The sequence below is a fragment of the Streptomyces sp. NPDC048417 genome (assembly GCF_040651615.1).
Lineage (GTDB): Bacteria > Actinomycetota > Actinomycetes > Streptomycetales > Streptomycetaceae > Streptomyces.
On record NZ_JBEZKI010000019.1, the window covers coordinates 86,177 to 198,345 of the forward strand.

Annotated in this window: 103 protein-coding genes and 5 pseudogenes (1 of these 108 cut by a window edge); 47 read left to right on the plus strand and 61 right to left on the minus strand. The window is 71.1% G+C overall.

The window, feature by feature from the left end; translation table 11 throughout:
- The 4 genes and pseudogenes from AB0D59_RS28595 to AB0D59_RS28610 form a co-directional block, all read right to left on the minus strand.
- Window positions 1-538, minus strand: a pseudogene (locus tag AB0D59_RS28595) (hypothetical protein); the annotation flags it as partial.
- Complete coding sequence (locus AB0D59_RS28600; protein ID WP_362571126.1) at window positions 531-1,268, minus strand: hypothetical protein; 738 nt, start codon at window positions 1,266-1,268, stop codon at window positions 531-533. The pseudogene AB0D59_RS28595 and the gene AB0D59_RS28600, both read right to left, overlap by 8 nt.
- Before the next feature lie 8 nt (window positions 1,269-1,276).
- The gene (locus AB0D59_RS28605) at window positions 1,277-1,801 is read right to left on the minus strand and encodes a phage tail protein (RefSeq protein ID WP_355717858.1); all 525 of its coding nucleotides are present in this window, start codon (window positions 1,799-1,801) and stop codon (window positions 1,277-1,279) included.
- Between the two features lie 34 nt (window positions 1,802-1,835).
- Window positions 1,836-3,701, minus strand: coding sequence for a phage tail sheath subtilisin-like domain-containing protein (locus AB0D59_RS28610; RefSeq protein WP_362571129.1), 1,866 nt, complete (start codon window positions 3,699-3,701; stop codon window positions 1,836-1,838).
- Between the two features lie 373 nt (window positions 3,702-4,074).
- Between AB0D59_RS28610 and AB0D59_RS28615 the strand changes: the two genes are divergently transcribed.
- Window positions 4,075-4,500: a YchJ family metal-binding protein gene (locus tag AB0D59_RS28615; protein ID WP_362571132.1), complete on the plus strand. Its 426-nt coding sequence runs from the start codon at window positions 4,075-4,077 to the stop codon at window positions 4,498-4,500.
- 2 nt (window positions 4,501-4,502) lie between these two features.
- Here AB0D59_RS28615 and AB0D59_RS28620 read toward each other — a convergent pair whose 3' ends face one another.
- The gene (locus AB0D59_RS28620) at window positions 4,503-5,204 is read right to left on the minus strand and encodes a FadR/GntR family transcriptional regulator (protein WP_362571135.1); all 702 of its coding nucleotides are present in this window, start codon (window positions 5,202-5,204) and stop codon (window positions 4,503-4,505) included.
- Between the two features lie 160 nt (window positions 5,205-5,364).
- Between AB0D59_RS28620 and AB0D59_RS28625 the strand changes: the two genes are divergently transcribed.
- Together AB0D59_RS28625 and AB0D59_RS28630 are read left to right on the plus strand one after the other, a co-directional pair.
- Window positions 5,365-5,886, plus strand: coding sequence for a gluconokinase (locus AB0D59_RS28625; RefSeq protein ID WP_362571138.1), 522 nt, complete (start codon window positions 5,365-5,367; stop codon window positions 5,884-5,886).
- Window positions 5,887-5,927: 41 nt separating this feature from the next.
- Window positions 5,928-7,325, plus strand: coding sequence for a gluconate:H+ symporter (locus tag AB0D59_RS28630; protein WP_362571141.1), 1,398 nt, complete (start codon window positions 5,928-5,930; stop codon window positions 7,323-7,325).
- Between the two features lie 101 nt (window positions 7,326-7,426).
- Here AB0D59_RS28630 and AB0D59_RS28635 read toward each other — a convergent pair whose 3' ends face one another.
- From AB0D59_RS28635 to AB0D59_RS28645, 3 genes are all read right to left on the minus strand, one after another.
- Window positions 7,427-8,050 carry a cytochrome b/b6 domain-containing protein gene (locus tag AB0D59_RS28635; protein WP_362571143.1) on the minus strand — a complete coding sequence of 208 codons (624 nt, stop codon included), beginning with the start codon at window positions 8,048-8,050 and terminating at the stop codon, window positions 7,427-7,429.
- Window positions 8,034-8,756, minus strand: a complete 723-nt coding sequence (locus AB0D59_RS28640) for a molybdopterin-dependent oxidoreductase (protein WP_362571146.1) — start codon at window positions 8,754-8,756, stop codon at window positions 8,034-8,036. Before AB0D59_RS28640 ends, AB0D59_RS28635 begins: the two co-directional genes overlap by 17 nt.
- Before the next feature lie 76 nt (window positions 8,757-8,832).
- Window positions 8,833-9,801, minus strand: a complete 969-nt coding sequence (locus AB0D59_RS28645) for a hypothetical protein (protein WP_362571149.1) — start codon at window positions 9,799-9,801, stop codon at window positions 8,833-8,835.
- Window positions 9,802-10,193: 392 nt separating this feature from the next.
- Between AB0D59_RS28645 and AB0D59_RS28650 the strand changes: the two genes are divergently transcribed.
- The 4 genes from AB0D59_RS28650 (at window position 10,194) to AB0D59_RS28665 (ending at window position 12,720) form a co-directional block, all read left to right on the plus strand.
- Entirely contained in the window at window positions 10,194-11,087 is an 894-nt protein-coding gene (locus tag AB0D59_RS28650) for a DMT family transporter (RefSeq protein WP_362571456.1), read from the plus strand.
- A gap of 33 nt (window positions 11,088-11,120) precedes the next feature.
- Window positions 11,121-11,630, plus strand: a complete 510-nt coding sequence (locus AB0D59_RS28655) for an NUDIX domain-containing protein (protein ID WP_362571152.1) — start codon at window positions 11,121-11,123, stop codon at window positions 11,628-11,630.
- A gap of 386 nt (window positions 11,631-12,016) precedes the next feature.
- Window positions 12,017-12,409, plus strand: coding sequence for a DUF202 domain-containing protein (locus AB0D59_RS28660; RefSeq protein ID WP_362571154.1), 393 nt, complete (start codon window positions 12,017-12,019; stop codon window positions 12,407-12,409).
- On the plus strand, window positions 12,406-12,720 hold the full coding sequence (locus AB0D59_RS28665; protein ID WP_362571157.1) for a DUF202 domain-containing protein: 315 nt from the start codon (window positions 12,406-12,408) through the stop codon (window positions 12,718-12,720). Before AB0D59_RS28660 ends, AB0D59_RS28665 begins: the two co-directional genes overlap by 4 nt.
- Window positions 12,721-12,748: 28 nt before the next feature.
- Here AB0D59_RS28665 and AB0D59_RS28670 read toward each other — a convergent pair whose 3' ends face one another.
- A complete protein-coding gene (locus tag AB0D59_RS28670) occupies window positions 12,749-13,699 on the minus strand; it encodes an NADP-dependent oxidoreductase (RefSeq protein ID WP_362571160.1) in 951 nt (316 codons plus the stop codon).
- A 129-nt stretch (window positions 13,700-13,828) separates the two neighbouring features.
- Between AB0D59_RS28670 and AB0D59_RS28675 the strand changes: the two genes are divergently transcribed.
- The 3 genes from AB0D59_RS28675 to AB0D59_RS28685 all read left to right on the plus strand — a co-directional run bounded on the left by AB0D59_RS28675 (window position 13,829) and on the right by AB0D59_RS28685 (window position 16,547).
- Complete coding sequence (locus tag AB0D59_RS28675) at window positions 13,829-14,125, plus strand: hypothetical protein (RefSeq protein ID WP_362571163.1); 297 nt, start codon at window positions 13,829-13,831, stop codon at window positions 14,123-14,125.
- A gap of 169 nt (window positions 14,126-14,294) precedes the next feature.
- Window positions 14,295-15,317, plus strand: coding sequence for a phosphotransferase family protein (locus AB0D59_RS28680; protein ID WP_362571166.1), 1,023 nt, complete (start codon window positions 14,295-14,297; stop codon window positions 15,315-15,317).
- Between the two features lie 6 nt (window positions 15,318-15,323).
- On the plus strand, window positions 15,324-16,547 hold the full coding sequence (locus AB0D59_RS28685) for an acyl-CoA dehydrogenase family protein (RefSeq protein WP_362571169.1): 1,224 nt from the start codon (window positions 15,324-15,326) through the stop codon (window positions 16,545-16,547).
- A 41-nt stretch (window positions 16,548-16,588) separates the two neighbouring features.
- Here AB0D59_RS28685 and AB0D59_RS28690 read toward each other — a convergent pair whose 3' ends face one another.
- From AB0D59_RS28690 to AB0D59_RS28705, 4 genes are all read right to left on the minus strand, one after another.
- Complete coding sequence (locus AB0D59_RS28690) at window positions 16,589-17,302, minus strand: class I SAM-dependent methyltransferase (RefSeq protein ID WP_362571172.1); 714 nt, start codon at window positions 17,300-17,302, stop codon at window positions 16,589-16,591.
- Window positions 17,303-17,529: 227 nt separating this feature from the next.
- The gene (locus AB0D59_RS28695; RefSeq protein ID WP_089103029.1) at window positions 17,530-18,123 is read right to left on the minus strand and encodes a TetR/AcrR family transcriptional regulator; all 594 of its coding nucleotides are present in this window, start codon (window positions 18,121-18,123) and stop codon (window positions 17,530-17,532) included.
- Window positions 18,124-18,152: 29 nt separating this feature from the next.
- Complete coding sequence (locus AB0D59_RS28700; protein ID WP_362571175.1) at window positions 18,153-19,829, minus strand: AMP-binding protein; 1,677 nt, start codon at window positions 19,827-19,829, stop codon at window positions 18,153-18,155.
- Window positions 19,826-20,590, minus strand: coding sequence for an SDR family NAD(P)-dependent oxidoreductase (locus AB0D59_RS28705; RefSeq protein WP_362571178.1), 765 nt, complete (start codon window positions 20,588-20,590; stop codon window positions 19,826-19,828). The genes AB0D59_RS28700 and AB0D59_RS28705 overlap by 4 nt, the downstream gene beginning before the upstream one ends.
- A 306-nt stretch (window positions 20,591-20,896) precedes the next feature.
- On the opposite strand from AB0D59_RS28705, the gene AB0D59_RS28710 reads away from it, so the two are divergent.
- Window positions 20,897-22,132, plus strand: a complete 1,236-nt coding sequence (locus tag AB0D59_RS28710) for a DUF1343 domain-containing protein (protein ID WP_362571181.1) — start codon at window positions 20,897-20,899, stop codon at window positions 22,130-22,132.
- 80 nt (window positions 22,133-22,212) lie between these two features.
- Window positions 22,213-23,532, plus strand: coding sequence for a serine-threonine protein kinase (locus AB0D59_RS28715; RefSeq protein ID WP_362571183.1), 1,320 nt, complete (start codon window positions 22,213-22,215; stop codon window positions 23,530-23,532).
- A gap of 24 nt (window positions 23,533-23,556) precedes the next feature.
- On the opposite strand, the gene AB0D59_RS28720 is transcribed toward AB0D59_RS28715, so the two are convergent.
- Window positions 23,557-26,346, minus strand: coding sequence for a penicillin acylase family protein (locus AB0D59_RS28720; protein WP_362571185.1), 2,790 nt, complete (start codon window positions 26,344-26,346; stop codon window positions 23,557-23,559).
- A 268-nt stretch (window positions 26,347-26,614) separates the two neighbouring features.
- Here AB0D59_RS28720 and AB0D59_RS28725 point away from each other — a divergent pair, with 268 nt between their 5' ends.
- A complete protein-coding gene (locus tag AB0D59_RS28725) occupies window positions 26,615-27,217 on the plus strand; it encodes a hypothetical protein (protein WP_362571188.1) in 603 nt (200 codons plus the stop codon).
- A 103-nt stretch (window positions 27,218-27,320) separates the two neighbouring features.
- Here AB0D59_RS28725 and soxR read toward each other — a convergent pair whose 3' ends face one another.
- Window positions 27,321-27,779 carry a redox-sensitive transcriptional activator SoxR gene (gene soxR, locus AB0D59_RS28730; RefSeq protein ID WP_362571191.1) on the minus strand — a complete coding sequence of 153 codons (459 nt, stop codon included), beginning with the start codon at window positions 27,777-27,779 and terminating at the stop codon, window positions 27,321-27,323.
- 113 nt (window positions 27,780-27,892) lie between these two features.
- Between soxR and AB0D59_RS28735 the strand changes: the two genes are divergently transcribed.
- Complete coding sequence (locus AB0D59_RS28735) at window positions 27,893-28,354, plus strand: MaoC family dehydratase (protein ID WP_362571194.1); 462 nt, start codon at window positions 27,893-27,895, stop codon at window positions 28,352-28,354.
- 19 nt (window positions 28,355-28,373) lie between these two features.
- Here AB0D59_RS28735 and AB0D59_RS28740 read toward each other — a convergent pair whose 3' ends face one another.
- The 3 genes from AB0D59_RS28740 to AB0D59_RS28750 form a co-directional block, all read right to left on the minus strand.
- Window positions 28,374-29,000, minus strand: coding sequence for a TetR/AcrR family transcriptional regulator (locus AB0D59_RS28740; protein WP_362571197.1), 627 nt, complete (start codon window positions 28,998-29,000; stop codon window positions 28,374-28,376).
- Between the two features lie 91 nt (window positions 29,001-29,091).
- The gene (locus AB0D59_RS28745; protein ID WP_362571199.1) at window positions 29,092-29,379 is read right to left on the minus strand and encodes a YiaA/YiaB family inner membrane protein; all 288 of its coding nucleotides are present in this window, start codon (window positions 29,377-29,379) and stop codon (window positions 29,092-29,094) included.
- Between the two features lie 84 nt (window positions 29,380-29,463).
- Entirely contained in the window at window positions 29,464-30,615 is a 1,152-nt protein-coding gene (locus AB0D59_RS28750; protein WP_362571459.1) for an acyl-CoA dehydrogenase family protein, read from the minus strand.
- A 65-nt stretch (window positions 30,616-30,680) separates the two neighbouring features.
- On the opposite strand from AB0D59_RS28750, the gene AB0D59_RS28755 reads away from it, so the two are divergent.
- The gene (locus tag AB0D59_RS28755; protein WP_362571202.1) at window positions 30,681-31,328 is read left to right on the plus strand and encodes a TetR/AcrR family transcriptional regulator; all 648 of its coding nucleotides are present in this window, start codon (window positions 30,681-30,683) and stop codon (window positions 31,326-31,328) included.
- An 86-nt stretch (window positions 31,329-31,414) separates the two neighbouring features.
- Window positions 31,415-32,359, plus strand: a complete 945-nt coding sequence (locus tag AB0D59_RS28760) for a DMT family transporter (RefSeq protein ID WP_362571205.1) — start codon at window positions 31,415-31,417, stop codon at window positions 32,357-32,359.
- A 3-nt stretch (window positions 32,360-32,362) separates the two neighbouring features.
- On the opposite strand, the gene AB0D59_RS28765 is transcribed toward AB0D59_RS28760, so the two are convergent.
- The 9 genes from AB0D59_RS28765 to AB0D59_RS28805 form a co-directional block, all read right to left on the minus strand.
- Entirely contained in the window at window positions 32,363-33,451 is a 1,089-nt protein-coding gene (locus AB0D59_RS28765; protein ID WP_362571208.1) for a Zn-dependent alcohol dehydrogenase, read from the minus strand.
- A gap of 13 nt (window positions 33,452-33,464) precedes the next feature.
- Window positions 33,465-34,853, minus strand: a complete 1,389-nt coding sequence (locus AB0D59_RS28770) for an aldehyde dehydrogenase family protein (protein WP_362571211.1) — start codon at window positions 34,851-34,853, stop codon at window positions 33,465-33,467.
- A gap of 103 nt (window positions 34,854-34,956) precedes the next feature.
- The gene (locus AB0D59_RS28775; RefSeq protein ID WP_362571213.1) at window positions 34,957-35,409 is read right to left on the minus strand and encodes a DUF3574 domain-containing protein; all 453 of its coding nucleotides are present in this window, start codon (window positions 35,407-35,409) and stop codon (window positions 34,957-34,959) included.
- 241 nt (window positions 35,410-35,650) lie between these two features.
- Window positions 35,651-36,301 carry a class F sortase gene (locus AB0D59_RS28780; protein WP_362571215.1) on the minus strand — a complete coding sequence of 217 codons (651 nt, stop codon included), beginning with the start codon at window positions 36,299-36,301 and terminating at the stop codon, window positions 35,651-35,653.
- Complete coding sequence (locus AB0D59_RS28785; RefSeq protein ID WP_362571217.1) at window positions 36,288-37,034, minus strand: hypothetical protein; 747 nt, start codon at window positions 37,032-37,034, stop codon at window positions 36,288-36,290. The genes AB0D59_RS28780 and AB0D59_RS28785 overlap by 14 nt, the downstream gene beginning before the upstream one ends.
- 101 nt (window positions 37,035-37,135) lie before the next feature.
- Window positions 37,136-38,380, minus strand: coding sequence for an MFS transporter (locus AB0D59_RS28790; RefSeq protein ID WP_362571220.1), 1,245 nt, complete (start codon window positions 38,378-38,380; stop codon window positions 37,136-37,138).
- A gap of 23 nt (window positions 38,381-38,403) precedes the next feature.
- Window positions 38,404-39,828, minus strand: coding sequence for a citrate:proton symporter (locus tag AB0D59_RS28795; RefSeq protein ID WP_362571222.1), 1,425 nt, complete (start codon window positions 39,826-39,828; stop codon window positions 38,404-38,406).
- 183 nt (window positions 39,829-40,011) lie between these two features.
- Window positions 40,012-40,629: a TetR/AcrR family transcriptional regulator gene (locus tag AB0D59_RS28800; protein ID WP_362571225.1), complete on the minus strand. Its 618-nt coding sequence runs from the start codon at window positions 40,627-40,629 to the stop codon at window positions 40,012-40,014.
- 64 nt (window positions 40,630-40,693) lie between these two features.
- Window positions 40,694-41,308, minus strand: a complete 615-nt coding sequence (locus tag AB0D59_RS28805) for a hypothetical protein (RefSeq protein ID WP_362571228.1) — start codon at window positions 41,306-41,308, stop codon at window positions 40,694-40,696.
- 157 nt (window positions 41,309-41,465) lie between these two features.
- On the opposite strand from AB0D59_RS28805, the gene hmgA reads away from it, so the two are divergent.
- Genes hmgA through AB0D59_RS28820 form a run of 3 tightly spaced genes read left to right on the plus strand, consistent with a single transcriptional unit; the run spans window position 41,466 to window position 44,761 of the window.
- A complete protein-coding gene (hmgA, locus tag AB0D59_RS28810; RefSeq protein ID WP_362571231.1) occupies window positions 41,466-42,821 on the plus strand; it encodes a homogentisate 1,2-dioxygenase in 1,356 nt (451 codons plus the stop codon).
- A gap of 26 nt (window positions 42,822-42,847) precedes the next feature.
- Window positions 42,848-43,597: a GntR family transcriptional regulator gene (locus AB0D59_RS28815; protein WP_362571234.1), complete on the plus strand. Its 750-nt coding sequence runs from the start codon at window positions 42,848-42,850 to the stop codon at window positions 43,595-43,597.
- A 12-nt stretch (window positions 43,598-43,609) separates the two neighbouring features.
- Window positions 43,610-44,761: a type ISP restriction/modification enzyme gene (locus tag AB0D59_RS28820; RefSeq protein ID WP_362571237.1), complete on the plus strand. Its 1,152-nt coding sequence runs from the start codon at window positions 43,610-43,612 to the stop codon at window positions 44,759-44,761.
- Between the two features lie 82 nt (window positions 44,762-44,843).
- Here AB0D59_RS28820 and AB0D59_RS28825 read toward each other — a convergent pair whose 3' ends face one another.
- Window positions 44,844-45,554: a TetR/AcrR family transcriptional regulator gene (locus AB0D59_RS28825; protein ID WP_362571240.1), complete on the minus strand. Its 711-nt coding sequence runs from the start codon at window positions 45,552-45,554 to the stop codon at window positions 44,844-44,846.
- 63 nt (window positions 45,555-45,617) lie between these two features.
- Between AB0D59_RS28825 and AB0D59_RS28830 the strand changes: the two genes are divergently transcribed.
- From AB0D59_RS28830 to AB0D59_RS28840, 3 genes are all read left to right on the plus strand, one after another.
- On the plus strand, window positions 45,618-46,553 hold the full coding sequence (locus AB0D59_RS28830; protein WP_362571243.1) for an ATP-binding cassette domain-containing protein: 936 nt from the start codon (window positions 45,618-45,620) through the stop codon (window positions 46,551-46,553).
- The gene (locus tag AB0D59_RS28835) at window positions 46,550-47,326 is read left to right on the plus strand and encodes an ABC transporter permease (RefSeq protein WP_362571246.1); all 777 of its coding nucleotides are present in this window, start codon (window positions 46,550-46,552) and stop codon (window positions 47,324-47,326) included. Before AB0D59_RS28830 ends, AB0D59_RS28835 begins: the two co-directional genes overlap by 4 nt.
- Before the next feature lie 205 nt (window positions 47,327-47,531).
- The gene (locus AB0D59_RS28840) at window positions 47,532-48,728 is read left to right on the plus strand and encodes a CaiB/BaiF CoA-transferase family protein (RefSeq protein WP_362571249.1); all 1,197 of its coding nucleotides are present in this window, start codon (window positions 47,532-47,534) and stop codon (window positions 48,726-48,728) included.
- Between the two features lie 15 nt (window positions 48,729-48,743).
- Here AB0D59_RS28840 and AB0D59_RS28845 read toward each other — a convergent pair whose 3' ends face one another.
- The 3 genes from AB0D59_RS28845 to AB0D59_RS28855 all read right to left on the minus strand — a co-directional run bounded on the left by AB0D59_RS28845 (window position 48,744) and on the right by AB0D59_RS28855 (window position 50,482).
- Window positions 48,744-49,013 (minus strand): hypothetical protein, encoded by a 270-nt coding sequence (locus AB0D59_RS28845; RefSeq protein ID WP_352220104.1) that lies wholly within the window; start codon window positions 49,011-49,013, stop codon window positions 48,744-48,746.
- Window positions 49,014-49,139: 126 nt separating this feature from the next.
- Window positions 49,140-49,943, minus strand: coding sequence for an anti-sigma factor (locus tag AB0D59_RS28850; RefSeq protein ID WP_362571252.1), 804 nt, complete (start codon window positions 49,941-49,943; stop codon window positions 49,140-49,142).
- Window positions 49,940-50,482, minus strand: coding sequence for a sigma-70 family RNA polymerase sigma factor (locus tag AB0D59_RS28855; RefSeq protein ID WP_362571255.1), 543 nt, complete (start codon window positions 50,480-50,482; stop codon window positions 49,940-49,942). Before AB0D59_RS28855 ends, AB0D59_RS28850 begins: the two co-directional genes overlap by 4 nt.
- A gap of 206 nt (window positions 50,483-50,688) precedes the next feature.
- Here AB0D59_RS28855 and AB0D59_RS28860 point away from each other — a divergent pair, with 206 nt between their 5' ends.
- From AB0D59_RS28860 to AB0D59_RS28875, 4 genes are all read left to right on the plus strand, one after another.
- Entirely contained in the window at window positions 50,689-52,215 is a 1,527-nt protein-coding gene (locus AB0D59_RS28860; protein WP_362571258.1) for a DUF4331 domain-containing protein, read from the plus strand.
- A 172-nt stretch (window positions 52,216-52,387) separates the two neighbouring features.
- Window positions 52,388-53,797, plus strand: a complete 1,410-nt coding sequence (locus AB0D59_RS28865; protein ID WP_362571261.1) for a tetratricopeptide repeat protein — start codon at window positions 52,388-52,390, stop codon at window positions 53,795-53,797.
- Between the two features lie 29 nt (window positions 53,798-53,826).
- Window positions 53,827-55,725, plus strand: coding sequence for a nickel transporter (locus AB0D59_RS28870; RefSeq protein WP_362571462.1), 1,899 nt, complete (start codon window positions 53,827-53,829; stop codon window positions 55,723-55,725).
- Window positions 55,726-55,770: 45 nt separating this feature from the next.
- Complete coding sequence (locus tag AB0D59_RS28875) at window positions 55,771-57,375, plus strand: serine/threonine-protein kinase (RefSeq protein WP_362571264.1); 1,605 nt, start codon at window positions 55,771-55,773, stop codon at window positions 57,373-57,375.
- A gap of 32 nt (window positions 57,376-57,407) precedes the next feature.
- Here the strand turns inward: AB0D59_RS28875 and AB0D59_RS28880 are convergent, their stop codons facing one another.
- Window positions 57,408-58,205: an SGNH/GDSL hydrolase family protein gene (locus AB0D59_RS28880; protein ID WP_362571266.1), complete on the minus strand. Its 798-nt coding sequence runs from the start codon at window positions 58,203-58,205 to the stop codon at window positions 57,408-57,410.
- Window positions 58,206-58,533: 328 nt separating this feature from the next.
- Here AB0D59_RS28880 and AB0D59_RS28885 point away from each other — a divergent pair, with 328 nt between their 5' ends.
- The 6 genes from AB0D59_RS28885 (at window position 58,534) to AB0D59_RS28910 (ending at window position 67,228) form a co-directional block, all read left to right on the plus strand.
- Entirely contained in the window at window positions 58,534-59,742 is a 1,209-nt protein-coding gene (locus AB0D59_RS28885) for a S8 family peptidase (RefSeq protein ID WP_362571269.1), read from the plus strand.
- Between the two features lie 156 nt (window positions 59,743-59,898).
- Window positions 59,899-60,348 carry a hypothetical protein gene (locus tag AB0D59_RS28890; RefSeq protein WP_362571272.1) on the plus strand — a complete coding sequence of 150 codons (450 nt, stop codon included), beginning with the start codon at window positions 59,899-59,901 and terminating at the stop codon, window positions 60,346-60,348.
- Between the two features lie 420 nt (window positions 60,349-60,768).
- Window positions 60,769-61,584, plus strand: a complete 816-nt coding sequence (locus AB0D59_RS28895; protein ID WP_362571275.1) for a glycosyltransferase family 2 protein — start codon at window positions 60,769-60,771, stop codon at window positions 61,582-61,584.
- Entirely contained in the window at window positions 61,581-62,594 is a 1,014-nt protein-coding gene (locus AB0D59_RS28900) for a glycosyltransferase family 2 protein (protein WP_362571278.1), read from the plus strand. Before AB0D59_RS28895 ends, AB0D59_RS28900 begins: the two co-directional genes overlap by 4 nt.
- Complete coding sequence (locus tag AB0D59_RS28905; RefSeq protein ID WP_362571281.1) at window positions 62,587-63,387, plus strand: polysaccharide deacetylase family protein; 801 nt, start codon at window positions 62,587-62,589, stop codon at window positions 63,385-63,387. The genes AB0D59_RS28900 and AB0D59_RS28905 overlap by 8 nt, the downstream gene beginning before the upstream one ends.
- Window positions 63,380-67,228, plus strand: a complete 3,849-nt coding sequence (locus tag AB0D59_RS28910; protein WP_362571284.1) for a lipopolysaccharide biosynthesis protein — start codon at window positions 63,380-63,382, stop codon at window positions 67,226-67,228. The genes AB0D59_RS28905 and AB0D59_RS28910 overlap by 8 nt, the downstream gene beginning before the upstream one ends.
- Window positions 67,229-67,252: 24 nt before the next feature.
- Here the strand turns inward: AB0D59_RS28910 and AB0D59_RS28915 are convergent, their stop codons facing one another.
- A complete protein-coding gene (locus tag AB0D59_RS28915; RefSeq protein WP_362571287.1) occupies window positions 67,253-68,677 on the minus strand; it encodes a xylan 1,4-beta-xylosidase in 1,425 nt (474 codons plus the stop codon).
- A gap of 176 nt (window positions 68,678-68,853) precedes the next feature.
- On the opposite strand from AB0D59_RS28915, the gene AB0D59_RS28920 reads away from it, so the two are divergent.
- Together AB0D59_RS28920 and AB0D59_RS28925 are read left to right on the plus strand one after the other, a co-directional pair.
- Window positions 68,854-69,948 carry a DUF5925 domain-containing protein gene (locus tag AB0D59_RS28920; RefSeq protein WP_362571289.1) on the plus strand — a complete coding sequence of 365 codons (1,095 nt, stop codon included), beginning with the start codon at window positions 68,854-68,856 and terminating at the stop codon, window positions 69,946-69,948.
- A 15-nt stretch (window positions 69,949-69,963) separates the two neighbouring features.
- Window positions 69,964-70,734, plus strand: a complete 771-nt coding sequence (locus tag AB0D59_RS28925; protein WP_362571292.1) for a DUF72 domain-containing protein — start codon at window positions 69,964-69,966, stop codon at window positions 70,732-70,734.
- Window positions 70,735-71,140: 406 nt separating this feature from the next.
- Here the strand turns inward: AB0D59_RS28925 and AB0D59_RS28930 are convergent, their stop codons facing one another.
- A complete protein-coding gene (locus tag AB0D59_RS28930; protein ID WP_362571295.1) occupies window positions 71,141-71,509 on the minus strand; it encodes a GntR family transcriptional regulator in 369 nt (122 codons plus the stop codon).
- A 70-nt stretch (window positions 71,510-71,579) separates the two neighbouring features.
- Here AB0D59_RS28930 and AB0D59_RS28935 point away from each other — a divergent pair, with 70 nt between their 5' ends.
- Both AB0D59_RS28935 and AB0D59_RS28940 read left to right on the plus strand, forming a co-directional pair.
- The gene (locus AB0D59_RS28935; protein WP_362571298.1) at window positions 71,580-72,509 is read left to right on the plus strand and encodes a GNAT family N-acetyltransferase; all 930 of its coding nucleotides are present in this window, start codon (window positions 71,580-71,582) and stop codon (window positions 72,507-72,509) included.
- Window positions 72,490-72,990, plus strand: a complete 501-nt coding sequence (locus AB0D59_RS28940; RefSeq protein WP_362571301.1) for a DUF402 domain-containing protein — start codon at window positions 72,490-72,492, stop codon at window positions 72,988-72,990. Before AB0D59_RS28935 ends, AB0D59_RS28940 begins: the two co-directional genes overlap by 20 nt.
- A 9-nt stretch (window positions 72,991-72,999) precedes the next feature.
- Here AB0D59_RS28940 and AB0D59_RS28945 read toward each other — a convergent pair whose 3' ends face one another.
- On the minus strand, window positions 73,000-73,614 hold the full coding sequence (locus AB0D59_RS28945) for a class I SAM-dependent methyltransferase (RefSeq protein WP_362571304.1): 615 nt from the start codon (window positions 73,612-73,614) through the stop codon (window positions 73,000-73,002).
- Window positions 73,615-73,754: 140 nt separating this feature from the next.
- Between AB0D59_RS28945 and AB0D59_RS28950 the strand changes: the two genes are divergently transcribed.
- Complete coding sequence (locus AB0D59_RS28950; protein ID WP_089102986.1) at window positions 73,755-73,889, plus strand: hypothetical protein; 135 nt, start codon at window positions 73,755-73,757, stop codon at window positions 73,887-73,889.
- Window positions 73,890-74,326: 437 nt separating this feature from the next.
- On the opposite strand, the pseudogene AB0D59_RS28955 reads toward AB0D59_RS28950, so the two are convergent.
- Both AB0D59_RS28955 and AB0D59_RS28960 read right to left on the minus strand, forming a co-directional pair.
- A pseudogene (locus tag AB0D59_RS28955) lies at window positions 74,327-75,156 on the minus strand (IS481 family transposase); the annotation flags it as partial.
- Window positions 75,157-75,227: 71 nt separating this feature from the next.
- Window positions 75,228-75,593, minus strand: a complete 366-nt coding sequence (locus tag AB0D59_RS28960) for a VOC family protein (RefSeq protein ID WP_190054434.1) — start codon at window positions 75,591-75,593, stop codon at window positions 75,228-75,230.
- A gap of 92 nt (window positions 75,594-75,685) precedes the next feature.
- Here AB0D59_RS28960 and AB0D59_RS28965 point away from each other — a divergent pair, with 92 nt between their 5' ends.
- A complete protein-coding gene (locus AB0D59_RS28965; protein WP_362571307.1) occupies window positions 75,686-76,651 on the plus strand; it encodes a WYL domain-containing protein in 966 nt (321 codons plus the stop codon).
- A 10-nt stretch (window positions 76,652-76,661) separates the two neighbouring features.
- Here AB0D59_RS28965 and AB0D59_RS28970 read toward each other — a convergent pair whose 3' ends face one another.
- The 3 genes and pseudogenes from AB0D59_RS28970 to AB0D59_RS28980 form a co-directional block, all read right to left on the minus strand.
- Window positions 76,662-77,099 (minus strand): hypothetical protein, encoded by a 438-nt coding sequence (locus AB0D59_RS28970; protein WP_362571310.1) that lies wholly within the window; start codon window positions 77,097-77,099, stop codon window positions 76,662-76,664.
- Between the two features lie 449 nt (window positions 77,100-77,548).
- Entirely contained in the window at window positions 77,549-78,409 is an 861-nt protein-coding gene (locus AB0D59_RS28975) for an alpha/beta fold hydrolase (RefSeq protein ID WP_362571313.1), read from the minus strand.
- Window positions 78,410-78,578: 169 nt separating this feature from the next.
- Window positions 78,579-78,795: pseudogene (locus AB0D59_RS28980) on the minus strand (MarR family transcriptional regulator); the annotation flags it as partial.
- 304 nt (window positions 78,796-79,099) lie between these two features.
- Here AB0D59_RS28980 and dnaE point away from each other — a divergent pair.
- Window positions 79,100-82,588, plus strand: coding sequence for a DNA polymerase III subunit alpha (gene dnaE, locus AB0D59_RS28985; protein WP_362571316.1), 3,489 nt, complete (start codon window positions 79,100-79,102; stop codon window positions 82,586-82,588).
- Between the two features lie 5 nt (window positions 82,589-82,593).
- Window positions 82,594-83,598: an ImpB/MucB/SamB family protein gene (locus AB0D59_RS28990; RefSeq protein WP_362571319.1), complete on the plus strand. Its 1,005-nt coding sequence runs from the start codon at window positions 82,594-82,596 to the stop codon at window positions 83,596-83,598.
- A 186-nt stretch (window positions 83,599-83,784) separates the two neighbouring features.
- Here AB0D59_RS28990 and AB0D59_RS28995 read toward each other — a convergent pair.
- The 11 genes and pseudogenes from AB0D59_RS28995 to AB0D59_RS29045 all read right to left on the minus strand — a co-directional run.
- Window positions 83,785-84,048: pseudogene (locus tag AB0D59_RS28995) on the minus strand (NAD(P)-binding domain-containing protein); the annotation flags it as partial.
- Window positions 84,049-84,189: 141 nt separating this feature from the next.
- Window positions 84,190-84,609 (minus strand): SRPBCC domain-containing protein, encoded by a 420-nt coding sequence (locus AB0D59_RS29000; RefSeq protein WP_362571322.1) that lies wholly within the window; start codon window positions 84,607-84,609, stop codon window positions 84,190-84,192.
- A gap of 29 nt (window positions 84,610-84,638) precedes the next feature.
- Window positions 84,639-85,502 (minus strand): NADP-dependent oxidoreductase, encoded by an 864-nt coding sequence (locus tag AB0D59_RS29005; RefSeq protein ID WP_362571325.1) that lies wholly within the window; start codon window positions 85,500-85,502, stop codon window positions 84,639-84,641.
- Window positions 85,478-85,741 carry a hypothetical protein gene (locus tag AB0D59_RS29010; RefSeq protein WP_362571328.1) on the minus strand — a complete coding sequence of 88 codons (264 nt, stop codon included), beginning with the start codon at window positions 85,739-85,741 and terminating at the stop codon, window positions 85,478-85,480. The genes AB0D59_RS29005 and AB0D59_RS29010 overlap by 25 nt, the downstream gene beginning before the upstream one ends.
- Window positions 85,742-86,175: 434 nt before the next feature.
- Window positions 86,176-88,266, minus strand: a complete 2,091-nt coding sequence (locus tag AB0D59_RS29015; RefSeq protein WP_362571331.1) for a SpoIIE family protein phosphatase — start codon at window positions 88,264-88,266, stop codon at window positions 86,176-86,178.
- Window positions 88,267-88,486: 220 nt separating this feature from the next.
- Window positions 88,487-89,566 carry a S1 family peptidase gene (locus AB0D59_RS29020; protein WP_362571334.1) on the minus strand — a complete coding sequence of 360 codons (1,080 nt, stop codon included), beginning with the start codon at window positions 89,564-89,566 and terminating at the stop codon, window positions 88,487-88,489.
- 231 nt (window positions 89,567-89,797) lie between these two features.
- Window positions 89,798-90,637 (minus strand): slipin family protein, encoded by an 840-nt coding sequence (locus tag AB0D59_RS29025; protein ID WP_362571337.1) that lies wholly within the window; start codon window positions 90,635-90,637, stop codon window positions 89,798-89,800.
- A gap of 123 nt (window positions 90,638-90,760) precedes the next feature.
- A complete protein-coding gene (locus AB0D59_RS29030) occupies window positions 90,761-91,660 on the minus strand; it encodes a S1 family peptidase (RefSeq protein ID WP_362571340.1) in 900 nt (299 codons plus the stop codon).
- Window positions 91,661-91,910: 250 nt separating this feature from the next.
- Window positions 91,911-92,171 (minus strand): annotated as a pseudogene (locus tag AB0D59_RS29035) (DUF1684 domain-containing protein); the annotation flags it as partial.
- 177 nt (window positions 92,172-92,348) lie between these two features.
- Window positions 92,349-93,161, minus strand: a complete 813-nt coding sequence (locus tag AB0D59_RS29040) for an LLM class flavin-dependent oxidoreductase (protein WP_362571343.1) — start codon at window positions 93,159-93,161, stop codon at window positions 92,349-92,351.
- Window positions 93,162-93,381: 220 nt separating this feature from the next.
- Window positions 93,382-95,139: an FAD/NAD(P)-binding protein gene (locus AB0D59_RS29045; protein ID WP_362571346.1), complete on the minus strand. Its 1,758-nt coding sequence runs from the start codon at window positions 95,137-95,139 to the stop codon at window positions 93,382-93,384.
- 1,102 nt (window positions 95,140-96,241) lie between these two features.
- Here AB0D59_RS29045 and AB0D59_RS29050 point away from each other — a divergent pair.
- Window positions 96,242-96,682 (plus strand): cell division protein SepF, encoded by a 441-nt coding sequence (locus AB0D59_RS29050; protein WP_351699550.1) that lies wholly within the window; start codon window positions 96,242-96,244, stop codon window positions 96,680-96,682.
- Between the two features lie 37 nt (window positions 96,683-96,719).
- Here the strand turns inward: AB0D59_RS29050 and AB0D59_RS29055 are convergent, their stop codons facing one another.
- Together AB0D59_RS29055 and AB0D59_RS29060 are read right to left on the minus strand one after the other, a co-directional pair.
- On the minus strand, window positions 96,720-97,913 hold the full coding sequence (locus AB0D59_RS29055) for an acyl-CoA dehydrogenase family protein (RefSeq protein WP_362571349.1): 1,194 nt from the start codon (window positions 97,911-97,913) through the stop codon (window positions 96,720-96,722).
- A 152-nt stretch (window positions 97,914-98,065) separates the two neighbouring features.
- A complete protein-coding gene (locus tag AB0D59_RS29060) occupies window positions 98,066-99,679 on the minus strand; it encodes an MFS transporter (protein ID WP_362571352.1) in 1,614 nt (537 codons plus the stop codon).
- 260 nt (window positions 99,680-99,939) lie between these two features.
- On the opposite strand from AB0D59_RS29060, the gene AB0D59_RS29065 reads away from it, so the two are divergent.
- Together AB0D59_RS29065 and AB0D59_RS29070 are read left to right on the plus strand one after the other, a co-directional pair.
- Window positions 99,940-101,271, plus strand: a complete 1,332-nt coding sequence (locus tag AB0D59_RS29065) for a mannosyltransferase family protein (protein WP_362571355.1) — start codon at window positions 99,940-99,942, stop codon at window positions 101,269-101,271.
- A gap of 238 nt (window positions 101,272-101,509) precedes the next feature.
- Complete coding sequence (locus tag AB0D59_RS29070; RefSeq protein WP_362571358.1) at window positions 101,510-102,541, plus strand: phosphatase PAP2 family protein; 1,032 nt, start codon at window positions 101,510-101,512, stop codon at window positions 102,539-102,541.
- A 99-nt stretch (window positions 102,542-102,640) separates the two neighbouring features.
- On the opposite strand, the gene AB0D59_RS29075 is transcribed toward AB0D59_RS29070, so the two are convergent.
- Both AB0D59_RS29075 and AB0D59_RS29080 read right to left on the minus strand, forming a co-directional pair.
- Complete coding sequence (locus AB0D59_RS29075) at window positions 102,641-102,856, minus strand: I78 family peptidase inhibitor (protein WP_362571361.1); 216 nt, start codon at window positions 102,854-102,856, stop codon at window positions 102,641-102,643.
- A gap of 473 nt (window positions 102,857-103,329) precedes the next feature.
- Window positions 103,330-104,025 (minus strand): transglycosylase family protein, encoded by a 696-nt coding sequence (locus tag AB0D59_RS29080; RefSeq protein WP_362571364.1) that lies wholly within the window; start codon window positions 104,023-104,025, stop codon window positions 103,330-103,332.
- 542 nt (window positions 104,026-104,567) lie between these two features.
- Between AB0D59_RS29080 and AB0D59_RS29085 the strand changes: the two genes are divergently transcribed.
- Window positions 104,568-105,353 (plus strand): hypothetical protein, encoded by a 786-nt coding sequence (locus tag AB0D59_RS29085; protein WP_362571366.1) that lies wholly within the window; start codon window positions 104,568-104,570, stop codon window positions 105,351-105,353.
- A 158-nt stretch (window positions 105,354-105,511) separates the two neighbouring features.
- On the plus strand, window positions 105,512-105,919 hold the full coding sequence (locus tag AB0D59_RS29090) for a hypothetical protein (RefSeq protein ID WP_362571369.1): 408 nt from the start codon (window positions 105,512-105,514) through the stop codon (window positions 105,917-105,919).
- A gap of 53 nt (window positions 105,920-105,972) precedes the next feature.
- Here AB0D59_RS29090 and der read toward each other — a convergent pair whose 3' ends face one another.
- The 6 genes from der to AB0D59_RS29120 all read right to left on the minus strand — a co-directional run bounded on the left by der (window position 105,973) and on the right by AB0D59_RS29120 (window position 110,917).
- Window positions 105,973-107,451: a ribosome biogenesis GTPase Der gene (der, locus tag AB0D59_RS29095; RefSeq protein WP_362571372.1), complete on the minus strand. Its 1,479-nt coding sequence runs from the start codon at window positions 107,449-107,451 to the stop codon at window positions 105,973-105,975.
- Window positions 107,452-107,528: 77 nt separating this feature from the next.
- Window positions 107,529-108,239, minus strand: coding sequence for a lysophospholipid acyltransferase family protein (locus tag AB0D59_RS29100; protein ID WP_362571374.1), 711 nt, complete (start codon window positions 108,237-108,239; stop codon window positions 107,529-107,531).
- Window positions 108,197-108,883, minus strand: a complete 687-nt coding sequence (gene cmk / locus AB0D59_RS29105; protein ID WP_362571377.1) for a (d)CMP kinase — start codon at window positions 108,881-108,883, stop codon at window positions 108,197-108,199. Before cmk ends, AB0D59_RS29100 begins: the two co-directional genes overlap by 43 nt.
- Window positions 108,884-108,979: 96 nt before the next feature.
- The gene (locus AB0D59_RS29110; protein WP_362571380.1) at window positions 108,980-110,065 is read right to left on the minus strand and encodes a prephenate dehydrogenase; all 1,086 of its coding nucleotides are present in this window, start codon (window positions 110,063-110,065) and stop codon (window positions 108,980-108,982) included.
- Window positions 110,062-110,424 (minus strand): chorismate mutase, encoded by a 363-nt coding sequence (aroH, locus tag AB0D59_RS29115; RefSeq protein ID WP_362571383.1) that lies wholly within the window; start codon window positions 110,422-110,424, stop codon window positions 110,062-110,064. The genes AB0D59_RS29110 and aroH overlap by 4 nt, the downstream gene beginning before the upstream one ends.
- Window positions 110,425-110,521: 97 nt before the next feature.
- The gene (locus AB0D59_RS29120) at window positions 110,522-110,917 is read right to left on the minus strand and encodes a YidB family protein (RefSeq protein WP_362571385.1); all 396 of its coding nucleotides are present in this window, start codon (window positions 110,915-110,917) and stop codon (window positions 110,522-110,524) included.
- Window positions 110,918-110,921: 4 nt separating this feature from the next.
- On the opposite strand from AB0D59_RS29120, the gene AB0D59_RS29125 reads away from it, so the two are divergent.
- Entirely contained in the window at window positions 110,922-111,725 is an 804-nt protein-coding gene (locus AB0D59_RS29125) for a DUF6529 family protein (protein WP_362571465.1), read from the plus strand.
- A gap of 22 nt (window positions 111,726-111,747) precedes the next feature.
- Window positions 111,748-112,169, plus strand: partial view of a nucleotidyltransferase domain-containing protein gene (locus AB0D59_RS29130; protein WP_362571388.1) — the 5' portion only. The gene runs 322 nt beyond the window's last position; only the first 422 of its 744 coding nucleotides appear in the window; it begins with the start codon at window positions 111,748-111,750; its stop codon lies beyond the right edge, outside the window.

A 112,169-nucleotide genomic window follows, 5' to 3' on the forward strand; every position in this document is an offset into this window, starting at 1 on the left:
GTCGTGCCCGCGGCGCGACCGGGGCCGGACGCCGGGCGGGGCAGGGGGGTACCGGCGCGGGGGCCACGATGCGGGGGGGGGCGCCCGTGCCCGGGGGGATGGGCACGGGCGCCGCGGTCCGTGACCGTTCCGGCCGCGCCTGTCCCGCCGTGCGCCGCCCGGCGTCGGGCAGCGGTCGCGGCTCGGACACGACGGGTGCGACGGGCCGCAGCAGCGGCACCTCGGGCCGTAGGACCGCCGGCGCCGGCGGCATGGCCCGTTGCTCCGTGTGGACGACGGTCCGCTCCCGCTCCGTGTGCGACCGTGTCTCCACGGCCGCCGTGCGCCGCACCTGCGCTGGGGGTACGGCCGACGGCGGTGTGATCGCGGGCCACTGCAGCGCCTCCGCTTCCGGCACGGGGGCCGTGTCCCGTACCGCCTCGACCCGCTCGAACGGGCCGGGCAGCCGGGGCCGTACCCGCACCGCGGCCGGTCGCGGGGCGGTGTGCCGGGCGAGCAGCCGGTCGAGGAAGTCGGGTGCGTCCCCTGAGTCAGACATCCGCGCACAGCTCCAGGTAGTAGCGGCGCCGCAGCGGGCTGAGCGCCAGGATCTCCGGCTCGCTCCACCCGTAGGCGGTGGCGAGCAGGTGGACGTCGAGCAGCACGTCCCGGGCCCAGGAGTCCAGTTCGGTCCAGAGGTAGGAGGCGATGTCCAGCTCGGCCCGGGTGGCCTCGCCGCACTCGGGGCAGGCGACGTCGAGCGTCAGGTCGGCGCCCGGGTCGGCCGCCTCGACGGCCTCGGCGATCCGGCGCCGCACCGGCGGGGGCAGCTCGCCCGCCGGGACCGCCGTACCGTCGTGCGCCGCCGTGACCAGGCACCGGGCGAGCAGCGCGGCGCGCGGGTCGGCAGCCCGCGCCGCCGTGTGCAGGTCGGCGATGGACGGCAGCCTGAACTCGACGTCCCAGCCGCTCTCCTGGATCCGCACGACCGGCTCACCGCGCCCGCCGAGCGAGCCCGCGAGCTGTCCGGCGTCCAGGTCGAACTCCATGTCCTGGCCGCACGCGGCGCATTCGAGGCGCACGTCCATCCGCTCGCCGAACAGCGCCCGGCGCAGCGTGATCAGGTCCGTCTCGCGCTCGCCGACCGGCAGGGCGGGCAGCCGCGTCGCGTCGACGTCCGGGCGTGCCGCGCGGTGCAGCAGCAGCGCCCGGCCGGCCGGCGCCTCACCGAGGCCCGCCTCCCAGGTGGCCAGCAGGTCGGCCTCGCCCGAGGCCCGCTCCCCCGACACCCGTCACCTCACGCCGGGTTGAGGAACGAGGGCTCCTCCGGCTCGGGCACCTCGTAGTCCCGTTCCCAGCCCTCGCACTCGAGCTTCAGCGACTGGATGGCCACCGCGTTGGCGTTGGCGTCCATCTCGCCGAGGACCTGGTACTCGCTCGGCCAGGTCCGGTACAGCTTGTGCGAGACGGCGACCTGGCCGGCCTCGTTGAGGACCTGGATGACGATGTCCTTGCGGAAGTCGGCGAGGGACACCTCGGCGCCGAGGCCCGCGCCGACCTGCCAGACCTTGTTGGCCCAGCGGTCGAACTCGGGGTCGTGGGTGACCCCCCGCTCCAGGGTGATGCCGTCGAACTCGGAGCGGCCCGGCGACTTGCGCGGGGAGGAGGGGTCGCCGCCGTTGCGGTGCTTGACGACCTCCGTGGTCCGCTTCAGCGGACTGATCTTGCTGATGCCGGCGACCGTCCGACCGTCCCACAGCACAAGGAACTTGAAGTTCTTGTAGGGGTCGAAGCGATGCGCGTTGACCGTGAACTCAGCCATCGAATTTCCTCGGTATCCCTTGTCCCTTGGTGCCTCAGAGCGCGAACTGGCCCGACGTCTGCTGGATCCTGACGACGACGAACTCGGCCGGGCGGACCGGCGCGATGCCGACGAGCACGTTGACGACACCGTTGGCCACGTCGTCGGCCGTCGTGGTCTCGCTGTCGCACTTGACGAAGTACGCCTCGCGCGGGGTGCTGCCCTGGAAGGCGCCCTGCCGGAAGAGCGTGTGCAGGTACGAGGAGGCGGACAGCCGGATCTGCTGCCACAGGTTCTCGTCGTTGGGCTCGAACACCACCCACTGCAGGCCGCGTTGGAGGCTCTCCTCCACATGCAGGGCGAGCCGCCGCACGGGCACGTACTTCCAGGCGCTGTCGAGGGCGTCGGAGCCTTCCAGCGTGCGCGCCCCCCACACCAGCGGGCCGGTGACCGGGAAGGTGCGCAGGCAGTTGACGCCGAGCGGGTTGAGCAGGCCGGTCTCCCGGTCCGTCAGGTCGACGGTGAGCGAGTGCACTCCGACGAGCTGCGCCTCCGTACCCGCCGGGGCCTTCCACACTCCGCGCTCGGAGTCGGTGCGCGCGATGACGCCGGCGACCGCGCCGGACGGCGGGAAGGCGCGCAGCCGGCCGGTGAGCGGGTCGGTGAGCTGGATGTGCGGGAAGTACAGGCCGGCGTGGTTGCCGCGCACGGCGTCGAAGGCGGAGATCCCGGCCCGCGCCGAGTCCACGCTCACCCAGGTGGCGGGCGCGTCGACCAGCAGGAAGATCCGCCGCTCCGCACACAGCCGCTGGGCCGCCGACACGACGGTGAGGGCGTCCTCGGTCTTGTCGTACGACGCCAGCTCGGGCAGCGACAGCAGGTTGACGTCGGCGACCCCGCGCAGCGCCTGGATGCCGGTCTTGCCGGCCTCGGAGCCGATGAGGTCGCGCGGGCCGGGGGCCGCGCCGTCCTCGCCGCCCTCCAGCGGGAACACCGGTGGGTTGACCGAGGCCTCCAGGCCCAGGTCGTTGGCGCACTCGCCGAGGAAGCGGACGACGTCCTCGGGGTCGGTGGAGCCGGCGACCACCTGGATCCGGCGGCCGAAGGCGGTGACCTCGACACCGGCGAAGGCGTGCCTGCCGGGCGCGTCGGGCAGCGCGCGCAGCCTGCGCTCCAGGAGCAGCGCCAACTCGGCCACGGTGGACGGGGCTTCGCCGTCGCAGTCGGGGTCGTAGAGCCTGAACTCGCGCTCCACGTCACCGATCTTCACCGTCAGGTCGACGGCGAGGTCGGGCAGTCGGTGCCCGAACGGCTTGGAGACCGTGCCGGACGGATCCGGGCGCCCTTCGCCGACCGCCTCGACACGGATCAGGCGCGAGCCGGCGTTGACGACGGTCGGCGCGTGGCCGGCGCTGTCGGCGTCCATGGACAGGCCGGTGAAGGTCTCGCGGGCGTCGCCCCTGGCGTCGTAGACCCGCAGGTTGAAGGTCTCCTCGCAGTCCGGGGTGTCGTAGTCGACGGCCACGCGCAGGCCGTTGCCCCAGACGCCGGGTTCCTTGGCGTGCACTTCGAGGACCCGGGTCTCGCTGTGGCCCTCGGTGGACTCCAGGACGACACAGGCCGCCTTGCCGCTGCCGGCCTTGGCGACACGGACGATCACGGCGACGGTGCCGCCGTTGCCGAAGAACTGGTGGACCGCGTAGGAGAGCGGGCTCTGCGCGCTCAGGCCGCCGAAGCGCCGCTCGAAGTCGGCGAATCCGGTGACGCGCACCGGTTCGTTCAGCGGGCCGCGCCGGGTGTGTCCCACGAACGCGGTCACCGAGGTGGTCACGGCGGAGACGGTGCGGGTGCTGCTGGGAAGCTCTTCGACGTAGACGCCCGGATAAGTCGGCCTCGCGGCGCTCACGGCATGCGTCGGCATTCCCCCTCCTATCCCTTCTCGGGCACCGGATGGCAGGCACCAAGAGGCGGCAGAGGGGGAGGTCGGGCGGCGAGCGCGGCATTTCGGTCCCCGGCGCGCCCCAGGCGCACCGGCCACGCACCCCGTATCAGTTTCCCCCGTCAGTACCCCGGACGGACGGCCGGCCGGGTCAAGCACGCATGCTTGTGACTCCTGATGCTCAAGTGCTGCCTCCACCTTGGGGAGTTGGGCGTTGCAGGAGCAAGGCGGGTTCACGCCAGCCCGAAGGGAGGTTCGATGAAGAGCGACTTCTGCGACCCGCACAGGATGAGCACGTGTCGGATCAGGCGGTTCACAGAATTCACACAGTCGATGGTGCAGCAGAATGGAACCCATGTCCCGACGTACCTCGCAATCCCGGCGGCAGCACGGCTCCGCCCCAGATCACAACCCCTCCTGCCCTTGCGGTCTTGCGGAGACGTACGAAAAGTGCTGTGGCCGATTCCACCGGGGTGAGGCAGCGGCACCCACGACGGAGACGCTGATGCGCTCGCGCTACAGCGCCTTCGTCGAACGCGACGAGCCGTACCTGCTGCGAACCTGGCATCCGCGAACGCGTCCGGCACGCGTCGACTTCGATCCGGGGATGCGCTGGACGGGTCTGGAGATCCTGGCGACGACCGACGGGTCGGCCTTCCACACCGCCGGCACGGTGACCTTCCGCGCGTCCTTCAAGGGCGGCTCGCTGCACGAGCGCAGCCGGTTCGAGCGGGTGGAGGGGGCGTGGGTGTACGTGGACGGGGAGTTCCCCGACCAGTAGGACTACGGCGCCAGGATGTCCAGCTCCTGGAGGGCGCCCACCGTGATCTCGCGGGTCAGCTGCTCGGCGCGGACCGCGTCGCCCTCCCGTACCGCCTCGGCGAGCTGGACATGGAGGGTGACGGCGGCCGGGTCGGGGTCCTCGAACATCACCTCGTGGTGGGTACGGCCCGCGAGGACCTCGGCCACGACGTCGCCGAGGCGGGCGAACATCTCGTTGCCGGACGCGTTGAGGATCACCCGGTGGAACGCCATGTCGTGCACGAGGTACTGCTCCAGCCGGTGGCCGCGCGAGTTGGCCACCATGCCGAGCGCGCACTCGGTGAGCTCGGCGCACTGCTCCGCCGTGGCGCTCTTCGCCGCCAGGCGGGCGGCCACCGGTTCGATCGCCGAGCGCAGCACGGTCAGTGAGCGCAGCTGGTGGGGGCGGTCGGCGCCGGCCAGCCGCCAGCGGATGACCTGCGGGTCGTAGACGTTCCACTCGGCCTTCGGGCGGACCGTCACGCCGACCCGGCGGCGGGACTCGACCAGGTGCATGGACTCCAGGACCCGGACCGCCTCGCGCATCACGGAGCGCGACACCTCGAACCGCTGGGCCAGCTCGTCCGTGCGCAGGACGCTGCCCGGCGGGTACTCGCCGGCGGTGATCGCGGGGCCGAGGCTGTCCAGTACGCGGCCGTGCAGCCCTCTGCCCATGGTGCTCATGCACTCAGCGTACCGAGTGGATCACAGGGCCAAAAAGTCAGACTTATTTGTCACAGACTCTTGAATTCGTCGTACCTAATGGGTTTCAGTGAGGCCGACGCCGGATGTCGTACGCCGGTGTCTCTCGTTGAGGAATCCCGAGGAAGACAGCGAGGCAGTGATGCGGACCCCCCACGTCGTCGTGGTGATGGGCGTCGCCGGCACGGGCAAGACCACGATCGGTCCTCTGCTCGCCGCCCGGCTCGGCGTCCCGTACGCCGAGGGCGACGACTTCCACCCGCCGGCCAACATCGCCAAGATGTCGGCCGGGCACCCGCTGGACGACACCGACCGGTGGCCGTGGCTGGACGCCATCGGCTCCTGGGCGCACGGGCGGGAAGGTCTGGGCGGGGTGGTCAGCAGCTCCGCGCTGAAGCGGTCGTACCGGGACCGGCTCCGCGCCGCCGCCCCGGGCGTCGTCTTCGTGCACCTCGCCGGTGACCGCAAGCTCATCGAGGACCGGATGTCGCACCGGCAGGGTCACTTCATGCCGACCGCGCTGCTGGACTCCCAGTTCGCCACGCTCGAACCGCTGGCGGCGGACGAGCCGGGCGTCGCTGTGGACGTCACCGGCTCCCCCGAGGAGATCACCGCGCGGGCCGTGCGCGCCCTGGACGCGCTGCCCGACCTCACCCGGCAGTAACCTTCCCCCTTTTTCTGTCCCCAGATCTGCAAGGAACCACCGTGACCAGACTCAGCGTCGAGATGCTGGCAGCGGACACCGTCGCGCCCATCACCTCGGCCGGACATGCCCAGCTCGGCATCGCCGTCCTCGCGGGCATCGCCGTCATCGTCCTGCTCATCACCAAGTTCAAGCTCCACGCCTTCCTGGCGCTGACCATCGGCTCGCTCGCGCTCGGCGCGTTCGCCGGGGCGCCGCTGGACAAGGTCATCACCAGCTTCACCACCGGCCTCGGCTCCACGGTCGCCGGCGTGGGTGTCCTGATCGCGCTCGGGGCGATCCTGGGCAAGCTGCTCGCCGACTCCGGCGGCGCGGACCAGATCGTCGACACCATCCTCGCCAAGGCCGGCGGGCGGGCCATGCCGTGGGCGATGGTGCTGATCGCCTCCGTGATCGGTCTGCCGCTGTTCTTCGAGGTCGGCATCGTGCTGCTGATCCCCGTGGTGCTGATGGTCGCCAAGCGCGGCAACTACTCCCTGATGCGCATCGGCATCCCGGCGCTGGCGGGTCTGTCCGTGATGCACGGCCTGGTGCCGCCGCACCCCGGCCCGCTGGTCGCGATCGACGCGGTCGGCGCCAACCTGGGCGTGACCCTGGCGCTCGGCGTCCTGGTCGCCATCCCGACCGTGATCATCGCCGGTCCGCTGTTCTCCAAGGTCGCCGCCCGCTGGGTGGACGTCCCGGCCCCCGACCGGATGCTGCCGCAGCGCCCCTCGGAGGAGCTGGAGAAGCGCCCCGGCTTCGGCGCCACCCTCGCCACCATCCTGCTCCCGGTCGTGCTGATGCTGGCCAAGGCACTGGTGGACATCGTCGTCGACGACCCGACGCACGCCGTCCAGCGGGTCTTCGACGTCATCGGCTCGCCGCTGATCGCCCTGCTCGCGGCCGTGGTCCTCGGCTTCTTCACGCTCGGCCGCCCGGCCGGCTTCTCCAAGGAGCGGCTCCAGCAGACGGTCGACAAGGGCCTGATGCCCATCGCGGGCATCCTGCTCATCGTCGGCGCGGGCGGCGGCTTCAAGCAGACGCTGATCGACTGCGGTGTCGGCCAGATGATCCTGGAGATATCCAAGGACTGGTCGATCCCGGCCCTGCTGCTGGCCTGGCTGATCGCGGTGGCGATCCGGCTGGCGACAGGCTCGGCGACGGTGGCGACCGTCTCGGCGGCGGGCCTGGTGGCCCCGCTGGCGGCGGACATGTCGACGGCCCACACGGCCCTGCTGGTCCTGGCCATCGGCGCCGGCTCGCTCTTCTTCAGCCATGTCAACGACGCCGGTTTCTGGCTGGTCAAGGAGTACTTCGGGCTGAGCGTCGGACAGACCGTCAAGACCTGGTCGATCATGGAGACGATCATCTCGGTGGTCGCGGGCGGCCTGGTCCTCCTGCTCTCCCTCATCATCTAGACACTTCCATCGTCCAGACACTTCCGGCCATCATCCGGACCGTCCCGGCCGAGCACCGTCGCGCCGGGACGAAGCCGTGGTGCCGCGAGCGGTTCCCTGGGCTACGGCCGCCACAGCGGATGCTCGCGCTTGGCCCACTCCTTGCTCACCTTCCCGGTGCGCAGCCCTTGTCTCGCCTCCGCATCGGCCATGGCCATGCCGATATGGCCCGCCAGGACGATGCCTATCGTCAGGGCCAGCCAGTCGTGGACGAAGGTGGCCGAGGTCCGCCACATCAGCGGGGTGAGGTGGGTGAACCACATCAGCAGGCCGGTGGCGAGCATGACCAGGGTGGCACCGGCGATCCAGTTCGCGTAGATCTTCTGGCCGGCGTTGAACTTGCCGGCCGGGCGGGAGGACGGGCGCTTGTCGCGGCTCAGCGCGGCCCGCAGCCAGAGCCTGTCGTGGGGGCCGAAGCGGTTCAGGAAGCCGAGGTCCCTGCGGAAGGCGCGGGAGGCGAGGCCGAGCAGGACCGGGACGGGCAGGGCCAGGCCCGCGCACTCGTGGACGCGGACGACCAGTTCGCGGCGCCCGACCAGGATGGCCAGCTGCGGGATGTAGAGGCAGGCGGCCGTCAGGACACAGACGCCCATCAGGGCCGCCGTCGTGCGGTGGATCCAGCGCTCGGCGGGGGTGAAGCGGTGCAGCCGGTGCGTGGCGGCCGGTGCCTCAGCTCGTAGGCTCATCGTCGCGTCCGTTCGAACGGCCGACCCAGGCGTCGACGTCGTAGCCGAGGTGCTCCCAGTATCCCGGCTGCACCTTGTCGGTCACCGTGATGCCGGAGAGCCACTTGGCCGATTTGTAGAAGTACATGGGGGCGACATAGAGGCGGACCGGGCCGCCGTGGTCGTGGCCGATGGCCTTGTCCTGCATGCGCAGCGCGACCAGGATGTCCGGCCGTCGCGCCTGGTCGAGGGTGAGGCTCTCGCTGTACGCGCCGTCGAAACAGGTGAAGCGGATCGCCTTCGCGCCGCCGCGCACTCCCGCCAGGTCCAGCAGGTGCGAGAGGCGGACCCCCTCGAACGGGGTCTCCGGCACCCGCCACCCGGTCACGCACTGGACGTCCTTGACCAGCCGGGTCTGCGGCAGGGCGCGCAGGTCGGCCAGGCTGAAGGTGCGCGGCTTGTCGACCAGGCCGTCGATCTTCAGCTGGTAGTCCGCGGCGGTCTTGTTCGGCACCGATCCGGTCACCGAGTAGTAGCGGAAGCCGCCGCCGTTCGGGAGCAGGCCCGTCAGGCCTGTCGGGTCCTTGCCGGAGAAGGTGCCGAGGACCGACTCGGTGACGCGTTGCAGCACCGGCGCGGTCACGACACCGAGAGCGCCCAGGCCGACGGTGCCGAGGAACACCCGGCGGCCGATCGGCCGACCCTCCTCGGGTCGTTCAGAGTTCACTTACTCATTCGAACACCCTCGGGGCGGGCCCGGCCAGGAAATCCGGCCGCCGTAAGAAATCCACAACATCTTCTTGTCAGCCACCGAGCGCGCGCTCCCGGGCCGCCCGGAACGCCTCGCAGGAGTCGCGGTCCGGGTAGGACCAGGGGGCCCGGGTGGCATGGCGGCCGATGCGCTGGAACAGGGCCGCGGCCTCCGCGTACCGGCCGGCGCCGGAGGTGGCGTGGGCCAGGTGGTTGAGGTCGACATGACGGCGCGGGTGCTCCTCGATCCCCCACTCCAGCCACCAGTCGAAGGCCGCGCTCAGGGCCCGCCGGGCGGACGGCTCGGCCCAGTGGCCGGCCGCGGCCGGATCGGTGGGCGCCCGGCCGGTGGCGGCGAGCACCCGGTGCCGCTCGGTGTAGGCGACGACGGGGAGCACGGCCAGCGGGGAGTCGGCGGGGGCCTCGGCGGCCGAGCGTTCCGCGAAGGCGCACAGTTCGTACGTCCCCTCGGCCTCGGTCTCCGCGATCCGGGCGGCCATCAGGTGGTGGGCGTGGTGGTGCTCGGGATGGCGGCCGCGCACCTCGTCGAACATGCGGCGCGTCTCGTCGTCGGTGCCGAGGTGGCGGGCCAGCAGGAGGAGGCCCAGCCACGGGGTGGGGTCGGCGGGGGCGAGCGCGGCGGCGCCGGTGCAGGCCTCGCGGGCCCGGTCCGGGGGTTCCTTGCCGCGCAGGGCACGCCGGACCAGGGTCAGGGCGTAGAGGGTGGCGGCACCCGCGGAGCCGGGCTCGGCGAGCAGCCACTCGCGGGCCCAGGCGATGGCGTAGGGCTCACGGGCGAGGACGATGGCCCGGTGGCCCCGGCGGTCCCAGTCGTCACCCGTGTGGAGCAGCAGGGAGCGGGCGGACTGCCAGCGGCCCTGGGCCAACGCGGCTCGCGCGGAAATGAGTTCGGCGTCGTCGAGGGCGTCGTCGGGGCAGTGTTCGCACCCGGGGTGCGTTGCCGCGCGGGGGACTTCGGCGACGGCCCGGCCTGGGCCTAAGAGGGGCGGGGTTGGGGGCACCGCGGAACTTCCTGGTTGTCGGGCTGCCATCGGCCGATCACGCACAGCAAACCGCCAGCCAAGACTTTGCGTCAAGCTGAGCGGGGCTTGTACCCCGTTCAACTACCGTGAACACAGCGGAACTTGACGCGCGCCGGGGTCCGTTCGGCGTACCGTGGCCGTGGGGCTCCGGGTTCCGGCTGTGGCGTACGCCATGGCGCGGGCCGCCCGGGCATCGGACCATGGCCGTACCGGTCCCGCCGCCGCCCTGATCCACCCGCCGAGTTCGGCTCGGGCGTCGTGACCGGGTCAACCGCCCGGTTCCGGGTACTCCCGGGGCAACACCCATCCGCGAGCGCTACAGTCGGCCACTACGCACCCCGTAGCCCGGCCGCATGATCGAGGTACGCAGCGTGTCCGTTCTGGTTCTGGTTCTCGCCGTGAGTGCGGCCTGTTGCCTCGGCTTCGGGTTCGTGCTCCAGCAGAACGTCGCCCAGAAGGCCCCGCTCAGCGACTTCCTCTCGCCCCGGCTGCTGCTCGACCTGATGAGGGTGCCGCGCTGGCTCGGTGGGATCGGGCTGATGGTGGCCGGCATGGTCCTCGGCGCGATCGCCCTCGGCAAGGGCGAGATCTCCCTGGTCGAACCGCTGCTGGCGACGAACCTCCTCTTCGCCCTCGCGCTCTCCCGGCACCAGACCAAGCATCCCCTGAGCCATCAGGGCTGGGCGGGCCTGATCCTGCTCGCGGGCGGCGTCACCGCGTTCATCCTGGCGGGCGAGCCGCGCGGCGGCCATGCCATCGCCAACCCACTGCGCCACTGGCTGATCATCGGCGTGACGGTCGGCCTCGCCCTGCTGCTCACCACCTACGCCAAACGGTCCCGGCTGAGCGCGGGGCCGACCCTGCTCGCCCTCGCCGCCGGCCTGCTGTACGGCGTACAGGACGCGCTGACCCGGGTCACCAGCACCCGTTTCTCCGACGGCGGCATCACCGAGGTACTGACCGGCTGGCAGCCGTACGGCGTGCTGGTGCTCGGGATCAGCGGGCTGATCCTCGTCCAGAGCGCGTTCGAGACGGCGGAGCTGCGCAACTCGCTGCCCGCGCTCACCGCGGCCCAGCCGCTCGCCGGGATCCTGTGCGGCGTCGGCTTCCTCGGGGACCGGCTGCGCACCGACACCGGGGCGCTGGCCTGGGAGGCGGCGGGGCTCGCGGCGATCGTGGCGGGCATCGTGCTGCTCGGGCTGCACCCCGCGATGCCGCGCGGTCCGGCGCCGAAGGAGCCCTCGCTGGACCTCCAGCCGCGCTGACGCCCCGGGCCGCCGGCCTGCTTGGATGGCGGCATGAAGCCTGCTGACGAAATCCTCGACATCGTCGACGAGCACGACCGGGTGATCGGACAGGCACCCCGCGGTGAGGCGTATGCCCGGGGGCTGCGCCACCGCTGCGCCTTCATCCTGGCCCGCGACGCCGCCGACCGCGTCTTCGTCCACCGTCGCACCGCGACCAAGCTGGTCTTCCCGTCCCTGTACGACATGTTCGTCGGGGGTGTGGTCGGCGCGGGCGAGTCCTACGACGACGCGGCGCTGCGGGAGGCCGAGGAGGAACTGGGCGTGTCCGGGCTGCCCCGTCCGACGTACCTCTTCAAGTTCCGGTACGACGACGGCGCCGGGCACAGCTGGTGGTCGGCGGTGTACGAGGTCCGCTGCGAGCTGCCGGTACGGCCGCAGGTGGAGGAGGTGGCCTGGCACGACTTCCTGACGGAGGAGGACCTGGCATCGCGGCTCGGGGAGTGGGAGTGGGTGCCGGACGGCTTGGCGGCGTGGGAGCGACTGCGGGAGTGGCGGGGCTGAGGACGGCGGCGGGGACGCTTACCGGCGCCGGCAGGGTGCCTCCCCCAGAGGGGGGCACCCCCAGAGGGGGGCACCCCCAGAGGGGGGCACCCCCAGCGCCCACCCGTGCCGCCTGGGAGCACCTCCCAGGCCCTTGAGGCACCGGGGGAGGCACGACTGCCCGCGGCCGTGACGGGCCCCGTAAGGGGCGCGGGGAACTGCGCGCGCCTCCCCGCCCACCCGCAGACGAACCCTCGGCCGACCTCCCGCGCGGGGATCTGCGCGCGCCTCCCCCGCCCACCCGCAGACGAACCCTCGGCCGACCTCCCGCGCGGGGAACTGCGCGCGCCTCCCCCGCCCACCCGCAGACGAACCCTCGGCCGACCTCCCCGGTAGGCTCCCTGCACGTGATCGAATTCGCGCGGAACGTCCGTTTGTGGTTCGCCCCCGAAGTGGTGCGCGAAGAGGGAACGACCCCCGACTACCGGTTCTCCCTCGCCAACGAGCGGACCTTCCTGGCCTGGCTGCGCACCGCCCTCGCCCTGATCGGCGGCGGCTTCGCCGTGGACCAGTTCCTGCCGGACCTCCGCTGGGCCTGGCGGGTCGGTCTCGCGCTCGCGCTCCTCGCCGCCGGCGTGCTGTGCTCACTGCGGGCCGTGAACCACTGGATGCGCTGCGAGCGGGCGATACGGCGCGGCGAGGACCTCCCGGTCTCCCGGTTTCCGGCCCTGCTCAGCGTGGTAGTCGCCGTGGTCGCCGTGGCGATGGTCGTCGTGGTGCTCGTCGGGTGGGAAGGATGACGGCGCCGGTCCGTGACCCGGGGCTCCAGCCGGAGCGGACCCGGCTGGCCTGGCGTCGTACGACACTGTCGGCGACCGTCGCCGCCGTACTCGCGGCGAAGACCGCCCTGCACGGCAGCGCCTCGGCCGACGGCGTGCTCGCCTGCGCGGCCTGCTGCGTCCTGTGGCTGGGCTTCCTTCTGGTCGCCAACCGCCGCATCCGCGACCTGGCGGCCACCGACCGCCCCTCGGCACTGACCCCGCGACAGGCGACCGCCGCGGCGCTGTGCACCATCGCCGTCGCCCTCTGCGCCGCCGCACTGGTCGTATAGGCCCCCGGGCGCGCCGAAGGCCGTGGGCTCAGCTTCGGCCCTCCTCCTCCGGCCACTCCACCGTGACCACCAGCTTGCCCCGGGTCCGTCCCTCCTCGCTGCGCCGGTGTGCGTCGGCCGCCCGCTTCAGCGGAAAGGTCTCGGTGACATGGACGGTCACCGCTCCCTGCTCCGCGAGCGCGGCGAGCCGTGTCAGGTCCTCGGCGTCGGGGCGCGCCCAGCAGTAGCGGCCGCCGAAGTCGACGACGTCCGGGTCGGCGATCGAGGCCATCCGGCCCTCGGGGGCGAGCAGGTTCGCCGAGGCCGTCAGGGCCTCGCCGCCCACGGTGTCGAAGACGGCGGCCACACCCTCCGGGGCCAGTCCCCGGACACGTTCGGTCAGGCCCGGGCCGTAGGTCACCGGCTCGCCGCCGAGGCCCCGTACGAAGTCGTGGTTGCGTTCGCTCGCCGTACCGATGACCCGGGCACCGAGGTGGGCCGCGATCTGGACCGCGAGGGAGCCGACCCCGCCGGCGGCAGCGTGCACCAGGACCGTCTCGCCGCGCTTGACCTCCAGGGCGTGGACCAGCACCTGGTAGGCGGTGAGGCCGGCCAGCGGCAGCCCGGCGGCCTCCTCGAAGGAGAGGTTGCGCGGCTTGCGGGCGAGGGTGCGCACCGGGGCGGCGACGTACTCGGCGAAGGTTCCCCGGGAGAGGAAGTCCTCGCGGACGTAGCCGATCACCTCGTCGCCGACCGCGAACTCGGTGACGGCCGGCCCCGGCTGGACGACGACCCCGGACACGTCCCAGCCGGGGATCACCGGGAAGACGGCGTCCATGATGCCGTGCAGATGGCCCTCACGGCCCTGCCAGTCGACCGGGTTGACGGCCGCCGCCCGGACCTTCACCAGCACCGAGTCGGGGCCGACCTTCGGGTCCTTGACCTCGCCGTACTCCAGCACATCGGGTCCGCCGTACCGGCTGTAGCTGATGCCCTTCATGCAAACGACCCTCCGGTGTACTCGGACGCCACGCAACCGGGATGCCCGCATATGTGCCGTTCGCGTGGCAGCCTGTCCGTCGGCAGCACGCCATCCTTCCGAACCCCGTACCGCTGAAGGCGACACACCATGACCACCCTTCATCAGGAACACACCGCACACGGCCACAGCCACGGACCGGGCTGCGGACACGACCAGGTGCCGCACGGCGACCACGTCGACTACGCGCACAACGGGCATCTGCACCGCGAGCACGGCGGCCACTGGGACGAGTGCGAGCCCGCCGGGCACGTCACCCACGAGACCCACGACCACCGGCACGGCGACGGCTGCGGCCATACCGGCGTGCTGCACGGCGACCACATCGACTACCTTCACGACGGCCACCGGCACGCCGAGCACGACGGTCACTGGGACGACCACTGAAACGGTCCCGACCCGGACGACGGCTCCTCGCTCTGCGCGCGCGGGGAGCCGTCACTCTTCAGCCGGGTCCCAGGGTGGTCCCGGTCACGTTTGGCTCACCGACTGGACGACATACCGACTGGTCGGCATCATGAGTCGGGTCCTGTTCACTCGTTCGTAGGAGCGATGCATGAGCCCCGACCACCCGCCCGGACTGGATCTCGACCGGCTGCGCGGGCTGCTCGACCGCGAGCGCCCCGGCCTGGTGGCCGGTCCACTGACCGGAAGGCTGATCGAGGGCGGACGGTCGAACCTCACCTACGCGGTCTCCGACGGCGCCTCGAAGTGGGTCGTACGACGGCCGCCGCTGGGCCACGTCCTGGCCACCGCGCACGACATGAAGCGCGAGCACCGGGTGATCAGCGCCCTGTACCCGACCGAGGTGCCGGTGCCGCGGCCGGTGCTGCTGTGCGAGGACACGGAGGTCCTCGGCGCGCCCTTCTACGTGATGGAGTTCGTGGCGGGCACCCCGTACCGCACCTCCGAACAGCTGATCCCGCTCGGCCCCGAGCGCACCCGGAACGCCGTGCTGTCCCTCGTCGACACGCTCGTCGAGCTGCACTCCGTGGACCCGGAGCAGGTCGGGCTCGCCGACTTCGGGCGCCCCGAGGGCTTCCTGGACCGGCAGCTGCGCCGCTGGGGCAAGCAGCTGGACGCCTCCCGCAACCGTGAGCTGGCCGGCATCGACGAGCTGCACGCCACCCTGGGCCGCCGGCTGCCCGCCTCCCCCGCGCCCACCGTGATCCACGGCGACTACCGCCTGGACAACGTGCTGATCGGCGACGACGACACGATCAGGGCGATCCTCGACTGGGAGATGTCCACGCTCGGCGACCCGCTGACCGACCTGGGCCTGCTGGTGATGTACAGCCAGCCGCTGGGCGCGCCCGACTCGCCGGTGTCGACGACCGCCGAGGCGCCCGGCCACCCGGACCCGCGGGAACTGGTCGAGCGCTACGCGGCCCGCTCGGGGCGGGACGTCACGCACATCTCCTGGTACACGGCGTTCGCCTGGTTCAAGCTCGCCGTGATCCTGGAGGGCATCCACTACCGGTACACGCAGGGCCAGACGCTCGGGCAGGGCTTCGACCGCATCGGCGAACTCGTCCCCGTCTTCATCGACCACGGACTGACCACTCTTCAGGAAGGCTGACCGGCCATGGACTTCGCGTTCGACGCGCGCACCGAGGAACTGCGCGCCAAGCTGCTCGCCTTCATGGACGAGTACGTCTACCCGGCCGAGGCGGTCGCCGAGGAGCAGCGGGCCGCGCTCGCCTCGCCGTGGGACACCCCGGCCGTGGTCGAGGAACTGAAGGCGGAGGCGCGCAGGCAGGGCCTGTGGAACCTCTTCCTCCCCGACGCCGAGTACGGCGCGGGGCTCACCAACCTCCAGTACGCGCCCCTCGCCGAGATCACCGGCCGTTCCCCGCACCTGGCGCCCACCGCGCTGAACTGCGCGGCCCCGGACACCGGCAACATGGAGGTGCTGGCCCAGTTCGCCGACGAGGCGCAGCGCAAGCAGTGGCTGGAGCCGCTGCTGGCCGGTGAGATCCGCTCCGCGTTCGCCATGACCGAGCCGGAGGTGGCCTCCTCCGACGCCACCAACATCACCACGCACATCGAGCGAGCCTCCGACGGTACAGACGACTACGTCATCACCGGCCGCAAGTGGTACATCTCCGGGGCGATGAACCCGAACTGCAAGATCTTCATCGTGATGGGCAAGACCGACCCGGACGGCACCGACATCCGCCGCCAGCAGTCCATGGTCCTGGTCCCGCGCGACACCCCGGGCGTCACCGTGAAGCGCGCGATGCAGGTCTTCGGCTACGAGGACCACTCGCACGGCGGCCACGCCGAGGTGGTCTTCGACCACGCGCGCGTGCCGGTGTCGAACCTGGTCGGTGAGGAGGGCGGCGGTTTCGCCATCGCCCAGGCCCGGCTCGGCCCCGGCCGGATCCACCACTGCATGCGGCTGATCGGCATGGCCGAGCGGGCGATCGAGCTGATGTGCCGGCGGGCGGTGTCCCGGACGGCGTTCGGGAAGGCGCTGGCCCAGCAGGGTGTGGTGCACAACTGGATCGCCGACGCCCGGGTGACGGTCGAGCAGCTGCGGCTGCTGGTCCTGAAGACGGCCTGGCTGATGGACACCGTCGGCAACCGGGGCGCCCACGCCGAGATCCAGGCCATCAAGATCGCCACCCCGCGCGCGGTCGTCGGCATCATCGACCGCGCGATCCAGCTGCACGGCGCGGGCGGTGTCAGCCAGGACTTCCCGCTGGCCGACCTGTACGCCGGGGCCCGGACGTTGATGATCGCCGACGGCCCGGACGAGGTGCACCAGCGCTCGCTGGCGCGCCGGGAGCTGAAGAAGTACCTGTAGGAGACGGGCCGTCGGGGCCGGACGCGGTGCGGCGGACCGCCTCACCGCGTCCGGCCCACCACCAGCTGATAGAAGATCGGCTCACCGGTCGTCGTCACCCGGTGCTGGAACCGCGTGCGTTCCAGCAGGGCAAGACGTCCGTCGGCCACCAGCCGCTCGACGGCGGCGCCGAACCCGTCCGGATCCGCCTCGTCCATCCACCGCTCGTCGATGGTGAAGGCCACGGGCGCGCCGGAGGGCAGCACCGCGAGCGCGTTGACCAGCGCCCGCGGTGTGGCGTGGGTGCCGCCGAACGCGCCGGCCGACACCAACCCTCCGAACGCGTACGGGCGTAGTGCCGCACGGAGTCCGTCGCCGAGCTGGAAGTCGCCGACCACGTAGTCGGCGTAGACGTCCGGCCGGTCGCGCAGACACGCCTCGCGCGCCGCCGGCAGCGCATCGACCCCGACCACCCGGGCCGCGCCTCCGCGACGCACGAGCTCGCCCACCAGTCCCGTGCCGGAGCCGACGTCGAGCACCGTCATCGTCCCCGGCTCCAGCCCGAGGCTCGCGGCCGCGCGCAGGAAAGCCGCCGCCGCGACCTGCGGCGACCTGCACTGGAGCCGGTCCTGGACGACATGCTCGTAGAGTCCGGGCACGGCGTAGACCCGCGTGTACTCGTGCAGGTGCACCGTCTCGTGCTCACTCAACGCGATGTACTCGCCGTCGGCCTCTGGCGGGCCGAGCAGCCGGACGCCCGCAAACGCATCTGCCATGCCGGTGAGACTATGCGCGCGTGTCAGCGTCCCGCCACCAGTGGTGACACCAGCAGGAGAGCTCGGGCGGGTCTGCGGTCAGTGGCCGTCCGGTCCCGGTCGCCGATCGTGCGCCGGCACCCCCGGCGCGGTCGGCGGTGCCGGGGGTGTGCCGGGGCATCGCGGATCCCGCGCGATGCCCCGCCAAAGCCCCGTAGGCGCTTGCCTGTCGGGGGCCGGCCGACCCTCTAGGGGCGCAGTGCCCGCAGCAGCAGGTCGGCCAGGTGGTCGGCGACCTCCTGGGGGGCCATGGGGCCGTCGGGGCGGTACCAGGTCGACAGGTGGTGCACCGAGCCGAAGTGGTAGTCGACGACGAGGTCGGCCGGGGTCGCGGTGGAGAACACACCCTCACGCTGGCCCTCCTCGACGAGCGCGCGGAAGCGTTCGTGGTAGCGCCGGCGCTCGGCGCGCACCTGCTTGTTCTTCTCCGGGCTCAGGTGGTGCATGGACCGGAAGAAGATCATCGCGTCGTCGAGGTTCTCGATCGTCGTGACGACGACATCCGCGGCCGCGCCCCGCAGCCGCTTCTCGATCGGCTCGTCCGCGTTCGCGAAGGCGTCGAGCCGTTCCTGCTGGACGCGCAGCACGCGCGCGTACACCTCGTGCAGCAGGTCGTCCTTGGAGCCGAAGTAGTGGTACAGCGCCCCCTTGGTGACGCCGGCCGCCTCCACGATCTCCTGCACGGAGGTGCGGTCGTATCCCTGCTCCGCGAAGAGCCGGGTGGCGGCGGCAAGAAGCCGCTGCGGAACAGGAGCCCCGTCTCCGTCGGTCGTCCTGGGCACTGCCGCCACCTGCCTTTCTCGTATGTCCGCTAACTCTGTTGCGGTCGGGAACGAAGTTCCCGTCGGAGGATCTTCCCACTTGCCGTCTTCGGCAGGTCGGGCAGGATCTCCACCTGGCGCGGATATTTGTAAGCGGCCAGTCTCTCCTTGCAATAGAGGGCGAGATCGTCCGGATCGGTTGCACTACCCGGGCGAAGACTGATGTAGGCCTTCACGGTCTCCCCGCGGTACCCGTCGGGCACCCCGACGACGGCCGCCTCGCGCACCGCCGGGTGGGTGTACAGCACGTCCTCGACCTCGCGCGGCCAGACCTTGAAGCCGGACGCGTTGATCATGTCCTTCTTGCGGTCGACGACGTACAGCCAGCCCTGCGGGTCCATGAACCCGATGTCGCCGGTGCGCAGTTCGCCGTCCGGGAAGGTCTCGGCGGTGGCCTCGGGCCGCCGCCAGTACCCGGGTACCACCTGCGGCCCGCGTACGGCGATCTCGCCCTGCTCCCCGAAGGGCACCTCGTTGCCCTCGTCGTCGATGATGCGCACGTCCGCGTCGGGGCCGGGCACCCCGACGGCGAGCGTCCCGGAGACCGGGTCCACCGGCGCTTCGAGGCTCGGCGGCACCGAGGCGCACGGCGCGGTGCACTCGGTCAGCCCGTAGCCGTTCCTGATGTAGGGCCCGAAGCCCGCCCGGAACTTCTCCACCAGGGCCGGCGGCAGCGGTGCGCCACCGGAGGAGATGTTGACGAAGGAGGCGAAGTGCTCCGGGGTGACGTCAGGGTGGGCGGCCAGGGCCATGAAGGCGGTGGAGGGGCCCACGGTGTACTGCGGGCGGTGCTCGGCGAACGCGTCCAGGACCAGGCCCGGCTCGAAGCGGTAGGTCAGCACGAGCGTGCCCACGCTGGTGAGGCAGGCGCAGAGCTGACAGACCATGCCGGTGATGTGGAAGAGGGGCGCGAGGGCGTAGTAGACCGGTGCGTCGGGCAGCGCCAGTCCGGTCCGCTGCCGTTCCGCGTTGTACATGATGTTGCCGTGCAGGTTGGTGGCCCCCTTGGGGGCGCCGCTCGTCCCCGAGGTGTAGCTGATCAGCGCGATGTCGGAGGGCACCGGGTCCCGCCCCTTGGGCGCCTTCCCGCCCCGGCGGGCGACGGCCACCAGGTCCTCGGCGTCGGCGGCCTGCGGCAGCCGTTCGAAGGTCAGCACGCGCGCGTCGTCGCGCGTCTGGAAGTCCAGCTCGCTCGCGGTGAGCACGATCCGCACCGGCGAGTCGGCGGCCGTGTCGCGCAGATACGACTCCCAGGCCCGCTGCGAGCAGACCAGCGCGGTCACCTCGCCGTCCCGCAGGACGTGGGAGACCTCCCCCGACTTGTACATCGGGTTGACCGGCACGACGGTCGCGCCCGCCTTCCAGGCGCCGAGGAGCGCGAGCACGAAGTGCGGGGAGTTCTGCAGGATGACGGCGACCCGGTCGCCGCGCTCCAGGCCGCGCTCGGCGAGATGGGCGGCGACCGAGTCGCTCAGTTCGTCGACCTCGCGGAAGCTGAGGCGGGCGTCGAAGTAGGCGAGGCAGGTGCGGTCGGGTGCCTCGGCCGCGGCGGCCCGCAGGGCGTGCACCAGGGAGTCCGGGGGGTCGACCGGACCGCGCTGGGCGTCGTTGAGCAGCGCCACCCAGGGCCGGGCGGCGTAGCTGGACTCGGTCTCCGACTGGGTCACCGGGTGGCCTCCCACTTCTGCTGGATGTGGTTCATGTTCGTCAGCCAGCGGTCCGGGTCGGCGGCCCGCGCCTGGTAGAAGTCGGCGACCTCGGGATGCGGCAGGATCAGGAACCGGTCTTCCGCCATCCCCTTGAACAGCGCGTCCGCGACGGCGTCCGGCTCGATCGCGGTCGGCTGGAGCACCAGGTCGCCCGCGGTGCCGGTGGCGGCGAGCATGTCGGTCCGGACGCCCTGCGGGCAGATCGCGTGCACCTTGAGCCCGCGGTGGCGGTACGTCAGCGACAGCCACTCGGCGAAGGCGTAGGCGGCGTGCTTGGTGACGCTGTACGGCGCGGCCCCGATCATGGTGAGCAGCCCGGCGGCGGACACCGTGGAGACGAACCGCCCGCTCCCCCGCTCCAGCCAGTCCGGCAGCAGTTCCTGCGCGGCCCGCACGTGAGCCATGACATTGACGTCCCAGGCGGAGGACCAGACGGCGTCCGCGGCCGCCTCGGACCCGCCGGAGCCGAGACCGGCGTTGGCGCAGTAGACGTCGACACTCCCGCCGAGCGCGTCCCGGGCGGCGCCGACGATGCCGGACGCGTCACCCGCAACGGCGATCCCGCCGATCTCCTCGGCGACGGCGCCGGCCTTGTCGGCGTCCAGGTCGTTCACGACGACGCGGGCGCCTTCGGCGGCGAACCGCCGGGCGAGGGCGGCACCGATACCGCCTCCCGCCCCGGTGACGACGACTCGGGCATCTTGCACGGCTCCCACCATCGGTCTCCTTCGACACGACGCGACCAGACTCGGCTCAGCACGGACACACTAACCGGTCGGTATGTTTGAGAAAAGGGCGACGGTCACACCCCCTAAGGACGCGCCCCGAAGAGGCGCGGGACCACTGTCCGACACGCGACGACCGCAACCCCCAGCGCACAGGGCCACTGTCCGACACCCGACGACCGCCCCCCAGCGCACAGGGCCACTGTCCGACAAGGGACGACCGCAACCCCCCAGGGGCGCGGGGAACTGCGCGACCAGCCACACACGACCTGCACCCGGACGACCACGGAGGCCACCCCCATGCGCCCGTCCAGACGAAGTCTGCTCACAGCGGCCACGACAGCGGCCGTGACAGCCGTACCCACGGCAACCACGGCCGACGCCCACGGCAGCCTCAAGACCGGTTTCGACCACCTCTCCGCCGACGGCTACGCCCTCCTCGCCGCCCAAAAGGTCGGCATCGTCACCAACCCCACCGGCATCACCACCGACGTCCGCCACATCGTCGACGTCATGCACGCCGACCGCCGGGTCGAGCTCACGGCGGTCTTCGGCCCCGAGCACGGATTCCGCGGCACCGCCCAGGCCGGCGGCTCCGAGGGCCGCTACGACGACCCGGCGACCGGCCTCCCCGTCTACGACACCTACCTCAAGAGCGGCCGGCCCCTCGCCGACGTCTTCACCACCTCCGGCGTGGACACGGTCGTCTTCGACATCCAGGACGTCGGCGCCCGCTTCTACACGTACATCTGGACGCTGTACGACTGCATGGAGGCCGCCCGGCTGGCGGGCCGGCGCTTTGTCGTGCTGGACCGCCCCAACCCGGTCACCGGCCGCGCCGCCCAGGGCCCGGTCCTGCACAAGGAGTTCGCCAGCTTCGTCGGCCGGCAGCCGATCGCGCAGGCGCACGGGATGACGGTCGCCGAGCTGGCGAAGCTGTTCAACGCGGAGTACCTGACCACCCCGGTCGAGCTGGACGTCGTGACGATGACGGGCTGGCGGCGCGACCGCTTCCACGACGCCTACGGACTGCCCTGGGTGCCGCCGAGCCCCAACATGCCCACCCCGGACACCGCCCTCGTGTACTCGGGAACCTGTCTCTTCGAGGGCACGAACCTGTCCGAGGGGCGTGGCACGACCCGCCCCTTCGAACTGCTGGGTGCGGAGGGCATCGACGCGCGGTGGGCGGCCGCCGTCGACGGACTCGGGCTGCCGGGCGTGCGGTTCCGGGAGGCGTACTTCGCGCCCACATTCTCCAAGTTCCAGGGCAAGACGGTCGGCGGGGTGCAGCTCCATGTGCACGACCGGGCCGCCTACGACCCCGTACGGACCGGGATCGCGCTCCTGGTCACCGCCAAGAAGGTGTGGGGCGGCTTCGCCTGGCGGCCGGACAACTGGATCGACAAGCTCACCGGATCCACGACCGTGCGCACGATGACCGACGCGGGCGCGGGCACGGACGAGATCGTCGGCGCCTGGCAGGACGAACTCGCCGCGTTCCGCCGGATCCGAAAGGAATTTCTGCTCTACAGGTGAGGCGCGTTGTATGGCCAACCTTGCCCGGCAGCGGGACGATGCGCGCACATCGCACCGGTTCGGGGGACGAGGAGCCTGGCATGGCGGATCCTGGGATGAGCGTGGCTCCCTACTGGGAGCTGACCTTCGACGCCGACGGCGACCCGGACGGCGCCGAACGCGACCGGCTGCTGGGCGAGGTCACGGCTCATGGCGTCCATGACCTGATCGTCTTCGCGCACGGCTGGAACAACGACCGTTCGGACGCGACCTCCCTGTACCGGCGGTTCTTCGCGCCGATCCCGAAGCTCGCGCCGAAGGGGCGGATCGGGTACGTCGGGGTGGTGTGGCCGTCGATGCGGTTCTGCGACGAGCCGATCCCGGACTTCCCGAAGTCCGTGGTGGCCACGGAGGCGGAGGAGAGACCGGCCCCGGTCCTCGACAAGGACACCCGGCACGCGCTCCTCGACACGTTCCCGGGGCGGGCCACCGTGGTCGACCAGATCGCCCGGATGCTGGACCAGCGCCCGGCGAACGAGCTGGCGGAGTTCGGGCGGCTGGTCCGGCTGCTCGTCGAGGTCCTGCCGGGAGGGCCCCAGCCCCTGTTCGCGGCGGACACGCTCGCGGAGGGCGTCCCGCAGAGCGAGCCGGTGCTGTTCACCGGGGACACGACGGCCCTGTGCGCGGAGTTCGCGCAGACGCTGGCCTCCCTTGGGCAGGGCCCCGGCACGGCGGCGTTCGCACTGCCCAACCCCTGGGACGGCGCGAAGGAACTGCTGCGGCAGGCGACGTACTACGCGATGAAGCGGCGCGCCGGGACCGTCGGGGAGCGTGGGCTCGGGCGGGTGGTCGGGCAGTTGGCCGGCGTCGCCCCGCAGCTGCGGGTGCATCTGGTCGGGCACAGCTTCGGCGGCCGGCTGGTGTCGTTCGCGCTGCGCGGGCTGCCGGACGGGGTGCGCACGGTGAAGTCCGTGACGCTGCTGCAAGGAGCCTTCTCGCACTATGCGTTCGCCGCCCGGCTGCCCCACGACGCGCGCGCGGGCGGGGTGCTGCAGGGCCAGGAGAACCGGATCGACGGTCCGCTGGTGTGCTGCTACTCCCGCTTCGACGGGGCGCTCGGCACGGTGTATCCGCTGGCCTCGCGGATGGCGGACGACTGCGAGTCGGTGCTGGGCGTGGACGTGGGCGGGGCGCTGGGCGCCAGGTGGGGTGCGATGGGGCACGACGGGGTGCAGGCGGTGCCGGGCACCCGGTCGCTGGACCTGGCGGCGGCCCTGCGCGGCCCGCTCGCCGCGTCGGGCTGCGTGAACGTCGACGCGGCGGCGGTCGTGAAGAGGGGCGGCCCGCCGGCCGGGGCGCACAGCGACATCGTGCACCCCGAACTGGCGAGGGTGGTGCTGGCGGCGGGGCGCATCGCGTGACCCCGCCGCCGTGGACGTGGCGGCTCAGCGGTGTGACGTGAACTCCACGACCTGCTGGAAGGTCGGGCGGTTCTGCCAGCTGATGTTGTAGTGCTTGATGCCGCCCAGGGTGCGCTGGACGATCGAGTCGGCACACCACTGGTCGCCGGCCGAGCACAGGGAGTCCCCGGGGTAGACCGTGGACGCACTCGCACCGGCCGCCGTCTTCAGCGTGCTGATCAGGACGTCGCGGCAGGCGCTGAGGCTGCCGCCGCCGCAGTACTGCTCGGCCAGCGGCCCGGACACGGTCTGCCCGAGCACCGACCGGATGTCCTTGTCGACATAGCTCCACCAGCCGTACTGGAAGGAGCTTCCCGCGTGCGAGCCGGTGGGCCCGTGGGCGGCCGACGGGGTCTCGTCGATGTACAGGTTGTTGGTGAACGCGGTGTACAGGTCGTCACCGAGGCCGGGCTGGAACTCGGCCTTCACCAGCAGCGGCCACCAGGCGTCCAGGATCCGGACGGCGTCGGCGTTGGCGTAGGTCTTCGAACCGGCCGACGTCTCCGTGCGCTTGCCGCCCGCGGTCAGCCAGGTCTGGAGCTTGGTGACGGCCGCGGCGGCCGTGGAGTCGGTCACCGTACTGCTGTTGATGACCTTCAGCAGGTCCGGCAGCACGTCCTCGGCCCGCAGGTCGGTGAGCGATGCGTCTGCCATGGCCTTGACAAGCGAAGAGCGGGTGACTCCCCCGGCCGCGACGAGTTTCTTCACCCGGTCGTCGAGCAGGTTGCCGCGGTGGACGGAACCGTCACCCCAGCTCGCCGTCGTGTAGTTCAGCGCCTGTTTGTTGTTCCAGGAGATGTAGTAGTCCTGGTCGATGGAGTTGGGGTGTGCGGAGGCCGGGGTGTAGTCGGCCGTGTTGGTGGTCGGGTCCCAGTTCTGCCACTCGTAGGCAGCCTGGCCCCAGACCGGGAACTCGGGGTCGACACCACTCGGGCGCACCGGGTTGTTGCCGCTGTTGTAGTACGCGGTGTGCGAGGAGTCGGCGTAGAACCAGTTGAACGTGAAGTTGATGTGCTGCACCGCGCTCTGGAAGGTCCCCGGGCTCTTCACGTAGTCGGGATCGTTGAGCATCTGGAAGCCGATGATCGAGTCGGCCTCGTGCATGTAGGAGGAGCGCAGGGTGGTGTAGGCGACCTTCTTCCCGCCGACGGTCGCGCGGTATTCGACGGGTCCGTACTTCGTCTTCCACACGCGCATCGTGTACGAGCCGGCGGCCGTGCCGTCGGCGGTCGTCGGCTTCCAGGAGTTCTTCTGCTCGACCTCGTCCATGGCCGTGCAGGTGCCGTGGAACAGGTAGTGGTAGTCGTCCTGGCAGAGCTCGACGGCGTAGCTGTCGATGATGTCCTGGCCGGAGGTGGTGGCGGACCAGGCGTAGTCCTGGCCGCGGCCGAGTTCGACGTACATGCTCAGGCCGGCGAAGGAGGCGCCGCGGGCGCTGATGCCCGGGCCCTGGATCTCCTGGAGCATGAGCAGCTGCGGGGCGAAGTAGCCGGTCTGCGGTCCGAACACGGCGATCGGGTGGCCGCTCGCGGTGTACTTGCCGCTGACGACGAGGGCGTTGGACATCCCGCGCTTGGCCGAACTGAGGGCGGTCGCGGTCGCCGCCGCGGAGGCGGCGGAGGCGCTCTGGTCGGCGCCGGTGCCGGTGGCGTCGTAGACCAGTGGCTCGGTCGTCACCGAACCGGAGTCCGGCAGCGCCTCGCCCTGCGGGTCGGACGGCTTGGTGCCGTACGGGAAGCTCTCGCCGTTGTGGACGGTGAGCGCGGCCTCGGGGTCGTTGCGCTCACGGAAGGACTCCCAGACCTTGGTGCCCTCGGTCACCCCGTACTTCTCCTGGGCGGCGAGCAGTGAGATCGCGTTGTTGACCTCCCCGCCGCCGCCGGAGCCGAACAGCGTGCCGATCACGGAGGCCAGCGCCACCAGGTCGGTGATCTTGAAGTGGTCGATGGTGCCGGCGTTGGTGATCGAGTCCTTGTGACCGGTCAGGACGTACTCGCCGGGGAAGTAACGGCCGCTGTCGGAGGCGTCTATGTAGGAGTTGATGCCGGCGAGGTAGGCGTTGGCGTCGGCGAGGGCCTGCTGGCCGCGGGTGCCGTTGTTGGCGACGGCGTTGTCGATCTGCGCCTGGAGGTCGGCCTCGGTGTACGGGGCGTTGCGGTAGAACTCCTGCTCAAGCCCCTGGTTGGAGGCGACGCCACCGGCGAAGGTGGTGAGCTGGCCGCGGCCGACGTGCCGGAACACGTCCATCAGCCACAGCCGGTCCTCAGCGGCGGCATACCCCGCGCCGAACTCGGTGCCGTATCTGGTGGTACCGGTGATGTGCGGTACGCCCGTCTTCTTGTCGCGGACGATCGTCACGTCACTGCGACCCGCCGGACTCTCCGTGGAGGCGACTTGATCGGACGCGACCCCGAACGACGAGTCGTTGAAGAACGTGTTGATCTTCGCGTCGGTGAGGGTGGAGTAACCCGTGGCCAGGTTGTTGTAGGGGCCGAGCTGGTCCTCGGCGTGGTCGGGCTGGACGCCGAAGGCCTGGTTGAGGAGGACCTGGGCGAGGGTGGCGTTGCCGTTCTCACCGGGCGGCAGGATGTCCGAACACTGGCCGCCGCAGTAGTCGTTGGAGGCGGTGGCCGCCGCGGCCGGTGTCGCCTGGGCCAGCGGGGAGAGCAGACCGGCGACGAGGACGCATACGGATGCCGCTTTCAGGAACCCGGGGAGCTTGCGGGGAGTTCTCAGTTTGTCGAACAACGCGTGATGTCTGGTGCGCCGGGGCATGGCGACTCCTCACGACGGGGGTGGTGCCGGACGTTACCGCCGGTATCCCCGAGATTGAAGATGAACATGCGTCAAGTTTTGGAGTGGTCGCCCGCGTCGGCGGTGTCACCGGCCGTCGGTCAAGGCGGGCGGCCTTATGGACGGCATCGGAAATCGGATGGAGCCGATTCGAGTGTCGATACGTCTATACGGCAACGCCGCGCGAAGTCCGTGCGACGCCGCCGAAGTGACCGAAGTACAGGTGCAGGTGTGACGGAGGTGCAGGGCGATGGCCGGTTTCCGGAGTCTGGCGAGACAGGTGCGAGACCCACGGTGCGATCTGGCGCTACGACGTTATTCGCTGCGCAAGTGCCTGGAGCGGTTCGCCCCTTACGGGCACCGCGCGACCTGGGACCATCTCTGCTCGCGGGCCGGGTTCGGTCCTGAGGACCGGTCCCCCGATCCAGCGCGTCTCGTGGGCGCACTGGAGGAGTTGGAAGAGGCGCGGGCGGTCTGGCTGGCCTACGAGGTCGAGTTCGCCGAGCGCCGCAAGAAGGAGAAGCACGACGGGCTGCGCCGCCCGGGCAGCGTGGACGACTGGCACCGGCTGACCTGGGGCGGATTCGGAGTGGCCTGGTGCGACGACCCACGGGTCCACCCCGACGAACCACTGGCCGAGGTGCTGCGACGGCTGATCGCCGCCCTGGAGCGCGAACCGGGCGCGGTCTGCCCGGTGTGCGCGAGGGAGCGCCTCAACTGGAAGTACGACCTGGACCACGAGCCCTCCGCCGGTCCGGTCTGCGCGGACTGCGGGATTCTGGTGCCGCGTCCGGTGCTCACCCCCGAGGCCCTGGCCTACGCCAGGCGCGGGCGGCTGCTCATGTCGGCCTGACCACATGGGGGTGCGCCGGGGATGCCGCACCCCCCAACTGCCGCAAAGACCGGCCGCTGCCCGTGCCGGCCGCCACCCGCACGCATGCCGTCGCAGGCCAGGATCAGGGACGTTCCGGCAAGAGACGTGAACCCGCCCGGCGTTGGCCGAAGGCGTCGTCCGGGTTGGACAGCACGCAGGTGTCCAGCGAGAGACAGCCGCAGCCGATGCAGTCGGTGAGGTGATCGCGCAGGCGGTTGAGCTGCTTGATGCGTTCGTCCAGTTCGGCCTGCCACGCCTGCGAGAGCCGGGCCCAGTCCTCCCGGGTCGGGGTGCGTTCCTCGGGGAGTTCGCAGAGGGCCTCACGGATGGTGGCCAGGGGGATGCCGACGCGTTGTGCCGCCCGGACGAAGGCCACCCTGCGCAGCGTGTCGCGGGTGTAGCGGCGCTGGTTGCCGGTGGTCCGCCGGCTGCTGATGAGACCCTTGGCCTCGTAGAAGTGGAGCGCGGAGACAGCGGCGCCGCTGCGCGCGGACAACTGGCCGACGCTCAGCTCTTGGATCTTCTCGGGAATCTGCGGCACCCCGCAGAGCCTACCGACCCGTGTGGGCCGCGCTCCGTTGACAGGGAGCCCTCACCCGACCATGCTAAGCAGTTGCTTAGGTATGGACGCGCGACCGCGAGAGGGCCGGGAACATGGCAGAACCGAGGATCTTCACCTCCCCCGACGAGCTGAAGGCGGCCGTGGGCGAGCAGCTGGGCCACACCGACTGGCTGGAGGTCGACCAGAAGCGGATCGATCTGTTCGCGGAGGCGACGGGCGACCACCAGTGGATCCATGTCGACCCGGAGAAGGCGGCCACGGGCCCGTTCGGGACGACCATCGCGCACGGTTACCTGACCCTGTCGCTGCTCCCGCTCTTCGGCCCCCAGCTGATCAAGGTCGAGGGCGTGAAGATGGGCGTGAACTACGGCACCAACAAGGTCCGTTTCCCCGCCCCGGTCCCGGTCGGCTCCCGGCTGCGCGCCACCGCCACGATCACCGACGTGACGGACGTCACGGGCGGCGTCCAGGTGAGCGTCGCCTTCACCGTGGAGCGCGAGGGCGGCGACAAGCCGGTCTGCGTGGCGGAGTCGGTGTCCCGGTACTACCTGTAGGACGACTCGGCCCGCAGGGCTACTTGGTGACTCCCACCATCCGCAGCACGAGGTCGGCGTAGAGCGCGCCGACCTGCTCGGGTGTGCGGGGGCCGTCCACGTTGAACCAGCGGGCGACGTCGATGCAGAGGGAGAGCACCGCGAGGGTGGTGCCGTGGATGTCGATGACGTCGAACTCCCCTGTCTCGACGCCCTCCTGGATGATCCCGCGCACCTCGGCGTCGACCTGGCGGCGCAGCGCGAGGATCTCGGCGCGGGCGTCGGGGCCGAGGGCGTCCAGTTCGTACTGCACCACCCGGGCGGTGGTGCGCCGTCCGGCGTGCCAGCGGACGAAGGAGCTGACGCCGTCCGCCAGCCGCTCGGCGGCGGTGCCCTCGCGCCGGGCCGCCGTCTGGAGAATCTCCAGGGCCTTGTCGTGACCGATGCGGCTGATCCGGTGGAGCAGCTCTTCCTTGGTCTTGTAGTGGATGTAGAGGGCGGCGGGGCTCATACCGGCGCGGCCGGCGATGTCGCGGGTGGTGGTGGCGTGGTAGCCGCGCTCGGCGAAGGCCTCCACGGCGGCGACCAGCAGTCGCCTGGCCGCGTCAGGGGTGACCTCTTCCCACGGCTCGACCTCGCCGCCGGTCGTCTCCTCCGCCGTACTCATCGCTCGCTCGCCCCTCTCGATACCGGAGCTCCACCATACCGCCGAAGCTGAGCGAGCGCTTAGTGTGCCCGCTCAGAGCTTCTCACGCGGCTCAGAGCTTTTCGAAGGGGTCGTGTTCGGCGAGCAGCTTCTCCAGCCGGGCCTGGTCGACGCGGCTGACGATCTGCCCGGCCTCCTGGCGGTCACGGATGACCTTCGCGAGCGTGAAGGCGGAGGTGACGAGGTAGAGGACGGCGATGCCCAGGAAGCCGCGCACCCAGGCGTCGGCGTGCAGCCGGAAGATGCCGATGACGGTGGCCGTCATGGCGATGGCGAAGGAGGCGACGGCCTGACCGTAGAAGGCGGCCGTGTTCTGTTGTCTGACCGGTGAGTCACTCATACGTCGAGGATCGGCGGACGTGGGCCGCGCCACATCCGCCGAAGTACTCACCGGCTACTCAGATCGGCCGCGGGCGCACTCCGCTCAGAACGCCGAAACGCCCGTCAGCGCCCGCCCGATGAGCAGTTTCTGGATCTGGCTGGTGCCCTCGTAGAGGGTCATCACCCGGGCGTCGCGCAGGAGTTTGCCGACCGGGTACTCGTCGATGTAGCCGTAGCCGCCGAAGACCTGGAGGGCGTTGTTGGCGGCGCGCACGGCGGCCTCGGAGGCGAAGAGCTTGGCCTTGGAGGACTCGGTGGCGAACGGCAGGCCGCGGTCGATCAGATCGGCGACCCGCCAGGTCAGCAGCCGGGCAGCGTCCACGTCGACGGCGATGTCGCTGATGAGCTCCTGGACCAGCTGGTGGCCGGCGATCGGCGTGCCGAACTGCTCGCGCTCCCCCGCGTACGCCACGGCCGCGTCCAGTGCCGCCTGGGCTATGCCGACACAGCCGGCGGCGACCGACATCCGCCCCTTGGCCAGCGCCGACATGGCGACCGAGAAGCCCTTGCCCTCGGGTCCGAGCATCGCGGCGGCGGGGACACGGACGTTCTCCAGGACGAGTTCCGCGGTGGCCTGGCCGCGCAGGCCGAGCTTGCCGTGGACGGCACGGCGGGTCAGGCCGGGGGTGTCGGTCGGCACCAGGAAGGCGGAGACGCCCTTGTGGCCGGGCGCGTCGATGGAACGGGCGAAGAGGAGGACCACCTCGGCCCAGGTGCCGTTGGTGATGAACATCTTGGCGCCGTTGACGACATAGTCGTCGCCGTCGCGAACGGCACGGGTGGTGAGGTTGCCCGCGTCGGAGCCGGTGCCGGGTTCGGTGAGGCCGAAGCAGCCCACGTACGCGCCGGAGGTCAGCCCCGGCAGCCAGCGCCGCTTCTGCTCCTCGCTCCCCCAGGCGGCGACGGACTTGGCGACGAGGCCCAGGGAGACCGACACGATTCCGCGCACGGAGGAGTCCCCGCGCCCGAGTTCCTCGGTGACCAGGCAGTACGACAGGTGGTCGCCGCCGGAGCCGCCGTACTCCTCGTCGACGGTCAGACCGAGGAAGCCGACCTCGCCGAGCTTCTTCACGATCCCCCGGTCCACCTCCTCGGCGCGGTCCCAGGCGATCACATGCGGGGCGATCTCGCGCGCGACGAAGTCCCGGGCGAGCTGCCGTACGGCGGTCTGCTCCTCGCTGAGTCCCAGGTCCACCATGCGATCACCCCACATTTAAATTAGCACTGCTAGTTTCTTGGTGCAGCCCTACTATGTGCGCCATGGCCCGACCGCGCAAGCCCCTCCTCAGCACCGACCGGATCGTCCGGGTGGCACGGGAACTCGTGGACGCGGAGGGTCTGGCGGCCGTGTCCACCCGCCGGCTCGCGGCCGAGCTGGGGGTGAGCGGGCCCTCGCTCTACAACCACTTCGCCACCAAGGACGAGATCCTGGAGGCGGTCGCGGACTCGGTGAGCGCCCAGGTCGACCTGTCGATGTTCGAGGGCGGCGACGGGCGGGACTGGCGGACCGCGCTGCACGACTGGGCGGTGTCGTACCGGGCCGCACTCCGCGACCACCCGAACATCGTCCCGGTCCTGGCCCGGGGCCCCGGCCGGCGCCCCGCCGGGCTACGGCTCGCGGACGCGGTCTACGGCGGGATGGTGGACGCGGGATGGCCGCCGGCGCAGGCGACGTCGATCGGGGCGCTGATGCGGTACTTCGTCATGGGGTCGGCACTGGGGTCGTTCGCCGGGGGGTTCGTGGACGACGCCAGTGCCTACGATCCGGCCGACTACCCCCATCTCGGGCAGGCGCATCTGCTGGCGGAACAACAGGAGAAGATCGACGAGCGGGCGTTCGAGACGGGGTTGCAGGCCTTGCTGGATGGGTTGCAGGAGCAATTCACGAAGGTGGCGCAGAGCGCGTAGCGCCACCCCGCCCCCGTCACCGCTCACCACCACCCCGTCCGAAATCCGCGAGCCCCCGAGCGCCCCCTCTCCCTACCCTCGGTGTCATGACCGATCGCGCCGCCCCCGCCAGCCGTCCGCTGCTCCCCGTCCTCGCCGCCGCCGTCACCGTCGTGCTGTGGGCCTCCGCCTTCGTGGCCATCCGGAGTGCGGGTGGCTCCTACTCCCCCGGCGCCCTCGCCCTCGGCCGGCTGTTCTCCGGCTCCCTCGCGCTCGGGCTGCTCTGTCTCGTGCGGCGCGAGGGGCTGCCGCCCCGGTCCGCCTGGCGGGGTATCGGGATATCCGGCGTGCTGTGGTTCGGCTTCTACATGGTCGCCCTGAACTGGGGCGAGCAGCAGGTGGACGCGGGGACGGCCGCCCTCGTGGTGAACGTCGGCCCCTTGCTGATCGCCCTGCTGGGGGCCCGGCTGCTCGGCGACCCCATGCCGCCCCGGCTGCTCGCGGGGATGGCGGTGTCGTTCGCGGGTGCCGTGACCGTGGGACTGTCGATGGCCGACGGGGGCGGCTCCTCGGTGCTGGGCGTGATGCTGTGCCTGCTCGCGGCGGTCGCCTACGCGGCCGGCGTGGTCTCCCAGAAGCCCGCCCTGGCCCGGGCGAGCGCGCTCCAGGTGACGACGTACGGGTGTCTCGTCGGCACCGTGGCCTGTCTGCCGTTCGCCGGGCAGCTGGTGCACCAGGTCGCCGGCGCGCCGCTGTCCGCGACCCTCGACATGGTGTATCTCGGTGTCTTCCCGACCGCGCTCGCCTTCACGACCTGGGCGTACGCCCTCGCCCGGACCACCGCGAGCCGGATGGGCGCGACGACGTACGCCGTGCCGGCGCTGGTCGTGCTGATGTCCTGGCTGGCCCTCGGCGAGGTGCCGGGGCCGGTCACCCTGGTGGGCGGGGTGCTGTGCCTGGCCGGTGTGGCGGTGTCCCGGTCGCGAGCGCGGACGCGGGCTCCTCGTGGTGTGCCGGCGGCCGGGGAGCCGCACTCCGAACAGGTGCCGTGAGGGTCAGAAGACGACCAGCGCCCGGCCGCCCTTGCCCGCCAGCATGTTCTCGAACGCCGCGGGAATGCCGTCCAGGGCGATCCGTTCCGTCACCAGCATGCCCAGGTCCAGGCGGCCGGCCCGGACGTGTTCGGCGAGCACCGGCAGGTCGCGGGCCGGGTCCGAGTTGCCGTAGACGCAGCCGGAGAGGGTGCGGCCCCAGTGGAAGAGCTCCAGGGCGTTGAAGGTGACCTGCTCGCTCTTGCCACCGATGCCGACCACCGTCGTACGACCGCCCCGGCGGGTGGAGTCCCAGGCCGCGCGGATGCTGACCGCGCGGCCGGCGCACTCCACGGAGACGTCGACGCCCTGTTTGCCGGTGAGGGCGCGGATCGCGCGGGGGGTGGTGACGGAGGCGACCACGTAGTCGGTGGCGCCGGCGGCCCGGGCCAGCTCCTCCTTCTCCGCGGAGACGTCCACCGCGACGATCCGGGACGCGCCCGCGATCCGGGCCGCCTGTACGGTGGCCAGGCCCACCCCGCCGACGCCGAACACCGCGACGGTCTCGCCCTCTTGGACCCGCGCCGAGTTGTGGACGGCGCCGTAGCCCGTGAGCACCGCACAGCCGAGGAGGGCCGCGTCGGTGAGCGGGATGCCGTCGGGGAGGGCGAGGACGCAGGACTCGGCGACCACCGTCTCCTCGGCGAACGCGGCCACGTTCAGGCCGGGGTGCAGGTCGGTGCCGTCCGCCGTACGGGCGTAGACGTCGGCGGCGCCGGCCAGCGCGTCGGCGCACAGCCAGACCTCGCCGAGGGAGCAGGCGTGGCACCTTCCGCAGGAGGGGGCCCAGTTGAGGACGACCTGGTCACCGGGTGACAGCCGGGTGACGCCCTCCCCGACGGCGACCACCGTGCCCGCGCCCTCGTGGCCGAGGACCGCCGGGACCGGCACCCGCATGGTGCCGTCGGACAGGGAGAGGTCGGAGTGGCAGACACCGGCGGCGGCGAGACGGATCCGGACCTGGCCGGGGCCGGGGTCCGGGAGGTCGATCTCGGTGACCGCGAGCGGGGCGCCCACGGCGGGCAGTACGGCGGCTCGGACTGTGGCAGCCATCAGAGCAACCTCCTCAGAACTGAAGGGACTTGGTCTGGAGGTACTCGGCGAGGCCGTGCGCGCCGAGTTCCCGGCCGACGCCCGACTGCTTGTAACCGCCGAACGGCGCCAGGGGGTTGAAGCGGCCGCCGTTGATGTCGACCTGCCCGGTCTCCATGCGCCGGGCGAAGGCCACCGCCTCCGCCTCGTCCCCGGCCCAGACGGCGCCCGCGAGCCCGTAGACCGTGCCGTTGGCGATCCGGAGCGCGTCCTCCTCGTCCACGTACCGCAGGATCGACAGCACCGGGCCGAAGATCTCCTCCTGCGCGATCGTCATCTCGGGGGTGACGTCGGCGAACACGGTCGGGCTGACGTAATAGCCCTGTTCGCGCGGGGACTCGGGCCCGCCGGCGACCAGCCGGGCGCCCTCCGCGAGGCCCTTCTCGATGTAACCGCGCACCCGCGCCCGCTGCTTGGCGCTGACGACCGGGCCGATCCGTTCGCCGTACTTGGCGGCGGCCGTCGCCGCCAGCTCCACCGCCTCCGCGTACTGCTCGGTGTGCACCAGCATCCGCGTCCAGGCGCTGCACGTCTGGCCGGAGTTGGACATCACGTTGGCCACCCCGACGTTGACGGCCTTGGCGAGATCGGCGCTCGGCAGGATGACGTTGGCGGACTTGCCGCCCAGTTCGAGGGCCACCTTCTTCACGGCCGCGCCGGCCACCGCGCCGATCTGCCTGCCGACGGCCGTGGAGCCGGTGAAGGAGACCAGATCGACACCCGGGTGCTCGGCGAGGGCCTGCCCGGCGACCGGCCCCAGGCCGGTGACCAGGTTGAACACACCGGCCGGGAAGCCCGCCGCGGCCACCGCCTCCGCGAACAGCTGGGCGGTGAGCGGGGTGTCCTCGGCGGGTTTGAGTACGACCGTGCAGCCGGCGGCGAACGCCGGGGCGACCTTGGCGACGATCTGGTGCAGCGGGTAGTTCCAGGGCGTGATCGCACCGACCACGCCGACCGGCTCCTGATGGACGGCCGAGTTGCCGACCTTCTCCTCGAAGGGATGGGTCGCGGCCAGCTCGGCGTACGAGCCGGCGACCGCGATCGGCACCCCGGCGTGCACGGCCTGCGAGAACTGCGGCGGCGAGCCCAGCTCCGCGGTGACCGTCTCGGCGATCTCGTCCTTGCGGGCCGCCAGGACGTCGCGGAGCGCGCCGAGCCGGGCGGCCCGCTCGGCGGGCGGGGTGGCGGCCCAGGCCGGGAGGGCGGCACGGGCGGCGCGCACGGCGGTGTCGACGTCCAGCGCCCCGCCCGCCGGGACCCGGCCGATGACCTGCTCGTCGACCGGGTTCACGACCTCGATCACGTCCTGGCTCTCGGCGGCGCGCCAGGCGCCGTCGATGTACAGGCCCTCGTGTGCCTTCATGCTGCTTCCTCCCGGCGGGGCTGGGTCCCCGGCCTCACAAACTAGCGGCGATAGTTTTTCGGCGCCAGAGATCGGTGCCGCAGACACGTGCGTGACAGGACCATCAGAAGTCGACCTGGGCGCGTTCGTCCACCCGCCCCACACTCTCCTGCGCGAAGGCCTTCTCGTAGGCCCGCCGGATCTCCTCGATCTTCCGGTCGCCGCCCTTCGCCGCCGACTCCGGATACAGCAGGATCAGCTCGTACGACCGCTCCTTCTCGATCGTGCCGTGCGCGTCCCGCCACTGCCCGCGCCCGCTCTGCACGGTGAGCCCGTCGGGGAAGTCGGGAGTGACCTCCTTGTCGACGAAGGCCGCGAACTGCCGGTCGGTGACGGCCAGTCCGTCGTCCGGTCGCGCGGTACCGAAGAACAGCCGGGTCTCCACGTAGGCCTTTCCGCGCGTCGGCGCGGCCGGGGGCCGGTCGTCGGCCAGCGCGGTGTACGCGGCAGGCGTACCGGCGAGCAGAACTCCGGCCAGCGCAAGGGCCGACCGGTTACGGAGGGAATGAGTGTGCATGCCCCCTTCCTACGGGTTCCGCCCCTCCCAGGTCGCCGATTCCCACCGGGTTCACTCGTCCAGGTCCAGCAGCAGCGCCCCGTCAGGGGCGCGGGGCTGTACCGATGTGCGGCTCCGCCACGATGGGGGTCCCCCGCTCGAGCGAAGCCGAGAGTGGGGGAGCGACCAGCCACGACGGCGCGGCAGACGGTAGGGGGGCCGCGGCGGCCGGGCGGCGCGGGCAACCGCCCGCACCGCCCGGTCATTCCGTCGCGGTCAGGTGGGCGAAGACCACCACGTTGCTGGTGTAGCCCGTCTTCCGGCTGAAGAGGCCACCACAGGTGATGACACGGAGTTCGGGACGCCGGGTCTGTCCGTACACCTCTTCGCTCGGGAAACCGGCCTTGTCATAGACCTTCACCCGGTCCACGGTGTACACGGCGGTACGGCCGTCCGCGCGCTCGGCCTCGATGTGTTTGCCGGGCTGCACCTGGGCGAGCGCCGCGAAGACGGCGGGTCCCGTCCGGGTGTCCCGGTGGCCGACGGCGACCGCGAGGCCTGCCTCGCCCGGCGTGGCGCCGCCCTGGAACCAGCCGATCAGCTTCGGGTCGTCGACCGGCGGTGTCTCCAACTGCCGTTCCCGGTCGAGCCGGACCCCGGTGACCGGCGCGTCGACGCCCAGGAACGGGATGCGCATCGACGTCGGCCGGGAGCGGGGCAGCGGGCGGGGCGGGGGGCCGGGCCGGGCCCCGTCCCGGGCCGCGCCCGCCCCGGCGGCCGTCGAGGCGTCCGACCCGTCGGCGCCCCCGCACCGGACCACGGCCACCAGGATGATCGCCAGCAGGGCCGTTCTGGCGAGGCGGTAGGCGCGGGTCCGGTACCAGGGCCTGCGTCTGCGCCTACGCGGCGCCATGGGGCCGACGGCGGATCAGCCGGACGTACACCACGCCGCTGGCCGCGACCAGGCCCACCGCCGTGGCCGCGGCCACGGGCGAGAACGCGGCCGCGCCTGCGAGGCCGCCGCCGCCCGCGTGCACACCACCCTTCGGGCCGTCGTGGTCGCCGCCCTGCACCCAGGCGTCGCCACGCTGGTTGTCCTCGATCTGCCCGTTCGGACCGTTCTGCCCATCCTGCCCGTTCGGGCCGCCCTGGTCGTGATGGCCGTTCGGGTCGTTCGGGCCGTTCTGGCCGTTCGGGCCGTTCTGGCCCTGCGCCCCGTCCTGCTTGCCGTCATGGCAGTTGACCCGGAAGACCTTCTCCTTCAACGCGCCACCCACGACCCATGCGATCTTGTACTGTCCGTCCGCCAGACCCAGCGGGTCGGTGTGACCGGCGCCGCCGGCGAGCTGGATGGTGCCCGCGACGGTGGCTGCGGTCGGCAGCGGCGGCTGTGGCGTGATGGTGTAGGCGATGGCGGTAAGGACGTCGAAGTTGACGGCGTCGAGGTAGAACCTGCAGACCGCCGGGTCGTCCTTCGAGACGCCGAAGGGTACGCCCACCCGGTGGATCCTGATGTCGCCGTTCTCTCCCTGGGCCATCGCGTTCGGCGCCGCCACCCACGACGCGCCCGCCGCGGCGAGTGCGGTGAGGACGACGGTTGCGCCCGCACGGGGACCGGCGGTGCGTGGAAGTGTGAGCGTGGGCATGCAAGCTCCTCCGAGTTAGACGATTTTCATACAAATCGACCTTTCGTCTGGACTGTCACCCATGCACTCCACGGCCCGTGGCATCGACCTCCGACGCGCCGTCAGATATCGCTCGTGCGGCGCAACGCCGGGCCCTTGCGCCGCGTCCGCGGCACCGGACCGGCGCCCTCGGACCGCCCCACCGCCCGCGGCGACCGCACCGCCACGCCCGCCGAGACCAGCAACAACGCGCCCAGCATCACGAACGGCGCAGCCACCCCGGCCACCCCCGCCACCAGCCCCGCCCCGGCCGGCGCGGCCACCTGGCCCAGCCGGTTGCCGGTCAGCCGCAGGGCGAGAGCCGTGGACCGGGCGCCCTCGGGTGCGGCCTGGACGACCGTCGTCATCGACAGCGGCTGCCCGACCCCCAGACAGAAGCCGAGCGCGGCGAGCATCAGGGCCAGCGCCCACACCGGCACCGGCAGCGCGATGCCCCCGCACAGCACGGCCGCCAGGAAGCACGTCACGGTCAGCAGCGCCGGCCGGCCGAGCAGTCGCAGCAACGGCGTGAGGACCAGCCGGCAGGCGATCGTCGCCCCCGCCCGGACACTGAGCAGGACGCCGATCACGGCCGGTGCGATGCCCCGGTGCTCGCCGACCACCGGGAGGTACGCGGTGAGGATGTCGGTCGCGGACAGGACCGAGAGGCTGACCAGCATGCCCGCCGGGACGCCCCGGGCGCGCAGGATGCCGCCCACCGGGACGCGGTCGCCCTGCCCGGGACGGGACGCCTTCGCCGTACGGTCCTCGATGCGCCACAGCGAACTGAACGCGACCGCCGCCCCCGCACCCGCCACCACGAGGGCGAGCGCGCTGCTGCCCGCCATGTCGGGGCCGCCGATCAGCGCACCCGCGGCGATCGGGCCGATCAGCTGGCCCAGCGACGCGCCGATGGTGAAGTGACCGAAGTTGCGGTCCTGTTCGTGCGGGGCCGACCGGCGGGCCACCAGCGACTGCGCACCGATCACGAAGCAGAGGTGGCCGAGGCCCATCACCCCACTCCACAGGGCCATCGTCCAGAGGGAGTTCGCGAGGCCGCTGAGCGCGCAGCCGCCGGATATCAGCACCACGCCGACCGGCAGCAGGGGTGCGCAGCGGCCGTGGTCGGTGCGGCGGCCGAGCGGTACGGCGGCGAAGAGCGGGAGCAGGGCGTAGACACCCGCGATGACACCGACGGCCCGTTCGTCGGCGCCGAGCGCGAGGGCCCGGTAGGAGACGGCGGGCCGGGCCATCGACACCGCCCCCTGCGCGAAGCCGAAGGCGATGACGAGTCGGAGCAGCCAGCCGCGGTTCCTGCCGGGCGCCATGGTGAAGTCCTCCAACGGATCGGTCAGATGATTCCGAACAAAATTCCTGCCCCCAGCACGACCAGGGATGTCAGCGCGGCCCACTTGACGACGAAGCGGGTGTGGTCGCCGAACTCGACCTTGGCCATGCCGACGAGGACGTAGACGGCGGGCACCAACGGGCTGGACATGTGGAGCGGTTGGCCGATGATCGAGGCGCGGGCGATCTCCAGGGAGGAGACTCCGTGGGCCTGGCCGGCCTCGGCGAGGACCGGGAGGATGCCGAAGTAGAAGCCGTCGTTCGACATGAAGTACGTGAGCGGGATGCTGAGCACGCCGGTGACCAGGGCCATCTGCGGGCCCATGCCGTCGGGGATGTTGCCGACGAGCCAGGTGGCCATGTGGTCGACCATGCCGGTGCCCTGGAGGACGCCGGTGAAGACCGCGGCGGCGAAGACCATGCCGGAGACGTTGAGGACGTTCTCGGCGTGGGCGGCGAGGCGGGCCCTCTGGGCGGGCATCTGCGGGAAGTTGACGGTCAGCGCCAGCGCCGCGCCGAGCAGGAACAGCACCGGGATCGGCAGCCACTCCATGATCATGGAGGTGAGCAGTGCGACCGTGAGCAGCGCGTTGAACCAGTACAGCTTGGGGCGCAGGGTCTCGCGGTGCGGGTCGAGGCCCTGGAAGCCGTCGTCCTCCGCCGGCTGGTCCGCGCCGGTTCCGGAGCCGGTTCCACCGCCGCGCACCGCGGACTCGCCCGAGCCGGCTCCCCCGCCGGCACCCGCACCCGCACCGACCAGTACGGTCTCCGTTTCCCTCTCCTTCTCCTCGACCAGCGCCTCCTCCAGCGTCAGCACACCGAGCCGCTTGCGCTCGCGGCGGCCGAGGACGTAGGCGAGGGCGATCACGAAGAGGAGGCCGACGGCGAGCGCCGGGATCATCGGCACGAAGATGTCGCCGGCGTCCAGCTTCAGCGCGGTGGCGGCACGGGCGGTGGGGCCGCCCCAGGGCAGCGTGTTCATCACGCCGTTGGCCATCGCGGCCACACCGGTCATCACGACCAGGCTCATCTTCAGGCGCTTGTACAGCGGGTACATCGCCGAGACGGTGATCATGAAGGTGGTGGAGCCGTCGCCGTCGAGGGAGACGATCGCGGCGAGCAGGGCCGTACCGACGACGATCCGCAGCGGGTCGGCCTTGCAGAACTTCAGGATCCCCTTGACGATCGGGTCGAAGAGGCCGACGTCGATCATCACACCGAAGTAGACGATCGCGAACATGAGCATCGCCGCGGTGGGCGCGAGGCTGGTGACGCCGTCGATGACGTAGTCGCCGAGCTTGGCGCCCTTGCCGACGAACACACAGAACAGCGCGGGGATCAGCACGAGCGCCGCGATCGGCGACATCTTCTTCAGCATGATCAGGACCAGGAAGGTCGCGATCATGGTGAAGCCGAGGATGGTCAGCATGAATGAAATACCTAACGTTCGCCCTTGAACTCCCACCAGGGCCGGCGGTGCGATGACGTTAGGTCCCGTCAAACGTCGTTAACAAGACGTTGACACGCGAGCAATAAGCGCAAAACTCCAGGTCACGAGGTTGCGGCGGCCGTGGTGATGCCCGTGGTCGCTCCATCGGCCGCGGACTTGGACTCAGTCCAGGACGCGCGCCAGATAGGCCCGCAGCAGTTCCCGGGTCTCCGCGATGATCGTCTCGTCGCCCTCCGGGTCCATCCGGAAGGACAGATGGACCAGGGTGTCGGCGGTCTCCACGGCCACCAGGAACGTGCGGCGCAGGGCCTCGTCCGGGGCGCGGCCGAGGTAGTCGGAGAGCAGGTCGGTCAGGCGGTCGGCGACCCTGCGGTTGGGTTCGGCGTGGCGGGCGCCGACCGGGATCTGGTTGCCGAAGTCGACGAGCGAGAAGCCGGGGGCGGTGCGCTTCATGGCCAGGTACTCGTCCAGCACCGCGTCCATCGCCGCCCGCCAGTCGCCCTTCGGCGCGTCCTTCAGCCGCCCGGCGACCCGCTCGGTGTAGCGCTCCAGGTTGCGCTGGGCGAGGGCGTCGGCCATCTGGCGCTTGTTGCCGAAGAAGCGGTAGACCGAGCCGATGGGCACCCCGGCGCGCACCGCGACGGCCCGGGTGCTCAGCTCCTCGTAGCCCACCTCGTCGAGGAGGTCGGCGCAGGCGTCGAGAATCCTGGTCAGCCGTTCCGCACTGCGGCGCTGGACGGGAGCTTTGCGAAGCGAGGGCGCTGGGGGCACGGGCTTCATGATGCCTTTCCGCGGGGATCAGGTGAACCTCGCCCCCCGGTACGGAGACGGATGGCCCATGCACTCATCCGGGCGGTGTGCCGCCGTCGGCCACGGCTCCCGTGCGCGTGGGGGAACCCCCTGTCTCCGAAGGACCGGCCGTCGGGGTCGGTGTGGCCGTCGGGGTCGCCTTCGCGGTCTCCGCGCCCGACGCCGTGACGTCCGCCGTGCTCTCGACCGGTTTGCCGTGTACGGCCCACACCGTGCCGTCGTCCGCGTAGAGCCGGGCGGTGATGTGGTGGGTGCCGTGCGGGACGAGCCGGGCGGGGAGGTGGTACGCGGGGGTGCGCAGCCGGGTCACCAGGCCGCCGTCCACGAAGAGGTAGGCGACGCCGCGCCCGGCGACCGCGCGGGCCGCGCTGCCGGTCCGGGAGAAACGGAAGCGGTGCACGTCCAGTCGTACGTCCCAGCCTCCGGCGCGGTCGGGCGTGACCACCGTGTCCACCTCGGGCGCCTGCTTCTTGTCGATCTCCCGGTAGTGGCGTCCGCTCTCGTCCGTGTCATCGAGGATCTTGCCCACCGGTGAGGGCGACCCCGTCTCCCCCTGCTCGTGCGCCTCCCCGGTCCCGCAACCCGCCGCCGCGACCAGCAGCAGCACGCAGACCGCGAGCGCGCCCGGCAGTCCACGCGTCCACGACATGCCCGGGAGCGTAGAACAGCGCGCCGGAGACCGGATCCCCCTGAAGTCGGGTTCTCGCCATACCTCGCTGGGATGATCCCGGTCCTCTTGCACCCTCCCCCACTCAATCCTACGGTGATACATAGGAATCAAGGACTCACAGGCCCAGGGAGCGATCATGAGCGATGGGGGTACCTCCCGCGCGAGCGTGTTCGAGCGTGAGGGAGCGCGGAAGACCGCCGAGGGACTGACGTATCTCTCGGGGTTCGGCAACGAGCACTCCTCGGAGGCGGTACCGGGCGCGCTGCCCGAGGGCCGCAACTCCCCGCAGCGCACCCCCCTCGGCCTGTACGCGGAGCAGCTCAGCGGGACGGCCTTCACCGAGCCGCGGGCCCACAACCGCCGCTCCTGGCTGTACCGGATCCGCCCCTCGGCCGCCCACCCGGCGTTCACCCGGGCCGCCGGCGACGGGGCGCTGCGCACCGGCCCCTTCACGGACGTCGCCCCGGACCCGAACCGGCTGCGCTGGAACCCGCTGCCGGAGCCGGCGCCCGGTACGGACTTCCTCGCGGGCCTGTGGACCCTCGGCGGCAACGGCGACGCGACCCAGCGCACCGGCATGGCCGTGCACCTCTACCACGCCAACTCCTCGATGGACCGGGTCTTCTCCGACGCGGACGGCGAGTTGCTGATCGTCCCGGAGCACGGCGGACTGCTGCTGCGCACGGAGTTCGGCCTGCTGCACATGGAGCCGGGACATATGGCGCTGATCCCCCGTGGGGTCCGCTTCCGTGTGGACCTGCTGGAGGCCACGGCCCGGGGTTATGTGTGCGAGAACTACGGCTCGCCCTTCCGCCTGCCCGACCTGGGCCCGATCGGCGCCAACGGCCTCGCCAACGCCCGGGACTTCCAGGCCCCTGTCGCCGCCTACGAGGACGTGGAGGGCCCGGTGGAGGTGGTCAACAAGTTCTGCGGCAACCTGTGGACCGCCACATATGACCACTCCCCACTGGATGTGGTCGCCTGGCACGGCACACATGTGCCGTACCTCTACGATCTCCGCCGATTCAATGTGATCGGCAGCATCTCGTACGACCACCCCGATCCGTCGATCTTCACGGTACTGACGTCCCCGTCGGACACTCCCGGACTGGCGGGCGTCGACTTCGTGGTCTTCGCCCCGCGCTGGCTGGTGGGCGAGAACACCTTCCGGCCGCCGTACTTCCACCGGAACGTGATGAGCGAGTACATGGGCCTGGTCGAGGGCGCCTACGACGCGAAGGCAGAGGGCTTCGTGCCGGGCGGCGGCTCCCTGCACAACATGATGTCGGCGCACGGCCCGGACCGGGAGACGTTCGACCGGGCGAGCACGGCCGAGCTGCGTCCGCAGAAGATCGACGACGGCCTCGCCTTCATGTTCGAGACCCGCTGGCCGGTGACGCTCACCCCGCAGGCGGCGACCGCCGAGCATCTGCAACAGCGCTACGACGACGTGTGGCAGGGCCTGGAGCGCCACTTCCGGCCCTTGCACTGAAGATCCCCTACCGGTACGGATGGCCCGTGACCTCCTTCGCCCCGGACTCGATCGTCCTGAACCGAAAGCTTCCGCTCTGGTATCAGGTGTCGCAGTCGCTGCGCGCCTCGATACTCGGCCGCTCACCCCGGGACCCGCTCCGGCTGCCCACCGAGGAACAGCTGGCGGAGCACTACGGCGTGAGTGTGCTGACCATGCGGCAGGCCCTGAAGGAGCTGGAGGACGAGGGCCTGATCACCCGGCACCGCCGCCGCGGCACCTTCATCCAACCGGACGCCCGGCGGGGCACCCCGGTACGGCTCCTCGGCTCGGTGGACGCGATCGTCGCCCAGCAGTCCGGTATGACGGCCGAGCTGCTGGACCACGGCACGGCATCCGTGACGGGCGAACTCACCGAGTACTTCCCGGATCTCGACGAGGTGGCGACGTACCACCGCCTGCGCAGTGACGAACAGACGGGCGAGCCGACCAACCACGCCCGCAACCACGTCCGCCCCGAACTGGCCGAGCGCATCGACCCGGAGGACCTGGCCCGCCGGCCCATGACCAAGGTGCTCCGCGACGTGGTCGGCGCCGACATCAGCCGTATCACGGACACGGTCGAGGCCCGGCTGGCCGACCCGGAGACGGCCCGGCTGCTCCAGGTCCCCCTCCTGAGCCCGATCCTGCACTACACGGGAGTCACCTACGACACCGCCGGCCGGGTCCTGGACCTGGCGGTCATCCACTACCGGGGCGACCGTTTCTCCTTCACGGTCACCCTCGACGCCACCTGAACTCGTCGTACGATGCCGGGCGTGACGCACGACGACGCTCCGCCGCTGGCGGACCTCATGCCGTGGTCCGTCGCACCACTCCGGCTCGGCCGGGGGTGGCCGACGGCCCCCGACCCGGCGACCCTCAAGGCCCGCTGGGACGCCCTCCTCAAGGCCGAGGGCGGCGACCGCGAGACCCTGTTCGAACCGACGCGCGCCCGGACGGTCCACTCGGCGGTGGCGCAGCTGCCGGGCCGGCCCACCGGCACGGAGCGGCTGGAGCAGGCCTCGTCCCCCTGCCCGGACCCGGTCCGGGTGCTCTCGGCCCCCTTCGACGAGCAGTGGCTGATCCCGGACCACCGCCTGATCGACACGGCCCGCCCGGAGTTGTGGCGGACGGCGGACGACCAGCAGATCTTCGCGGTGGAGTCGGCGGAGGGCCTGCCGTTGCTGGCGACCTCCCTCCTCCCCACCCTGCGCGCGGGCCGCGTCCGCCCCCTCTACCGCCGTCCCGGCGGCACGGAACCGAACCTGGCACCGGGCCTGCTGAGGCACCTGGCCGACCGCCTGGACCTCGCTCTCACCCCACCGGACGTCCTGGCCTGGACCCTGGCGACGATCCGCCCGGACCACACGGTCCCGCTCACCGAGGACCCCGGCCTCTGGGCCCAGGGCGTGGAGTTGGGCCACCGGGCCCTGTGGCTGCTCCGGCGCGACGGCGGCCGCCCGAAGCTCCCGGGCGGCCGGCGCCCCTACGTCCGGGCCCCCCTCCCCGCCCGCCCGCTCACGATCCGCTACGACCCCGAGGAGGAGGCCCTGCACATCGACGAGGGCCTCATCTCCCCGGTGCCGCCGGAGGCGTGGGAGTTCGCGATGGGTGAGGTGAGGATCCTGGAGGCATGGTTCGCAGCACGGACGACCCCGGCGGAACCGGGAACCCTGGCGGCGATCGTTCCGCGGGTCTGGCCCCAGTCATGGACGTCGGACCTGCTGGAGCTGATCACGGTCCTGGCCTTGCTGGCGGAGGTACGTGTCCAGCAGAGCGAGTTGGAGATCAAGTCACCGATCACCGCGGCGGAGCTGACGACAGCGGGCGTCCTCCCACCGCCGGAGACGTCCCGCAGACCGGCGTCCGTCCTGGAACACACGGAAGAAGGCCCGGCGGGTCAACTGACGCTGCTGTGACCAACCTTCTTGGGGGCGCGGGCCGTATTCGATATGCGGCTACCGCCGCGCGGGCGCGACAAGCCCCCCACCCACCCGCGGATCACGACGACGCGAACCCGTCCAAGACCCTCTCCAGCGCCCGCCGGAAAACCCCCTCCAGATCAATCGGCCCCGCATCCTCCGCAAACGCCGCGGCCATCCGCGGATACGCCCCCGACGCGATCTGCCCCCCGAGATAGGCGATCCGCACCGCGTTCTCCTGCTCCTGCGACCACGGCAGACTCCGAGCCCGCTCGGCCGTGTCGAGTTCGTTCCCCACGTAGGTGGTCACCACGCCGTTCAGCATGGCGATCAGCTCCAGCTTCGTCCCGTACGGAGCGTCCAGCGGATCCAGGCAGGCCAGACAGTGCTCCAGATACCGCAGCGCATGGGGGCTGAACCCATAGACCGGTGACATGAGACGTGGCACCCAGGGATGCCGATACATCAGCTCCCGCGTCTGCTCGGCGACGTGCAGCATGTCGGCCCGCCAGTCCCCCGTCGGCTCCCACAGCTCGTGCTCCGCGCCGACCGCGTCAACCATCAGCTCGTACAAGTCCTCCTTGCGGGGGACGTAGTTGTACAGGGACATCGTCCCGCATCCCAACGCGGCCGCCACATGCCGCATCGACACGGCGTCCAGCCCCTCCGCGTCGGCGATCCGCACCGCGGCCGCCGCGACGTCGGCGCGCGTGAACGCGGGCCTCGGCCCCCGCCCCGCCCGTTCGGGGCGGGCCCAGATCACCGCGGGTTCGGCCCCTCGGACTGACATCGGTCATCACCTCGCCCACCATGCTAGTTACGTACACCGTACGCAGTGCGCTATGGTCGACCCATGGCTACTACGTACGCTGTACTTAGTGAAGGTCTGGAGAAGCGCTTCGGCGCTGTGCACGCCCTGCGCGGCCTCGATCTGGCCGTCCGGCAGGGCTCGGTCTGCGGACTGCTCGGGCCCAACGGGGCGGGGAAGACGACGGCCGTACGGCTGTTGACCACGCTCCTTCGGCCGGACGCGGGCTCCGCCCGCATCGCGGGGCACGACCTCGTACGCAAGGCGGCGGCCGTGCGCCGCAGCATCGGCGTCACGGGGCAGTACGCCTCGGTCGACGGCGACCTCACCGGCCGCGAGAACCTGCGCCTGTTCGCCCGGCTGCACCGGGTGCGGGGGCCGAACGACCGGGCGGCCGAACTGCTCGACCGCTTCGGCCTCGCCGAGGCCGCCGACCGCAAGGCCGCCACCTACTCGGGCGGTATGCGCCGACGCCTCGACCTCGCGGCGAGCCTGGTCCGCCGGCCCGAGGTGCTGTTCCTCGACGAACCCACCACCGGCCTCGACCCGGTCAGCAGGAACGGCATCTGGGACGCGGTACGGGAGCTGACGGCGGACGGTACGACCGTGCTGCTGACCACGCAGTACCTGGAGGAGGCCGACCGACTCGCCGACGACATCGTGCTGATGGACGCGGGCCGGGTGGCGCAGACCGGCACCCCCACCGAGCTCAAGGCGCTCATCGGCTGGTACGCGGAGGCGGTTGTCGCCGATCCGGACGCGCTGGCGAAGGCCGCCGCCGTTCTCGACCACCTCACCGGAACCGAGCCGCGGTTCGACCACGACCGGCACGCCGTCGGCGCCCTCACCACCGACCCGACGCTCACCCTCCCCCGGCTGGTTCGCGAACTCGACGCGGCGGAGGTGCCGTTGCTCGACGCGAGCCTCAGACAGCCGACCCTGGACGACGTTTTCCTCCGACTGACGGGAAGTCCCGTATGAGCGCGCTCGCGTACGACGGTGCGGCGATGGTGGGCCGGCAGCTGCGCCGGGTCCGCAACAGCCCGGGGCTGGCGGTCCTCACCCAGATGATGCCGGTCAACATGCTGCTGTTCTTCGGCTATGTCTTCGGCAGCGCGCTGGCGATGCCGGGCCCGGAGTACCGTTCCTTCCTCGTGCCGGGGCTGCTGGTGGCGACCGCGGCCGGCGGGGTGATGACCGGGATGTTCCAGGCCGCCCAGGACACCCACCGGGGTGTGATGGACCGCTTCCGGACCATGCCGGTGAGCCGGGCCGCCGTACCGCTGGGGCAGGCCGTGGCCGATCTCGTCGTCACCACGGCGGGTACCGTGCCCCTGCTCCTGGTGGGCCTCGCCGTGGGCTGGCGCGTCGAGGGATCGGCGGTCGCGGCCGTCGGCGCGGTGGGGCTGCTGCTCCTGTTCCGGTTCGCCTGCACGTCCGTCGGCGTCTTCCTCGGTCTGCTCAGCCGCAGCGAGGAGGCCGCGGGTCAGCTCGGCGCGGCGTCCTTCGTCCTGCCGCTGCTCTCCAGCGCCTACATCCCCACCGGCAACCTCCCGGGCTGGCTGCGCACGGCGGCCGAGTGGAACCCGATCAGCGCGGTGACGACGGCCCTGCGCGACCTCTTCGGCAACGCGCCCGTCCCCGCGGGCGCCGCGTGGCCGGTGGCCCACCCGGTCGCTGGCTCGCTCGCCTGGAGCACGCTCCTGATCGCCGTCTTCCTGCCGCTGGCCGTACGCCGGTACGGCCGCGGCTGACACAACCCGCGCTACCGACGGCACCGACGCGACCGACCGCCCCGGCACCACCGACGCCGCCGACCGACACCGACGGCAGCGTCCCGGCCGACCGGCCCGACGGCGGCGTCCCGGCCGACCGGCCCGACGGCGGCGACGCGGCCGACGGCCCCGGTCGTAGCGGCGCTGCTGACAGAACCGCCGGTCGCGGGACATGATCCAATCCATGGACCGTCTTCCGCTGCCCCTGGAGGGCATCACCGTCGTCGCCGTCGAGCAGGCCGTGGCCGCGCCCTTCGCCACTCGGCAGCTCGCCGATCTGGGTGCCAGGGTCGTCAAGGTCGAGCGGATCGACGGCGGCGACTTCGCGCGCGGTTACGACACCGCCGCCCAGGGGCTCGCCTCGCACTTCGTGTGGTGCAACCGGGGCAAGGAGTCCATCGCGCTGGACCTGAAGGACCCGCGTGGCCTGGACGTCGTGAGAAGGCTCGTCGCGGACGCGGACGTCTTCGTGCAGAACCTCGCGCACGGGGCCGCCGCCCGGCTCGGTCTCGACGCGGCCACGCTGTGCGCCGCGCACCCCCGCTTGGTCGCCGTGGACATCTCCGGATACGGGGCGTCAGGACCGTACGCCGGCAAACGCGCGTACGACATGCTGGTGCAGTGCGAGGCGGGGCTGGTGTCGGTCACCGGGACGCCGGAGCAGCCGGTGAAGGCCGGGATCCCGGCGGCGGACATCGCGGCGGGCATGTACGCCTTCTCGGGCGTCCTCGCGGCGCTGGTGCGGCGTGGGACGACCGGCCGGGGCGGGCCGGTGGAGGTGTCGATGCTGGACGCGCTGGCCGAGTGGCTGGGGCATCCGCTGCATCACACCCTGCACGGCGGGACCCCGCCGGAGCGCACCGGCCTGGCGCACGCGGTGATCGCGCCGTACGACGCCTACCCGACCGGGGACGGCGGGCGGGTGCTGCTCTCGGTGCAGAACGACCGGGAGTGGCGGCGGCTCGCCGAACAGGTGCTCGGGCGGTCGGAGTTGGGTTCGGATCCGGCGTTCGCGACGAACTCGGCGCGGGTGGCGAACCGGGCGCGGACCGACGAGCTGGTCGCGACGGCCCTCGGGGCGGTCGGCACCGACGAGGCGGTGGCGCGCCTCGAAGCCGCGGGCATCGCGTGCGCGCGGCTGCGGGACCTGCACGAGGTGGCGGAGCATCCGCAGCTGGCGGCCCGGGAGCGGTGGCGGGAGGTGGGGTCGCCGGTCGGGCCACTGCGTGCGCTGCTGCCGCCCATCACGCTGCCGGGCGGGGACGAGGCGCGGATGGGGGACGTACCCGCGCTCGGACAGCACACCGAGGCGCTGCTGCGTGCCGTGGGGATGACGGACGCCGAGATAGCAGCGCTGTGCCGGGACGGTGTGGCTGCCTGAGCGCGAGCCTGACGGTCAGTGCTTGTTGCCGCCGAACAGCGAACGGCGCAGCCGACGCAGTGGCGCGAAGAGGGAGACGCGGCTGACCCGCGCACCCCGGTCGCTGCGCTGCGCGGGTTCACGCGCGGTCAGCTCACGCATCAGCGACGTCGCCTCGACCGCCTGCTGCTGCGGTATGGCGGGACCCGCCAGTACCGACAGATGGCGGTCGAGGCGCGAACTGGTCGCGCTGCTCCCGCAGGTGATCGCAGGAACCCTCGCCCTGCTGCGTGTTATCTGCTCCATGTCACTCCCCACCCGTACGAGTCCACCCGGCCCGGGCAGGGTAACCCTATCGCCCCGATGGGGCACTCGTGTATCGCGGTCACAGGATTCACCTTCCCCGCAAGGCTGTTGACGACCCCTCTTCGACTACTCTCCGAATCCGACCGATTTCAGGGCGAGTTGGACAACCGGCTGGCTGGTGGGCTGCGCCGAGCCGCCCGCGGGCTCGACGGTTACGGCGAGTGACGTGGCTGACTTGTCGAGGCCCGTGGCGACCAAGGGCGTGTCGGCCTTGAAAAGCCCGAGGGAGCGCGGTTGCGCACGGGGGCGCATCAGCCAGAGCTGGTGCACGCGTCCCTTCGACAGGGTGCCGTATCCGCTCAGCGTGACGACGGCCTGCCCCTGGGATGCGGAGACCACCGCTCCGATACTTCGCCCCTGGGGGTCCTTGCCGCTGGTCGCACGGGCGTCGGTCGCGGCCAGAACGTGGGCGATCTCACGCGACTGGGCTCGCTCCGCGTCCAGTTGGTCCTGGGTCCGGCCGGCCTGCACCGCGAAGAGGGAGGCGACGACCAGCGCGGCGGCCGCGGTGGCGGTGGCGAACGGCACGAACAGGGGGCGCTGCCGTCTGCGCGGCGGCGGGGGCTGCCCGCCCCAGACATGCGGCGGCAGATTGGGGACGTGCTCGCGGGCGGGGGCCGGCGCCTGCGGGGTGGCGCGTACGGCGGCCAGGACCCGGTCGCGCATCGCGAGGGGCGGCGGGGCGGCCGTGGACCAGGCCAGTCGTACCGCGTCCTCGGTCAGCGCCCGGACCTCGGCGGCACACCGGTCGCAGTCCTTGAGGTGCTTCTCGAAGCGGCGCCGTTCACCGGGCTCCAGGGCGTCCAGGGCATAGGGCGCGGCCAGCGAGTGCAGGTCCTCGCGGTGCAGCAGCCGGCCGACCAGGCTCATGCGGCACCTCCCAGGCAGTCGCGCAGCCGGGTGAGTCCGTCACGCATCCGTGTCTTGACCGTGCCCAGCGGCAGTTCGAGACGCTCGGCCACCTCACGGTACGTGTAGCCGTCGTAGTAGGCGAGGGTGACCGACTGGCGCTGGAGGGCGGTGAGTCGGTCCAGGCAGCGGCGTACCCATTCGCGCTCCAGGCCGGCCTCCACCTCCTCGGCGACCTGGTCGAAGGCCGGTTCGCCCGCGCGCAGCGCCTCGCGCTGTTCGCGTTCGCCGGCCGCGCGGGCGCTGCGCACCCGGTCCACGGCTCGGCGGTGGGCGAGGGTGAGGATCCAGGAGAGGGCACTGCCGCGGCCCGGGTCGAACTTGGGTGCGGAGCGCCAGAGTTCGAGGAGTACCTCCTGGGCCACCTCCTCGGACTGGGCGGGGTCGCGGACCAGGCGTCGTACGAGCCCGAACACCGGACCGGACACCAGTCCGTAGAGGTCCTCGAACGCCTTCTGGTCGCCGGCCGCGACGAGCACCAGCAGTTCGTCCGCCTCCACCCCGGTCCCCCTTCTGTGGCCGCACCCGGCCCGTCCTCCCACACCAGGCATTCGCAACTGACGCACCTCCGGCAGAAGTACGTATGCGGGAGGCAAAAACGCGGGTCGAGCAGGAAGAAAAGATTTTTTTCTTCGGACCAATCCAAACGGCCCTCCTGCTCCGTATACCCGTCCGTCAAGCAAGTTGGGACCGAGGGACGGACGGCATGACACCTCTAATCTCCAGGAGTGGCGCGGGGCGCAAGGGCCTTGTCTCGCTCATCTGTGGGGCACTGGCCACCGGCGGGATCACAGCCGCCAGCGTCGCCGCGCTGGAACCGGGAGCGGCCTCTGCCTCCTCCCACCGGGAAGCCCCGCTCATCTCGGGCACCCCCCAGTACGACAACACCGACCTGTACGCGTTCGTCAGTCCGGACAAGCCCGACACGACGACGATCGTGTCGGACTACATCCCCTTCGAGGAGCCGGCCGGCGGCCCGAACTTCTACCAGTTCGCCGACGACGCCCAGTACGACATCCACATCGACAACAACGGTGACGCGCTGGACGACCTGATCTTCCGCTACACCTTCCACACCCAGATCAAGAACAAGAAGACGTTCCTCTACAACACGGGGGTGGTCGACAACCTGACCGACCCCGACCTGAACGTCACGCAGTCCTACGACATCGACCTCATCAAGCTGAAGAAGGGCAAGGAGCAGTACAAGACGAAGGTCGCCGACGACATCCCGGCGGCCCCGTCGGACGTCGGCAAGGCGTCGATGCCGGACTACGCGAAGCTGCGCTCCCAGGCGATCTACAAGACGTCGAACGGCGGCGCGACCTTCGCCGGGCAGGCGGACGACCCGTTCTTCGCCGACCTGCGCGTCTTCGACCTGCTGTACGGCGGCAACCTCTCCGAGGTCGGCCGTGACACCCTCAAGGGCTACAACGTCAACACGATCGCCCTCCAGGTGCCGAACTCCCTGATCCGGCAGTCGGCGTCGCGTCCGACCGTCGGCATCTACGCGACGACCCAGCGCAGGAACGCGCAGGGCTACTACGCGCAGGTCTCGCGCCTCGGCAACCCGCTGGTCAACGAGGTCGTCAACCCGCAGAAGGACAAGGACAAGTTCAACGCGTCCCAGCCCAAGGACGACGCGCAGTTCCTGAAGAACGTGACCAACCCGGAGCTCCCGAAGCTCATCGAGGCGATCTACCACATCAAGGCGCCGTCCGAGCCCCGCAACGACCTCGTCAGCGTGTTCCTCACGGGCGTCAAGGGCCTCAACACGGAGCAGCCGGAGGCGACGCCGTCGGAGATGCTCCGCCTGAACACGTCCATCAAGCCCACCGCCAAGCCCAAGCGGCTAGGTGTCCTGGACGGTGACAACGCGGGCTTCCCGAACGGCCGCCGGCTCACCGACGACGTGATCGACGAGGCGCTGCAGGTCGTCGAGGGCGAGCTGGTCGGGTCAAAGAACGACCTGGGCGACGCGGTCGACAAGAACGACAAGGGCTTCGAGAAGTACTTCCCGTACGTGGCCGAGCCGACGTCCGGTTCCCGCGGAGCACTCGCCAAGGCTGCCGGAAGCAGCACGAAGAGCGCCCTGGGTGACGCCCTGACCAGCTCCGACAGCAGCAGCAACACGACGCTGATCGCCGGTTCCGCGGCCGCGGGTGCGGCGGGCGTGCTGCTGATCGGTACGGCGTTCGGCTGGTGGCGCCGTCGGATGCAGCGACCGTACTGAGCGCTGCGCCTGGGGCAGGTGGGTGACTGCGGGCCGGCGTGGGCCAGTCGCGCAGTTCCCCTCGCCCCTTAGGGGCGCAGATCGCCCCCCATGTACCGGCGCGGCCCGCACCCACTCAATCCCCCACGGCGCGGGCCGCGCCACCCCATGCGACATCTGAGTAGGAGAGGGCATGGCCCCGGGTACGAACGACAAGCAGCCCGCCGAGCCGAAGGACGACGAGCGGGTCACCGCCCTGCGCCGCTTCGCCGCCGCGGGGCGGAACTGGCGGCGGGCCCGACTCGCGGGCTCCGCAGTGCTGTTGGCCGTCGCGCTGACCGGTGGGGCGATCGCCTTCGGGGCGTCAGGGCAGGACGGCGGTACGCCGATGGCCGCGTCGAGTGCCGTGTCACCGGCGCTGCTCGCGAGCGGGGATCTCGACACCAGCATCGCCTCCCTCCAGGCCCACCTCCGCACCCAGCCGAAGGACTCCGACGGCTGGGCCACCCTGGGCCTCGCCTATGTCGAGCAGGCGCGCACCAAGGGCGATCCGTCCCGCTACCCGCAGGCCGAGAAGGCCCTCGAGCGCGCGCTCCACATCACCCCGGACAACGACCAGGCGCTGGCCGGCCAGGCCGCACTGGCGGCCGCCCGGCACCAGTTCGCTCCGGCGCTCACCTACGCGGACCGGGCCCTCAAGCAGAACCCGTACAACGCCGGCGCCCTGTCCTCCCGTATCGACGCCCTGGTCGAACTCGGCCGCTACGGCGACGCGGCGAAGGCTGCCGACCTGGCCGACCAGCGCAAACCGGGCGTACCGGTGTTCACCCGGTACGCGTATGTGCGGGAGTTGCGGGGTGACGTGCAGATGGCCCGGCAGGTGCTGCAGCAGGCGCTGTCCACGGCCACCTCGAAGGGCGACATCGCCTACGTGGCCGCGCAGCTCGGCCTGCTCGCCTGGAACCAGGGCGACTACAAGAGCGCGCTCGACTACTACGCCCGCGCGCTGGCCGCCGACGAGAACTACCTGCCCGCGCTGGAGGGCCGGGCGCGCGCCCAGGCGGCGAGCGGCGACCGGGCCGCCGCCATCAAGGGCATGGAACTGGTCGTCTCCCGCTACCCGCTGCCCCAACCGCTCGTGGAGCTCGGCGAGCTGTACGAGGACCGGAACGCCAAGGGCGACAAGGCGAAGGCCGAGGACCAGTACGCGCTCGTCGAGGCCTGGATCGCGCTCGCCCGCGCCAACGGCGTCAACGCCGACCTCGACACCGCCCTCGCCGCCGCCGACCACGGCAACAAGGCCGAGGCGCTGAAGGCCGCCCGCGCCGAGTGGGCCCGCCGCCACACCGTGCACACGGCGGACGCACTGGCCTGGGCGCTGCACGTGAACGGGAAGGACAAGGAAGCGCTGCCGTATGCCCGCCGGGCCACCGCCACCGGCTACCGCAACGCCTCCTTCAGCTACCACCTGGGCATGATCGAGTTGGCCGACGGCGACAAGGCGGCCGGCCGGGCCGCCCTCACCAAGGCCCTCAAGCTCAACCCCGGCTTCTCCCCGCTGGGTGCCCGTACGGCCCGTAAGGCGCTGGAGGCCTCGAAGTGAACCTCCGCCGCGCCGCCGCCCTCTTCGTCATGGCCTGCGGCCTCACGCTGCTGCCGGCCACGGCCGCGAGCGCCCACCCGCTCGGCAACTTCACCGTCAACAAGTACGACGGTCTCGTCGCCGCCCCCGGACAGCTCCGCGTCGACCATGTCGAGGACCTGGCCGAGATCCCGGCGACCCAGGCCAAGCCCGACCTGAAGCGGCTGGGCACGACCAGATGGGCCGAGCAGCGCTGCGCGACGGCGGCCGACGGCAGCGCACTCACCGTCGACGGCAGGGCGACCGCGCTCACCGTCGCGACCAGCCACGCCGAACTGCGTCCCGGGCAGGCCGGTCTGAACACCCTCCGCCTGGAGTGCCGGTTCACCGCACCCCTCCCCAAGGGCAGCACGGCCGCTCTCTCCTTCCACAGCGCGGGGACCGACACCGGTCCCGGCTGGCGGGAGATCACGGCGCGCGGCGACCGGATGACGCTGCCGAGGACGGACGTACCGAAGACGTCCGTCTCCCACGAACTCACCAGCTACCCCAAGGACCTGCTCTCCTCCCCGGCGGACATCACGACCGCCGCCGTGCGCGTGCGTCCGGGCGGGCCGGCCCTCGCCGAGGAACGGCAGGACGCCCCGGGCGCCGCGATCCTCCCCCGGGGCGTCGACCACTGGACCCAGGCCCTCACCGACCTGGTCGCCCGCAACCACCTCACCGTCGGCTTCGCGGCGCTCGCGCTGTTCATCGCGATCGGCCTCGGCGCGATGCACGCGCTGGCGCCGGGCCACGGCAAGACCCTGATGGCGGCGACGGCGGCGGCCCGCGGCGGCCGCGCCCGCCTCCGCGACGTCCTCCCGCTGGCCGCGTCGGTCACGGTCACCCACACGCTGGGCGTGGTGGCCCTGGGCGTCCTGGTCACGGCGGGCTCGGCGGCGACGCCGTCGGTGATCGCGTGGCTGGGCATCGCCAGCGGCCTCATGGTGCTGGCGGCGGGCGCGAACCTGACCCGGAGGGCGTGGTGGAACAGGGCCCACCAGCAGGCACACGCCCACGGCCATGACCACGCGCACGACCACGCGCATGAACACGCGCACGCGGCGGCCGAGAAGCGCGAGCTCGCGCTGGTCGGAGCACACGAGCAGGGCCACGTACACGCCCGCACGCACGACGGCCCGTCCCACGGCCACGACCACAGCCCGTCGCACGACCACGGCCACGACCACAGCCCGTCTCACGGCCACGGCCACGGCCACGGCCACGGCCACGGCGACAGTCACGCACACGAGCACGGCGACAGTCACGCACACGAGCACGGTCATGTGCACACGCACGACCACGGCCACAGTCCTTCTCACAGCCATGGCCACGACCACAGCCACGCCGACGGTCACAGCCACGGTCACGACGCCCAGGCACCTGCGTTCGCCGCCACGACGGCCGAGGCCGACGGCCGGTCCGCACCCCGCACAGCCCGTTCGGCGATTGAGGACGAGGCCGTTCAGACCGAAGGGGGGTCAGGAAGCGCAGCCCCCGAGAGCGGTCACACCGACGTGCCGCACAGTCACGGCGGCTTCACGCACACCCACTCCACGGCCCCCACCCTCCGCGGCACCATCCTCCTCGGCTTCGCCGGGGGCCTGGTCCCCAGCCCCTCCGCCGTGGTCGTGCTCGTCGGTGCCGCCGCCCTCGGGCAGGCCTGGTTCGGGCTGCTTCTGGTCGTCGCGTACGGCGTCGGTCTCGCGCTGACCCTGACCGCCGCCGGGTTCGCCGTCGTCAAGCTGGGTACGGGAATGACTCGGGTGTTGGACAAACGCCCTCGTTGGACCACCCATCCCATGGTCACACTGGTCCGCAGGACCACCCCGCTCGCCTCGGCGCTCGTGGTCGTGGCCCTGGGCGCCGGATTGGTACTCAAGGGCGCCGCATCCGCACTGCTCTGAGTTACGTTTGTGATGAATCAGCGCGAGCTGCCGTGGGGAGCACCCGTGACCGAAGAGCCGGGCCGTGAGCGAGTGATCGCGGGCCGCTACAGACTGTTGTCCCCGCTCGGCGAGGGCGGCATGGGCACCGTGTGGCGGGCCCGCGACGAGGTGCTGGGCCGCGAGGTCGCCGTCAAGGAGGTGCGGGCGCCGGCCGGGCTGCCCGGCCCCGACGTCGAGCGGATGTACGCCCGTCTGGAGCGCGAGGCCTGGGCCGCGGCCCGGGTCGCGAACCGCAACGTGGTGACGGTGTACGACGTGGCGATGGAGGGCGGACGGCCCTGGATCGTCATGGAGTTGATCCGCGGGGTGTCCCTCGCCGACGTACTGGACAGCGAGGGCCCGATGTCCCCGCAGCGGGCCGCGGGCATCGGCGCCGAGGTGCTGTCCGCGTTGCGGGCCGCGCACGCCGCCGGGGTGCTGCACCGGGATGTGAAGCCGGCCAACGTGCTGCTGTCGAACGACGGACGGGTGGTCCTCACCGACTTCGGGATCGCCACCGTCGAGGGCAGCTCGGCGCTGACCATGACCGGTGAGGTGATCGGCTCACCCGAGTTCCTCGCCCCGGAACGGGCGTTGGGGCGGGCCTTCGGCCCCGAGTCGGACCTCTGGTCGCTCGGGGTGCTGCTGTACGCGGCGGTGGAGGGCACCTCCCCGTTCCGGCTGGACACCCCGCTGAACACGCTCCGTGCCGTGGTGGACGAGGAGTTGCCGCCGCCGTACCGGGCGGGGCCGCTCACCCCGGTCATCGAGGGGCTGCTCCGCAAGGACCCGGCCGACCGGCTGTCGGCCGAGCAGGCCGAGCAGGACCTGCGGTCGGTCGCGGCAGGCGGTACCCCTTCCTTCGGGGGCACGCCCCCCACCGCCGCCACCGTCCCGATCCCGGGGCGGTACGACGCCCCGACCCGCGTCGCCCACCAGCAGCAACCGCCGTCCTCCACACCGCCGTTGCCCACTCCCACGGACGCCCGGCCGCCCGCTTCCGGCCGCGACGGCACCCGGAGTGCCGGGGTACTGCTGATCGTCGGCCTGGTGCTGGTCGTCCTCGCGCTGGGCGGGCTGACGTACGTCCTGCTCAACCGCGGCGACGGGAACGGTGACAACAACGCCGGCCCCAGCCAGTCGGCCAGTAACCTCAACTCCCCGGCGCCGAGCCGGAGCAGCGGCAAGGAGACCAAGTCCCCGTCGCCGTCCGCGAGCAGCAGCGCGCCCGCGCAGAGTGTGAAGGTCGGCGTGGCAGGATCCCGCACCGACTACTCGGGGAGCTGTCCGCCGTCGACCGCGCAGGCCCCCGCCTTCACGGCGACGTTCACGGTCGGGAGCGTGCCGGCGGAGGTGCAGTACCGCTGGGTGCTGAAGAAGGGGTCGCTCGACGACCAGGGGTGGAAGACGCTGTCCTTCCCGGACGGCGGCGGGAAGACCCGGCAGACCGGGGTGACCGTGACGACCTGGTCCGACAGCGGGACGCTCAATGACGCGATCGCCGTCGAGGTGCGCAGCCCGGTGACGGGTACGTCCGACTCGGTGCCGTTCTCGGTGACCTGCACCAAAACGACGGAGACCCCGACCGGCGGGGCCTCCTCTTCGCCGTCACCTTCAAGCTCGTCCTGAGTACCGGCAAGCTGCCGCTGACGGGCCGATGGTCACGCGTCGCTGGTCAGGACCGGCAGGTAGCCGCCGGAGTGGCCGGCCGCGGTGGGGTGGTAGGACTCGCCGATGTCCAGCCAGTTGACGCTGTGCAGCCAGGAGCTGCTGGAGCAGATCTCGTGGCCGGAGAACGTGGTGCGGATGTCGCCGAAGACGAAGCCGTGGTCGGCCGCGCGCTTGGCGATCGCGGCGTCGATGTAGTCGGCGGCGTTGTTGATGGCAGAGCGCTTGGTCGCGGAGAGGCCGAGGCAGGTGGTGCCCAGCTTGTAGAAGCGGGGGTAGCCGAGGACGACGACCCTGGCGTTGGGGGCCTTGGCGCTGATGGCGTCGTACACGTCGTCGAGCTTGCCGGGGAGTGTGGAGTCGACGTAGGCCTCGGCGGTGTTGATCCGGGACAGGCAGGTGCTGTCGGAGCTGATCACACAGGTCGTCATGACATCGGCGAAGCCCGCGTCGTTGCCGCCGATGGTGATCGAGACCAGGGCGGTCGAGGAGCTGAGCGTGCCGAGCTGGCCGGAGAGCACGTCACCCGTGGTCGCGCCCGAGCAGGCGAGGAACGAGAACGAGGACGGGCCGTGCGCGGCGTTCCACAGGTAGGGGTAGGCGTTCGTGCTGCGGTCGCAGCTGCCACTTGAGCTGATGTAGCTGCCGGCGCCGACGCCGGACGAATACGAGTCGCCGAGCGCCACATAGCCGCCGGTCGCGGCCTGCGCTTCGGTTGCGGCCCCGGCGAGAGTGAGGCCGGTGGCGAGGAGGAGTGAAGTCACGTATGCCGTAATTCGGGAACGTCTCATGGAACCTCCCTTTAGCAGGATCTCTGCCACAACTGTCGTACCAACTACGCGTGTTGACGGGAAGTGTCCATGCCAAAACTTTTCAGGGCCTCAACCAGCCCTCACCGGACCGATCCTGTGCGTTACCGGTGCGTTTGATTGCGTGTCCATGACAGCTCTGTGACAGGTCGTCAACTCCCTTGTTCTTTGCCTCGGGAAAACCGATTCTTTACTCGGTCCGGGAGCGGAACGCGACGCTCCAGGGCCGTGTGCGCGAAGCCGCGCGCACACCCCCACATCCGCGCGCGCCCGACCCGGACGCGCGCTGCCTGAGGAGGACTCCCTCGTAATGGCACATCTGCGTACCCAGAAGCTGCGGTTCGCCGCCGTCACCACCGTGGCGGCCGCCGCCCTCGTCGGCGGACTCACCGCACTCCCCGCCCAGGCCGCACCCGCCACCGGCAGGGTGCTGCACGCCGGCTCCCCCACGGCCGTCAAGGGCAGCTACATCGTCACCCTGAAGAACAGCGCCGGCTTCAAGGCCTCCTCGACCGAGGGCAAGGGCCTGATCAAGGAGTACGGCGGCGCGGTCAGCAAGACGTTCGGCAAGGCGCTGAACGGCTACTCCGCCAAGCTCTCGGCGAGCCAGGCCGCGAGACTCGCCGCCGACCCGTCGGTGGCCGCGGTCGAGCAGGACCAGACGGTCCACCTCACCGACACCACCCAGTCCAGCGCCCCTTGGGGCCTGGACCGCATCGACCAGGCGAGCCTTCCACTGTCCGGCACCTACACCTACCCGGACACCGCGGGCAGTGGGGTGACCGCCTATGTGATCGACACCGGTGTGCGCATCACCCACACCCAGATCAGCGGACGTGCGTCCTACGGCTATGACGCGGTCGACGGCGACACCACCGCCTCCGACGGCAACGGCCACGGCACCCATGTGGCCACCACCATCGCGGGGTCGACCTACGGTGTGGCCAAGAAGGCCAGCATCGTGGCGGTGCGGGTGCTGGACAACAGCGGGTCGGGCACCACGGCCGGCGTGATCGCGGGCATCGACTGGGTGACCTCGAACCACACCACCCCGGCGGTCGCCAACATGTCGCTCGGCGGCTCGGCCTCCACCTCACTCGACACCGCGGTCGCCAACTCCATAGCCAGCGGGGTGACCTACGCGATCGCGGCCGGCAACAGCAGCGCCAGCGCCTCCTCGTACTCCCCGGCCCGGGTCGCGACCGCGATCACGGTCGGCGCCACCACCAGCTCCGACGCCCGGGCCAGCTACTCCAACTACGGCTCGGTCCTGGACGTCTTCGCGCCCGGCTCCTCCATCACGGCGGGCTACAACACCAGCGACACCGCCACCGCCACCCTGTCGGGCACCTCGATGGCCACCCCGCACGTGGCAGGGGCGGCCGCCGTATACCTCGCGGGCCACACCTCGGCCACCCCGGCCCAGGTCGCCACGGCACTGGTCAACGGAGCGACGTCCAACGTGCTCACCAGCGTGGGCACCGGCTCGCCGAACAAGCTCCTGAAGCTCGTGCCGTAACCGATCACCGGTACGCACCGGAATCGAGCGACTTGTTCCCCGGAGACAACAGGCGCCTCCGGGGAACGGTCATGTCCGGAGACCCGCTTGACGCTCCCCGTTCGTCTGCGCGACATTGAAGCCCGGCATCCGACGCCTTGGGGGGCAAAGTCGGCCATGCAGACCATACGGGTCAAGACATCATCAACAGCGGACGAACGGGCACGGCCGGGACCAGGACCGGGGAGGGACCTGGGACCCCTGCTCGCGGGGGCCGCCACGGCCGTCGCCGGGACCGGTGCACTGCTCGCACTGACCGACTCGGGCTCGCCACTGCGCGGCCCGTTGACGCTGCTCTTCCTGATCGCCGCGCCGGCCGCGGCGATCGGTCTGGCGCTGCGCGGGTTCGACCCGTTCGCCCGGGTGCTCACCGCGCTGGCGGGCGCGGTCGCCCTGGACATGCTGATCGCACAGGGCATGATCGCCACCCACCGCTGGTCCTGGCGCGGCGGAGTCGTCGCCGTGACCGCGTTCAGCATTCTGCTGCTTCTGCTGGTACGACTGCGACCAGTGGAACGCATTCTCAAACACACATCCCGACGGACCGGGAATACCCGTTCGAGTTGAAGAACAAGGTCGGCCAAAGTTTCGTAACGGCCAAACCAACAAAAACGTGAGGCCCACTTCCAGGCCTTGCCATACTGGTCCAATCATCAATACCGTCGTACATCTCACCCGCATCGGATCGTCATCAAGCGGCTCTAGGGGAGGGCTCAAGGACCGCGATGTTCCGGAGCGGGGCGCGGTAGGGGGGTGCCGTGCTCGGTGACCGCAATGACCACTGTCGTTTCTCGTGTGACACTGTCGTTTCCGAGTCGTGCCGCGCGACCGGCTGCCGTTTTCCGGCAGACCGGGCAGCTTTGCCAGCTCACCTGCGGATACGGAGATCCATTTTCCGTGCCACGGGTGAGAACCCCCCTTTCGAACCGGACACAGAAGCGGGCCGCCCAGGGGCGGGCGGTCCACCGGACGAGAGGGACAAGACTCATGAGTTCTGTTCTGCGCACACCGTCTTCGGGCCAAGGTCCGTTAATGGAATACCGGCCGATCTCCTCTCACCTCGCGATCACACCGCCGGTGAGCGTGGTGATCCCGGCCATGAATGAGGCGGAGAATCTCCCCTACGTCTTCAAGACACTTCCCGGCTGGATACACGAAGTGGTCCTTGTGGACGGCAATTCCACCGACGACACCGTGGAAGTGGCCCGCGAGTTGTGGCCCGGCGTGAAAGTCGTCGAACAGAGTGGCAAGGGCAAGGGGGACGCCCTGATCACCGGGTTCGAGGCATGCACCGGCGACATCATCGTCATGGTGGACGCGGACGGCTCGGCCGACGGCCACGAGATCGTGTCGTACGTCTCCGCCCTGGTCTCGGGCGCCGACTTCGCCAAGGGCTCGCGCTTCGCCAACGGCGGCGGCACGGACGACATGACCTTCATCCGCAAGCTCGGCAACTGGGCGCTGTGCACGATCGTCAACCGCAAGTTCGGCGCCCGCTACACCGACCTCTGCTACGGGTACAACGCCTTCTGGCGGCACTGCCTCGACAAGATCGACCTCGACTGCACCGGCTTCGAGATCGAGACCCTGATCAACGTCCGGGTGGTCAAGGCGGGCCTGAAGGTCCAGGAGATACCCAGCTACGAGTACCTCCGCATCCACGGCACCAGCAATCTGCGCGCCGTGCGGGACGGGTTCCGGGTCCTCAAGGTGATCCTCGGAGAGCGCTCCAACCGGCGTGCGCTGCGCCGGCGGGTGCGGCACTCCCCGATGCTCACCACGGGCCGGGGAGAGTCGTCTTGAGCGATCCCGACATCTCCGTCGTGATCTGCGTGTACACCGAGGACCGCTGGGAGGACATCCGCGCGGCGGTCGCCTCGGTACGCGCCCAGTCGAATCCGGCGCTGGAGACCCTGCTGGTCGTCGACCACAACCCGGCGCTCCTGGAACGGCTCACGAAGGAGTACAAGGAGGCCACTCAGGTGCGGGTGCTCGCCAACGCGGGCCCCCGCGGCCTGTCCGCGGGCCGCAACACCGGTATCGCCTGCTCCTACGGCGAGGTGATCGCCTTCCTCGACGACGACGCCGTGGCCGAACGGGACTGGCTGCGCCGCTTCGCCGAGGGGTACGCCGACCCGAAGGTGATGGCGGTCGGCGGCCGGACCATGCCCGTCTGGGCCTCCGGCCGCCGCCCGCACTGGTTCCCGGAGGAGTTCGACTGGGTGGTCGGCTGCACCTACCGGGGGCTGCCACCGGGCCGGGTCCGGGTCCGGAACGTCCTCGGCGGAAACGCTTCTTTCCGGCGTACGGCGTTCGACGCGGCAGGCGGCTTCGCCACCGGCATCGGACGCGACGGCGACAAGCGCCCGCTGGGCTGCGAGGAGACCGAGTTGTGCATCCGGCTCAGCCGGGCCCGCCCGGACGCCGTGCTGCTCATCGACGACCGCGCGGTGATCCACCACCGGGTGCCGCAGGCCCGTGAGCACTTCGGCTACTTCCGCACCCGCGCCTACGCCGAGGGCCTCTCCAAGGCCCTGGTCGCCCGGAGTGTGGGCGCCGGCAAGGGACTCGAGTCCGAACGCCGGTACACCACACGTGTGCTGCCCGCGGGGGTCGCTCGTGGCCTGCGGGACGCACTCCTGGGCCGGCCGGGGGGCGCCGGCCGGGCCGGGGCGATCGTCACCGGGGTACTGACGGCGGCGGGCGGCTACGTGGTGGGGAGCGTGCGGGCGCGGCGGGGCGGGGCGACCTTCACCGTCGCCGCGATCGAGGGGGATCTCATGACCGTGGCGGAGGGGGGACCTCATGGCTGAGACACCGGTGCCGATCCTCATGTACCACTCGGTCGCGACCGCGCCGAACGAGGCCACCCGCGCGCTGTCGGTGGCCCCGGAGGCGTTCGCCGAGCAGATGGCACTCATCGACGACCTGGGCCTGACCCCCGTCAGCACGGCCGACCTGGCCGCGGGTTGGCGATCGGGCGGCCCGCTCCCCGACCGGCCCGTCCTGATCACCTTCGACGACGGCTACGAGGGCGTGCACCGGCACGCCCTGCCCGTCCTCGCCAAGCACGGTTTCGCGTCCACCCTGTTCGTCTCGACGGGCTGGATCAGGGGCGCGTACGACACCGGAGGCGGCCTGGACGCCATGCTCGACTGGGACCAGGTGCGCGAACTCGCCGGCGCCGGCTGCGAGATCGGCGGGCACAGCCACACCCATCCGCAGCTCGACCAGCTGGCCGACGACCGGCTGCACGAGGAGCTGGTGCGGTGCCGGGACATCGTCGCCGAGCAACTGGGCACCGATCCGGCCTCGTTCGCCTACCCGTACGGCTACTCCAGCCGCCGGGTCCGGCAGGCCGTGCGGGACACCGGATACGCCCAGGCGCTCGCCGTCGAGAACGGCCTCGCCCGCCGCCGCCAGGGTCCGTACGCGCTGCACCGCGTCACGGTGCGCCGCAGCACGGACGCCACGGAGTTCGCACAGCTGCTCGAAGGCCGTGCGATCGCCCGCACCTTCGCCAAGGACCGTGCCCTCACCAAGGGGTACGCCGTTCTCCGCAGAGCCCGCCAGGTCCGCCGGAAGGCCATCCGTTCCCGTGTCTGACACGACGACCACCACAACCGAGGCCACGACCCACGACACAGCGGCGCCCGAGCAGTCGGGGCGTCGCCTTCGGCTGCCCGGCAGAGGCAGCTCGTCCGGCGGCAGCCCGCTCTTCCGGAACGCCTACGCGCTCATGCTCAACACCGGCATCTCCGCCGTGCTGGGCCTGGGCTTCTGGCTGGCGGCGGCCCGCTACTACTCCGAGTCGGCGGTCGGCCAGGGCTCCGCCGCGATCGCCGCCATGAAGTTCCTCGCCGGGCTGACCGCGGTCACCCTGACCGGCGCGCTGGCCCGCTTCATCCCGGTGGCCGGACGCCGCACCGGACAGCTCATCTTCCGTACCTACGCGGGCAGTTCGCTGATCGTGGCGATGGCGGCCGGCGTCTTCCTGATGACCCTCGGGATGTGGGGGCCGTCGTACCGCTTCCTGCACGGGCCGGTCAACGGGCTCGGGTTCGTCGTGGCGGTGATCGCCTGGAACGTGCTCACGCTCCAGGACGGCGTGCTGACCGGACTGCGCAACGCGCCCTGGGTGCCGGTGGGCAACACCGTGTTCTCGGCGGTCAAGCTGGGTCTGCTGGTCGCCTTCTCGGTGGCGATCCCGCTGACCGGCGTCTTCGTCTCCTGGGTCGCCGCCATCGCCACCTCGGTCGTACCACTGGGCTGGCTGGTGTTCCGGCGCCTGGTGCCCCGGCACGTCAAGGCGACCGAGGAGCACGCCAAGCCGCCCACCCTGAAGGAGATCGGCAGGTTCCTGGCCGGCGACTACACCGGTTCGCTGTTCTCCCTCGCCGTGGTCTACCTGATCCCGGTGATCATCGCCTCGCAGGTCAGCTCCGAGGACAACGCGTACTTCTACATCACCACCACCATCGGCGGCACCACCAATCTGCTCGCCATCAACATGGGCGCCTCGCTGACCGTCGAGGGCTCGCACGACCCGGCCCGGCTGGCCGCCAACACCCGGGCCGCGCTGCGGCGGATGGCCCGGATCATGATCCCCATCTGCTCGCTGCTGTTCTTCGGGGCGCCCTGGATCCTCGGTGTGTTCGGCACGGGCTACGCGGACGCCGCGACCCCGCTGCTGCGCTGGTTCGCGGTCGGCGCGCTGCTCAGGGTCGTGATGGAGACGTACTTCGCGGTGCTGCGCGCCCAGAGCCGCACCGCCGGACTGGCCTGGCTGCAGGGCCTGCTGTGTGTGCTGGTGCTCGGACTGACCCTGCTGCTCCTGCCCCGGATGGGGCTGACCGGCGCGGGCGTGGCCGAGATCTCCAGCCTCGCGGTGATCGTGACGATCGCGGCGCCCAAACTGTGGCGGACGCTCCGGGCGGCCCCGGCCGACATCCCGGAGGACGCGGCACCGGACGGAGACCTCGCCGACCTGGGGACACTCCCCCACGCTCGGCTTCGCTCGCGCGGGGGGACCCCCATGGTCCCGGCCACCACCGCGGCACCGCGCAGGCGGGGCCCGGCCTGGGCGCTGGACACCGACACGCTCGCCCTCGGCATCCATGTGGACTTCGACCACGTGGAGCGGCGGCCGGACGTCCGCCCGGGTCCGGGAACCCCGCCCACGGGCACGCCCGTCGTCCTGCCGGACGACCGGCCCACCCGGGCGCTGCGGCCACCGCGGAACCCGGGGTTGCCGGTGGCGGAGAGGGAGCCGGGCGCGGAGGCCTCGCTCGGACCGGCCGAGGCCTCGCTGCTGAAGGAGGCGGAGGTCGACGCGCCGTTCGGGGAGGCGGTCGTACCGGAGGAAGAACCAGCGCCGGCCGAGCCTGCGGAGGAACCGGCGGCGGAGCCCGCGCTGTCGCTGCGCGAGCGGCTGGTCCCGACCCGCCAGGGAGTCGTCCTCGGCTGTCTGCTGGTCGCCGCCCTCCTGCTCTACTGGGTGCCGGCCGCCCGGCTCGACGACGCCGACCTGGACCGGATGGGCGGGCTCGGGCTGATCTCGGTGCTGCCGCTGCCGACGCTGGTCGGGGCGGCGCTGCTGGTCACGGTGTTCGCCGCGCTGCTCTGGCTGCGCCGGGAGCACAGGGTGCTGCTCCTGGTCACCCTGCTGGCGACGGTCGTGTCGCTGCACGCGCTGCCCGCCGTGATCGAGACGGAACCCCGCTTCCCGACGGCCTGGCAGCACCTCGGGTTCATCGACTACATCGACCGCACCGGGTCGGCCGTACCCGACCTGGACGCCCGCTGGAGCTGGCCTGGCTTCTTCGCGGCGGCGGCCTTCATCGGCCGGGCGTGCGGGGTCACGGACTTCACCGAGGTCATCCGCTGGTGGCCGACGCTCGTCCAACTCGCGTACCTGGCACCGATGTTCCTGCTCGTACGGTCGCTCCGGGCGAGCTGGCGGGCGAAGTGGACCGGCATCTGGATCTTCGTGCTGTGCGGCTGGGTCGGCCAGGACTACTTCTCCCCGCAGGGCTTCACGTACCTCCTGTACCTGATGTTCGTGGCGATCCTGCTGGTCTGGTTCCGTGCCCCGCACGTGATCTGGACGAAGTTCCGCCCGGGCGAGGCGGAGGTCGAACCGACGAACCGCCGCCAGCAGGCCGTGCTGCTCCTGGTGTTGATCGGCCTGTACGCGGCGACCGTCCCGGCGCACCAGCTGACCCCGTTCGTGATGCTGGGCGTGCTGGCGGCCCTGGTCCTGGCCGGCAGGTCCGAACTGCGCGGCCTTCCCCTCCTGTTCGGGGTGCTCGCGGCCGTCTGGCTGGGCTTCATGGCCGAGCCGTACTGGTCGGGTCACTTCAACGACCTGTTCGGCGGGGTCGGCGGGGTCGGCAGCAATGTCTCGACCTCGGTCTCCGGCCGTATCCAGGGCGGCAGTTCGACCCACAAGCTGGTTCTGTACGTCCGGGTCCTGCTGGCCGGCAGCATGATGGCCTTCGCCGTCTGGGGCTGGTGGCGCCGCCGCTTCCACAAGTACCGCGAGCGGTCCCTGCTGGTCCTGACCTTCGTCCCGTTCCTGGGCTTCGGCATACAGTCGTACGGCGGCGAGATGGCCCTGCGGGTCTTCATGTTCGCCCTGCCGGGCGCGGCCCTGCTGGCGGCTCTCGCCCTGTTCCCGCGCACCGGCGCCACGGCGAAGGAGCACGAGAAGGACCGGGTCAGCCTGGCCCCGATGGCCGCGCTGCTGGTGGGACTGCTGCTCATGGGCGGCTTCCTGGTGGCCCGTTGGGGCAACGAGTCCTTCGAGCGGGTCCGGCCCGGCGAGGTCGCCGCGATGGACTACGTCTACGCCCATGACAAGCCGACCGTACGGCTGCTGTGGCTGAGCAACGACACCGTCAACGACGTGACCCCGGCGATTCCGTGGGGCGCGAAGGACATGGAGCGGGTCGACTACGTGCCGACGCAGGCGCCGACCGACCCGGTGCTGGTGTCGAGCCTGGTCAAGGCGCTCAGGGACGCCGGCCCGAACTCGTATCTGATGATCAACAGGAGTCAGGTCGTCTATCTGCAGATGGACGCCGGTTACTCGGCGACCTGGGAGAGCCGGCTGATCCAGAACCTGGACGACCGGCAGGATCTGACGAAGGTCCTGGTCAACGACGACGTGACCATGTACGCGCTGCGGACGCGGCCCGCGGGCGCGGTGGAGGATCCGGATCCGGGGCCGATCGGGCCGCGGATCACCTGGACGCCGTGGTCGGTGGTCGGCGGTCTCGCCGCCGTGGCCCTGATCCTGCTGCTGACGGCACGCGAGGTGGTCCGGGTCGCGGTCCGGCCGGGGGTACGTCGGCTGCGCCGGCTGCAGGGCAGCTTCTGGTTCTCGCTGCCCCTGCTCGCGGTGCTGCTGGCGTCGCTGGCGCAGCGGTTCCTGACGCTCAAGTAGGCGGGTCGAAGTGGCTCACCCGGCTCACCTGGTGAGCCACTTCACCTCGTACCCCAACAGGTCGAACCGTTTCCCGTCCACCTGCGCGCTGATCGTCCGGCCCAGGGTGTTGACGACGAGCACGGTCCTGTCGCCGGCGAGGACACGCACGTTGGGCGCGTCGTCCTCGGCGACGGAGACGGTCTCGTACCGGGTCCCCGGCGGGAACGCCTTCCCGAACCTCGACACCAGGTCGTACATGGGGAGTTGCCGCCCCCCGTCGGCGCCGTCGGTCGTGGTCCACAGACAGCCGGCGCAGCCGCCGCCCTTCTCCTCCTCCGGGTTCCAGTAGAAGCCGGAGTCGGCGCCGCCCCTGACCATGGCGATCATGCCGGTGGCCTGGACGGCGACCCGGTGCGGTTCGGTCCAGCCGTCGCGTTCGTCACCGCCGTCGGCGGGCTCGACGTAGTACTCGGCCCACCACAGCGGCAGGTCGTGCGTCTGCCTCCGCACCCACTCGCTGACGTACGTCAGTTTCTCCGTGGCGGCGAACTCGTTCGGCAGCAGGTCGTCGTCGTTGGTGTAGCTGGACCCGTCGACGACCACGAAGTCGGCGCCCGCCTTGTGGGTGTTCCAGTAGTCGAAGGCGTCGACCACCCGCTGGTCCATGACGCCCCAGGGGCCCTTGAGGGTGGGTGAGGCGTTCTCGGTCTGGCGCGGGTCGAAGCTGTCCATCACCAGGTACGGCCCGCCGACCATGATGTCCTTGTCCACGGCCTTCAACGCCTTGTAGACGAGGTTGTAGAGCCGGGTGTAGCCCTCGTAGTCCCAGCGGGCCTTGTCGTTGTTCCAGAAGCCCTTGAACTCGTTCCAGACGATGAAGTGCCGGACGTCCGGATAGCGCCTGGCGACGGTCGCGGCGAGGTTCGCGTAGTCCTGGTAGTGGTCGGGGGTGGGGGCGGTCTCCAGGGCGGCCTGGCTCCAGTCGGTGTGGTTCGCACCGGCCCTGCCGCCCTTCATCCAGTCCGGCGAGCAGCACAGGGTGATCACCGGGGTGCCGCCCGACCTGCGCATGAAGTCGACCCGTCGGTCCAGGGCGCCGAAGTCGTAACGGCCCTTCACCGGCTCGGGGTTGTCTGCGCCCCAGCCCATGACGGCCTGGTCCTGGGGCAGCCCGCCGTCCTCGGCCAGCAGGTTCTCGACCCGGTCGGTGGCGGTCGTACTGCCCTCGTCGGCGCTGTACTGGGTGTGGGTGAAGCCCCAGCCCACGTATGGCTCGGTCGTGTCCGGCGGGGTGGCCGGAGTGCCGTGCACCTTGTCGCCGTCGCGGGTCGTACCCGCGGTGCTGCCGCCGCCCCCGGGCAGCGTGTTGATCAGTGTCACGATCAGGGCGAGAGCGGCCACGCCCACACCGAGCAGGGCGGTGAGCCGCCACCGCCGAGCCCCCGAATTCCACTCATGACGCCCCATCAAGGACAACAGTAATGGCGGAAATCGCCCCGGGGGGCAGGTATCCGGGATCGACGGCCGTGCAACAGGGCCAGGGGGGCACTCCGGATACTCCGGAAGCTCGGCGCACACCCGACACTCTCCGCCCACTTCGGAAAACGGGTGCGCGGCGGGCCCCGGTGTCGGATCATGGCGGCATGTCTGTCAAGCCGCACGAGACGCTGCCGATCCGGCTCAACGTCGACGACTCCGACTCACCGTCCGACGTCGTCGACGCGCTGTTCCTCGGCCGCTTCGCGACGGGCGAGCAGCCGTACTCGCACGCGGCCAACATCGACCGGGTGCGCGCCGGGGCGACCCTGCTGCCGAAGGGGGCGCGGGTGCTGCGGGTGGCCCGCGACGACGACCGCAGCGCAACGCTGGCGGAGGGCGACGGCTGGACGCTGCTGGTCTCCCGCTGGAACCGGGGCGCGGACGTCACCGTCACCGCGACCACCGCCGAGCTGGCCACGAAGGTGCTGAACGAGACGACGGACGGCGCGGCGGACGAGCCGGAGCCCCAGCCGGACAACGTGACCATGGGGTTCTGGTACGTCTCCCCCAGGCGCGGCCCGCACCGCACCACCCGGCAGATCTCCGCCGGTACCTGGGACGACGTCCGCGCCAACTACACGGCACCGGTGGCGGACGCGATGGACCGCCTGATGAAGACGACGCCCGAGGACATCGCCGGCCGTCTCCTGCTCCTGCACGGCCCGCCGGGCACCGGCAAGACCTCCGCCCTGCGCACGCTGGCCCGTTCCTGGCGGGACTGGTGCCAGGTGGACTGCGTCCTGGACCCCGAACGCCTCTTCTCCGACGTCGGTTATCTGATGGACATCGCGATCGGCGAGGAGGACAGCGCCGGCAAGGGCCGGTGGCGGCTGCTCCTGCTTGAGGACTGCGACGAGCTGATCCGCGGCGAGGCCAAGCACACGGCGGGGCAGGCCCTGTCGAGGCTGCTGAACCTCACCGACGGTCTGCTCGGCCAGGGCCGCAACGTCCTGGTGGGCGTCACCACCAACGAGGACCTGGAGCGCCTGCATCCCGCCGTGGTCCGCCCCGGCCGCTGCCTCGCCCGTATCGAGGTGGGCGCGCTGACCCGTCCCGAGGCGGTGAACTGGCTCGGCACGGAAGAGGGCGTGGGCCGCGAGGGAGCGACCCTGGCGGAGCTGTACGCACTGCGCCGGGGCACTGCGCCGACGTCGGTACCGGGCGCCCGGGAGGACGCGGACGCGGGGCTGTACCTGTAGTGCTTTGATGGGGGTATGCCCCTGTTCGTCGGGACCTCGGGCTGGCAGTACAAGGACTGGCGGAACGTCCTGTACCCGGCCGACGTGCCCGTGCGCCGGTGGCTGGAGGAGTACGCGGCGCACTTCACGACCGTCGAGCTGAACAACGCGTTCTACCGCCTGCCGAGCCGCGAGAACTTCGAGTCCTGGCGGGAGCGGGTCCCCGCGGACTTCGTGATCGCGGTCAAGGCGAGCCGCTTTCTCACGCACATCAAACGCCTGAAGGATCCCGCCGAACCGGTCGACCGTCTGATGACCCACGCGGCGGGCCTGGGCGACCGGCTGGGCCCGGTCCTCCTCCAGCTCCCGCCGACCCTCAAGGCCGACCCGGCCCTGCTGGACGCCTGTCTGGCGTGCTTCCCGCGCGGTACGAGGGTGGCGGTGGAACCCCGCCATGACTCCTGGTGGACGCGGGAGACCCGCGAGGTCCTGGAGTCCCGGGGCGCGGCCCTGTGCTGGTCCGACATCCAGGCCCACCCCATGACCCCCCTGTGGCGTACCACCGACTGGGCCTACGTCCGCTTCCACGAGGGCCGGGCCGCCCCCTGGCCCCGCTACGGCCGCCGCTCCCTGGAGACCTGGGCCGACCGCATCGCCACGGCCTGTCCCAGGAAGGCCGACATCTACGCGTACTTCAACAACGACCCGGGCGGAGCGGCGGTGCGGGACGCGGCGGTGTTCGGGAGGGCCGCGCAGAGGGCGGGGTTGCCGGTGACGCGAACGCCGCAGCTGGCCACCAGCGGTTGATCACTTCCCCCGCCACTTCACTTCCCACCGCCCCATCCGTCTCCCCACCACTCCCCTCTGCCCCGCCGCTCTCTTCTCCCCACCACTCCCCTCTCCCTCCCAGCTCCCCTCTGCCCCGCCGCTTCCCTCTCCCTCCCCGCTCCCCTCTGCCCCGCCGCTTCCCTCTCCCTCCCCGCTCTCTTCTCCCCTCCGCTCCCCTCTCCCTCCCCGCTCCCCTCTCCCTCCCCGCTCCCCTCTGCCCCTCCGCTCCCCTCTGCCCCGCCGCTCCCCTCTGCCCCTCCGCTCCCCTCTCCCCCGCCGCTCTCTTCTTTCCCGCCGCTTGAATTCTTTTCCGCCGCAACGGCGATCAGCCGCCGCGGCGCCTCTCGGCGGTGCCGAGCCCTGCCCAGCCGAAGCCCGAAACCCCCTACCCCCCGTAGGCCGCCCGCAGGGCGTCCCGCACCGCGGCCAGCGCCTTCTTCTCGTCCAACCCCAGCCGGCGTACCCGCTCCACGTACGCCTGTGCGGCCGACGACGCCTCACGCTCGGCGGCCGACCCAGCGGCAGCGACGAACGTTCCGTTGCGCCCCCGCGTCTCGATCACCCCGTCCGTCTCCAGCGCCCGGTACGCCTTGGCCACCGTGTTCACCGCGAGGCCCAGCGCCTCGGCCAGCCCCCGCACCGTCGGCAGCCGGTACCCCACCGGCAGCACCCCGCCCCGCGCCTGCTCGGAAATCTGCGCCCTTACCTGCTCGTACGGCGGCGCGCTGTCATCGATGCGGATCTTCAGAGTCACGGCCCGATTCTCCCGTACCCGCCGGAAAATGAGAGGCATCCTGCACTCGCCCCCACATAGCGTGCGCCCCATGACAGTGATCGTGCGCGATCTGCGCCCCGACGCCCGGTCGGATGCCGAAGGCTTTGCCCGGGTCCGGCGGCTGGCCCTCCCCTTCATGTTGTTCACTCCGGAGTCCCTGGTCCACGACCTGACGCACACCCACCCCGACGCCCGTTTCCGTCAGCTGGTCGCGGAGGAGGACGGCGAGATCATCGGCACGGCCCAGGTCGGCCTCGCCCACGAGAGCACCGAGCCGGGCCAGGGCTTCGCCAACGTGTACGTGCATCCGGAGCGCACCGGCCGGGGCGCCGGCAGCCTGCTCGTCCGTACGGCGGAGGCGCACCTGTCGGACGTCGACGCGACCGTGTCGTACACCTGGGTCCTGGACACCCCGTCCAACCGGGCCTTCGCCGAGCGCCGCGGTTACACGGCGAGCCGCTCCGCCCACTTCCTCCGCCTCGACCTCGCGCACGGCGCACTCCCTCCGCTGCGGACCCCGCCCCCCGGCGTCGAGCTCCGTACCGCCGCCGACTTCGCCGACGACCCGCGTCCGCTCTTCGCCCTCGACGCGGAGACGACGCTGGACGAACCCAGCGACATCGACACCGAGTTCGCCGATTACGAGGCCTGGCTGGACGGGACCTGGCGGCATCCGCTGTTCAGCCACCAGCTGACCTCGGTCGTCCTGGTGGACGGCCGCCCGGCGGCGTTCAGCGCGGCGCGCACCGACGGCGGCAGCCGCTATGGCACCGTCATGACCGGCACGGCCCGCGCCTTCCGCGGCCGGGGCCTGGCCAAGCTCGCCAAGAACGACTCCCTGCACCGCGCCCGCGCCGCCGGCTGCACGGAGGCGTTCACGGGCAACGACAGCGGCAACGGCCCGATGCTGGCGATCAACAAGTGGTTCGGGTACGACATCTGCGCGACGGAGGTCAGACATGTCCGCGAACTCGGCTGAGCCGACGGCCACGGTGGACGTCATCCTGCTCAAGGCGGGCCGCACGAAGATCCGTTACCCCGCCGAGCTGCTGCACGACGACGGCATCCGGATCGCCGTCCGCGCACCGTGGGCCGGTGACGTGGCCCGCGACTTCGGCTTCGTCCGCTTCGAACAGGGTGATGTCTTCACCGAGTTCTACTGGCGCGACCGCTGGTACGCGGTCAAGGAGGTCCGCGCCGCCGACGGCACGCTGAAGGGCTGGTACTGCGACGTCACCCGCCCCGCGACGCTCACCGGCGACGAGCTGGTCGTCGAGGACCTCGACCTGGACCTGTGGCGGTCCGCCGACGGCACGGACGTCCGCCGGCTGGACGAGGACGAGTTCGCCGAGAGCGGGCTGGCGGCACGGGACCCGGAGGCCGCCGCGGCCGCCGTCGCCGCGCTCGACGCGCTGGAGACGCTGGCCCGCGAGCCGGACTTCACCGCCCTGCTGTCCTGAGGCACCCCCTCACACCGTCGCCACCAGCGCGTACCGCTCGTCGTCCACCTCCTTGCCCCACAGCACCGCCCGCGCCGACAGCCGCTCCACCCGCACGTCCGCGGCGAGCGGCGCCAGGAGGGCGGTGAGCCGGTCGGCGGGTATGCCGACCGGGGTCACGGTCCCCCACACCCCCTCCACCAGCACGAACCGCCCTCCGGGACGCAGCAGGCCCCGCCAGTGCCGCAGCACGCGTGCGGGGTCGGGCAGCGCCCACAGCACATGCCGTACGAGCACGGTGTCGAAGAGCCGCTCGCCCACCGGTGGTGCCGCCGCGTCGCCGAGGAGGAACACCGCGTCACGGCCGGCGAGCTTGGCACGGGCCCGCTCCAGCATCGCCGTGGAGCTGTCGACCCCGGTGACGTGATGGCCCTGTTCGGCGGCGAGGAGGGCCAGGCTGCCGGTGCCGCAGCCGAGGTCGAGCAGGTCGGCAGGGTGTCCGGGCAGCCACGTGCGGAGCCGCTCCGCCCAGGCCGCGCGCACCTCGGGCCGGCCCAGCCCATGATCCGGTTCGGCGTCGAAGGTGGCGGCCTGCGCATCCCAGTCGACACTCGCCGCAACTCTCCGGTCACTCTCGTTCGTCATGCCCCCAGCGTGACACCCGCCACTGACACTCGGTCCGTGTGACAGCGACCACTGACAGACCGGCACCGATGAGGAACTCTCGCCGAAAGGGTCTACCTCCGTGACACCACGGATCTCGGTAGGCACTGAAGGAGGCAGCCATGCGCCGCACAACCGTGCAGAAGCCCCTGAAGAGGACGGACAGCCGCCGGATCCGCGAGGAGGCCGACGAGCGCCCCGCCGGACGCCCTGAGGTGCGCAAGGACATCGCACGCACCTGGTGGCCGGACGGCTGAGCGCGCCGGTTCCCCCCGCATCGCTCTTCAGCCCAGCCGCTTGCGGTAGTGGACGCGGTCGTACGGCCCGTCCACGCACCGCCCGACAGAGCTTTCCAGCCCGAGTCCGAAGGCCTTCGGCATTCAGATGCCTGGCCGCCTCACGCAGGTTCTTGCCCGATACCACCAGAACAAGCTTGGACGCCCCCTTCTTACCCTTGTCCTGAATGCGGTAGCCGTACGGCGCAACGCCGCCGGGGAACCCGCCGGCTTGTCCGACGACTGCCAGACGATGCGTAGCGGCTCGCATGCTGTCCAGCTCGTCCATCACCAGCTGTGCGAGATCCTCAGCTGTCCGGTCCGAGTTCTCCGGGTCCGAGAGGATCTCCGCCAGCCGGTTGACTTCCCGCTGACTCACGCTCCCTCTGCTCCGCCTCGCGGCGCTCGTACAGCTCCTTGATGCGCTGGTAGCGCTCCACTTTCCCGTTGTGCCGAGGTGTGTATGACTTGGTTCTCTGATGCCGGGTGCCATGCCCGACGATGCGAGCGAAGTCGCCGGAGCGGTAGCAAGCGCCAATGTCGGTGACGACCCGGTAGATGTGTTTGATGCCGTGGGCGGCGAACCAGACCTTCGCCCGGGCGAGGAAAACAGCAGCTGTCGCGCCCTTCTCATCGCCCAGCGGTTCTGTGTAGGCGAGCCGTGAGAAACCATCGACGACGGAGTGCAGGTAGACGTAGCCACGCTTCGCCCCGGCTGACTTCGCCCGACTAGCGACCTTGGCCTGATCGCTGTCCCGGCCGTGGATCCGCCACCCGCCGCCATCAGGGATCCGGCCGACCTTCTTCACATCCAGGTGCACCATGTGTCCGGGCCAGCGAGCGGTGATCTTCCCCGGCTTCCGGTTACTCTCACCGCCTGGGTCGATGAAGCGGCGTCTGCCGAGGCCGAGCCGGGTCAGGTGTCGACTGACAGTCCGCCGGTCGATCACAAAACCGATGCTCACAAGTTCGTCGCTAATCCGTTGCGCGGACCACTTGTGCTCGCGGCGCCAGGACTCGATCTGCTCGATGACCCATGCTGGTGTCGCTTTCGGACTCCGGTGCGGGCTCGACGGCCGGTCGTGCAATCCCGCATCACCGTGGAGCCGCCAGCGATTTACCCACTTGCTGGCGCATGCGCGGGAGATGCCCATCTCAGCGGCGACGTGGGCGATATGGGACGTGTCTGGCACCGCTTCACGAGCCGCCTACGGCCCTCGACGCTCAGGGGCGCATTCGCGTGGGGCACTCGTCGTCCTCTCAAAGTCAGACGACGGCAGGCGCGACACCTGCGGTGGGCGCCTGCCGCATTGTGGCCTTTCAGTCCTGCGGTGCGACGCGGATACGGTTCCCGTCAGGATCGGCTGCGAGGAAGGTCAGCCCGAACCCCGCGTCATGAGGCTCGTGCAGGATCGTGACGCCCTTGGCCTGCCACTGCTTGAAGATCGCGTTGAGCTCGTCGGGTCCACCGTCGATGGCCAGGCAAACCTCACTGGTACGCGGGACATCCGGTGACAGATCCTCGAACTGGCCAGACCACAGAGCAAGGTCAGCGCCCGGCCCGAGGTCGAAGGTGATGTATCCCGGAGTCTCGAACGAGGGGCTCATGTCGAGGAGGTCACCGTAGAAACGAGCTGCGGCGGGAGCGTCGTTCACATAGACGATGGACACGACGGATGTGGTCATGGTTGTTCCTTCTCACAGGTCGTAGGTACGCATCCACCAGCCTGACCGGGATATGCGCCGCATCGTGTCGCAATTCCTGAAAAACTTGGCGTGTGACCCCAGACCGCTTCTTCTCCCTGATGCTGCTCCTCGGATCGAGGGATGCCGTGACCACACAGGAACTTGCCTCGGCGCTCGGGGTGTCCCTTCGAACCATCACCCGGGACCTGAACTGGCTCCGCGACGCCGGACTGCCGGTGACCGCACAACGGGGCCGCCTCGGAGGCGTGACCATGCCACCCGGGTCCGGGCTCGACCTCACGCGACTCACGCCGGGCGAGCGTGATCATCTGTCGCTCACCGGGCTGGACGAGAAGCAACGTGCGGAGCTCAACGCATCGGTCGAAAGCCAGCGCGCGCTCTCCAAGATCGCCGCTACACAGTCACGTCGAGGTCATGAGCTCCTGCCGCTCACCGACGTAGTACATGTGGACAGCCGTCCCTGGCTCCAGGCACGAGCTTCCGGCACGACTCCGGCTTCGCTGATCGGCCCAGTGCGGCGAGGTCGCCAGCTACAGATCGAGTACGACAGCCCACGCGAGTCATGCCCACGCGACCTCGTCGTTGATCCCTACGGGCTGTTGGCCAAGGCCGGCATCTGGTATCTCGTCGCCGACTGTGCCCGAGTGCCACGGATGTACCGACTCCAACGGATCACGACGTGGAAAGAAGGCGACCAGCCACGACGGATCCGCGAGAACCAGAGCCTGGCCACCGTCGCTGCAGCGCTCATTGATCAGTGGGAACACGACCACGCGATAGAGATCAGCGCCACCATCGAGCAGACCCAGATCGAGCGAGCGCAACGGATCTTTGGCCAACGACTCGTCCGGGACGACCATGAAGAATCCCCCACCGGCCACAAGGTAACGATCCGCTTCCTGCGTCTGGAGGACGTGCGAGCATTACTGCCATTCGGGAGCGCCATCACTGTGCACGGCCCCACCGAGGCCAGGACTCACCTCCGCGACCTAGCCACCAACCTTGCCCACCACTATGCGCCGTCACCAACGTCCTGACCCACAACACCTAGGCGTTTCTCCATGCCTGTAGGAACCGCTCACGGTCCTCCGCCGTGTCGTGCTGCCGGCGGCGGGCGAGCAGAACGTGCCAGGCGGTGGTCTCGGCATCACGCAGCCACAGTTTCCTGAGGTATCTGGCGGCACCGCCTAGGAGGCCCCGAGCGGCTCCGATCACGTCGGCAACGGCGTCGTGCTCATCGTCGTCGAGTTCTTCGAGAAAGCTGAGCAGGCGGCCAGCAATACCAGCTTCATTTCCGTCGAGCAGGCGGTCGAAGAAGGGGCCGCCAGCGTTGCCGGGGACGATGTTCAGGGCGGCGTCACCTCCCACCAGGCTCAACAACCTCCAGAACTCTCGACCTTCGAAGGCGCCGGGGAGAGGCAGTGCGGCGAAAAGATCAACCAGGTGGCCATTGGCGGCATGGTTGTAGGAGACCTCATGAGGCAACGTGCGTTGGCGCCCGCACGGGGAGCCATTCCGGGAGCCAACCACGGCGTCCGGCTGCGGACGAACACGGACTACCGCGGACGGTGGGAACGTTCAGGCGCAGGTGCGCCAGGACTTCCCAACCCCTCTTCCTCAGCCCTCAGTTAGCTCTCCCTTAAGGCGACCATAAGGATCTCCTTCGCCCCCTCCCAGCAGGCGATTTCACGGTTTCTTGGGGCTAGCTTTCTGATCGCCCCCACGGGATCCCGCCGGGCGGGACCGAGCCCGCCCCGAGGACCGTTCCGAGGAGTTTCCGGATGTCCGCAGCACGCCGTAAGGCCGCCGTCGCCGTCGCGCTCGGCACGATGCTACGACGACGGGCGCACCGGACCTGATCCCGCATGACTCCGGGGCCTGACCGGCGGCTCAGGCCGGACAGGCCCCGGCGGCGTTCAGTTGGGCAGCGCCGCTCAGCTGAACGCCGACGCGCAGCTGGTGGCGGTGGCGTGTGCCGGGTCGAGCGCGTTGGCCACCTCGTGGAAGGCGATCCGGTCGAAGAGCCCGATCGCCACGTGCTCGGAGAGGTCGAGCGAACACAGGTCCTGGAGCAGGACGTTGTGGACGTCGGAGCCGCTCAGGTACTGGCTCTGCCAGGGGGTGGCCACCTCGTCGTACTTGGTGGCGACGACCGTGTAGTGCACGCCGGGGACGGTGTCGCCGCCCGCGTTGAGTTTGGTGAGGAAGGCGGAGCCGGGGATCTGGTCGGCGAGGCCGGGGGTACTGGACTTGATCAGGTCCTCGGCGCCGGGGAAGTACGGCAGCAGGTTGGTGAGGCCGCTGATGGTGGCGCCGTGGTTGTCGGGGGCGAGGCCGACGAGGGCGTTCACCTTGGCGGCGCCACCGAGGAACCTGAGGTAGTAGCGGGGCATCATGCCGCCCTGGGAGTGGCCGACGAGGTCGGCCTTGGCGGCGCCGGTCGCGCTCAGCACCTTGTCGACGTAGGCGGAGAGTTGCTCTGCCGACTTGTCGATGGGGCCGAGGCCGTAGAAGAGCGGGACGCCGGACAGCTGGCCGTAGTCGAGGGAGAAGACGCAGTAGCCGCGGTCCTCCAGGTACGGGGCGAGGGAGAGCCAGTTGTCGACGGAGTTGCCCAGGGTGCCGTGGACCAGGATCACGGGGCGGGGGTGGGCGGCGGAGGGGCGGCAGGAGTAGTCGTTCCAGCCGGTGCTGGGGGCGCTCGACGCGTGGGCGGTGGCGGCGGGGACGGTGGCGACGGCGGCGGCGAGGAGCAGTGCGGTCAGGGGTCTGAGCACTCGTTTCCAGGGCAGCATCGTGTGATCTCCTTGCGGCTCAAGGGAGTTGCGACGGCCTTACGCCCTGTGATCCGGATCACGAGGATGCTGTTCACTCATCAAGTTACGGACGAGTAGTGCAACCGTGAAGTTACGCGTCGGTAAAACTTCCGGGTAACCGGTCGCGCGCCACCTGCCTGATGGGGTGTCACCAGCTGGGCCCGAGGGGGCCATAGGGTGCGATACGCGCCCAACTGTCGCGCAACACGCGCACTTCACCCTCCCCCAGTACGTCCCTCCAGCCCCACACGGCCTCGGCGGCCGCCTCCGCCGCCCGCCCGCGTGCACGCCCCCCGTTCAATGAGCACGACCAGCCGGGCCTTACGCCCCCCGGGGTGCGCCCGCCGCTCGGCATACCCCCACCGCCGAGCAGCCCGACGGCACACGGCTCACTCCACCGTGGGCCAACCGAGGCACCGGCATAACGGAACGTGTCGACTTCACTACAAGCCGCCACCGCCCGTCCATCCTGAGCCTCCAACTGCCCTGCCCGGCTGGAGAGGTGACAGAGCGGCATCGCCCCCTCTCGTCACCCACCCCACCAAAGAATCGTTTACACGTTCGATTCCTGTCGCCTACCTGGGCTGATGAGGTTAGAGTAATCGAACGAGCGTACGATGAACATATCGGGCGCATGGTCGAAAAGGGGTGGAGTGATGGAGGTGCGGCATGACGGGCTTCGCCCATCTGCACGTCGCGTCCGGTTACTCCGCCCGCTACGGCGCCTCTCACCCCGAGCAGCTCGTCCGGCGGGCGGCCGAGCAGGGCATGCCGGCGCTCGCGCTCACCGACCGGGACACGGTCACCGGGGCCGTACGGTTCGCGCACGCCTGCATGAAGGACGGGGTCCGGCCGGTCTTCGGCATCGACCTGGCGGTGCAGGCCCTCGCGCCTCCGCCGCCCGCCCGGCGCCACCGCACCCCGGCGCGCGGTGGCGCACACGTCATGGAGCCGCCGCTGCGGTTCGTGCTGCTCGCGCGGAACCGGGAGGGCTGGGCACGGCTGTGCCGCATCACCTCGGCCGCCCATGTCGGTGCCGTGTCCGGTACGCCGCCGGTGGTGCCGTGGCAGGCGCTGCGCGAGTACGGCGGGCCCGGCCTGGCCGTGCTGCTCGGGCCGCTCTCGGAGCCGGTGCGGGCACTGTCGGTGGGCCGGGAGGACGTCGCGATGAAGCTGCTGGCGCCCTGGCAGGAGATCTTCGGGAGGGAGGTCAGATTGGAAGTCGTCGCGCAGAAACGTTTCGGCACGGACCCTGGATCCCTGCGCCTCGCCGCCCGGACCCTGGCCCTGGCCGACCGCACCCACACCACCGCCGTCCTCTCCAACGCCGTCCGCTACGCCGACCCCGGCCAGCACCGCCTCGCCGACGTCCTGGACGCCGCCCGCCTGCTGCGACCGATCGACCGGCGCCGGCTGGACAGCGGACAGCGCTGGCTCAAGGACGAGCGAGGAATGGAGACCGTCGCGCGAATGATCACCGAATGCGCCGGAGAGGACATGCGTCGGGCCCGCCGTCTGATGGCGGACACCGCCGCCACCGCGGCCGCGTGCACCGTCGACCCGGTGGCTGACCTCGGGCTCGGCAGACCGCACTTCCCGGAACCGTCCCTCTTCGGGGCGGAGCCCCGGGCGGGCGGCGCGGCACAGCTGCTGCGCGGGCAGTGCGAGGCCGGTCTGGCCAGGCGCGGCCTCGACCGCGACCGTACGGCGCTCGACCGGCTGGACGAAGAGCTCAAGGTGATCTCCGAGCTGCGCTACGACTCGTACTTCCTCGCCGTCGGCCAGGTCGTGGCCGACATCCGGGCCAAGGGCATCCGGGTCGCCGCCCGCGGCTCCGGCGCCGGCTCCCTTGTCTGCCACACCCTGGACATCGCCACCGCCAACCCGCTCGACCACCACCTCCTGTTCGAACGCTTCCTGAGCACACGCCGAGCCTCACTGCCCGACATCGACATCGACGTGGAATCCGCCCGCCGCCTGGAGTGCTACGACACGATCTTCGAACGGTTCGGGAAGGAACGGGTGGCGGTCACCGCGATGCCCGAGACCTACCGGGCTCGCAGGGCGCTGCGCGACACCGGCCTCGCCCTCGGCATCGCCCCCGCCGACATCGACCGGATCGCCAAGAGCTTCCCGCACCTGCGCGCCTCCGACATCACGAGCGCGCTCGCCGAACTGCCCGAGCTACGACAGCTGGCCGCCGAGGCACACCGGTACGGCCCCCTGTGGGAACTCGCCGAGGGCCTCGACTCCCTGGTCCACGGCATGGCCATGCACCCCTGCGGCGTGGTCATCAGCGACGCGACACTCCTGGACCGGCTGCCGGTGCAGCCCACACCGCAGGGCGACTACCCCATGGCGATGGCCGCGAAGGAGGAGATCGAGGCGCTGGGCAACATCAAACTCGACGTCCTGGGAGTCCGTATGCAGTCCGCGATGGCCCACGCCGTCACCGAGATCGAACGGACCACCGGCAACCGCATCGACCTCGACGATCCCCAGCAGGTGCCGCTCGACGACGTCTTCGCGTTCAAGCTCATCCAGGCCAGCCAGACCCTGGGCCTGTTCCAGCTGGAGTCCCCCGGCCAGCAGGACCTGCTCTCCCGGCTCCAGCCCCGAGACGTCCAGGACGTCATCGCCGACATCAGCCTCTTCCGCCCCGGACCGGTCGCCGGCGGCATGCCCGAGCGGTACATCGCGGCTCGCCACGGCGGTACGCCGGACTACGCGCACCCGGACCTTGAGCCGGTGCTCGCCGACACCTACGGCGTGACCATCTGGCACGAGCAGATCATCGAGACGCTCTCGGTCATGACCGGCTGCGACTATGCGCTGGCGGAGATCGCCCGGCGGGCCCTCGGCGACAAGGACCGACTCCCGAAGATCAAGGACTGGTTCCACGAGCGGGCACGCGCGCGTGGTTACAGCATGGCCGTCCGGGAGGAGGTCTGGAAGACAGTGGAGGCCTTCGGGGCGTACGGCTTCTGCCGCGCCCACGCGGTCGCCTTCGCCGTACCCGCCCTGCAGAGTGCCTGGCTCAAGGCGCACTATCCGGCGTTCCTGCTGGCGGGGTTGCTCGAACACGATCCCGGGATGTGGCCCAAGCGGGTCCTGGTCTCCGACGCCCGTCGGCGGGGGGTGCGGGTCCTGTCCGTCGACATCAACCGTTCGAAGGTGAAGCACACCGTGGAGATGACCGAGCAGGAGGAGTGGGGCGTGCGGCTCGCGCTGTCCGGGGTGCACGGCATCGGCGCGGAGGAGTGCGCGCGGATCGAGGAGGGGCAGCCGTACGGATCGCTGTCGGACTTCTGGCAGCGGGCCCGCCCCAGCAGACCGGTCGCCGAACGCCTCGCGGAGATCGGCGCCTTGAACTCTCTGCACGACGGTCGTCTCACTCGACGCGATCTCCTTCTGCAGATCGCCGAGTTGCATCGGCAGTCCCGCAACCGGACCGCAGGTTCGGGTCAACTGCCCATAGACACGGGTGCGGTTGAGGGAGCGGAGCCGAGCGGGCTGCCGGAGATGACCGGACGCGAGGCACTGAGCGCCGAGTTGGACACCCTCGGCATCGACGTCTCCAGGCACCTGATGGAGCATCACCACCGACTGCTGCGGGAGATCGGCGCGACGGACGCGTCGCACCTGGCCGGACTGCGTGCAGGGCAGCAGGTGTTGGTCGCGGGCGTGCGTGCTTCCACGCAGACCCCGCCGATCGCCAGCGGCAAGCGGATCATCTTCGTCACCCTGGAGGACGGCTCCGGCCTGGTCGACCTCGCCTTCTTCGAGGACTCCCACCCGGCCTGCGCGTACACCGTCTTCCACAGTGGCCTGCTCCTTGTCCGCGGCACGGTCCAGGTGCGCGGCACCCGTCGTACCGTCGTCGGGTCCATGGCCTGGGACCTGGACGAGATCGCCGCCGCCCGCCGGGACAACGGGCCCGAGGCGGCGCTCGCCCTCCTGGGTGCGGACCGGCCGCACTCGACCCCCGCCCAACCGGCTCCGGGTCAGTCGCAGGCCGCTCCCGCACCATCGCAGCGCACCCTGGCCGACGGCACCGCCGGCGCACGGCTGCACCCGTACGCCGACCTCCAGCCCGCCGGCACCCGCTCCGCCGACCTGAAGAAGTTCGGCCACCGCAGCCCGGGGAGTGCGGGATGAGCGGGATGACTGCACGTCAGCGGCACATCGCCCATCTCCACCTGCACGCCGAGCTGACGGAGACCCAGTACGAAGCCATAATCGAACTGATGTCCGGAATCACGCCCCACGTCCAGGCCGTCCCGCCCAACGCCCTTCAGCTGGACCTGACTTCGGCGCTTCGGTACTTCGACCTGTCCCCTTACGACATGGTCCAGGCGGCGAAGATGAGACTGAAGGCCCACTACGGCATCGACAGCAGCGCCGGCCTCGCGGGCAACCGCATGCTGGCGGCGATGGCGGCCGACGCGTCCGCACCCGGGGACACCACCTACGTGCCCACCGGGCAGGCGGCCGACTGGCTGTACCCCCGCCCGGTCACCGCGCTGCCCGGGATCGGCCGTGTCATGGCGGACACACTCGGCAGATACGGCCTGCACACCATCGGCCAGGTCGTCGATCTGCCGGCGGGGACCCTGCAACGGCTCCTCGGCGCGGGCCAGGCACGGCTGTTGACCGAGCGCGCCCGCGGTCACGACCCCCGCCCGGTCGTCCCCGCGGAACCGGCCCGGCACCTGGCTGCCGACCTCGTGTTGAGCCGGGACTGCCTCGACCCGGCGCAACACCACCGAGACGTCCTGGGGCTTGCCGACCGGCTCGGCCAACGCCTGCGCGGAGAACGCCAGATCACCGGCCGCCTCACCCTCACGGTCCGCTACGCCGACCGCACCTCCACCACACGCACCCGAGCCCTGCCGGAACCCACCGACCACTCACCCGCCCTCGCCGCCACCGCCCTGGGCCTGTTGACCTCCCTCGGACTGCAACGCGCCCGTGTCCGTGCCTTCGTGCTCCGTGCCGACGCCCTGCTGCCGGCCGCCGACGCCTACCGCCAGCTCTCTCTCGATCCCGCCGCCGACCGCGCCCGCGCCGCCGAAGCCGCCGCCGACCGCGCCCGCCGGCGTTTCGGCCCCGAAGCCGTAGGCCCGGCAGCCTTGGCAGAGTGCTCCCCTTGCACCAAGAACCACTGATCCCCGGCGAAACCGCCCAGGTCTGCGACCGCCGGCCACCGCGAACGCGTCGACCGGTGGGGACAAGAACGTCTTGACCGTCCGTGCGGCCGGCGAGTACCGCTGGAACAGCTCTCCCGCGGTCAGGCTGCCCTTCAGTAGTTCTGCGATGTCGCCGTCCCGCGATCGGTAGTAGTTGTTCGCGTCGATGACGATTTTCCCGGCCAGCGCGTCCGCGGGCAGGTGGGGCACGGCGCTGAAGGGGACGGCGACCACCGTCCAGTCGCCGGCCGCGGCGGCCTCTGCCGGAGTGGCCGCGCGCGCTCGGGGGCCGAGGCGTTCGGTGAGACCGCGCAGGCTCTCGGGACCGCGCGAGTTGCTGAGGATCACGTCGATCCCCGCGTTGACGGCCAGGCGTGCGACCGCGCCGCCGATGCTGCCGCTTCCGATGATGCCGAGCGTGCCGTTCATTGCTTTTCCTTGCGCTGATGGGCCTGTGTGCCTTTGAGCGCACCCGTGGCCCGCGGACCATGGCGTGGGAACCGCGGTCTGCGGGCGTGGATGTGTTGCGGTGCGTGGACGGGTGCCCCGTGTGTGGGCTGTGCGGGGCTGTCAGTGGCCGGATTCGAGTCGTTCTCTCAGGGCCCTGCCGTGGCTCGCATAGCCCTCCTCCATCTGGGATCGGGCGGGCTCTACGGTCGCCACGGCGGCCGTGCCGGTGAACTCCTCGGATTCCGTGTATCGCGTTCCGCCGGCCCGGGGTTCGAGGACGAAGGAATGTTTGCCCATGAGGACATCCGGAATGCCGCCCTCCCAGACAAGCCGTCGCGGTGCCTCGTAGTGGAGGACCGTGAAACGGTATTCCCCGTCGTTCTCGGCCCCCAGCGACACTTGGGCCCGCAGCCGGGTTCCAGGCAGGATTTCCGTCGGAACATCGACGAAACGCAGTGTGGGGTGCCACTGCGCGTATCCGGCGAAGTCGGTCAGTTCCCTCCACACATCCTCGGGGGGAGAGGCGATGTCGGTGACCACGGTGATGACCGGACTGTGCGGCACGTTCCTCACACCGCCCCGCGGTTCTCCAGGACGATCTTGCCCCGGACGTGGCCGCCGGCCAGCACCTGCTGGGCCTCCGCTGCCTGGCTGAGGGGGAATACCCGGTCGACGTGCACCGTGAGCTTCCCGTCCTCGGCGAGCTCCACCAGCCGGGTCAGATCGTCTCCGTCAAGGCGGACGTACACGTCGATGGTGCCCTCGTAGTCGGTGCTGGATCGGGTGATGGAAGCGACCCGCGCCCCGGGGGCGGCGAGTGCCCGCGTCGTGGAGAGGGAGCCGCGCCCCGCGGTGTCGAGCACCGCGTCGACCCCGCTCGGAGCGATCTTCAGCACCTGCTCGACGAGCTCGTCGCCGTAGCGCACCGGCGTCGCTCCCAGGGACTCGACGAACGCCTGGCTGGCCTCGGAGCCCGTCCCGATCACCCGTGCGCCCCGCGCGATCGCGATCTGGACGGCGAGGTGTCCGACGCCTCCCGCCGCCCCGTGCACCAGTACGGTGTCGCCGGCGGTCACCTTGAGGCTGTGCACGATCGCCTGGTAGGCGGTGAGCCCGGCGAGCGGCAGCCCGGCGGCCTGGGCCCAGATCAGGTTCCTCGGCTTGCGGACGAGCTGACGCGGTTCGGCCGAGATCTTCTGCGCGTATGTGCCGTAGCGCATGGCCGGGCCGCGAACGAACCCGATCACCTCGTCGCCCGGCTGGAATCCCGTCGTCGCGACTCCGGCCTGCTCGATGACCCCGGCCAGATCCCACCCGGGCGTCACCGGGAAGAAAGAGTCCACGAGAGGATCCACGGCTCCGCTCTGGAATGCCAGATCCGCAGGGTTGAGCGCCGCTGCCTCGATTCTCACCAGAACGAGATCGACGAACATCTTCGGATCCGGAACCGGTCCTCTTCCGGTACGCCCAGGAGGTCACAGATGATCGCCAGGGGCAGCGGGCGGGCAAGGTCGGCGACGATGTCCAAGCGGCCGGTCGGTGCTGCGCGGGCGATGATCTGATCGAGGGTGTCGGAGATCCGGTCGCGTAGTGCGGCCACGGCCCGGGGGGTGAAGGCTCTGCTGAGCAGGGCGCGCAGCCGGGCGTGGTCGGGGGCGTCGCTGTAGAGCATCTGCCGGCTCAGGACCCGGGCCAGTGGCTGTAGTTCCTCGGAGGCTGCCTCGATTAGAACCGACGGGTGGGGAACATCCCTGGGCGGCGGGCCGTTCATCTGTACGTGGCTGCGGAGGGGACAGTGTCCCCGGGCCTCACCTACAGCCCATGGGGACGATCGTCCGGCTGAAGCCCCATGGAGCCCCTCGCCGAGAGGCGACCGCCCTCCGCACGCCACCACCTACCGCCCCGGCTGGTCTCCCCCGTCCAGCCGGGGCTTCTCATGCGCCCGACGCCCCATGGAGACCGTCGAGGACGTCCGGGCCCGCTCGGTCACCGGTACCCCGATCGCGGCCTCCGGCTCCGTGGCCGTTCAGGGCCCTGACGTCGCGATCGAGGCCAGGCGGCCGACGACTACGGGCGGCGCGGCGGCGCGGAACAGCCGTGCATGGCCTATGGCCGGTGCCGATGGCGGGGCGCGGCCGGCGGCGGGAGGGACTGCTCGGCCCAGACGGTCTTGCCGTCGGACGTGTGGCGGACGCCCCAGTTCTGTGCGAGCTGGGCGACGATGAACAGGCCGCGCCCCCCTTCGTCGACGGTCTTCGCATGGCGCAGCCGTGGCGCGAGGGAGTTGCTGTCGTGGACTTCGCAGGTGAGGGTGCGGTCCTTGATGAGCTGCAGCTGGGCGGGCGGGGCGCCGTAACGGACGGCGTTGGTGACCAGCTCGCTGACGATCATTTCGGTGGTGTAGGCGGTTTCCTCGTCGACGCTCCACCGGACGAGCTGGTGGCGGGCGTGGCTGCGTGCCGTGGCGACGTCCTGGGGATGGTGGCCGAGAGGCCACGTGGCGACCTGGCCGGAGGGGAACGGGCGGGGGCGGGCGAGGAGGAGGATGACGTCGCTGTCGCGGGTGTCGTTCCGCAGCCGGTAGAGCACGTCGTCGCACAGATCCTGCAGGGGCCGCCCGGAATGGGCCAGCACCCGTCGGAGGGTGTCCGGGGACTCCGAGGTGTGCAGCAGGGCCGAGGTGTAGAGGGCCACGACGCTGCCGTCGGCGACGGAGACCGTGGCGGCGGCGAAGGGCGGGCCGCCGGCGCTGCCCAGGGGAGGTCCGCTCGGCAGGTCCAGGATCTCGGTGGTCCCGTCGGGATGGGCGATGACGGGTGGGGGATGCCCGGCCAGGGCGACGGTGCAGGTCTGGGCGAACGGGTCGTGTACCGCGTACGCACAGCTCCCCGTCAGGGGCATGGGATCGCCGAGCGGCAGCGCCGCGCGTTCCTCGGCGAGGCTGAGGGCGGTGTCGTTGAGGCGGGCGAGGAGTTCGTCGGGCTCCAGGTCGAGAGCGGCCAGGGAGTGGACGGCGGTCCGCATCTGTCCCATCGTGATGGCCGCGTGGATGCCTTGACCGAAGACTTCCCCGACCAACAGCGCGGTGCGGGCACCGGACAGGGCGAAGGTGTCGAACCCCCCGCCTCCGCCCACCTGGGAAGGCACGTGCAGGTACGCGGTCTCGACGGTGCTCCGCGGCGCGGGGTGGGGCGGCAGCAGGTGACGCTGGACCGTCAGGGCGATGGTGTGTTCGCGGGTGTAGCGGCGGGCGTTGTCGATGCACAGCGCGGTGTGAGCGGCCACTTCGAGGGCGAGGGTGACATCGCCCTTGTCGTAGACGTCCGCCTGGTCGGTGCGGTAGAGGCTCAGCAGTCCCAGCACGGCTCCGCGCACTGTCAGGGGTGCCGTGATGAGGAGACGGGCACCGGAGACGCGGATCGCCTCGGCGCGTGGCGGGTCGGCCGCCAGCCAGGGCGTGTCGGGCGCCAGGGCGACGAGGCGGGGCTCGAGGTCGGTCAGCGTCTGGGTGTAGGGCGTGGGGAACGGCAGCGGGCGAACGTCGCCCACCGGATGCGCCTGGATCTGTTCATCACCGCCGCTGTGGCGGAAGGCGGCACGTCGCAGCGGCACCTCCGGTCCCAGCGGGCTCAGGGGAGGTTCCTCGCCCCGTATCACGGCGTCCACCACTTCCACCACGGCGATGTCGGCGAGGTCCGGCACCACCGCCTGCACCAGTTCCTCGCAGGTGGCGACCACGTCGAGGGTCCGTCCCACGTGCTCGCGCACGGAGGCGAGGACCCGCATCCGGATGCCCACCCTTTCGCACTCGGTGACATCGACCATCTCCGTGAGCACGCCCCAGACCCTCCCCTGCGCGTCCTCCAGACGGGACGCCGAGACGGAGAACAGGTACTCCGGCCCCGGTTCGTTCTTCGGACGCACTCCCATGAGCCGCCCCCGTACCGGCACGCCGGTCTCCAGTACGCCGCGCAGCATCGCCTCCACCTCACCGGGTGCGGACAGGTTGTACACGTCGGTGATGCGCCGGCCCGCGATCTCTTCCCGGGGCGCTTCGTGCAGAACCGGTCTGGTGAGGCTGATCCGCAGGATGCGCAGCTCCGTGTCCAGGATCAGCAGGCCGGTGAGCGACTGGTGGAACAGGGCGTCCAGCACTGCGGCACCCTTGCCCGGCAAGACGGCTTCGTTGTGGGGCACGGCAACCCACCTCCCTAGTCCAGCCTGCACCGAGCCCCGATGCACCGCTCCCCCGCCCGCCGGCCCCCTTGGTCGCTTGCCATGCCACGAGCCCGACAGGACCGCACAAGATCGCACACATGTTCGACTAGCATGTTCCGGCTCACGGCACGGCATGGAGATGCCCCGGCTCCCGGAGGCGCATTCCAGGAGGCGGGGCATCTCGGGGGTTCGGCGCGGGTCAGCCGATCTGGGTACCGGTGGCCGACAGCGCCTCCGTCACCGGCTGGAAGAACGTCTCCCCGCCGGAGGTGCAGTCGCCGCTGCCGCCCGAGGTCAGGCCGATCGCGTTGCTGCCCGAGAAGAGCGAGCCGCCGCTGTCGCCCGGCTCGGCGCACACGTCGGTCTGGATGAGCCCGCTCACCGTGCCCTCCGAGTAGTTCACGGTGGCGTTGAGCCCGGTGACCGTGCCGTCGTGGACCTGGGTGGTGGAGCCGCTGCGGGTCACCTTCATGCCCACGGTCGCCTCGGCCGCGCCCGTGATCTTCTGGGTGGAGCCGTCGTAGAGGTCGACCTCGCTCGGGTGGTCCACCTCGGAGGTGTACTTGACCAGCCCGAAGTCGTTGCCCGGGAAGCTGGACTGGGCGTTCTGGCCGATCACGTTGCCGGAGGAGTCCGACCAGCTGGAGATGGCGTCGGTGCAGTGCCCGGCGGTCAGGAAGTACGGCTCGCCGCCCTTGACCACGTTGAAGCCGAGCGAGCAGCGCCCGCCCGACCCGCTGATCGCGTCACCACCGGCGATGAAGGGCTTGAACTCCCCCTTCGAGTGCCGCAGTTCGGCCTTCTCGCCGAGCCCGTCGACGACCTTGGTGAGCTTGCTCAGCGCGGTGCCGGCGACCGTCTTGTCGGCGGTGACGACGACCTTGTTGGTGACCGGGTCGGTCGCCCACGAGGTGCCGGGGATGGTGGCGTCCTCCTTCAGCGTGGTCCGCGCGCCGTCGAGTTCGGCGAGGGAGTTGGCGACGAGTCTCGCCTTGGCCCCGGCGGCCTCGACGGTCCCCGCGGCGGTGTCGTCGAGCACGTTGACGACGAGGTTCTTCGTCCCGGCGTCGTAGTACGTGCCGGCCGCGTCGGTGCCGAGGTCGGCGACGAGCGTCGAGGCGAGCTTTCCGGCCGCCGGTGCGGACAGGATCTGCGGTACGGCGGCCTTGGCAGGCTCGCTGGCGTTCGCACTCTGGAAGGTCACTCCGGCGGCGACGAGCGCGGCTATGCCCGCGCCGGCGAGGGCCGCACGGCGCCTGGGTATGCGTCGGTGCTTCAACTCATGTCCTCCTGTGGGGGGTCGGCCCGTTAGGTTGTGGGGACCTCGGGGCCGGAAGGCTGGTTGACGGGCGCCTACTATTCCGACACCCACAGGGAGCACACAAGGTCGACTTCAGGACGCGCGTGCGCGGATGTTGTGCGCCCCCTGCGCCCGGGCCGTTCACAGTCACCCCAGGAGGCTTCGCACTGCAAACACTACGGGCGAGTAACCATCGTCGGAGAGTGACACCTACCCCTGGCCGGAATTCGCCTCTCCAGGCTCGCCTTTGGCCCTGTTCACCGCGGACCCGTCGGCCCCGGGCGGCAGTTGCTGCTGGGCCCGCTCCAGGAACCGCAGCAGTTCCACCGGGAACGGCAGCACCAGGGTCGAGTTCTTCTCGGCGGCGACCGCCACCACCGTCTGCAGCAGCCGCAGCTGGAGCGCGGCGGGCTGCTCCGACATCTCCTTGGCAGCCTCCGCGAGCTTCTTGGAGGCCTGCAGTTCGGCGTCGGCGTTGATGACCCGGGCCCGGCGCTCCCGGTCGGCCTCGGCCTGCCGGGCCATGGACCGCTTCATGGTCTCGGGCAGCGAGACGTCCTTGATCTCGACGCGGTCGATGGTGACGCCCCACTCCACGGCCGGGCTGTCGATCATCAACTCAAGGCCCTGGTTGAGCTTTTCGCGGTTCGACAGCAGGTCGTCCAGCTCGCTCTTGCCGATGATGGACCGCAGCGAGGTCTGTGCCATCTGCGAGACCGCGAACCGGTAGTCCTCGACCCGGACGACCGCCTCGGCCGGTCCGGTCACCTTGAAGTAGACGACGGCGTCGACGCGGACGGTCACGTTGTCCCGGGTGATGCCCTCCTGCGCGGGCACGGGCATCGTGACGATCTGCATGTTGACCTTCTGGAGCCGGTCCACGAACGGGACGATCATGGTGAACCCGGGCTCGCGCACCTCCGGTCGCAGCCGGCCCAGGCGGAACACCACGCCTCGCTCGTACTGTCTGACGACCCGTGCCGCGGCCAGTGCGTAGACCGCTCCGACGGACACGAGAGCGGCTCCGGCCGCCACCAGCGCCTCGACCATGCCGGCCCCCAGGGGGTGACTCCAATGGTCCTTCGACGGTAACTCCGGCACCCCGTCAAAAGGGAGCCCCCGCACGCCGGTTGCGTACGGGGGCCCACTGGGAGAGCCGATCCGGGAGGATCGTCAGCCGACGCTCACGCCGTAGTAGCTCAGCGCCTCGGTGACCGGCTGGAAGAAGGTCGTACCGCCGGAGGTGCAGTCGCCGCTGCCGCCGGAGGTCAGACCGTAGGCGACGGAACCGCCGTAGAGCGGGCCGCCGCTGTCGCCGCCCTCGGCGCAGACCGTGGTCTGGATCATGCCGTAGACGATGTCACCGCTGCCGTAGTTGACGGTGGCGTTGAGCGCGGTGACCCGGCCGCTGTGGGTGCCGGTGGTCGAACCGCGGCGGTACACCGTCGTCCCGACGGACGGGGTGGCCGCGCTGGAGATGGTCTGGCTGCCGACCGCGCTCGGGTGCGCGATCGAGGTGTTGGTGTAGCGGACCAGCGCGAAGTCGTTGGTCGGGAAGCTGTAGCCGACGTTGGTGCCCAGGACCGTGGTGTGGCCGGAGTTGCTGTACCAGGTCGAGGCCACCTCGCCGCAGTGCCCGGCGGTCAGGAAGTAGTAGGTGCTGCCGCTGTGCACGTTGAAGCCGAGGGAGCAGCGGTAGGCGCCGCCGTAGATGGCGTCGCCGCCGGTGATCAGCTTCTTGAACGTGCCGGGGGTGCGCTTGACGGTGATCGCGCCGGCGTCGGCGCCCGCCTGCCGCTTGATCTTGGCGATCTCGGCGGTGGAGACCGTGGAGTCGGCGGTGAGGACGACACGGTGGGTCTTGCTGTCGACGGCCCAGGCGGTGCCGGGGACGTCCGCCTTCAGAACGGAGCTGTTCACGGCCTTCAGTTCGCTGGCGCTGAAGGTGTGCACGGGACTCGCGCTCGCGGTGGGGACGGCGAACGCTGCCGCGGCCAGGAAACCGGTGCCCACGGCGATCAGCCGGGTCCGTCTCGTGATACCGCTGCGGGGGGTGGTGCGCTTGATCCTCACTTTTCGTTCCCTCCCAGGGGAATCAGGGGGCCCGCGTGGGGTCGGGGCCCGTGAGGCGCAGCCAGGGATGATGTCCGGGTTCCGGACACGCAATGCCCCTGACAAGCGCTGAGGGGGAGTATTCGGGCGAACGACCGGTTCCCGCAAGAGTGCCTTTCGGCCGTGCGACTGTGTTCGAACCCTGCCGACTTTGTGTGATCTCGTCGTGATCCGGGTGAGTTGACGCCCGGTCACAATATCCGCGAAACCCTCAGGCCCCTGTGCGCTCCCCCGCCTCGATCGCGAGGCCCAGCCTGTTCCCCGGCGGCGGGAAGGGGCAGCTGAAGTGGTCCGCGGAGGCGCACGGCGGCAGCTGTGCCCGGTGGAAGTCGACGGTGGTGAAGCCGTCGGCGCCCGGGGCGGCCGAATAGCGGAACCTGAAACGGTGGCCGCCGGCCCCGCTGGTGGCGTCGGCGAACACCGCCCGCAGCCGGCCGTCGGCCGCCGTCGCGGTGAGCCGCACGGTGTCGCCGCCCACCGCCCGGACGCCGGGGACGCCGACACCCCACACGGCGTTCGAGCCGGCGCTTCCGGTCGCCGGACGCGTCCTCGGTCATACGGTCAGCCCTTCCCCAGCCCTCGGCGTGCTCCACCTCACGTCTCTCATATGCACTCGACCCGTCCACACCGGCCGGGAGCCCCGGGTGGTTCAGGGCGCCGCGAACTGGCCCGCGGGCCGGGCCAGGCCCAGGTGCTCGCGCAGGGTGCTGCCCGGGTAGAAGGTGCGGAACAGCCCGCGGTGCTGGAGCAGCGCCACGGTGCCGTTGACCAGCCGCTCGAGATCGCGGCGCGGTTCGGCGGGGATCAGGTGGAAGCCGTCGGTGGCGCCCTCGCCGTGCCAGCCGGCGATCAGCTCCGCCAGGTCCACCGGACCGCCCCGGTACAGCGGCCCCTGCACGGTCTGCCGGGGCCCGCCGCCACCGTGTCCCGGCTCGGCCGCGCGCTCCCCGTCCCCCAGATCCACCACCAGACTCACCAGCACCCGCAGCGCATCCGGCTCCCGCCCGAACTCGCGTGCCCTCTCGCGCAGTTCGTCGCGTACGGCGGCGGCCTGCGCGGAGCTCGCGGCCCGCACCAGGACGACATCGGCGTACCGGGCGGCGGAGCGCAGGGCGGCCCCCTCGGTGCCGTCGGCCACCTGGACCGGATGCCCGGGCGAGGGCACCGGCACGTCGCTCCACCAGCCGGCCCGGCCCCGGCTGACCTGGTCGAGGTGGGCGAGGGCGGTCCCCGGGGCGGTCACCAACGGCACCAGCCCGATCCGCCGGGTGGCCGGGGCCACCTGCGACAGGACGGCGACCGGGTCGGTCTCCACCCACCCGAACCGGCCGTCGAGCGTGACGAAGTCCAGGCCCCCGCTCTCGGCTAGCCGCGCCAACTCGACGTAAGGCTCCGCGTCGACCACGCCGACCTGATCCACGGCGGCGGCCAGATGCAGCCCCCGGCCGTACGAGCCGGTCATGAGAAACCACCCTCTCCCCTAGACACCCGGGCACCGGTTCGTCGATCGACCGGCCCGTCGATTCACAGCACCTTCGACAGAAAGGCCCGGGTCCGGTCCTCCCGCGGAGCGGCCGGCACCTCCCGCTCGGGCAGCTCGTAGAGCCGGTCCCCGGAACACCCGAGACGACGGTGACCTCGTCGGCCCGCACCGGGAGGTCGATGTCCTTGGGCGCCTCGGGCTAGGCAGCGGCTTGGCCCGTCAGGTCACGCAGGAAGGCCAGCGCCGCGCGCGCCGTGGCGTCGTTCTGCCGGAACGCGGGCCCTCCGGTGCGCGGCCGGGTGAACGCGCCGGGCGTACGGCCGTCGGTGAACGGCCCGAGTGCGAACCGCCGGGGATGCGGCCGCCCGCCCCCGTCGAGGATCCGCCCGTCGGCGGGGTCCACCCGGAGCAGCCCGTCGGGCGTCTCGGCCGCCCCGTCGGTCTGCAGCTCGCGCAGCAGCGCGTCCCGGGCCCGCCCGACCGTCGGTTCGGGCAGCCGCGCCTCGACCAGCGTCCGCGTCTCGACGGAGAACCCGGGCACGGTGTCCGAGGACGCCCGGAACACCCCGTCCCGCGCCGTCACCGTCATCTCCGCGCCGACGAACCTGACCACCCCCGCCCGGGACAGCGCGAGCAGCTGCCGCAGCCGGGGCCCGGGCGGCCCGGAGGCCAGATAGCTGAAGAAGCCGTGCCACCAGGACCCGATGTCCCCGAGCCGCACCAACTGCCCGTAGACGGAGAGCAGTCCGAGGAAGACCGCCAGGTCGGGGCTCCGCTGCGGGTCGTGACGGCGGCTCAGGTCGTCCTCGACATAGGCCCGCAGCCCCTCCTGGAACTCCTCGTGCGACCCGTACCGCACCGCGTCCAGCGGGCGGTCCAGCGCCGCGAGGTCGAGCCGGTCGGCCGGGTCCGGAACGGCGGCCGTCACCAGCGCCCGCAGTTCGGCGTCGCCCTCGGCGGCGGCGTACTTCTCCTCGAAGTCCGGCCAGGCGACGGCCGTCCGTTCGGGGTGGACGGTGAACAGCCGGTGGTAGTGGGCGAAGCCCAGCTCCTTCGTGACCAGCGGCCACACGTCCCGCCGGAAGTCGAAACCGCCCGGCCGGGCACGCAGTTCGTCGACCTCGCCGGGCCCGAGGAAGCGCGGCAGCGGCGGGCGTTCACCGGTCCAGTCGTAGCCGATCTTCGAGTGGTACGGCACTCCGCGCCGCGACCCGACGTACAGCACCGGCTCCTGTCCGGACGGGACATAGGTGTCACCGTCGTACCGTCCGCCCCGGCCCTCGGTAAGGAGCACCATCAGGTCGACGAAGGCGAGCCCGAACCCCCGTACCAGCACCGGCTCGCCGGGCCGCAGGGCGGACAGGTCGCTGTCGGCGGTGAAGTCCGGCGGCAGGTGGACCAGGCCGTGCGTGTCGGCGTACGCGGCCAGGGCGGCCTGTTCGGGGTCGAGGTCGGCGTCCAGGTGGCCGAGGGCGAGGACGACGAGGTCGGCGAGGAGCGGGCGGGGGCGGCCCTCCAGCCAGACCTGCTGGCGCCCCTCGCGCGGCCCGCTCACCCGCAGGGCACGGCGCGGGTGGTGGTGCACCGTGACGCCCTCGGGCAGGTCGGCCACGGCGCGGTCGTAGACGTGCCGCAGATAACGGCCCTGGATCTGCCGGTCGGCGAAGGTACGGCCGTCCAGGCCCGCCCACTCGTGCAGGGTCGGCCCCTCCCGTACCGGGCCGGTCATCCGCACCGTCTCGTCGGTGAACATGGTGACGTCCTCGGCGTGCGAGTTCATCCACAGCAGCGGCGACTGGGCTGCCCGCCAGATACGGCCGGCGCCCGGCGGATGCGGGTCGACCAGATGGATGTCGAGGCCCTGACCGGCGTACAGCTCGGGCGCGTTGGCGGCGATGCGCTCGAGGAGACCGGTCCCCCGCGGACCGGCCCCCACGATCACCAGCTGGGTCCTCATCGAGCCGCCTCCGTGCCGCGCGGCACGGAGTCCGAGGCGGCGGGTATGCCGGGGGCGGCGGGGGTGTGGGCGAGGGTGTCGGATGACATGCGAAGGCTCCGTGGCGGATCAATCGAACACGGTGGACGCGCGCACAGTGGTGCGGCGGGTGCCTTCACACGGAGCGCCGCTGGGCGGCGCTCTCACGGCCGAGCCCCTCAGCAGGGCCGTCCGTCGACTCTACGGGGACGTTTCCCCTCTCTGTCAAGGGTGTCCAGAGTGTGAGCAGCGCGTCTCAAGTCAGTTGACGGGAAACCGGAGACCTGTTCCACTTGGCCCATGCATCCGCAGCAGTGGCTGGTCACCCGCTCCCACATCGACTTCGGTCGCGTGTGGTCCTGTTCCTGTTGAGCTGACCCACTGCGCGCCCCGCCGACGGCGGGGGCTCTTCGCGTTCTCCCTCGCACTCCTCGCTTCGCCTTCACACGCGCACCCCCCCTCGCGCCACCCCTCGCGCTCCGCGCGCCCGCCGATCCCAGGAGACCACTCGACGACACATACGCCCAGCCGTGCCTGTTATCAGTATTTTGTACCCTTTATTGTGATCACCTACGGCGCTGTTCCCCGCCGCCCGACGATGTCGCGACGTCCGCGATCAGCGCCTCGACACCGGCTTCGCCTTCAAGAAGTCCGCGCCAAGCGGCTGTGAACAAACTCAATCACCGAGGTACGTACGACCGAATTCCGAGGAAGAGGGGACGTCCGCGCCGACGATCGGCGCCTCTCGGATCTCCCCGCCGGAGCCGAAGAACTGACAGTACGTCAGAGCCCGTACGACGCTGAGCTGCGATGTCGTATCGCCCGACTGTCGGTTCGTCGCCCGCCGCCGGTTCACCCGGACGCACCGCCCATCACCCATACGCCCGGAACAATCATATTTCACTCACAGTCAGCAGCCGTGCGTGCTACGGCCCTTGGCACAACTGGGCTCTCGACGTATTCGCTCTGCACCAGTACCGTCACAAACCCCCCGCGCGGCGTCTATCCACTTGGCGCGCCATCCGCATCATGGACGACCATAGGGATGCGGAAGCATGAAAGACCGCTGTGAGAGGAGGCGTCCATGGGATCGGTACGCAAGGCGAGTGCCTGGCTTGGCCTCGTCGACGACAACGATGACGAGCGCTACTACGACGACGACTACTCCGAAGGGACCGAGCAGCCCGGGGATGCCTGGGTCACCGACCCCCGGGTCAAGGTGGCCTCGGACACCGCCGAGGAGAAGGGCCGCAGGATCGGCACGGTCACCCCGGACAGCTTCCGGGACGCCCGCGCGATCGGCGAGCTGTTCCGCGAGGGCGTGCCGGTCATCGTGAACCTCACGGCCATGGAGGCCGGCGACGCCAAGCGGGTCGTCGACTTCGCGGCCGGGCTGATCTTCGGCCTGCGGGGTTCCATCGACCGGGTGTCCAACCGGGTCTTCCTGCTCTCCCCCGCCAACACGGAGATCGTCAACGGTGAGCCGGCCTCGCGCCGGGAGGACGGTTTCTTCAACCAGAGCTGAGGCAGGGCCGCTCGCCGGCCCTGCCCCCGCGCAGGGGTCACCGGAAGGCGTCGAGCCCGGTGAGCGCCTTGCCCAGCACGAGCTGGTGCATCTCGACGGTGCCCTCGTAGGTGAGCACCGACTCCAGGTTGGTCGCGTGCCGCATCACGGGATACTCCAGCGAGATCCCGTTCGCCCCGAGGATCGTCCGTGCCGTACGGCAGATCTCGATCGCCTCTCGTACGTTGTTGAGCTTGCCGAAGCTGACCTGCTCGGGACGCAGGCGGCCGGCATCCATCCGCCGCCCCAGGTGATGGGCGAGCAGGATCCCCTTGTGCAGTTCGACCGCCATGTCGGCGAGTTTGGCCTGGGTGAGCTGGAAGCCGCCGATGGGCCTGCCGAACTGCTCCCGCGACTTCGCGTAGTCGACGGCCGTCTCGAAGCAGGTGCGTGCCGCGCCCATGGCGCCCCAGACGATGCCGTAGCGGGCGTGCGACAGACAGCTGAGCGGCCCCTTGAGGCCGGTGACCTCCGGCAGTACGGCATCGGCCGGGAGCCGTACGTCGTCCAGGACCAGCTCGCTGGTGACGCTCGCCCGCAGCGACCACTTGTGCTTGATCTCCGGCGCCGAGAACCCGGGCGTGTCGGTGGGCACCACGAACCCCCGGATCCCGTTCTCGCTCTGCGCCCATACGACGGCCACTGCGGCGACCGAGCCGTTGGTGATCCACATCTTCCGCCCGTTGAGCACCCAGTCGCCGCCGGCGTCGCGCTTGGCGTGCGTGCGCATGGCGGCGGGGTCGGAGCCGTGGTCGGGTTCGGTGAGGCCGAAGCACCCGATGACGTCACCGGCGGCCATGGCGGGCAGCCAGCGCTGCTTCTGCGCTTCGCTGCCGAACCGGTGGATCGCGTACATGGCCAGCGACCCCTGCACGGACACGAGCGACCGGATGCCCGAGTCGGCGGCCTCCAGCTCCAGACAGGCGAGCCCGTACTGCACGGCGGACGCGCCGGCGCAGCCGTACCCGGTGAGCGACATCCCGAGAGCCCCGATGCCGCCCAGCTCCTTGGCGAGCTCCCTGATGCCCGGCAGCTCCCCGCTCTCGTACCACTCGGCGACGAACGGCAGCACCCGGTCCGCCGTCCAGCTCCGCACGGTCTCCCGGACGGCGAGATCCTCCGGCTCCAGAAGATCGTCGATACCGAGCGGATCACCGGCATCGAACGGAGGCAGCTTCCCGGACGCGGACATGAAAACCCTCCCAAAACTAGCGCCGCTAGTTACAACAGGCTACGCGCAGTCTCCCGGTTCTCCCACCCACACACCAGCCGCACGAGTGAGCAGACACGAGTGAGCAGAAAGGCGCAGGTCGCCCCTGAGGCCCGGCACCGCCGGCGGCCGGATCAGGCCGAGACGCGGGAGCGTTGAGGCTCGCGCGGGGCGGGAACCTCCACCGCGGCCTCCTCGCACTGCATCGCCCGCGGCAACCGCAGTGCCATCACCGCGCCCAGCAGCAGCAGTCCCGCGCTCACCAGCAGCGTCACATGCAGACCGTGCACGAAGGAGTCCCGCGCCGCGTGGCGCAACGCCGCGCCCGTCGGGCCGCCGAGCCGCCCGGCGACCTCGTAGGCCTCGCCCAGTGAATGCCCCGCCGCGGCGGACGCCGACTCCGGCACCCCGGGCACCCGGGACAGCCCCGGCGCGTACGCCGCGTTCATCACGCTGCCGAGAAGCGCGATCCCGATGCCCGCCCCCAGCTGGTACGAGGTCTCGCCGATCGCCGCCGCCCCACCGGCCTGCGCCGCCGGCGCCTCGCTCAGCATCGACTCGTACGCCCCGAAGAGGGTGGTCTCCAGACCGAAGCCGAGCAGCACGAAGCCGAACAGCAGCAGGCCGGCGTTGTCCACCCCGCCCATCGCGGTCAGCGTCAGCACCGCCGCCGCGGTCAGGCAGAAGCCGAAGCACACCATCCGGCGCGGCCCGAAGCGCCGGAGCAGCCGTGCCCCGGCCAGCCCGGCCGCCATCGCGGCGAGCGTCAGCGGCAGCAGTCGTAGCCCCGTCTGCAAGGGCGAGAGGCCCAGCACCAGTTGCAGATACTGCGCGGCGATCAGTTCGAGACCCACCAGCGCGAGCATGGCCAGTACGATGCAGCCCACCGCCGTACTGAACGCCGGCCGCGCGAACATCTTCAGGTCCACCAGCGGGAACGTACGCCGCCGTTGCCGTCGTACGAACAGGAACAGCAGCAGCGCGCCGAGCACCAGCGGCGCCATCGTGAGCGCGTCGGCGGCCGGTTCCCCGCTGCCCAGCCGCTTCACGGCGAACACCACGCCGAACAGCCCGGCCGCCGCCAGCAGGGCGCCCACGACGTCCCAGGGGCCGTTGCGGTCGCCGCGGGACTCGGGGAGCAGAAGACGCCCCACCGGGAGACTGACCAGCATCAGGGGGATGTTGACCAGGAAGACCGAGCCCCACCAGAAGTGTTCGAGCAGGAAGCCGCCCAACAGCGGTCCGACGGCCGCGCCGACCGCTGCCACCGCGCTCCATACGCCGATGGCGAGGGCCCGTTCACGGCGGTCGGGGAAGACCTGCCGGAGGATCGACAGCGTCGCCGGCATGATCATCGCACCGCCGACGCCGAGCAGCGCCCGGGCCCCGATCAGCGCCTCGGCACTCGGCGCGACGGCCGCCGCCGCGGAGGCGACGCCGAACAGGGCGTATCCGAGGAGCAGGACGCGCCGCCGGCCCACGCGGTCCCCGAGCGTGCCGAAGAGGATCAGCAGCGAGGCGCAGACCAGCGGGTAGATGTCGACGATCCAGAGCAGTTCCATGGCGCCGGGCTTGAGGTCCTCGGTGACAGCCGGCACCGCGACATGCAGCACGGTCGCGTCGAGGGCGACCAGCAGCAGGCTGACGCAGAGGACGACGAGGACGACCCAGCGGTTGGCACCGGCACCGGCCCCGGCCCCGGTCGCCCGACGGCGCGGCCGTACGGCTGCCGTGGTCGTCCCGGACATGTACGTACCTCCCAGATGGTCCCTCGCGCGGGGCGGATCGGCGGGGCGGGGACTCCCCGTCGTACGGCCGGAGAGGAGCGGGATCTCCGGCCCGCGCATACGAACGCGAGTGACACGTCAGCGTACGCGAGTTCGTTCCGGGGGCACGTGGCGGACCTCTCACACTCTCCACAGAACTCGTGTGGCGTACGCCACTGACCCCGCTCAGCACCACACCCGGGCGAGCCCCTCCGTTCCGCGTCCCGTCGATAATCGAGCCCGTGACCGATCTTGAAACGCCCGTGGCGGCACCGCGCGTCCCAGCCCTGCGCCGGGTGGCGCCGGCCCTGCTCGGGTACGCCGCCGTGCGCGCCCTGGGCCTGCTCGCGCTGGCCGTGTCGAGCGGGGCGCGCGGCAAGAGCGCGTACACCTTGTTGACGGCGCGCTGGGACTCGCTGTGGTACACGCGGGTCGCCGAACTCGGGTACGGCTACGAGGTGCGGCTGCCGAACGGCGACGTCCACTCCAACCTGGCCTTCTTCCCGCTGCTGCCCTGGCTGGAGCGCCTGCTGCACGCGCTCACGCCCCTCTCCTACGCCGGCGCGGGCTTCACGGTCGCTCTGCTCGCCTCGCTCGCGGCGGCCTGGGGGATCTTCGCGGTCGCCGACTTCGTGTACGGCCCGCGGGTCGGCTTCTGCGCGGTGCTGCTGTGGGCCGTGCTGCCGGTCGGGATCGTGCAGTCGATGGCGTACAGCGAGTCGCTGTTCACGGCGCTGGCCGCCTGGTCGCTGTACGCCGTGCTGACCGGCCGCTGGGTGACCGCGGGCGTGCTGGCCGCGCTGGCGGGGCTGACCCGGCCGGTGGGCCTCGCCGTGGTGGCGGCGGTGTGGGCGGCGGGTGTGATCTCGTTCGTGCGGGATCGGAGCGGGGGCGTGCGAGACCGTAGCGAGGAGCATGCACAGGGCGCGCGCGATGACGGACGCGCCCCGGAGCCGTCCAGCGCCGCCCGCGCCCGGCGCGTCCCGCGAACAACCAGCGCGCCCCGCACAGCACGCGCCCCTCATGCGACACGCACCCCTCGCACCACGGACAGCGCGCACCCCTGCGGCGCGCCTGCCTGGCACCGCCTCCTCGGCATGCTCCTCGCCCCCGCCGGCGCCGCCGCCTACGTCCTGTGGGTCGGCCACCGCACCGGGAAGGGCCCGCTCGGCTATCTGGACGTCCAGGCGGGCTGGCGCAACGGCTTCGACGGCGGCTACGCGTTCGCACGCTTCGTCGCCGACAAGTTCACGTCATTTCCGTCCGCCCTGGCCGGAGCGGGTTTGATCGCCGGTGTCTGCCTGCTGCTGTGGCTCTACGCGATCGGCGTCCGGCAGCGGCAGCCGCTTCCCCTGCTGGTCTACACGGGTGTCGTCCTCGCGCTCGCGCTGTGCGCGTCGAGCTACTTCGGCTCCAAGCCGCGCCTGCTGATGCCGGCCTTCCCGGTGCTGCTGCCGCTCGCCCGAGCCCTCGCGCGGGCGCGCACCAGCAGATCCGTGCTGATCACGGCAGGTGTGGCGGCAGTCTCGGCGGCGTATGGCGCGTTCTGGCTGAACGGCTCCGGGCCACCGTGATCATCGCCGATGCGAGGGTGAGCAGCCGGGGGATTCCACACCACGCTTTGGTTAACGAATTCATAAGTGCCATAAAACGGCCGCCCGGCATGATCAAAGGAATTGAAGGGGAGGCACGCCGAGGATTACGGAATCCTTAGAATTCGGAGGCCTCCTGAGAGGTTTCCCACATCACATCGTCATCACAAAGCCGCAGTTTCGACCGGGAACAGAGCTCACTCGCTGTAACGTCGATTGGGTGCGTACCGAACGAAACCTCACCCGTCTGGACCGGGTGTTCGCCAGGCTGGACCGTGAGCCGGAACGACCGGCCCACATTGATGTGCCGAAGATGAGCCGGCACCGGGTCGTGTTGTTCACCGCGACCCTCGCCTTCTACCTGGCGATCGTGTGGGCCGTCGTGATCACGTCCTGGCTGGTCCGGCTCGACTGGCAGGTCATGTTCTTCCGGCCGTACCAGCAGTGGTCGGGAATCCACTGGTTCGTCGACTACTACGTGGTCCTCGGCCAGCGCGGACCGACCGCCGTGATGGTCGCGGCCTGGCTGGGCTGGCGCTCATGGCGGCAGCACACCCTGCGCCCGATGCTGACGCTCGGTGCCTCCCTGCTGCTGCTCAACATCACGGTCGGCGCCGCCAAGCTCGGCATGGGGCGCCTCGGACCGCACTACGCGACCGTGATCGGCTCGAACGAGATGGGCCTGGGCGGCGATATATTCCCCAGCGGCCACACTGCCAACGCGGTGGTGACCTGGGGAATTCTGGCGTATCTGGCCTCCACCCCGCGAGCCCGCCGGTGGCTGTCCGCGGCCTCCGCGGTCACCTCGCTCGGCGTCGGCATGTCCACCGTCTACCTCGGTACGCACTGGCTGAGCGACGTGTTGCTGGGCTGGGCCGCGGGGCTGCTGATCCTGCTGGCGCTGCCGTGGTGCGAGCCGTTCATCGCCCGTGCCGAGACCTGGCTCTTCGACCTGCGCGACCGCTGGCGTGCCCGCCGCGGCGGTACGGTCCCCGTGCCCGCGCCCGTCCCGGTCACGCCGGTGGCGCTCAAGCCGCGTACGGCGCCCGCCGAGGACGCGCCGGCCCCGGAGCGCGAGCCGGTCACCTCGGCACGCTCGCCCCGGGCCCCGATCCACCTGGCGCCCGGCCCGCACACCGCCCGCTCGGAGCGCACCCCGGTGACCCCGGCGGGCAGCCGCCGCCCCCAGCACCCCGAGCGCCAGCCGCGCGGCGGCGCCGCCCAGCCGGCCCGTCCGCTGACGGGCGGCTGACGGCCCTACGGACGCGACAGCCCGGTACGCACAGCCGGTACGCACGGCGAAGGCCCCGGTTCCCCCCTCTGGGAACCGGGGCCTTCGCCGTCCTACCGTTCAGCCCTTCCAGGCACGCGCCACGACGCCGTCCCGTACCTCGAAGTTGAGCCGTCCCGCCCGGTACTCCATGGTGATGATCGCGCCCGGCGGCAGCGAGCGCACCGTCGGCCATCCCCGCTGCCGGGCGAGTTGTTCCGCGTCGCCCGCGTCGAGGCCTACGTACCCCTGCGGGCTGTCCTGGGGCTCCTTCCGCGGAGCCGGATTCGGTGCCATGCGGCCACGCTAGGCCGCTTCCGGCACGGACGGAAGTCGGGATCGGCCGGCGAAGTCCGCTGTCCGTCTCCGGTCACGCTTCTGTCACAGAATCACGACACGCGTTTCGGTCGAACTCCGTCACACGTACGGGCGGTTCAGTACGCCTTCTTGGCGCATTCCCGTGCAATTCCCTGATGCCGGTAGGGTCTTCCGAAAAGCCAGCCGGAAAGAAGCGGAAGTAAGGATCAGGGGCGCTCGGGGGTCCCATTCCATTCAGAATCCGTGGGCCGCCGCGGTAGCTGACACCGCATAAGAGTTTCACCGCTTCGGCACAGAACCCGCGTACGGCGCCGGGCCGGGCCCGGTTCCGGCAGCGTCCGGCGGCGTGAACGCGAAGCCCGGCGCCCTCGCCTGAATCAGCCTCACAACGCACCGGGCCCCGCCCGGTCGGGACCGGGCGGGGCATGGCGGTGCGGGGCAGGGGGCGCGCGTCAGAGCGCGAGGCGCTGCCCGGGCACGATGAGGTTCGGGTCGTCGCCGATGACGGCCTCGTTGGCGGCGTACAGGCGCTGCCAGGTGGTGCCGTGGCGCCCGGCGATCTCGCTCAGGGTGTCCCCCTCACGGACGGTGTAGTCGCCCCGGGCCAAGTCACGGCCGGTGTGGGCCGTCGGGCGCTGCGCCTTCTTCTGCGCGGGGGCGGACTCGGTGGTGTTCGACTTGGCGGCCGACCTCCCGGTCGACCTGGTGGCCGACTCGGTGCTGCTCTTCGTGGTCGCCGAGGCGCCCTCGGGCGCCGAACCGGCCGCTCCGGCCCGCGCCGAGCAGACCGGCCACGCGCCCCAGCCCTGGGCCTGCTGGACCTTGGTGGCGACGGCTATCTGCGCTTCCCTGGAGGCCTGGTCGGCCGTCGACGCGTAGGCGGAGCCGCCGTACGCGCGCCAGGTGGAGGCGGAGAACTGGAGTCCGCCGTAATAGCCGTTGCCGGTGTTGATGTGCCAGTTGCCGCCGCTCTCGCACTGGGCGATGCGGTCCCACACTCCGTTGTCCGCCGCCTCGGCGTTGCCGGTCGCGGCCAGCAGGCCCAGCGGGGCGAGCAGCGCCGCTCCGGCCAGGGCCGCCGTCGTACGGCCCTTGCGGGAGCCGTTCTTGGCGACGGTCTCACGGGTGGTATCGGCACACTCGGACATGTATTTCCCTCTCCACATACCCGGGCTCCCCCAAGCGTGACGCGGTCCCCGCGCGATGGACGCGGTTCGTCGCGCTCGCCCCGTCCGCCGCGGCCGGTACTGCGGTGGTGCTCTGCCTGGTGCCGGCCGGCGGACGTACCCGAGCGGTGCTCGTTGCACACGGCGGAGGAATCTAGGGATCGGGAACGCCCGAAATCAACCAACTCCCCGTCAGGCCAGGCCAGTTCGGCATTACCGGGGGTAGCGGCGATTTCAAGCCACCCACTACATTCCATGATTTCATGATTTGTCTACCATGCGATCGATGGATCTGTGATTCACTTCACCGCGTCAAATTCCTTTGGGTTGCGAAGAGTTGACGGTGAGTGCCGAATTCCGCACGTCGGGTGACCCTGCGCAGTGGATGGGTGGATCCGTATCCCCCCGAGGCGTGACCACCACCACAGATCACCCGTTGTCTTCTTCATGAGCCCGCAACCCCCTGGGGCTCATGGACCGGGATCCACCCGGGCCTTCACGCACCGCATCCCGAGGGAGCCACCGTGCCGCGCATGCTCGACGTCAGCGACGAGGTACGCGCCGAGATCGGCGACGAAGAAGCCGACCGGCTGCTCGCCGGAGACAACGCCCCCGGCAGTTACGACTGCACGTCCTGCCGCACCCCGGGCGACTCCGAACAGGAGCGCACCAGCACCGTCCTGTTCATCGGGGACGAGACCGCCGTCCTCGCCTTCGCCCACGCCGGCTGCCTGCCCTCGCAGGTCGTCCAGGTCACCGAGGAGCAGTTGCAGGGCGCGGTCCGCTCCATCAGCGGTGACAGCGCACCCGGCGGCGGGCCGCAGAGGTCCGTGCCCGAGCAGGCGGTGCTCGGGGTGACCAGCGGACTCGTGCTGATCACCGGGGAGTTGCACCCGGCGCTCGTCGTGGAGCCGACCTCGCCGATCGTGCGGCCGGGCACCGACGGGGTGGGCGACGACTTCCTGCCGCTCCTCATCGAGCAGGGCTTCATGCCGGTGACGGAGCTGGCCGCGGTGCCGCCGGTGCTGCACGGGTGGTCGGTGCTGCTGGCGGTGGGCCAGCTGCACGCGGTGCTCCAGCCGGGGAACAACGGCGGGCAGCCGGTGGCCTGGTGGCAGGCGCACCAGCCGTTGCAGGTGACCGACGGGTGGCGGGCGGCGGCCAACAAGCACCAGCAGGTGCTGATGTTCGCGGCACCGGTGGGGTCGATCGGGCGGCAGCCCCGGGAGGACCTGCTGCGCGGTGCGCTCGACAAGGCCGCGGCGAACGGGAAGCTGGTGGCGGCGGCGTTGCCTCTTGCGGGAGTCTGAGGGTCGCCCAAGGGGTGGAGGCGCCGGTCTCGCCGGCGGGTGCGGGCGCATCGCGGCTGGTCGCGCCCACGCGGTACCGCACATCCGATGCGGCCCCGCGCCCCCAACGCTGCGCTGCGTAGCCGCATCTCTTTGGTGACCCGGTCGTTTGGACATACGTGCACGCATACGACTTTCCGCCCCGCCGGCCGTCCTTCGCCACCGTTCCGCACGCTCGGACGGGGCAGGAGACCCCAGGCGGGCTCTCGGCCACGCCTATCTACGACTCGCTCTACGCGGAGTGGGTCAAGGCCTTCCGTACGCTGCCGGGTGACCGCAGCGGTGAGGAGGGGCTGGGGTTCGTCGCCTTCGGGACGACCCCGTTCAGCACCGGTACGTACGGTCTGGGGCTGTACGGAGGAAACTCGTACAGCGCGTACAGCGCGGGCGCCTACAGCGCCCGGCACGGCGGCGAACAGCCGCAGCCGCCGCAGTGGCAGCGGATCGGGACGCTCGGGCGCTCCCATGACACCGGGATGACCCCCGTGCCGGCGGCGCTTCCACCGGGACCGCGCCGGGGTCTGTGACGGATACGCGAGGGGCGGCCACCGGTGACGGTGGCCGCCCCTCGGGCGTACGGCTACTTCTTCTTGCCGCGCTTCTCGCGCACCCGTACGGAGATGTGGATCGGGGTGCCCTCGAAGGCGAACTCCTCGCGCAGCCGGCGTTCGATGAAGCGCCGGTAGCCCGCCTCGATGAAGCCGGAGGCGAAGAGCACGAACCGCGGGGGCTTGGTGCCGGCCTGGGTGCCGAACAGGATGCGGGGCTGCTTGCCGCCCCGGACCGGGTGCGGGTGGGCCGAGACCAGTTCGCCGAGGAAGGCGTTGAGGCGGCCGGTGGGGACGCGGGTCTCCCAGCCGGCGAGGGCGGTCTCGATGGCGGGGACCAGCTTCTCCATGTGGCGCCCGGTCTGCGCGGAGACATTGACCCGGGGCGCCCAGGCGACCTGGCCGAGCTCGGTCTCGATCTCGCGTTCCAGGTAGTAGCGGCGTTCCTCGTCGAGGGTGTCCCACTTGTTGAAGGCGACGACGATCGCGCGGCCCGCCTCGACGGCCATGGTGACGATCCGCTGGTCCTGGACCGAGATGTTCTCGGAGGCGTCGATCAGGATGACCGCCACCTCGGCCTTCTCGACGGCGGCCGCGGTGCGCAGGGAGGCGTAGTAGTCGGCGCCCTGCTGGAGGTGGACCCGCTTGCGGATACCGGCGGTGTCGACGAACTTCCAGGTGATCCCGCCGAGCTCGATCAGCTCGTCGACCGGGTCGCGGGTGGTGCCGGCGAGTTCGTTGACGACGACCCGCTCCTCGCCCGCCACCTTGTTGAGGAGGGAGGACTTGCCGACGTTCGGGCGGCCGATGAGCGCGATCCGGCGCGGACCGCCGACCGCCGTGCCGAAGGTCTGCTCGGGCGCCTCCGGCAGCGCCTCCAGGACGGAGTCGAGCATGTCGCCGGTGCCGCGGCCGTGCAGGGCGGAGACCGGGTGCGGTTCGCCGAGGCCGAGGGACCAGAGGTAGGCCGCGTCGGCCTCGCCGCTGGGTCCGTCGACCTTGTTGGCGGCCAGCACCACGGGCTTGCCGGCCTTGCGCAGCAGTCGTACGACCGCCTCGTCGGTGTCGGTCGCGCCGACCTTGGCGTCCACGACGAAGACGACCGCGTCGGCCGCCTCGATCGCGTACTCGGCCTGGGCGGCCACGGAGGCGTCGATGCCGAGGACGTCCTGCTCCCAGCCGCCGGTGTCGACGACCTTGAAGCGGCGGCCCGCCCACTCGGCCTCGTAGGTGACACGGTCGCGGGTGACGCCGGGCTTGTCCTCGACGACGGCCTCGCGGCGGCCGATGATGCGGTTCACGAGCGTCGACTTGCCGACATTCGGGCGGCCGACCACGGCGAGCACGGGCAGCGGACCGTGGCCCGCCGCCTCGATGGCACCCTCGACATCCTCGACGTCGAAGCCCTCTTCCGCGGCGAGCTCCATGAACTCCGCGTACTCGGCGTCGCCGAGCGCCCCGTGGTCGTACTCGTGCTCAGCCGAGTCGCCGGGCTGGATGTGGTCGTTCATGAAGTCCGTACCTCGTCGTTCATCGTGGTGATCGGTGGATAGGCCCCGTATCGGGCTGATCCACTACTTAGTGTCGCCTAGCGTCCGGTCAGACGCCTGGCGTTTTCCAGGTGGCTGGTGAGCTGCTTCTGGATGCGCTCGGTGGCCTGGTCCAGGGCAGTGCGGGTGCGCCGGCCGCTGCCGTCGCCCGCCTCGAAGGGGTCGCCGAAGACGACGTCGACGCGGGTACGCAGCGGGGGCAGCCCCTTGACCAACCGTCCGCGCCGCTCGGAGCTTCCCAGGACGGCCACGGGCACGATCGGCGCCCCGGAGCGCACCGCGAAGTAGGCGAGGCCCGCGCGCAGCGAGGCGAAGTCGCCCTCGCCCCGGCTGCCCTCGGGGAATATACCGAGCACTCCCCCGGCCGCCAGCACGCCCAGCGCGCGGGTGACCGCCGTGCGGTCGGTGGACTGCCGGTCCACCTTCAGCTGGCCGATCCGGGTCAGGAAGGGGTCCAGCGGCCCGATGAACGCCTCCTTCTTGATCAGGAAGTGCGTCGGCCGGGGCGACACGCCCATGACCATCGGGCCGTCGATGTTGTGGGAGTGGTTCACGGCGAGGATCGCCGGACCGTGCGCAGGCATCCGCCAGGCACCGAGCACGCGCGGCTTCCACAGCCCGTACATGAGGCCGACACCGATGCGCCGCCCCACCTCGGCGCCCCGCTGCGACGGAATCGACGGGTTCGACGGGTTCGACGGAAGGCTCACTTCCCCGCCCGCTTCTCCTCGACGAGGGTGACGACGCACTCGATGACCTGGGCCAGCGTCAGCTCGGTGGTGTCCACCTCGACCGCGTCGTCCGCCTTGGCGAGCGGCGAGGTCTTGCGGGTGGAGTCGGCCGCGTCCCGCTTGACCAGGGCCTCGCGGGTGGCATTGACGTCGACACCCTTGAGTTCGCCGCTGCGCCGGAGCGCGCGGGCCTCGGCGGAGGCGGTGAGGAAGACCTTCAGGTCGGCGTCGGGCAGCACGGTCGTACCGATGTCCCGGCCCTCGACGACGATCCCGGTCTCGGTGTTGCGGGCCAGCGACCGCTGCAGCTCGCTGATCCGCGTGCGCACCTCCGGGACCGCGCTGACCGCGCTGGTCTTGGAGGTGACCTCCTCGGTGCGGATCGGGCCGGCGACGTCCACGCCGTCGACGGTGATCGTCGGGTGGGCCGGGTCGGTCCCGGAGACGATCTCCGGCTTGCCGGCGACCGCGGCGATGGCGGTCGGGTCGGTGAGGTCGATGCCGTTGTTCACCATCCACCAGGTGATCGCCCGGTACTGGGCGCCGGTGTCCAGGTAGCTCAGGCCGAGCTGGGCGGCCACGGCCTTGGACGTGCTCGACTTGCCGGTGCCCGAGGGGCCGTCGATCGCGACAATCACGGGCTTTACGGCGCCGTTTTCCACGGGGGGACACCTTCCGGGTGCAGGGTGGTGGGTGGTGTGCGGGGCGCCGTCGCGCCCCGCACAAGGTTACCGGCCCCCGCGACCGCCGGATTCAGCCTATTGCCGCAGCGCCCAGCCACGGTCCCGCAGCGCCGTGGTGAGCACCGGCGCCGCCTTGGGCTCCACCCAGATCTGGACGTGGCCGGCCTGCTGTCCGGTCGCGTGCTCGATGCGCACGTCCTCGATGTTGACCCCGGCCGCGCCGGCGTCCGCGAAGATCCGGGCCAGCTGGCCGGGCTGGTCGTCGATGAGCACCGCCACGACCTCGTAGGCGCGGGGACCGGCGCCGTGCTTGCCGGGCACCCGGACCTGGCCCGCGTTGCCGCGCCGCAGCAGGTCCTCGATACCGGCCCCGCCCTCGTGCCGCTTGGCGTCGTCCGAGGACTGCAGGGCCCGCAGCGCGCGCACGGTCTCGTCGAGGTCGGCGGAGACGTCCGCGAGCAGGTCGGCGACCGGACCGGGGTTCGCGGAGAGGATGTCGATCCACATCCGGGGGTCCGAGGCGGCGATCCGGGTCACGTCCCGGATGCCCTGCCCGCACAGTCGTACGGCCGCCTCCTCGGCGTGCTCCAGACGGGCCGCGACCATGCTGGAGACCAGGTGGGGCATGTGGGAGACCAGGGCGACCGCGCGGTCGTGGGCGTCGGCGTCCATGACGACCGGCACGGCACGGCAGTGCGAGACCAGCTCCAGGGCGAGGTTCAGCACCTCGGTGTCGGTGTCCCGGGTGGGGGTGAGCACCCAGGGCCGGCCCTCGAAGAGGTCGGCGGTGGCGGCCAGCGGCCCGGACTTCTCCCGGCCGGACATGGGGTGCGTCCCGATGTACGACGACAGGTCCAGGCCCCGCGCCTCCAGATCGCGGCGCGGGCCGCCCTTGACGCTGGCCACGTCGATGTAGCCGCGTGCCAGGCCCCTGCTCATGACGTCCGCGAGGACGGCGGCCACATGCGCGGGCGGGGCGGCGGCGATCGCCAGGTCGACGGGACCGTCCGGGGTCTCGTCGGTGCCGGCGCCGAGCGCGGCCGCCGTGCGGGCCTGCTCCGGGTCGTGGTCGACGAGGTGCACCACCACGCCCCGCTGGGAGAGGGCGAGGGCGGCGGACGTGCCGATCAGGCCGGTGCCGATGACGAGTGCGGTCCTCACTGGGCGATGTCCTTGCGCAGGGCGGCCGCGGCGCCGAGGTAGACATGGCTGATCTCGGCGCGGGACCGGTCGGACTCGATGTGCGCCAGTATCCGTACGACCCGGGGCATGGCGCCCTCGATGTCCAGCTCCTGGGCGCAGATCAGGGGCACGTCGACGATGCCGAGCCCCCGCGCGGCGGCCGCCGGGAAGTCGCTGTGCAGGTCGGGGGTGGCCGTGAACCAGATGCTGATCAGGTCGTCGGGGGTCAGCCCGTTCCGTTCCAGGACGGCGGAGAGCAGCGCTCCGACCTGCTCGTCCATGTGACCGGCCTCGTCCCGCTCCAGCTGGACGGCCCCCCGGACCGCTCGTACCGCCACGGCGCTGCTCCTGTTCTGACGTCGGCGTCTTGGTCCGTCCAGCCTAGTCAGGCAGCCGCCGGGCCCGTGCGCGGTGCCCGCCCGCTGAGACGGCGGCTCACCCGGACTGCCGCCGGATCAGGTCCTCGATCGAGGCCCGCGGCACCTCGCCCTCGGGGGTGAGCCGGTCGACGACCTGGGGCAGTTCCCTGGCGATCCGGTCCGCGGCCTTCCGTGGGCTCACGCCGGCCTGCTCGGCGACCTGCTGGAGGGTGTCGTCGGGCAGGGCCTGCTGGATCTGGTCGGCGGTGACGGGCTGGTTGGTGCCGGTGCCGACCCAGGAGTCCTTCTGGGCGGTGAGACCGGACCTGGCCAGGCTGTCGAGGAGGCCGCCCAGCGAACCCCCGCCCTGGCCGTGGCTGAGGGAGCCGATGAGCACGCCCAGGAGCCCGGCGCCCTTGCCGTCGCCGCCCAGGAGACTGCCGAGCATGCTTTCCAGATCGTTGCCTGCCATGACCATGCCTTTCGGGCCTTTCGGGGCCTTCCAGAAGGCGTCAGTGGACGCCGGCGGACCCCCTGGTCAATGTCGTCCGAATCACTGCGTCCCGCTACTCGAGGGGAGACCCGTCCCGCTCGGGAAGCACCCGCGACGAGCCGCCCCGGCGCCGCACCGTCCGGACGCGTTGGGCTATCAGACGTACGGAAAGCACGTTTTGTGGCACTCCATCCCGACTTGCTTCTTCTTCGATGCTTTCAGTGCCAAGATGCTGCTGCTCCGCTCGGAGCGACTCCCTGGCGTCCGCCTTCTGGTTCTTCCGCACGTTCGGAGCGACGACATGACCGACGGTTCCACCCGCCGCACAATGCTCACGACGGGCGCGTCGGCGCTCGCCGTGTGCTGCGTGGGATGCGGCAACGGCAACGGCTCCTCCAACTCGTCCGAATCACCCGCCGCCTCCGCGTCGGCCCCTGAGTCGGCCTCCGCATCGGCTTCCGCCGAGGCGTCCTCCTCCGGATCCGCCAGCGCGGCCGCCGGGAAGGCACTGGCGCAGACCAGTGAGATCCCGGAGGGCGGCGGCATGATCTTCAAGGAGCAGAAGATCGTGGTGACCCAGCCGAAGAAGGGCGAGTACAAGGCCTTCTCAGCGATCTGCACCCATCAGGGCTGCACGGTGTCCCGGGTGACGGACGGCACCATCGACTGCCCCTGCCACGGCAGCAAGTTCCACATCGCCGACGGCTCGGTCGCCCACGGCCCGGCGACCAGGCCGCTGCCGGCCGAGTCGATCACGGTGACCGGAAATTCGATCACCCTGGGCTGACCGGGCACGTACGCTCCCGGGCATGCAGCCCGAGGACCTGGTACGCGACCACACGATCTACGCCTGCGTCATGGGGTCGAGGGCCTTCGGTCTGGCCACGGAGGACAGCGACACCGACCGCCGGGGCGTGTTCCTCGCCCCCACGCCCCTGTTCTGGCGCTTCGAGAAGCCGCCGACCCATGTGGAGGGCCCGGGCGAGGAGCGGTTCTCCTGGGAGCTGGAACGGTTCTGCGAGCTGGCGCTGCGGGCCAACCCGAACATCCTGGAGTGCCTGCACTCGCCCCTGGTCGAGCACCTCGACGACACCGGCCGCGAACTGCGCGGCCTGCGCGGTGCCTTCCTCTCCCGGCAGGTGTACGACACCTTCACCCGCTATGCCCTGGGCCAGCGCCGCAAGCTCGACGCCGACGTCCGGGTCCACGGCACCCCGCGCTGGAAGCACGC

Excerpts from the sequence above, each read along its gene's own strand:
- AB0D59_RS29055 (WP_362571349.1), bottom strand. The coding sequence starts at position 97,913 with ATGTCCGCGTCCGGGAAGCTGCCTCCGTTCGATGCCGGTGATCCGCTC.
- AB0D59_RS28950 (WP_089102986.1), top strand. The coding sequence starts at position 73,755 with ATGCGCCGCACAACCGTGCAGAAGCCCCTGAAGAGGACGGACAGCCGC.
- AB0D59_RS28670 (WP_362571160.1), bottom strand. The coding sequence starts at position 13,699 with ATGAAGGGCATCAGCTACAGCCGGTACGGCGGACCCGATGTGCTGGAG.
- AB0D59_RS28835 (WP_362571246.1), top strand. The coding sequence starts at position 46,550 with ATGAGCGCGCTCGCGTACGACGGTGCGGCGATGGTGGGCCGGCAGCTG.
- AB0D59_RS28945 (WP_362571304.1), bottom strand. The coding sequence starts at position 73,614 with ATGACGAACGAGAGTGACCGGAGAGTTGCGGCGAGTGTCGACTGGGAT.
- AB0D59_RS28755 (WP_362571202.1), top strand. The coding sequence starts at position 30,681 with ATGGCCCGACCGCGCAAGCCCCTCCTCAGCACCGACCGGATCGTCCGG.
- AB0D59_RS28775 (WP_362571213.1), bottom strand. The coding sequence starts at position 35,409 with ATGCACACTCATTCCCTCCGTAACCGGTCGGCCCTTGCGCTGGCCGGA.
- AB0D59_RS29010 (WP_362571328.1), bottom strand. The coding sequence starts at position 85,741 with ATGCTCTACAGCGACGCCCCCGACCACGCCCGGCTGCGCGCCCTGCTC.
- AB0D59_RS28735 (WP_362571194.1), top strand. The coding sequence starts at position 27,893 with ATGGCAGAACCGAGGATCTTCACCTCCCCCGACGAGCTGAAGGCGGCC.
- AB0D59_RS28825 (WP_362571240.1), bottom strand. The coding sequence starts at position 45,554 with ATGTCAGTCCGAGGGGCCGAACCCGCGGTGATCTGGGCCCGCCCCGAA.
- AB0D59_RS28780 (WP_362571215.1), bottom strand. The coding sequence starts at position 36,301 with ATGGCGCCGCGTAGGCGCAGACGCAGGCCCTGGTACCGGACCCGCGCC.
- AB0D59_RS28960 (WP_190054434.1), bottom strand. The coding sequence starts at position 75,593 with ATGACCACATCCGTCGTGTCCATCGTCTATGTGAACGACGCTCCCGCC.
- AB0D59_RS28905 (WP_362571281.1), top strand. The coding sequence starts at position 62,587 with ATGGCTGAGACACCGGTGCCGATCCTCATGTACCACTCGGTCGCGACC.
- AB0D59_RS28765 (WP_362571208.1), bottom strand. The coding sequence starts at position 33,451 with ATGGCTGCCACAGTCCGAGCCGCCGTACTGCCCGCCGTGGGCGCCCCG.
- AB0D59_RS28870 (WP_362571462.1), top strand. The coding sequence starts at position 53,827 with ATGGCCTGCGGCCTCACGCTGCTGCCGGCCACGGCCGCGAGCGCCCAC.
- AB0D59_RS28865 (WP_362571261.1), top strand. The coding sequence starts at position 52,388 with ATGGCCCCGGGTACGAACGACAAGCAGCCCGCCGAGCCGAAGGACGAC.
- AB0D59_RS29125 (WP_362571465.1), top strand. The coding sequence starts at position 110,922 with ATGCCTTTCGGGCCTTTCGGGGCCTTCCAGAAGGCGTCAGTGGACGCC.
- AB0D59_RS28925 (WP_362571292.1), top strand. The coding sequence starts at position 69,964 with ATGCCCCTGTTCGTCGGGACCTCGGGCTGGCAGTACAAGGACTGGCGG.
- AB0D59_RS28805 (WP_362571228.1), bottom strand. The coding sequence starts at position 41,308 with ATGTCGTGGACGCGTGGACTGCCGGGCGCGCTCGCGGTCTGCGTGCTG.
- AB0D59_RS28920 (WP_362571289.1), top strand. The coding sequence starts at position 68,854 with ATGTCTGTCAAGCCGCACGAGACGCTGCCGATCCGGCTCAACGTCGAC.
- AB0D59_RS28690 (WP_362571172.1), bottom strand. The coding sequence starts at position 17,302 with ATGGCAGATGCGTTTGCGGGCGTCCGGCTGCTCGGCCCGCCAGAGGCC.
- AB0D59_RS28915 (WP_362571287.1), bottom strand. The coding sequence starts at position 68,677 with ATGGGGCGTCATGAGTGGAATTCGGGGGCTCGGCGGTGGCGGCTCACC.
- der (WP_362571372.1), bottom strand. The coding sequence starts at position 107,451 with ATGAACGACCACATCCAGCCCGGCGACTCGGCTGAGCACGAGTACGAC.
- AB0D59_RS28860 (WP_362571258.1), top strand. The coding sequence starts at position 50,689 with ATGACACCTCTAATCTCCAGGAGTGGCGCGGGGCGCAAGGGCCTTGTC.
- AB0D59_RS28710 (WP_362571181.1), top strand. The coding sequence starts at position 20,897 with ATGCGCCCGTCCAGACGAAGTCTGCTCACAGCGGCCACGACAGCGGCC.
- AB0D59_RS28795 (WP_362571222.1), bottom strand. The coding sequence starts at position 39,828 with ATGCTGACCATCCTCGGCTTCACCATGATCGCGACCTTCCTGGTCCTG.
- AB0D59_RS28890 (WP_362571272.1), top strand. The coding sequence starts at position 59,899 with ATGCAGACCATACGGGTCAAGACATCATCAACAGCGGACGAACGGGCA.
- AB0D59_RS28820 (WP_362571237.1), top strand. The coding sequence starts at position 43,610 with ATGCCGGGCGTGACGCACGACGACGCTCCGCCGCTGGCGGACCTCATG.
- AB0D59_RS29060 (WP_362571352.1), bottom strand. The coding sequence starts at position 99,679 with ATGTCCGGGACGACCACGGCAGCCGTACGGCCGCGCCGTCGGGCGACC.
- AB0D59_RS28610 (WP_362571129.1), bottom strand. The coding sequence starts at position 3,701 with ATGCCGACGCATGCCGTGAGCGCCGCGAGGCCGACTTATCCGGGCGTC.
- AB0D59_RS29025 (WP_362571337.1), bottom strand. The coding sequence starts at position 90,637 with ATGGTCGAGGCGCTGGTGGCGGCCGGAGCCGCTCTCGTGTCCGTCGGA.
- AB0D59_RS28790 (WP_362571220.1), bottom strand. The coding sequence starts at position 38,380 with ATGGCGCCCGGCAGGAACCGCGGCTGGCTGCTCCGACTCGTCATCGCC.
- AB0D59_RS28625 (WP_362571138.1), top strand. The coding sequence starts at position 5,365 with ATGCGGACCCCCCACGTCGTCGTGGTGATGGGCGTCGCCGGCACGGGC.
- AB0D59_RS28940 (WP_362571301.1), top strand. The coding sequence starts at position 72,490 with ATGTCCGCGAACTCGGCTGAGCCGACGGCCACGGTGGACGTCATCCTG.
- hmgA (WP_362571231.1), top strand. The coding sequence starts at position 41,466 with ATGAGCGATGGGGGTACCTCCCGCGCGAGCGTGTTCGAGCGTGAGGGA.
- AB0D59_RS28605 (WP_355717858.1), bottom strand. The coding sequence starts at position 1,801 with ATGGCTGAGTTCACGGTCAACGCGCATCGCTTCGACCCCTACAAGAAC.
- AB0D59_RS29045 (WP_362571346.1), bottom strand. The coding sequence starts at position 95,139 with ATGAGGACCCAGCTGGTGATCGTGGGGGCCGGTCCGCGGGGGACCGGT.
- AB0D59_RS28800 (WP_362571225.1), bottom strand. The coding sequence starts at position 40,629 with ATGAAGCCCGTGCCCCCAGCGCCCTCGCTTCGCAAAGCTCCCGTCCAG.
- AB0D59_RS28665 (WP_362571157.1), top strand. The coding sequence starts at position 12,406 with ATGACGGCGCCGGTCCGTGACCCGGGGCTCCAGCCGGAGCGGACCCGG.
- AB0D59_RS28725 (WP_362571188.1), top strand. The coding sequence starts at position 26,615 with ATGGCCGGTTTCCGGAGTCTGGCGAGACAGGTGCGAGACCCACGGTGC.
- AB0D59_RS28705 (WP_362571178.1), bottom strand. The coding sequence starts at position 20,590 with ATGGTGGGAGCCGTGCAAGATGCCCGAGTCGTCGTCACCGGGGCGGGA.
- AB0D59_RS28745 (WP_362571199.1), bottom strand. The coding sequence starts at position 29,379 with ATGAGTGACTCACCGGTCAGACAACAGAACACGGCCGCCTTCTACGGT.
- AB0D59_RS29080 (WP_362571364.1), bottom strand. The coding sequence starts at position 104,025 with ATGTCCGAGTGTGCCGATACCACCCGTGAGACCGTCGCCAAGAACGGC.
- AB0D59_RS28895 (WP_362571275.1), top strand. The coding sequence starts at position 60,769 with ATGAGTTCTGTTCTGCGCACACCGTCTTCGGGCCAAGGTCCGTTAATG.
- AB0D59_RS28740 (WP_362571197.1), bottom strand. The coding sequence starts at position 29,000 with ATGAGTACGGCGGAGGAGACGACCGGCGGCGAGGTCGAGCCGTGGGAA.
- AB0D59_RS28760 (WP_362571205.1), top strand. The coding sequence starts at position 31,415 with ATGACCGATCGCGCCGCCCCCGCCAGCCGTCCGCTGCTCCCCGTCCTC.
- dnaE (WP_362571316.1), top strand. The coding sequence starts at position 79,100 with ATGACGGGCTTCGCCCATCTGCACGTCGCGTCCGGTTACTCCGCCCGC.
- AB0D59_RS29075 (WP_362571361.1), bottom strand. The coding sequence starts at position 102,856 with ATGGCACCGAATCCGGCTCCGCGGAAGGAGCCCCAGGACAGCCCGCAG.
- AB0D59_RS28880 (WP_362571266.1), bottom strand. The coding sequence starts at position 58,205 with ATGAGACGTTCCCGAATTACGGCATACGTGACTTCACTCCTCCTCGCC.
- AB0D59_RS29040 (WP_362571343.1), bottom strand. The coding sequence starts at position 93,161 with ATGACCGGCTCGTACGGCCGGGGGCTGCATCTGGCCGCCGCCGTGGAT.
- AB0D59_RS28770 (WP_362571211.1), bottom strand. The coding sequence starts at position 34,853 with ATGAAGGCACACGAGGGCCTGTACATCGACGGCGCCTGGCGCGCCGCC.
- AB0D59_RS28715 (WP_362571183.1), top strand. The coding sequence starts at position 22,213 with ATGGCGGATCCTGGGATGAGCGTGGCTCCCTACTGGGAGCTGACCTTC.
- AB0D59_RS28845 (WP_352220104.1), bottom strand. The coding sequence starts at position 49,013 with ATGGAGCAGATAACACGCAGCAGGGCGAGGGTTCCTGCGATCACCTGC.
- AB0D59_RS28885 (WP_362571269.1), top strand. The coding sequence starts at position 58,534 with ATGGCACATCTGCGTACCCAGAAGCTGCGGTTCGCCGCCGTCACCACC.
- AB0D59_RS28620 (WP_362571135.1), bottom strand. The coding sequence starts at position 5,204 with ATGAGCACCATGGGCAGAGGGCTGCACGGCCGCGTACTGGACAGCCTC.
- AB0D59_RS29005 (WP_362571325.1), bottom strand. The coding sequence starts at position 85,502 with ATGTTCGTCGATCTCGTTCTGGTGAGAATCGAGGCAGCGGCGCTCAAC.
- AB0D59_RS28655 (WP_362571152.1), top strand. The coding sequence starts at position 11,121 with ATGAAGCCTGCTGACGAAATCCTCGACATCGTCGACGAGCACGACCGG.
- AB0D59_RS28675 (WP_362571163.1), top strand. The coding sequence starts at position 13,829 with ATGACCACCCTTCATCAGGAACACACCGCACACGGCCACAGCCACGGA.
- AB0D59_RS29120 (WP_362571385.1), bottom strand. The coding sequence starts at position 110,917 with ATGGCAGGCAACGATCTGGAAAGCATGCTCGGCAGTCTCCTGGGCGGC.
- AB0D59_RS28615 (WP_362571132.1), top strand. The coding sequence starts at position 4,075 with ATGTCCCGACGTACCTCGCAATCCCGGCGGCAGCACGGCTCCGCCCCA.
- AB0D59_RS28935 (WP_362571298.1), top strand. The coding sequence starts at position 71,580 with ATGACAGTGATCGTGCGCGATCTGCGCCCCGACGCCCGGTCGGATGCC.
- AB0D59_RS28830 (WP_362571243.1), top strand. The coding sequence starts at position 45,618 with ATGGCTACTACGTACGCTGTACTTAGTGAAGGTCTGGAGAAGCGCTTC.
- AB0D59_RS28850 (WP_362571252.1), bottom strand. The coding sequence starts at position 49,943 with ATGAGCCTGGTCGGCCGGCTGCTGCACCGCGAGGACCTGCACTCGCTG.
- AB0D59_RS28685 (WP_362571169.1), top strand. The coding sequence starts at position 15,324 with ATGGACTTCGCGTTCGACGCGCGCACCGAGGAACTGCGCGCCAAGCTG.
- AB0D59_RS28785 (WP_362571217.1), bottom strand. The coding sequence starts at position 37,034 with ATGCCCACGCTCACACTTCCACGCACCGCCGGTCCCCGTGCGGGCGCA.
- AB0D59_RS28975 (WP_362571313.1), bottom strand. The coding sequence starts at position 78,409 with ATGCTGCCCTGGAAACGAGTGCTCAGACCCCTGACCGCACTGCTCCTC.
- AB0D59_RS28680 (WP_362571166.1), top strand. The coding sequence starts at position 14,295 with ATGAGCCCCGACCACCCGCCCGGACTGGATCTCGACCGGCTGCGCGGG.
- AB0D59_RS28990 (WP_362571319.1), top strand. The coding sequence starts at position 82,594 with ATGACTGCACGTCAGCGGCACATCGCCCATCTCCACCTGCACGCCGAG.
- AB0D59_RS28635 (WP_362571143.1), bottom strand. The coding sequence starts at position 8,050 with ATGAGCCTACGAGCTGAGGCACCGGCCGCCACGCACCGGCTGCACCGC.
- AB0D59_RS28720 (WP_362571185.1), bottom strand. The coding sequence starts at position 26,346 with ATGCCCCGGCGCACCAGACATCACGCGTTGTTCGACAAACTGAGAACT.
- AB0D59_RS29050 (WP_351699550.1), top strand. The coding sequence starts at position 96,242 with ATGGGATCGGTACGCAAGGCGAGTGCCTGGCTTGGCCTCGTCGACGAC.
- AB0D59_RS28840 (WP_362571249.1), top strand. The coding sequence starts at position 47,532 with ATGGACCGTCTTCCGCTGCCCCTGGAGGGCATCACCGTCGTCGCCGTC.